Genomic DNA, 111631 nt, shown 5'->3' on the forward strand with positions numbered 1-111631 from the left:
AGCCCGAATGCACGGGCATGCCGGCGTCGCACAGCAGCGAGATGCCGTCGCACTCGCGCAGGATGCCGCGCAGGATGCGCGCGGCGTGTGCTTTCCACACGGGGTTGCGATCGAGCACGTGGAACAGGTAGCGCAGCCGTGCATGGGCCGGATACGCGCGCGTGTCGGCGTCGCGCCCGGCCGGCGCGTCCTGCACGGTGCCGGTGCGGCGCAGCCAGTGCGCGAGCTCGATCAGCCATTCGCTGCGCTCGGCGTACGACGCGTCGGCGTCGGCGTTGGCGAGCAGCGCATCGAGCTGGTGACCGGCATTGCGCGACGCGCGCCACTTCTTGATCAGGGTCGTCAGGGAACGAAACATAAACGGAATAGCTGAAAGCCCGGGACGGGCGGGTTCGGGATGCCGGCCGGGGAAGCGGCGCGGCGCCGGTGAGAACGGGTGAGACGGGGCCGGTGGCCGGACGATGCGCGGCGACCCGCGATGCGGCTGCCCCGCCGCGGTGCACGCGGTTCGCGTGCGGGCGCCGGGCGGCACGGCGGTCGGGCCGAACGCGGCCCGGCGCCGCTGGCTGATGCGCACGACGAACGGCGCGAGCCGGAAAGTGCGTAGGATCGTCAATCGGGCCGGAAAACGCAAGCCGACCGCGTGAGGTGGCGCGGGTTCCGGCGGCTTTGACAAAGAGTGCAAAGTGGCCGTCCGGCCGATGAGTAGGCCGCATGGTGCCGGTTGCGACGGCATGCGGCCGGCGTTCGGCGTTCGGCGAGTGCGACGGACCCGCCGAGCCGTTCGACACCGCACGGGCGAACGCCGTGTCGACCGTTCGCCCGCGCGTCGCCGCGTTCGCTTATGCGCCGGACTTGCCCGTCGCGCCGGTGTCGCCGCCTGCCGTCGGGTTGGCCGGGCACGGCACGGCCGGCGCGACGGCCGTCTTGCCGCCGCCCGCGGACGCGGCCGCCGCACCGCGGCGGGCAGCCATCGCGCGCACGCCGGCCGCGGCCTGCGTGGCAATCACGTCGAGCGCACGGCGGTGGCCGGCGACGAGCGCGTCATAGCCGTCGGCGACCGGTTCCGCGACGCTCGTGCGGCAGGTCATCACGGCCTGCGTGGCGAGCGAGCGCACGCTCCAGACGGCGTCGATCGCCGCGCGCTTGCCCGGCCACGACTCGAAGCGCTGCACGTTCACGCTGATGCGGTACACGGGCACGCCGGCCGGATACGCGGAATTCGCGACGTCGATCGTGCCGAGCTGCGCGGCGAGATCGTCCGACAGCGCGCGGCGGATTTCGTCGGCGGGCGGCGCCGCCCAGCGTTCCTGCTCGAGCACGTCGACCTGCGCGGCATTCTTCTGCACGACCAACTGGTTCTTCGCGACCTGCTCGGGCACGCCGACCGACGGCACCTCGATCAGGAACGCCGGGTTGGCCGGCGCGGTGTGCAGCGGCGCCGCGGCGTCGGCCGGGCTGAGCGTGTAGAACCGCGCGGGCGGCGAGCTGCACGCGGCGAGCGCCAGTGCGGCGAGCGCCGCCGCCGCGCCGCTCGCGAAACCGTTCACGCGTGTCGTCATTGTTTATCTCCTGGCTTGCCCTTGAGCAGCGATTCGGGGTGGCGCTCCAGATAGTCGGCGAGCGCGTTCAGCGATTGCAGCGTGCGCGTGAGCTCCTTCAGCGCGCCGCGCACGTCGGACTGCAGCGGCGAATCCTGCTGCAGCGTCGCTTCGGCGGTCGAGAAGGTCTGCTTCGCGGCCGACAGCGTGTCGCGCGCTTCCGGCGCGACCTGCGTGTCGAGCTGCTTGAACAGCTTGTCGGCGTTCGACAGCGCGCTGTTCAGGTTCGCGCCGATCTGGTCGAACGGCACCTTGTCGAGCTTCTTCGCGATGTCGGCGACCTGCAGCTGCAACTCGTCGAGTGTGTTCGGCACGGTCGGCAGCTCGAGCGGCTGGCGGGCCGTGTCGATCTTCGCGGCCGGCGCCTTCGGGAAGAAGTCCAGCGCGACGTACAGCTGGCTCGTCAGCAGGTTGCCGGTGCGCAGCTGGCCGCGCAGCCCGTGCTGGACGAGCCGCTCGACGATCTCGCGCCGCGCCGGTTCGCCTTTGCTCTCGATCGTCTCGCGGAAGCGGCGGCCGAGGCGCTCCGGATAGACGTTCATCGTCACCGGCATCAGGAAGTTCTTCGTCTTCGGATCGAAATCGATGCCGATGTTGGTCACTTCGCCGAGCACGATGCCGCGGAAGTCGACCGGCGCGCCGACGGCGAGCCCGCGCAGCGACTGATTGAAGTTCATCACGACCTGCAGCGGCTGGCCGTCCGGGTCGCGCATCGCGTCCCCCTCGTCGGAGCCGAGGCGGAACGTCGTGTTGTTCGGCGCGGTCGCGCCGGTGCCCTGGTTCGGCGGCGTCTGGAACGCGATGCCGCCGAGGATCACGGTCGCGAGCGACTGCGTGTTCAGCTTCAGGCCGCTCGAATCGAGCCGCAGATCGACGCCGCTCGCCTGCCACCAGCGCGTGTTTATCCCGACGTACTGGTCGTACGGCGCATTGACGAACACGTTGAACGTCACGCCCGTGCCGTCCTTGTCGAGCGAGAAGCCGACCACCTGGCCGACCTGCACGCGGCGGTAGTAGACCGGCGAGCCGATGTCGACCGAGCCGAGCGAGTCGCCGCGCAGCACGTACTGCGTGCCTTTCTGGTCGCCCGTGACGGCGGGCGGCGTCTCGAGGCCGGTGAAGTCGGTCAGCGTGTCCTGGCCGTGGCCGGCGTCGACGCCGATGTACGCGCCGGACAGCAGCGTGCCGAGCCCCGACACGCCGGTCGCGCCGACGCGCGGCCGCACGATCCAGAAGCGCGAGCCCTTGACCGCGAAATCCTCGGCCTCCTTCTTGAGCTGCACCTGGACGAGCACGCGCGACAGGTCCTTCGACAGCTTGATCGTCTTGACCGTGCCGATCTCGACATCCTTGTACTTGACCTGGGTCTTGCCCGGCTCGAGCCCTTCGGCGCTATGGAAGCTGATCGTGATTTCCGGGCCGCGCTCGCGCACGGACTTGATCACGAGGCCGATGCCGATCAGCGCGGCGATCAGCGGCACGAGCCAGACGAGCGACGGCAGCCAGCCGCTTTTCGTCGAGATCGTCGGATCGGGCGGCCGGGGCGCGTCGTGCTGCGGGCCTTGTGGACTATTCATGGTGATTCCCTGAGGTTTCGACTGGATCCCAGATCAGGCGGGGATCGAACTGCATCGACGCGAGCATCGTCAGGATGACGACCGAGCCGAACGCGAGTGCGCCGGGGCCGGCCGTGATGACGGCGAGCGAACGGAAATGGACGAGCGCGACGGTCAGCGTCACGACGAAGATGTCGAGCATCGACCAGCGGCCGATGCGCTCGACGATCCGGTAGAGGCGCGTGCGCTGCAGCGGCCGCCACGCGGCGCGGCGCTGCGCGCTGGTGACGAGGAGCGTCAGCACGCCGAGCTTGAGCATCGGCACGAGGATGCTGGCGACGAACACGACGACGGCGAGCGGCCAGTCGCCGGACGTCCAGAAATAGATGACGCCGCTCATGATCGTGTCCTGCTGCGACCCGACGATCGACGACGTGCGCATGATCGGCAGCAGGTTCGCCGGAATGTAGAGGATCGCGGCCGCGAGCAGCAGCGCCCACGTGCGCATGATGCTGTTCGGCGTGCGCACGTGCAGCGCGCTGCCGCAGCGCGCGCAATGCGCGTGCGGCCGGTCGATCGTCTGCACGAGCCCGCACGCGTGGCAACTGGCGTAGCCCTCGCGGGCGGCGGTCGGCGTGGGGTTCGTCATCGGCGGGGCGCGTCCGGCAGCGGCGCGGCGGGGTCGGGCCGCGCGGGCGAGCGGCCGGCGCGCAGGTCGTCGGCGATGTCCCACACCGTGCGCGGGTCGAACATCAGCACGACGGCGGTCATCAGCGTGAGCGCGCCGAACGCGAACAGCGCCGCGTCGGGCACGACGCGCGCGAGGCTCACCATCTTCACGATCGTGACCACGATGCCGAGCATGAACACCTCGATCATCCCCCACGGCCGCACGAGCTGGATCGTGCGCAGCACGAAGTTGAGACCGGGCGGCACGACGCCGCGGCGGATCGGCAGCAGGACGTAAAGCAGCGCGGCCATCTCGACGAGCGGGAACAGCACGGTCGAGCAGAACACCATCACGCCGACGATCGCCATGTCCTGATGCCACAGCGCGTCGATCGCGCCGATCAGCGTCGTCTGCACGCGCGTGCCGTTCAGGTCCATCTCGAGGATCGGGAACGTCTGCGCGATGATGAACGTGACGAGCGCCGCGACCGCGAGCGCGGTGATGCGCTCGATCTGCGTGGTGCTGTTGCGATAGAGCAGCGCGTCGCAGCGCGGACAGCGCGCGATCTCGCGGCCGGCGAGGCGCGGTTTATGCAACAGTGCGTCGCATTCGTGGCAGGCAATCAGGTCGTATCGTTGCATGGAAAAGGCGGTGTCGCGACGGCTGGGGAAACGCGTCGACGGGGCCGGAACCCGCGCCAATCTTACCAAAAGGGCTTTTTCGATGCGTCAAGGATCGTGCGCTGTGTGACCGATCGGTAACATGACAGGAAGCCGTCAGCCGGCTGGCGTGCCTGTCCTCAGAGTCCGCGCGCGTCAAAAGGTTGCGGTAGCATGGCGCCCTTGACGTGCGTCGGACGAATTTACCGGCGCAGCCGTTCGCTGAACTGAGGAACCGAAGATGGCATCGAACCCGCCGCCGGCCGTGCCGGCACGCTACGCGCATACCGCGATCGCACTGCACTGGCTGATCGCGCTGCTGATCGTCTGCGGCTTCGCGCTCGGCTGGGTGATGACGGACATCCCCGGCTTCACGCCGACCAAGCTGAAGTACTTCTCGTGGCACAAGTGGATCGGCGTGACGGTGTTCGCGCTGGCCGTCGTGCGCGTGCTGTGGCGTGCGACCCACATGCCGCCGCCGCTGCCGGGCGATACGCCGGCGTGGCAGCGCGCGGCGTCGCACGGCGTGCACATGCTGCTGTACGTGCTGATGATCGTGATTCCGGTCACGGGCTACCTGTACAGCTCGGCGTCGAACATCCCGGTCGTCTATCTCGGCATCGTGCCGCTGCCGCGCCTGATCGCCCCCGATCCGGTGCTGAAGGAAACCTTCAAGACGCTGCACGTCTCCTTGAATTACATTCTGCTTGCGCTCGTCGCGATGCACGTGCTCGCGGCGCTCAAGCACCAGTTGTTGGACCGCGACGGCCTGTTGTCGCGCATGCTTCCCTTTGCCAAATGAAGGATCCCATGAAAGTGTCTTTCTCCCGCTCCATGCTGACCGCGTTCGCCGCGGCGGCGCTTGTCGCGTCGGGCGCGGCGCATGCCGACGTCGATCTCGCGAAGAGCAAGGTGTCCGCCGTGTCGAAGCAGATGAACGTGCCGACCGAAGGCGCGTTCAAGAAGTTTTCCGCGCAGGTGAAGTTCGACCCGGCGAAAGCCGCGCAGGGCAGCGCGCAGATGACGATCGACGTCGCGAGCTTCGACCTCGGCGACAAGATGTACAACGACCAGGTCGCCGGCAAGGACTGGTTCGACGCGAAGACCTATCCGCAGGCGACCTTCGTGTCGTCGGCGATCGCGCCGGCCGGCGGCAACAAGTACAACGTGACCGGCAAGCTGACGATCAAGGGCAAGGCCGAGACCGTCACGGTGCCCGTCACGGTCGCGCAGAACGGCGCGACGCAGACGTTCGACGGCGTGCTGCCGATCAAGCGTTCGACCTTCAACATCGGCACCGGCGAGTGGAAGGACACGTCGGTCGTCGCGGACGAAGTGCAGATCAAGTTCCATCTCGTCGCCACGAAGTAAGCGGCGGGTTGTCGCTTCACCCGAATGCCGCGCGAGGGCGCGGCGCCGTTTCCAGGAGAAAAAATTTGAAAAAGCATCTGATCATCGCCGCAGGCGCGCTGGCCGCTTCGCTGTCGTTCTCGGCCTTCGCCGAAAGCGCGACCTACCAGTTCGACCCGAGCCACACGTACCCGAGCTTCGAAGCCGACCACTTCGGCGGCCTGTCGGTCTGGCGCGGCAAGTTCGACAAGTCGAGCGGCACCGTGACGCTCGATCGCGCGGCGAAGACCGGCACGGTCGACGTGACGACCGACATCGCGTCGATCCACACGGGCAGCGCGAAGCTCGACGAGCACCTGCAGACGGCCGACTTCTTCGATGTGGCGAAGTTCCCGCAGGCGAACTACAAGGGCACGATCAAGTTCGACGGCGACAAGCCGGTGTCGGTGGTCGGCAACCTGACGCTGCATGGCGTCACGAAGCCGCTGACGCTGAAGATCGATTCGTTCAAGTGCATGCCGCACCCGATGCTCAAGCGTGAAGTGTGCGGCGTCGACGCGATCGGCGAATTCAGCCGCGACGATTTCGGCCTCGACTACGGCAAGCAGTACGGTTTCAAGATGAAGACGAAGCTGCTGATCACGGCCGAAGCGGTCAAGCAGCAGTAAGGCTCCCAGCGAGGCCGGCGCGTCGCGCCGGCCGCCGCGGGCAAACCGCCGCGCTCCCATGACCGGGGGCGCGGCGGTTTTTTTTGCGCGCCTATAATCGCCCGAACGCCGTATGCGACCGTGCGGCGCCGGGCAGGCCGACGGCGCGACGGCGGCCGCCCCGAACAGAACGTACAACGACAAGGAGATCGCCGATGCATGCCGTCACGCAGTCCAGCTCCATTGCCTCGTCGCCGCGCGTGTGGCGCGCGGTGGTCGCCGCGTCGATCGGCAACGCGCTCGAGTGGTTCGATCTCGTCGTCTACGGCTTTTTCGCGGTGACGATCGCCAAGCTGTTCTTCCCGGCCGGCAACGACACCGTGTCGCTGCTGCTCACGCTCGGCACGTTCGGCGTGTCGTTCTTCATGCGCCCGCTCGGCGCGATCGTGCTCGGCGCGTATGCCGACCGCGCGGGCCGCAAGGCCGCGCTCACGCTGTCGATCCTGCTGATGATGGCCGGCACGCTGATCATCGCGGTGTTGCCGACCTACGGGACGATCGGCGTCGCCGCGCCGGTGATCCTCGTCGCCGCGCGGCTGATGCAGGGCTTCTCGGCCGGCGGCGAATTCGGCAGCGCGACCGCGTTCCTCGCCGAGCACGTGCCGGGCCGGCGCGGCTTCTTCGCGAGCTGGCAGGTCGCGAGCCAGGGGCTCACGACGCTGCTCGCCGCGGGCTTCGGCACCGTGCTGAACGCGCAGCTCACGGCCGCGCAGATGGCGTCGTGGGGCTGGCGCGTGCCGTTCTTCTTCGGGTTGCTGCTCGGGCCCGTCGCGTACTACATCCGCGCCAAGGTCGACGAGACGCCTGAATTCCTCGCGGCCGAAGGCACCGCGAACCCGCTGCGCGATACGTTCGCGTCGCACAAGGCGCGTCTCGTGGCCGCGATGGGCGTGGTCGTGCTCGGCACCGTCGCGACCTATCTCGTGCTGTTCATGCCGACCTACGGCGTGAAGCAGCTCGGCCTCGCGCCGTCGGCCGCGTTTGCCGCGATTCTCGTCGTCGGCGTGATCCAGATGGCGTTCGCGCCGCTGGTCGGCCACTGGTCGGATCGTTACGGCCGCGTGCGCGTGATGATCGCGCCGGCCGTCGGCATCCTCGTGCTGATCTATCCGGCGTTCGCGTATCTCGTCGCGCATCCGGGCTTCGGCACGCTGATCGCGCTGCAGGTGCTGCTCGCGTTCCTGATGACCGGCTACTTCGCGGCCCTGCCGGGGCTGTTGTCGGAGGTGTTCCCGGTGCAGACGCGCACGACCGGGATGTCGCTCGCGTATAACGTCGCGGTGACGATCTTCGGCGGCTTCGGGCCGTTCATCATCGCGTGGCTGATCCGCGAGACGGGGATGAAGACGGCGCCGAGTTTCTACCTGATGTTCGCGGCCGTGTTGAGCCTCGCGGCGCTGGTCGTGCTGCGGCGGCGGTTCGGGTTTCGCTGAAACGGGCGGGCGGCGCGTCAGTCGTCGACGCGCTCGCACGCCGGCTGCGTCGGCATCGGTTGCGCGAACGGGTCGGGCGCCAGCCGGTCCGCCCATAAAAAAACCGGCCCAAACGGGCCGGCCTTGCTTCGATGCCGAAACTGCGTGGCGCTTAAACCTGCGCGCCCGCGTTCGGATCGTCCGGATCGTGCGCGGTCTTCTTTTCCTTGATCAGGTCTTCGCGCTTGATGCCGAGCCACATCGCGAGCGAGCCCGCGACGAACACCGACGAGTAGATGCCGAACATGATGCCGACCGTCAGCGCGAGCGCGAAGTAGTGCAGCGTCGGGCCGCCGAAGAAGAACATCGACAGCACCATCATTTCCGTCGACGTGTGCGTGATGATCGTGCGCGACATCGTGGTCGTGATCGCGTGGTTGATCACTTCCTGCACGCTCATCTTGCGTTCGCGGCGGAACGTCTCGCGGATCCGGTCGAAGATGACGACCGACTCGTTGACCGAGTAGCCGAGCACCGCGAGGATCGCCGCGAGCACCGCCAGCGAGAACTCCCACTGGAAGAACGCGAAGAAGCCGAGAATGATCACGACGTCGTGCAGGTTGGCGATGATGCCCGCCACCGCGTACTTCCATTCGAAGCGGAACGACAGGTAGATCACGATGCCGATCACGACGCACGCGAGTGCGAGCAGCCCGTCGGTCGCGAGCTCGCGGCCGACCTGCGGGCCGACGAACTCGACGCGCTGCAGCGTGACGTCCGGGCTCTGCGCCTTCAGCGCGCCCATCACCTGGTCGCTCTGCTGTGCCGACGTGAGGCCTTCCTTCAGCTGCAAGCGGATCAGCACGTTGCGCGACGTGCCGAAGTTCTGCACTTGCGCGTCGGCATAGCCGAGCTTGCCGAGCGTCGCGCGCACGGGCTCGAGCTCCGCGGCCTGCTGATACTGCACCTCGATCACCGTCCCGCCGGTGAATTCGACCGACAGGTGCAGCCCGCGGTGGAACAGGAAGAACACGGCGGCGAGGAACGTGACCAGCGAGATCACGTTGAACACCAGCGCGTGCCGCATGAACGGAATGTCTTTACGGATGCGGAAAAATTCCATGGCTTCGTCTCCGGGGCCTTATTGGGTCGAGCCCGGTTTCTTCGGCGACACGCCTTGCTGCGCGCGGTTGCGCAGCTGCGGCTTGCCGGCGCGCGGCGCGTTGCCCTTCGCCGGGGCGGCGAGCTTCGCGGCGCGCGCGGTGTCGGTCGATTCGTCCGCGTCGGTGAACGACGCGGCGGCGGCGCCTTCCGGCTTCCACACCTGGCCGATCGCGAGCGACTTCAGCTTCTTGCGGCCGCCGTACCAGAGGTTGACGATCCCGCGCGAGAAGAACACCGCGGAGAACATCGACGTCAGGATGCCGAGGCAGTGCACGATCGCGAACGCGCGAACCGGGCCCGAGCCGAACGCGAGCAGCGCGAGGCCGGCGATCAGCGTCGTGACGTTCGAGTCGAGAATCGTCGCCCACGCATGCGCGTAGCCGGACTGGATCGCGAGCTGCGGCGGCTGGCCGGCGCGCAGTTCTTCACGCACGCGCTCGTTGATCAGCACGTTCGAGTCGATCGCCATACCGAGCGCGAGCGCGATGGCCGCGATACCGGGCAGCGTCAGCGTCGCCTGCATCAGCGACAGCACCGCGACGAGCAGCAGCAGGTTCACCGACAGGCCGATCACCGACACCACGCCGAACAGCATGTAGTACGCGATCATGAACACGGCGATCGCGCAGAAGCCCCAGATCACCGAGTGCACGCCCATCCTGATGTTGTCGGCGCCGAGGCTCGGGCCGATCGTGCGTTCCTCGATGATCTCCATCGGCGCCGCGAGCGAACCGGCGCGCAGCAGCAGCGCGAGGTCGGCCGCCGCCTGCGGCGTCGGCTGGCCCGTGATCTGGAAGCGGTCGCCGAGTTCGGACTGGATCGTCGCGACCGTCAGCACTTCGCCCTTGCCCTTCTCGAACAGCACCATCGCCATCGGCTTGCCGATGTTGTCGCGCGACACCGTGCGCACCGCGCGGCCGCCCGCCGAATCGAGGCGGATGTTGACCGACGGACGCTGATGTTCGTCGAAGCCGGCCGACGCGTCGATGATGCGGTCGCCGGTGAAGATCACGTCCTTCTTCAGCAGCACGGGCACCTGGTTGCCCTGCGTGAACAGCTCCTCGCCCGGCGGCACGGGGTCGTTCGGGTTCGGGTGCGTGTTGATCGGATCGGCGAGGCGCGCCTCGAGCGTCGCGGTGCGGCCGATGATGTCCTTCGCCTTCGCGGTGTCCTGCACGCCCGGCAGTTCGACGACGATGCGGTCGCTGCCTTGCTGCTGGAGGATCGGCTCGGACACGCCGAGCTCGTTCACGCGGTTGTGGAGCGTCGTCAGGTTCTGCTTGAGCGCGGCGTCCTCGACGGACTTCTGCACGGCCGGCGTGAACGTGCCGACGACTTGCGTGCCGCCGCCGCCCGGTTGCGTCGCCCATTGCAGCTCGGTGATCGACGCGGCGAGCGCCTTGCGGGCGTCTTCCGCCGTCTGCGCGTCGCTGAAGTTGACGACCACGGACTCATCGACGCGGCTCACGCCGCCGTCGCGAATGTTCTTGTCGCGCAGCAGCGAGCGCGCGTCGGACGCGTCCGAGTCGAGCTTCTTCGTGAGCGCGCCCGTCATGTCGACCTGGAGCAGGAAGTGCACACCGCCGCGCAGGTCGAGGCCGAGATACATCGGCAGCGCGTGCAGCGCGGTCAGCCAGCGCGGCGACGCGCTCTGCAGGTTCAGTGCGACGACGTACTGCGGATCGTTCGGATCGGTGTTCAGCGACTTCTGCAGCAGGTCCTTGACGCGCAGCTGCGTATCGGTGTCCTTCAGACGCACGCGGATGTTCGCGTTGGTCGCCGTGTTCTCGAAGGTGATGTCGTCCGGCTTGATCTGCGCGGACGCGAGCGCCGATTCGACCTGGGTCAGCGTGGTCGAATCGAGCTTGACCGTGGCCTTGCCGCTCGACACCTGCACCGCCGGCGCTTCGCCGAAGAAGTTGGGCAATGTGTACAGAAGGCCGATGGCGAGCGCCACGACCATCACGACATATTTCCAGAGTGGATAACGATTCATGAGGGGGCCGAACGGGTGGTTGGCGTGAAAGCGTCGCGTCCGGCGCCGCGGCGGCCCGCTCTCTCAGGCGGGCACGGCGCGGGGAGCCGGACGCTCGGTGAAAGCCTTACAGCGACTTGATCGTGCCCTTCGGCAGAATGGTCGTGACGGCAGCCTTCTGCACGGTGATTTCGGTGCCTTCGGCGATTTCGACGCCGATGTAGCCTTCGGTGACCTTCGTCACCTTGCCGACGAGGCCGCCGCTCGTGACGACTTCGTCGCCCTTCGCCATGGCCGCGAGCATGTTGCGGTGTTCCTTCTGGCGCTTCATCTGCGGACGGATCATGATGAAGTACAGCACCGCGAACATCAGGATGAGCGGCAGGAAGCTCATCAGGCTCGATTCGGCGCCACCGGCACCTTGCGCGAAGGCATTGGAAATGAACGGCACGTTGGTCTCTCCGTAGGGGAAGATCGAAAAATAAGCCGGTTATTCTACCACCGGCCCCATGCGCAAACGGCGTGGCAAATGCGCTTTCGGATCAAGCTGTTAAAGCACGAACCGATACCGTTGCGGCTTGTTTGGAAAGGCAATTGTAATGTTTCGCGGTCGCGACCGGCATCGGGACGGCTCAATTTAGTACTCGTCCAATGCGGCGGGCCGCGGCGCGGGCCGCCGGCCCGTCAGTCGACCCCTCTGGCCCGATCCTCCGCGAAGCGCTGCCGGAACGCGTCGAACGTATGCGTTTCGATCGCGTCGCGGATCTCGTTCATCAGCTGCAGGTAGTAGTGCAGGTTGTGGATCGTGTTCAGCTGCGCGCCGAGGATCTCGCCGACCCGGTGCAGATGATGCAGGTAGCCGCGCGAGAAGTTCCGGCACGTGTAGCACGAGCAGGTCGCGTCGAGCGGCTTCAGCGAGTTCTTGTGCGTCGCGTTGCGGATCTTCACGTCGCCGAAGCGCGTGAACAGCCAGCCGTTGCGCGCGTTGCGGGTCGGCATCACGCAGTCGAACATGTCGATGCCGTTCGCGACGCCCTCGACCAGATCCTCCGGCGTGCCGACGCCCATCAGGTAGTGCGGCTTGTTGGCCGGCAGCTTCGGGCCGACGTGGCGCAGCACGCGCATCATGTCTTCCTTCGGCTCGCCGACCGACAGCCCGCCGATCGCGAGGCCGTGGAAACCGAGTTCGGCGAGGCCCGCGAGCGATTCGTCGCGCAGGTCCTCGAACATTCCGCCCTGGACGATCCCGAACAGCGCGTTCGGGTTGCCGAGCCGGTCGAATTCGTCGAGCGAGCGCTTCGCCCAGCGCAGCGACATGCGCATCGAGTCGGCCGCTTCCTTGTGCGTGGTCGGCACGCCATTGGTCGCATACGGCGTGCACTCGTCGAACTGCATCACGATGTCCGAGTTCAGCACCTTCTGGATCTGCATCGACACTTCCGGCGACAGGAACAGCTTGTCGCCGTTGATCGGCGACGCGAACGTGACGCCGTCCTCGGTGATCTTGCGCAGATCGCCGAGCGAGAACACCTGGAAGCCGCCCGAATCGGTCAGGATCGGCTTGTTCCAGCCCATGAAGCCGTGCAGGCCGCCGTGCGCGTCGATCGTGTCGAGGCCCGGGCGCAGCCACAGGTGGAACGTGTTGCCGAGGATGATCTGGGCCTTGATCTCGTGCAGCTCGCGCGGCTGGATCGCCTTCACGGTGCCGTACGTGCCGACCGGCATGAAGATCGGCGTTTCGACCGTGCCGTGGTCGAGCTTCACGCGGCCGCGGCGCGCGTGGCCGTCGGTCGTCAGCAGTTCGAATTCGAGCCCGTTGGCGGGGCGGTCCTGCACGGGGGCGCTCGGATGAGCGTGCGTATCGTGGGATGAACCTTCGGTCATCGCGTCATTCTCCTTGCCACCGAAGAACAGTTCGGCGCATGTTGGAAACGCCGCCGGGCAACCGGCGGCGGGAAAAGCGGGTGCGCGCATCGTAGCGCGTACGGCGGGAAAACGGGGCGGCGCTGGACGCGACCGCGGCGGGCAACGGCTGCTGCGCAGTCGCAGGCCGGTGCGTGTTCGCGCCCGCCGCGCTTACGCGCCCGGCGCCTCCGGCGTGTCGCGCCGCGTGAGCAGCATCGCGTCGCCGTAGCTGAAGAACCTGTAGCGTTCGGCGATCGCGTGCCGGTACGCGGCGCGGATCGTCTCGACGCCCGCGAACGCGGACACCAGCATCAGCAGCGTCGATTTCGGCAGGTGGAAATTCGTGACGAGCCGGTCGACCACGCGGAAACGGTAGCCGGGCGTGATGAAGATGTCGGTTTCCGCCTGCGTGGCCGCGAGCGGGCGGCCCGCTTCGTCGGCCGCGCGTGCGGCGGCTTCGAGCGCGCGCATCGACGTCGTGCCGACCGCGATCACGTTGCCGCCTCGCGCGCGGGTCGCGGCGATCCTGTCGACGAGCGATTGCGGCAGGTCGTACCACTCGCTGTGCATCTTGTGCTCGGCGATGTTCTCGACGCGCACCGGCTGGAACGTGCCGGCGCCGACGTGCAGCGTGAGCGTCGCGCGCTCGACGCCCATCGCGTCGAGCTTCTCCAGCAGCGGCTGGTCGAAGTGGAGGCCGGCCGTCGGCGCGGCGACCGCGCCCGGGTTGCTCGCGTAGACGGTCTGGTAGCGCGTTTCGTCGGTCGCGTCGGCGTCGTGCTCGATATACGGCGGCAGCGGCAGCCGGCCGTACTGCTCGATCAGGTCCAGGCATGGCGCGGGGAAATGCAGCGTGAAGAACGGCTCGACGCGCTCGCCGACCGTCACGTCGAACGCGTCGGCCAGACGCAGCGTCGTGCCGGCGCCCGGCGACTTGCTCGCGCGGATTTGCGCGAGCGCCGTGTGCGTGCCCGTCACGCGCTCGATCAGCACCTCGATCTTGCCGCCGCTGGCCTTCTGGCCGAAGAAACGCGCCTTCAGCACCTTGGTATCGTTGAACACGAGCAGGTCGCCGGGCGCGATGCACGACGGCAGCTCGGCGAAACGGCGGTCGACGAGGCGTGCGGGCTCGACGCTGCGATCCACCTCGAGCAGGCGGCTCGCGGTGCGATCGGGCAGCGCGGTTTGTGCAATCAGCTCGGGCGGCAGATTGAAATCGAAATCGGAAAGCGTGAACATGCGGGCTGGTTCGAAGCGGCCGGCGGGCGTCGCCGGCAGGGCGGAAACGCGTAAATGGGGCGCGCGAGCCGCTATGATGGCGGGATGCGCGGCCTGGCCGGCGTCGTTGGTTCGGACGACGTGAAAGCCGCTATTGTACTTGCCTTGCGAAGCACCCAGACGATCCGATGCCTGTGTCACCACGCCGTTCCCCCGCTGCCGTCGCCGATTCCGCCGATCCGTTCGACGCGGACGATGCCGCCACGCCCGCGCCGCCCGCATCGGCCGCCGGCGCCCGCCGCGCCGGCCCGAAGCGCGGCGCCGACGGCCGACTCGCGCAACCCGCGGCGGCCGCGCCCGACGTCGAACCGGGCGCGGGCGGCGACGAAGCCGGCGCGTCCGGCGCATCCGGCACGAAGCGCAAGAAGAAACCGGCGGCGGACAAGCCGGTGAAAACCGCTGACAAGCTCGCGAAACTCGGCCTCACGCGCTCGATCGATCTCGTGCTGCATCTGCCGATGCGCTACGAGGACGAAACCACGCTCACCCCGATCGGCGAGTTGCTGCCGGGCGGCATCGCGCAGACCGAAGGCGTCGTGTTCGACAACGAGGTCACATTCCGTCCACGTCGCCAGCTCGTCGTGAAGATCCAGGACGACGACGGCGAGCAGCTCGTGCTGCGCTTCCTGAATTTCTACGGGTCGCAGGTCAAGCAGATGGCCGTCGGCCAGCGGCTGCGCGTGCGCGGCGACGTGCGCGGCGGCTTTTTCGGGATGGAGATGGTGCATCCGGCCGTGCGTGTCGTCGAAGCCGACGCGCCGCTGCCGCAGGTGCTCACGCCCGTCTATCCGAGCACGGCCGGCGTGTCGCAGGCGTATCTGCGCAAGGCGATCGAGAATGCGGTCGAGCGCACGCCGCTGCCCGAACTGCTGCCGCCCGAGATTCAGCGCGATTACCTGAAGCCGCTCGACGTGCCGTCGCTCGAGCAGGCGGTGCGCATCCTGCACCATCCGCGCGTCGATTCCGACGAAGCCGCGCTGATGGACGGCTCGCATCCGGCGTGGACGCGCATCAAGTTCGAGGAGCTGCTCGCGCAGCAGCTGTCGCTCAAGCGTGCGCACGAGGAGCGCCGCACGCGCGCGGCGCCCGCGATGCCGCGCCGCACCGCGACCGATACCGACGCGCTGACCACGCGCTTTTACGCGGCGCTGCCGTTCACGCTGACGGGCGCGCAGGCGCGCGTCGTCGACGAGATCGCGCACGACCTCACGCTCGCGCACCCGATGCAGCGGCTGCTGCAGGGCGACGTCGGCAGCGGCAAGACGGTCGTCGCGGCGCTGGCCGCCACGCAGGCGATCGACGCCGGCTACCAGGCCGCGCTGATGGCGCCGACCGAAATCCTCGCCGAACAGCACGCGCGCAAGCTGCGCGCATGGCTCGAGCCGCTCGGCGTCACGGTCGCGTGGCTCGCGGGCAGCCTGAAGGCGAAGGAGAAGCGCGCGGCGATCGAGGCGGCCGCGCTCGGCACCGCGCAACTCGTGATCGGCACGCACGCGATCATCCAGGACACGGTCGAATTCGCGCGGCTCGGCCTCGTGATCGTCGACGAGCAGCACCGCTTCGGCGTCGAGCAGCGTCTCGCGCTGCGCGCGAAGGCCGCGAATGCGGCCGACGGCGCACGCGACTTCCAGCCGCACCAGCTGATGATGTCGGCCACGCCGATTCCGCGCACGCTCGCGATGACGTACTACGCGGACCTCGAGGTGTCGACGATCGACGAGCTGCCGCCCGGCCGCACGCCGGTGCTGACGCGGCTGGTGGGCGACGCGCGGCGCGAAGAAGTGATCGCCCGTGTGCGCGAGGCCGCGCTGACCGGGCGGCAGGTGTACTGGGTGTGCCCGCTGATCGAGGAAAGCGAGACGCTGCAACTGCAGACGGCCGTCGAAACCTACGAGACGCTGGCCGCGGCGCTCCCCGAGTTGAAGGTCGGCCTCGTGCACGGCCGGCTGTCGCCGGCCGACAAGGCGGCCGTGATGGACGCGTTCACGCGCAACGACGTGCAACTGCTGGTCGCGACGACCGTGATCGAGGTCGGCGTCGACGTGCCGAACGCATCGCTGATGGTGATCGAGCACGCGGAGCGTTTCGGCCTGGCGCAGCTGCACCAGTTGCGCGGCCGCGTCGGGCGCGGCACCGCGGCGTCGGTGTGCGTGCTGCTGTACACCGGGCCGCTGTCGATCGCGGGCCGCGAGCGGCTGAAGACGATGCGCGAGACGACCGACGGCTTCGAGATCGCGCGGCGCGACCTGGAAATCCGCGGCCCCGGCGAATTCCTCGGCGCGCGCCAGTCGGGCGCGGCGATGCTGCGCTTCGCGAACCTCGAGACCGACGGCTGGCTGATCGATCCGGCCCGCGAGGCCGCGGCGCGGTTGATTGCCGCGTATCCGGAGGTCGTCACCCAGCATCTCGCGCGCTGGCTCGGTGCGCGCGAGCAGTACCTGAAAGCCTGATCGACCGGCCTTGGGGCCGGATCGAAAGCCGCCACTCGACGCATCGCGATGCAGAGAAACTTGGCGAACCGGTGCCAACAGGTGTATAAATTAAACCTATCGCCTGTATATACCTGATTGACCCACAATGACCCTGACTGAATTGAAGTACATCGTCGCGGTCGCGCGCGAGCGGCATTTCGGCCGCGCGGCCGAAGCGTGCTTCGTGAGCCAGCCGACGCTGTCGGTAGCGATCAAGAAGCTCGAAGACGAGCTCAACGTGCAGATTTTCGAGCGCGGCGCGAGCGAAGTGAGCGTGACGCCGATCGGCGACCAGATCGTCACCCAGGCGCAGCGCGTGCTGGAGCAGACCTTCGCGATCAAGGAGATCGCGAAGCAGGGCAAGGACCCGCTCGTCGGCCCGTTCCGCCTCGGCGTGATCTACACGATCGGGCCGTACCTGCTGCCGACCCTCGTCAAGCAGATGATCCAGCGTGTTCCGCAGATGCCGCTGATGCTGCAGGAGAACTACACGCTGAAGCTGCTCGAACTGCTGAAGCAGGGCGAGATCGACGCCGCGATCATGGCGCTGCCGTTCCCCGAGACCGGCCTGATGGTGCGGCCGCTGTACGACGAGCCGTTCGTCGTCGCGCTGCCGGCCGGCCATCCGTGGGAGAAGCGCGACGAAATCGACGCCGAGGACCTGAAGCAGGAAACCATGCTGCTGCTCGGCAACGGCCACTGCTTCCGCGATCACGTGCTGGGCGTGTGTCCGGAACTGATGCGCTTCTCGCAGACGGCCGACGGCATCCAGAAGACCTTCGAGGGCTCGTCGCTCGAAACCATTCGCCACATGGTCGCGAGCGGCGTCGGCATCACCGTGCTGCCGCGGATGTCGGTCGCCGAGATCGGCCCGCGCGCGAACGGCCCCGATGCCGAGCTTTTGTCGTACGTGCCGTTCCACGAACCGGTGCCCGACCGCCGCGTGGTGCTCGTGTGGCGCAAGAGTTTCACGCGGATGCCCGCGATCGACGCGATCAGCGACGCGATTGCCGCGTGCCAGCTGCCGGGTGTCGCGAAGCTCGACATGCCGGCCACGATGAACTGACGCAGGCGCGCATGCGTGTGTGGCAGCGTGATGAACGGGGTTGTACGACCCCGTTTATTTTTCCCTATCAAATAGATGAAATTTATTAAATTCAAATAATCGATAGATGTAGATAGAATCCTCTACATGGATCGGCGTCGCGCGCCGAGGTGCGGGATGCAGGTTGAATGCAGGCGTCAAAGGAGGATGTCATGATGCGGTCGGTATTGCAGCGCGCGCAGCGGAACACCCCGTCGCGCGACACGGTCGTACATCGCGCCAGGGCGGCGGTTCGCAGCCTGCGTCCGATTGCGTTCGCATACCTGGCGGATCGTGTGTATGGCGGATGAGTGTCGCCGCACGCCGGTCCTGTGTTCCCCCGATTCACCCGCCGTCGAGCGACGAGGGCGCATTGCATGTCCGATACCCGACAAGCCGGCCGCGTCCTTGAGCGCCTCGCCTGCGGCGCGTGGCAACGGGAGCGCGTGCCGAAGGCCGCGCACGACATCCCGTAGTACGACAGGAGGAACCGCCTGTTCCGTTTCATCCCCCGCAATGCTCCACGAACCGCGCCCGGCACGTGGGGGCCTACGAGCAAGACAAGGAGAAAAAGCATGTCGAACGAAACGAAGTGCCCGTTCAACCACACCGCAGGCAGCGGCACGACGAACAAGGACTGGTGGCCGAATCAGCTGAACCTCAACGTCCTGCATCGGCATTCGGCGCTGTCCGATCCGATGGACCCGGATTTCGACTACGCGGAAGCATTCAAGAAGCTCGATCTCGCCGCGGTGAAGCAGGACCTGCACGCGCTGATGACGACGTCGCAGGACTGGTGGCCGGCCGACTTCGGCCACTACGGCGGCCTGTTCGTGCGCATGGCATGGCATAGCGCCGGCACGTACCGCACGGCCGACGGCCGCGGCGGCGCGGGCGGCGGGCAGCAGCGCTTCGCGCCGCTCAACAGCTGGCCGGACAACGTGAGCCTCGACAAGGCGCGCCGCCTGCTGTGGCCGATCAAGCAGAAGTACGGCCGCAACATCTCGTGGGCCGACCTGCTGATCCTGACCGGCAACGTCGCGCTCGAATCGATGGGCTTCAAGACGTTCGGCTATGCGGGCGGCCGCGCCGACACGTGGGAACCGGACGACGTCTACTGGGGCTCGGAAAAGATCTGGCTGGAACTGAGCGGCGGCCCGAACAGCCGCTACACGGGCAAGCGCGAGCTCGAAAACCCGCTCGCCGCGGTGCAGATGGGCCTGATCTACGTGAACCCGGAAGGCCCGGACGGCAATCCCGACCCGGTCGCCGCTGCGCACGACATCCGCGAGACGTTCGCGCGGATGGCGATGAACGACGAGGAAACGGTCGCGCTGATCGCGGGCGGCCACACGTTCGGCAAGACGCACGGCGCCGGCCCGGCGTCGAACGTCGGCCCCGAGCCGGAAGCCGCGGGCATCGAGCAGCAGGGCCTCGGCTGGAAGAGCACGTTCGGCACGGGCAAGGGCAAGGACACGATCACGAGCGGCCTCGAAGTCACGTGGACGTCGACGCCGACGCAGTGGAGCAACGACTTCTTCAAGCACCTGTTCAGCTACGAGTGGGAGCTCACGAAGAGCCCGGCCGGCGCGCACCAGTGGGTGGCGAAGGATGCCGGCGAAGTGATTCCCGATGCGTACGACGCGTCGAAGAAGCACCGTCCGACGATGCTGACGACCGATCTGTCGCTGCGTTTCGACCCGGCCTACGAAAAGATCTCGCGCCGCTTCTACGAGAACCCGGCCGAATTCGCCGACGCGTTCGCTCGCGCGTGGTTCAAGCTCACGCACCGCGACATGGGCCCGCGTTCCCGCTATCTCGGCCCGGAAGTGCCGGCGGAACACCTGCTGTGGCAGGACCCGGTCCCGGCCGTCGATCACCCGCTGATCGACGACGCTGACATCGCCGCGCTGAAGGCGAAGGTGCTGGCCACGGGCCTGTCGGTGTCGCAGCTCGTGTCGACCGCATGGGCGTCGGCGGCGACGTTCCGCGGCTCGGACAAGCGCGGCGGCGCGAACGGTGCGCGCATCCGCCTCGCGCCGCAGAAGGACTGGGAAGTGAACCAGCCGGCGGCGCTCGCGGCGGTGCTCGAAACGCTCGAAGGCGTGCGGAAGGCGTTCAACGATGCGCAGACGGGCGGCAAGAAGGTGTCGCTGGCCGACCTGATCGTGCTGGCCGGCGCGGCCGGCGTCGAGCAGGCGGCGAAGCACGCGGGTATCGCGATCACGGTGCCGTTCGCACCGGGCCGCACGGATGCGTCGCAGGAAGAAACCGACGTCGACGCGATGGCCGTGCTCGAGCCGGTGGCGGACGGGTTCCGCAACTATCTGAAGCACGCGTACACGACGCCGGCCGAGGCGCTGCTGGTCGACAAGGCGCAGCTGCTGACGCTGAACGCGCCGGAGATGACGGTGCTCGTCGGCGGCCTGCGCGTGCTCGGTGCGAATGTCGGCGATGCGAAGCATGGCGTGTTCACCGATCGTCCGGAAACGCTGACGAACGACTTCTTCGTGAACCTGCTCGACATGGGCACCGAATGGAAGCCCGTGTCGGCCGCGAACGACGTGTTCGAAGGGCGTGACCGCGCGACGGGCGCCGTCAAGTGGACGGGCACGCGTGTCGACCTGATCTTCGGCTCGCACTCGCAGTTGCGTGCGCTGGCCGAGGTGTACGGCAGCGCGGATGCGAAGGAGAAGTTCGCGCGCGATTTCGTGGCGGCCTGGAACAAGGTGATGAACCTCGACCGCTTCGACCTCGCATGAACCCGGCCGCGTGCCGATGCGGTAACGCAGTAACGCAGTAATGCAGTAAATGCAGCAACGTGAAACGGCCGGTCCGGCGACCGGCCGTTTCTTCTCTGAACGATGTCTTGTCAAAGGAGTGACGACCATGACGCAAATGATGCTCAACGTGCGCGCGGCCGCGTCGCCCATTCTGCGCTCGCCGGCGGAGCTGGCGCGCTACGCGGCCGGCTTCGCGATCGTCGTCGGCGGGGCGGCGGAGCTGGTCTCGCAGGCGCTGCACGCGCTGGCGCCGATAGTGTCGGCCGCCGGCGGCTGAACGCTGCGACGATCGCTTCGCGACGCTAGAATGGCGAGTCGCGAACGCGTGCCGCACGACACGGCATGCGGATTGCTCGACGCATTTTCGCCGGTTCAACATGTCGAATGAGGAGTCCCGAAGATGGCCAAGAAAGGCAACGCCACGCAGATCAACATCGGTATCAGCGACAAGGACCGCAAGAACATCGCGGATGGCCTGTCGCGCCTGCTTGCCGATACGTTTTCGCTGTACCTGAAGACCCACAATTTCCACTGGAACGTGACCGGGCCGATGTTCAACACGCTGCACCTGATGTTCGAGGAGCAGTACAACGAACTGTGGCTCGCGGTCGATTCCATTGCCGAGCGCATTCGGACGCTGGGTGTCGTCGCGCCCGGCACGTTCGCCGAATTCGCGAAACTGTCGTCGGTGCCGGAAGCGAAGGGCGTGCCGGCCGCCGAGGACATGATTCGCCAGCTCGTCGAAGGGCACGAGACGGTCGTTCGCACCGCGCGCGAAATCTTCCCGATCGCCGACGCGGCGAGCGACGAGCCGACCGCCGACCTGCTCACGCAGCGCCTGCAGACGCATGAAAAGACCGCATGGATGCTGCGGTCGCTGCTCGCGTAAGCCCGGGCGCGGCCGGGGACGGCGGGCTGGCCCGCTCCGGGGCTGGGCCGACTCTGGCCCCGGATTGACGTGCGGTGGGGCGCGGCCGCGCGCGGCGTGCCGCGGCGGCCCGCCCGCTCGTTGCGGACGCCGGCCGCGGGTCGCGCCGACATGACGCGGAACACCGGTCGGCTCTAAAATGCCGGGATTCTCTTCCCGGTGCTTCGCCATGCTTGCCCGCTTTCCCCTGTATCTGCGGCTCGTCCGGATGGACAAGCCGATCGGCAGCCTGCTGCTGCTGTGGCCGACGCTCAACGCGTTGTGGATCGCGTCGGACGGCCACCCGCGCTGGCCGCTGCTCGTGATCTTCACGCTCGGCACGCTGCTGATGCGCTCGGCCGGTTGCGCGATGAACGATTACGCCGATCGCGATTTCGACCGCCACGTGAAGCGCACGGCCGACCGGCCGCTGACGTCGGGCAAGATCCGCGCATGGGAAGCCGTCGCGATCGCGGTCGGGCTGTCGTTCATCGCGTTCCTGCTGATCCTGCCGCTCAATACGCTGACGAAGGAATTGTCGGTCGTCGCGCTGTTCGTCGCCGGCTCTTATCCGTTCATGAAGCGCTTCTTCGCGATTCCGCAGGCGTATCTCGGCATCGCGTTCGGCTTCGGCATCCCGATGGCGTTCGCGGCCGTACAGGACACGGTGCCGGCGCTGGCGTGGGTGATGCTGGTCGCGAACATCTTCTGGTCGGTCGCGTACGACACCGAATATGCGATGGTCGATCGCGACGACGACATCAAGATCGGCATTCGCACGTCCGCGCTGACGTTCGGCCGTTTCGACGTCGCGGCCGTGATGGCGTGCTACGCGGCGACGCTCGGCATCTACGTGTGGATCGGCGTGACGCTCGGCTTCGGCCTCGCGTACTGGGTGGGCTGGGCGGCGGCGGCCGGTTGCGCGCTGTATCACTACACGCTGATCAAGGATCGCGAACGGATGCCGTGCTTCGCGGCGTTCCGCCACAACAACTGGCTCGGCGGCGCGCTGTTCGCGGGGATTGCCGCGCATTACCTGCTGGCTGGCAACTGAACGACGCTGCGCGCGTCTTTTCGCGCGGCGCCCACGAAAAAGCGACCCGAGGGTCGCTTTTTTGCGCCCGGCGCCGGACAAACCGGCGTCGCTGTCACGCTTACGCGCGGCCGAGCTCGTCGCCCATTTCCTTCGCCCGCGCTTCGGCCGCGAGCGCGCCGCGCACGATCGCTTCCTTCACGCCCTGCGCGTCGAACGCCGCAAGCGCGGCGGCCGTCGTGCCGCCCTTCGACGTCACGCGTTCGCGCAGCACGCTCGCCGGTTCGCCCGATTGCGCGGCGAGTTGCGCGGCGCCCGTGAACGTCGCGACCGCGAGCGCGTGGCCCTGCTCGTCGTTCATGCCGAGACGGCGCGCGGCTTCCTGCAGCGCCTCGATGAAATAGAACACGTACGCGGGGCCGCTGCCCGAAATCGCGGTGACCGCGTCGAGCTGCGATTCGTCGTCGAACCACACGATCTCGCCGACCGCGCCGAGCACGTTCGACGCGAGTTCGCGGCCGGCCGCGTCGACGCCCGGCAGCGCGGCCAGGCCCGTCACGCCCATGCCGACCAGCGCGGGCGAGTTCGGCATCGTGCGCACGACGCGCGCGTAGCCGCCGAGCCAGCGGGCGAGATCCGTGCCGCGGATGCCGGCCGCGATGCTGATCACGAGCTGCGACTTCAGGTGCGGCGCGAGCGCCTGCGCGACGTCGTGCAGCACCTGCGGCTTCACCGCGAGCACGATCGCGTCGTAGTCGGCGAGCGTCGCGTCGATGGCCGCGCCGGTACGGATGCCGAACTGCTGCGCGGCGCGCGCGCGGACGTCTTCGTTGACGTCGATGGCGTACAGGCCGTCCGCGGCGACGCCGCGCTTGATCAGGCCGCCGATCAGGGCCGCGGCCATGTTGCCGCCGCCGATGAATGCGATTTTCATGATGTCGGGAATGAGCGAGTGAGTGAACGGAAAGGCGGAAAAGGGCGCGGCGTTCAGTGCGCGTAATCGCGTGCGCCGAAGATCGCGGTGCCGACGCGCACGATCGTCGCGCCTTCGAGCACCGCGGCTTCGAGATCGGCGGACATGCCCATCGACAGCGTGTCGAGCGGCAGGCCCTCGGCGCGCAACGCGTCGAACAACGCGCGCAGCGCGCGATGCGGCGCGCGTTGCGCGTCGGTATCGCCGGCCGGTTCGGGAATCGCCATCAGGCCGCGCAGCCGCAGCGACGGCAGCGCGGCGACCGCACGCGCGACTTCCGCCACGTCGGCCGGCGCGACGCCGCTTTTCGACGCCTCGCCGCTGATGTTCACCTGCACGCACACGTTGAGCGGCGGCAGGTGCGCGGGGCGCTGTTCCGACAGGCGCTGCGCGATCTTCAGCCGGTCGACCGAATGGACCCAGTCGAAGCGCTCGGCGACGGCGCGCGTCTTGTTCGATTGCAGCGGCCCGATGAAATGCCATTCGAGGCTCGCGCGCAGGTCGGCGAGCGCGTCGATCTTGTCGATCGATTCCTGCACGTAGTTTTCGCCGAACGCGCGCTGCCCGGCCGCATGCGCGGCGCGCACGTCGTCGGCCGGGAACGTCTTCGACACGGCGAGCAGCGAGACGGTGGCGGGATCGCGGCCGGCCGCGCGGGCGGCGTCGGCGATGCGGCGGTGAACGGAGTCGAGGCGGGCGGCGAGATCGGACATGACGGGCACGAAAGCAGGCACGGAAGGCACGGAAGCGGACATGAAGCCGATGCGCCGCGACACGCCGCGCATCGGTCCGCTCATTATACGGACGCCGCGCGTGCGCCCGTCCGCCCGTTGCGCGCAGGGACGGCGGGGTCTAGCCGTACAGCAAATGCTCGACGAGCTGAATCCAGTGGGCGACCGGCACCTGCGTGCCGCTTTGCAGGTGCGCGATGCAGCCGATGTTGCCGGACACGATCATCTGCGGTTCGAGCGCCTGCAGCTTCAGCAGCTTCTGCTTGCGCAACCGGTACGACAGCGACGGCTGCGTCAGCGAGTAGGTGCCGGCCGAGCCGCAGCACAGGTGGCTGTCGGCCGGCAGCCGCACGTCGATGCCGAGCGTCTCCAGCAGGCGCTCGACCTTGCCGCGCGACTGCTGGCCGTGCTGCAGCGTGCACGGCGGGTGGTACGCGACCGTATGGATCGCGCGGCGCCGCGCGATCGTCGCGAGTTCGGCCTCGAACGCGAGCAGCACGTCGGAGACGTCGCGCGTCAGCGACACGATGCGCTGCGCCTTCTCCGCGTAGGCCGGATCGTCGCGCAGCAGGTGCGCGTATTCGAGCACCGTCGCGCCGCAGCCCGACGCGTTCATCACGATCGCCTCGGCGCCCTGTTCGACGTGGGGCCACCACGCGTCGATGTTGCGGCGCGCGTCGTCGAGCGCTTCGTCGTGATAGTTCAGGTGCAGGCGGATCGCGCCGCAGCAGCCCGCGTCGGGCGCGACGACCGTCTCGATGCCGAGCGCGTCGAGCACGCGCGCGGTCGCGATGTTGATGTTCGGCAGCATCGACGGCTGCACGCAGCCGCCGAGCATCAGCATCTTGCGCGTATGCGTGCGGTGCGGCCATTCGAGCAGCCGCGTGCGCGGCGGCACCTTGTCGCGCAGCCGCTTCGGCAGCAGCGGCCGCACGTGCTGGCCGAGGCGCATCACCGGCGAGAACAGCGCGGCGTTCGGCACGACGCTCGCGAGTACGCGGCGCATCAGCCGCTGCTGCGCGGGGCGCTCCACCCGCGCCTCGACGTGCTTGCGGCCGATCTCGACGAGCCGGCCGTACTGGACGCCGGACGGGCAGGTGGTCTCGCAGCTGCGGCACGTGAGGCAGCGGTCGAGGTGCTGTTGCGTGCTGCGCGTGACGGCCGCGCCTTCGACCATCTGCTTGATCAGGTAGATGCGGCCGCGCGGGCCGTCGAGTTCGTCGCCGAGCAGTTGATAGGTCGGGCAGGTCGCGGTGCAGAACCCGCAGTGCACGCACTTGCGCAGGATCGCGTCGGCCTCGTCGCCGTCGGGCGTGTTGCGGATGAAATCGGCGAGATTCGTTTGCATCCAGCCCTCAGAGATCAGGGTAAAGCCGGCCGCGATTGAAGATGCGCGCGGGATCGAACGCGCTTTTCAGCCCGCGGTGGATCTTCATCATCGGCGCGGGCAGCGGCGTGAACACGCCCGCGCTGCGGTCGTAGGTGTCGCCCGCGCGGAACAGCGTCGCATGGCCGCCGGCCTGCTTCGCGCTCATGCGCACGGTTTGCGCGTCGGCGTCGGTGATCCACCAGCGCTGCGCGCCGCCCCATTCCATCAACTGGGTGCCGGGCAGGTGCATCGGTTCGGTGATCGACGGCAGCGACAGGCGCCACAGCGCGTAGCCGGGCGGGATGCCGTTGAAGAACGGGTCGGTGTGCTCGCGCAGGCCGGCCCAGAAGCGCTCGGCCTCGACCGCGTCGACGACTTCGCCGCCGAGCAGCGTTTTCGCGGATTTCACGGCGGCTTCCGCGCCCGACAGGCGCAGCACCAGCGTGCCGTTGCGCCACGCGCTCGCGCTGACCGGCAGCGGATGGCCGCCCCATTCGTTGAGCTTGCGCACCGCGTCGGTCGCGGTCATCTCGAACTTCAGCGTGACCTCGGCGACGGGCATCGGCAGCACCTTGATCGACAGGTCGAGCATCAGCCCGAGCGTGCCGAGCGCGCCGGCCATCAGCCGCGACACGTCGTAGCCGGCGACGTTCTTCACGACCTGCCCGCCGAAGCGCAGCATTTCGCCGCGGCCGTTCATCAGCGTGACGCCGAGCACGAAATCGCGCGGTGCGCCGCAGGTGGCGCGGCGCGGGCCCGCGAGGCCGGCCGCGACGCAGCCGCCGACGGTGGCCGCGCGGCCGAAATGCGGCGGCTCGAACGGCAGCATCTGGCCGCACTCGGCGAGGACGGTTTCAAGCTGCGCGAGCGGCGTGCCCGCGCGGACCGTGACGACGAGTTCGGCCGGGTCGTACGACACGATGCCCTGAAACGCGCGCGTGTCGAGTATTTCGCCCTCGAGCGCCTGGCCGTACCAGTCCTTGGTGCCGCCGCCGCGAATCCGCAGCGGCCGGCCGTCGGCACTGGCCGCGCGCACGCGCTCGGCCCATCCGGCGACGATGTCGTCCTCTTCCATGTTCCGTTGCTGCCTCGACTTGTTGTTCGGTCGATTGTACCGGGGTGGCGCGATTCCACATCGCGACTATCCCTAAGCCCCGTCTCGCGTGTGGCATGCCGGCGCCGGTGCGGGGCCGCGCCGTGCGGCCCGGCAGAGCCCCGCGCCGCGGCCGCCGGTGGCGGGCCGCGACCCGCGCGCCGCTCAGAAACGCGGCAGGTCGGGGTGCGGCAGCAGCCCGCCGCGCACGTGCTGGCGACCGTATTCGGCGCAGCGCGCGCGGGTCGGGATGCCCTTGTCCGGGTTCAGCAGCCCGGCCGGATCGAATGCGCGCTTGACCGCGAAGAACGCATCGCGCTCCTGCGGCGAGAACTGCACGCACATCGAATTGAGTTTTTCGATGCCGACACCGTGCTCGCCCGTCACGCTGCCGCCGAATTCCACGCAGCATTCGAGGATTTCCGCGCCGAACTGCTCGGCGCGGTGCAGCTCGTCCGGATCGTTCGCGTTGTACAGGATCAGCGGATGCATGTTGCCGTCGCCCGCATGGAACACGTTGATGCAGCGCAGCCCGTAGCGCGTTTCGAGCTGCTCGATGCGCGCGAGCAGCGGGCCGATCGCGCGGCGCGGCACGGTGCCGTCCATGCAGTAATAGTCGGCGGAAATGCGGCCGGCGGCCGGGAACGCGTTCTTGCGGCCCGACCAGTAGCGCAGCCGCTCCTGTTCGTTGCGCGACACCTGGATGCGCGTCGCGCCGTGTTCGCGCAGCACGGCCGTCATCCGCACGATTTCCTCGGCCACCTCTTCCGGCGTGCCGTCCGATTCGCACAGCAGGATCGCCTTCGCGTCGAGGTCGTAGCCCGCGTGCGTGAACGCCTCGACGGCTTGCGTGGCCGGCTTGTCCATCATCTCGAGCCCGGCCGGGATGATGCCCGACGCGATGATCGCCGCCACCGCCTCGCCGCCCTTGACGACGTCGTCGAAGCTCGCCATCACGAGCTGCGCGGTCTGCGGCTTCGGGATCAGCCGCACCGTGACCTCGGTGACGATCGCGAACATCCCTTCGCTGCCGATCATCACCGCGAGCAGGTCGAGGCCCGGCATGTCGAGCGCGAGCGAGCCGAATTCGACGACCTCGCCGTCGATCGTCACCGCGCGCACGCGCATCACGTTGTGCACGGTCAGCCCGTATTTCAGGCAGTGGACGCCGCCGGAATTTTCCGCGACGTTGCCGCCGATCGTGCATGCGATCTGCGACGACGGATCGGGTGCGTAATACAGGCCGTACGGCGCGGCCGCCTCCGAGATCGCGAGGTTGCGCACGCCGGGCTGCACGGTCGCGGTGCGCGCGTACGGGTCGACTTCGACGATGCGCGTGAAGCGCGCGAGCGACAGCACGACGCCGAGCGCGATCGGCAGCGCGCCGCCGGACAGGCTCGTGCCGGCGCCGCGCGGCACGATCGGCACGTCCATGCGGCGGCAGATCTGCACGATCCGCTGCACCTGCGACTCCGTCTCGGGCAACGCGACCGCGAGCGGCAGCCGCCGGTAGGCGGACAGGCCGTCGCATTCGTACGGCGCCGTGTCCTCGTCGCGGTACAGCAGGCAGTGCGTCGGCAGCACGGCCATCAGCGCCTGCACGACTTCGCGCTGGCGCTGCGCGCGGGCGGCGCTCGACAGTTCGACGGGAGCGTTCATGAGGTCTCCAACGGGGGCGCGAGCTCGCGCCGCCGGGTCAGCACGTGAAAATCTTGCCCGGATTCATCAGGTTGCGCGGATCGAGCGCGAGCTTGATCGCGCGCATCGTGTCGATCGCGTTGTCGCCGTGCTCCTTCGGCAGGAAGCGCATCTTGTGCAGCCCGACGCCGTGCTCGCCCGTGCAGGTGCCGCCCAGGCGCAGCGCGCGCTCGACGATCCGGTCGTTGATGCGTTCGGCTTCGGCGAGCTCCTCGGGCTTGTCGGGATCGATCAGGATCGCGACGTGGAAATTGCCGTCGCCGACGTGGCCGACGATCGGGCAGGGCAGCGACGACGCGCGCAGGTCGACCTCGGTTTCCTCGACGCATGCGGCGAGCTGCGAGATCGGCACGCACACGTCGGTCGTCACCGCGCGGCAGCCGGGCTTCAACTGCAGCATCGCGAAGTACGCGTTGTGGCGCGCGGACCAGAGCCGCGTGCGATCCTCGGGGCGCGTCGCCCATTCGAAGCCCTGGCCGGCGTTCTGGCCGGCGAGCGCCTGCACGAGTTCGGCCTGTTCCTTCACGCCGGCGTCGGTGCCATGGAATTCGAAGAACAGCGTCGGCGCTTCCGCCAGCGTCAGGTTCGAGTGACGGTTGATCGAGCGCACCGCGAGCGCGTCGACGAACTCGACGCGCGCGATCGGCACACCGATCTGAATCGTCTCGATCACCGTGCGGACCGCGTCGGCCATCGTCGGGAACGTGCAGATCGCTGCCGACACGGCTTCCGGCAGCGGGTGCAGGCGCAGCGTGATCTCGGTGATAACGCCGAGCGTGCCTTCGGACCCGACGAACAGCCGCGTGAGATCGTAGCCGGCCGACGACTTGCGCGCGCGCGAACCGGTTTTCACCACGCGGCCGTCGGCGAGCACCGCGGTCAGGCCGAGCACGTTCTCGCGCATCGTGCCGTAGCGCACCGCGTTGGTGCCGGATGCGCGCGTCGCGGTCATCCCGCCGATGCTGGCGTCGGCGCCCGGATCGATCGGGAAGAACAGGCCGGTGTCGCGCAGCGCTTCGTTGAGCGCCTTGCGCGTGATGCCCGGCTCGACCGTCACGGTCAGGTCTTCGGCGTTGATCGACAGCACGCGGTTCATTTCAGACAGGTCGAGCGACACGCCGCCGCGCACCGCGAGCAGGTGGCCTTCGAGCGACGAACCGGCGCCGTACGGGATCAGCGGCACGCTGTAGAGCGAGCACAGCGACACGACTTCGCGCACGTCGTCGGTGCTGCGCGCGAAGACGACGGCGTCGGGCAGTTGCGGGTCGAACGGGGATTCGTCGCGGCCGTGATGGGCGCGAACCGCGTCGGCGGTCGACACGCGCTCGCCGAAAGCGGCGCGCAGCGCATCGAGCATGGCGGGGGGCAGCGGGCGGCGCGTGGCGGCCGGCGGGGCGGGGTGGTTCACGAATGTCTCCTGACTGCTTGTCGTACTGTCGGCCCATTCTACGCTGTAACGCCTGCTGCGCCTCCCGCCGCGGGCTGCGATAATCGCGTTCCAGCCAACCGGGCCGCGTCGCGGCCGCGCACGAGAGGACATTCGCATGGGCAACCGCTTGAGCAAGATCGCGACGCGCACGGGCGACGACGGCACCACCGGGCTCGGCGACGGACGGCGCATCGGCAAGGACGACGCGCGGATCGCCGCGATCGGCGACGTCGACGAACTGAACTCGAATCTCGGCGTGCTGCTGGCCGAGCCGTTGCCCGACGACGTGCGCACCGCGCTCGTCACGATCCAGCACGACCTGTTCGATCTCGGCGGCGAGCTGTGCATTCCTGGCCATACGGTGATCGACGACACGCACCTCGCGCGCGTCGACCAGTGGCTCGCCCACTACAACGCGACGCTGCCGCCGCTGAAGGAATTCATCCTGCCGGCCGGCTCGCGCGCGGCGTCGCTCGCGCACGTCTGCCGAACCGTGTGCCGCCGCGCGGAGCGCTCGATCGTCGCGCTCGGGCGCGACGACGCGCTCAACGATGCGCCGCGGCGGTACGTGAACCGGCTGTCCGACCTGCTGTTCGTGCTGGCGCGCGTGCTGAACCGCGCCGGCGGCGGCGCCGACGTGCTGTGGGAGCGCGGGCGCGTCCGCTAGCGCGCCGTCGCGGTTTTGCGCACTGCGACAATTTGCCCGGGGGGCGTTCTCCGTTAAACATGTATCGTACGTGCATGTTTAACGGAGAACGAACATGACCCACCTCACCGCTGACCAGATGGCCCGTGTGAAGGCCACCGCCCCCGTCCTTGCCGAGCACGGCGCGACGATCACGAAGCATTTCTATCAGCGCATGTTCGCGCGTCATCCGGAACTGAAGAACCTGTTCAACCAGACGCACCAGAAGACCGGCAGCCAGCCCGAGACGCTCGCGAAAGCCGTCTATGCGTATGCGGCCAACATCGACAACCTCGGCGTGCTGGGCGGCGCGGTGTCGCGCATCTCGCACAAGCACGCGAGCCTGAACATCCGTCCCGAGCATTACCCGATCGTCGGCGAGAACCTGCTCGCGTCGATCGTCGAGGTGCTCGGCGACGCGGTCGATGCCGACACGCTGGAAGCGTGGCGCGTGGCCTACGGCCAGCTCGCGCGGATCCTGATCGGCGCGGAGGCCGACCTGTACGCGAACGCCGCATGGAGCGGCTTCCGCCCGTTCAAGGTTGCGCGCAAGGTGCGTGAAAGCGACGAGATCACGTCGTTCTACCTGACGCCGGCCGACGGCGGCGACGCGCCGACGTTCGAGCCGGGCCAGTTCGTCACGGTGAAGCGCTTCGTCGGCGATCTCGGCGTCAACCAGCCGCGCCAGTACAGCCTGTCCGACGCGCCGCACGGCAAATGGCTGCGCATCTCGGTGAAGCGCGAGGCCGGCAAGCCGGAAGCGATCCCGGCCGGCAAGGTGTCGACGCTGCTGCACGATGGCGTCGAAGCGGGCGCGATCGTCGAGGTGACCGCGCCAATGGGCGACTTCTCGCTGAAGCGCGACGTGGATACGCCGGTCGTGCTGATTTCGGGCGGAGTCGGCATCACGCCGATGATGTCGATGGCGTCGACGCTGATCGCCGCCGGCAGCCAGCGCGACGTGCGGTTCATCCATGCATGCCGTTCGGGTGCGGTGCACGCGTTCCGCGACTGGCTGAACGACACGGCGCGCGAGCATGCGAACGTGAAGCGCACGGTGCTGTACGAAGTGGTCGGCCCGAACGATCGGGCCGGCATCGATCACGATCTCGAAGGGCGTCTTACGCCGGAGCGTGTGCAGCAGTACGCGCTGGTGCCGGACGCCGATTACTACATCTGTGGGCCGATCGCGTTCATGAAGGCGCAGCGCGACGCGCTCGTCGCGCTCGGCGTCGCGCCGGAACGGGTGAACACGGAGATCTTCGGGTCGGGTGCGCTCGAGTGAGGACGGAGGACGGCCGATTTCGGTCAATGCAATGACGCAACGACAAAGCCCGGCTCGCGCCGGGCTTTGTCGTTGCGGCGCCGTGGGGGGCGACTGCAGGCGCGCAACATCAGCGTTGCGTGGTAGCGCCACACCTTCGGATCGGCACTGACGAGCGGCATCCCTTCATGGAGTGCCTGCGCGACCATCATGCGGTCGAACGGATCGGCGTGGTCCGGGAATCCGGCAACGCGGCGACTGCCTCTGCGTGATCGCTGCTGATCGGCAACTCCGCAAAACCTGCAAGCCGAATGCCGGACGCGCATCTCTCGGATGGACGGGCAGATACCTTGGCGGTATTTGATCTCGATTTCCCAAATCGACGCGGCGCTGACGTACGGCGTGTTTTGGGGATGTTCGATCAATGCGGTCGCGGTTGCCGAAAGCTGCGGCGCGCCTTCAGCCCACCCACAGCGCGATGTGCGTATCGAGCAGCAGCTTCACGGTGCAAGCCCTGGTCCGAGCTGGCATCGAAGTCGGCGGCGATCGATTCATCGCCGGCATTGAATGCCTCGACGCTTGCTGGAATGTTCAATCCGGCAAGCAACTGACGGGCTGCGCCGATCCGCTTCGGCGCGACGTAAGGAGCGATCCGGGCCACCGGATGACCATTGCGGGCGATCACGACTTCGGCCTCGCGCCCCGATTCAAGCGCTTCCACGAGGCTGGAAAGCCGCGACTTGGCATCGTGCATGTTGACGGTCGACATGGCCGATCCTCTGGTCAGCCAGCTGATGTTAGCTGGTCTAGCGGAGCGACACGCCGACCGCAGGCTGGCCGCATGGCCAATTCGCCGGCAGGCGGGGCCATACGGTCAGCCAGTAACGTCCTTCAGTTCCCGCTGCCGCGCGCGACGCGTCGCGCCTTCACCGATTCCGCGAGCCCTTCGAGCACCTTCACGCTGTCGTCCCACGCGATGCACGCATCGGTGATGCTCTGGCCGTAGGTCAGCGCGCAGCCTTCCTTCAGGTCCTGGCGGCCCTCGACGAGGTGCGACTCGATCATCACGCCGACGATGCGCTCGTCGCCGGCCGCGATCTGGCGGCCGATGTCCGCGCACACGGGAATTTGATTCTCGTGCTTCTTCGAGCTGTTCGCGTGGCTCGCGTCGATCATCAGGCGCGCGGCGAGGCCGGCCTTGCCGATGTCCGCGCACGCGGCGTTCACGCTGTCCGCGTCGTAGTTCGGCGCCTTGCCGCCGCGCAGGATCACGTGGCAGTCCTCGTTGCCGGCCGTCGACACGATCGCCGAATGGCCGCCCTTCGTCACCGACAGGAAATGGTGCGGCTGCGACGCGGCCTTGATCGCGTCGACCGCGATCTTCACGTTGCCGTCGGTGCCGTTCTTGAAGCCGACCGGGCACGACAGCCCCGACGCGAGCTCGCGGTGCACCTGCGACTCGGTCGTGCGCGCGCCGATCGCGCCCCACGAGATCAGGTCGGCGATGTACTGCGGGCTGATCATGTCGAGGTATTCGGTCGCGGCCGGCAGCCCCATTTCGTTGATCTGCAGCAGCAGCTCGCGCGCGGTGCGCAGCCCTTCGTTGATCTTGAAGCTGTTGTCGAGGTGCGGATCGTTGATGAGCCCCTTCCAGCCGACCGTCGTGCGCGGCTTCTCGAAGTACACGCGCATCACGATTTCCAGCTCGCCCTTGAAGCGCTCGCGTTCCTTCACGAGCCGGCCCGCGTATTCGATCGCCGCCTTCGTATCGTGGATCGAACACGGCCCGATCACGACGATCAGCCGATCGTCCATCCCGTGCAGGATGCGATGCATCGACTGGCGCGAGTGATAGATCAGCTCGGACGCGGCTTCGGAGCACGCGAATTCGCGGATCAGGTGGGCGGGCGGCGTCAGTTCCTTGAGTTCGCGAATGCGGACGTCGTCGGTGTTGTGCGGGGGCATGCTGTTTCTCCTAATTTTTCGGGGCGCCGTTCGGTCAATGCGCGTGCGGCAGATTCATCAATTCGGGCAATTCAGTGGTTCCGGTCGGGGCCGCGGGACCCACTGCGGCGGCGACCGGCTGGCGAAGGGCGAAAAAAAACCGCCGGGTTCGCCGGCGGTTTTTTCGGGAATTTCGGTTGCGCTTTACGCGCCATCAACCCTCTCGATCCGCCAGCGGTCTGAGATACCAAAAAAAGTAAAAGTAAAACTTGGCGGACATGACGGAAATTCGGCTCGTCAAAAAAGTTGATTCGGAATTTATACCCGGTCCCCGCGCGGCTGGCAACCGGGGGGGCTCGAAAATGCGGATAATCCGCGCGTTTTATTCAAAATGCGCGGATTGTCTGCGTCGTGATGCGGTTATGCCGTACCGCCGACCGTCATCTTGTCGATTCGCAGGGTCGGCTGGCCGACGCCGACCGGCACGCTCTGGCCTTCCTTGCCGCATACGCCGACGCCCGTGTCGAGCGACATGTCGTTGCCGATCATGCTCACGTATTTCAGCGATTCCGGGCCGCTGCCGATCAGCGTCGCGCCCTTCACCGGGTAGGTGACCTTGCCGTTCTCGATCATGTACGCCTCGGACGCCGAGAACACGAACTTGCCGTTCGTGATGTCGACCTGGCCGCCGCCGAAGTTCACCGCGTACAGGCCGTTCTTCACCGACGCGATGATTTCCTGCGGATCCTTGTCGCCGTTCAGCATGTACGTGTTCGTCATGCGCGGCATCGGCAGCGCCGCATACGACTCGCGCCGCGCGTTGCCGGTGACCGGCATCTTCATCAGGCGCGCGTTCAGCGTGTCCTGGATGTAGCCCTTCAGGATGCCGTCCTCGATCAGCGTCGTGCACTGCGTCGGATTGCCTTCGTCGTCGATGTTCAGCGAGCCGCGGCGGTTCGGCAGCGTGCCGTCGTCGACCACCGTCACGCCCTTCGCGGCGACCTGCTCGCCGATCCGGCCCGCGAACGCGGACGAGCCCTTGCGGTTGAAGTCGCCCTCGAGCCCGTGGCCGATCGCCTCGTGCAGCAGCACGCCCGGCCAGCCCGGCCCGAGCACGACCGTCATCGCGCCGGCCGGCGCCGGCCGCGCGTCGAGGTTCACGAGCGCCGCATGCACGGCGTCGTCGACGTAGCGCGACAGCACTTCGTCGGTGAAGTAGCCGTAGTCGAAGCGGCCGCCGCCGCCGCCGGAGCCGATCTCGCGGCGGCCGTTCTGTTCGGCGATCACCGTGACCGACACGCGCACGAGCGGGCGGATGTCGGCGGCGAGCGCGCCGTCGCTGCGCGCGACGAGCACGACGTCGTATTCGCCGGCGAGGCCCGCCATCACCTGCGTGACGCGCGGGTCGCGGCCGCGCGCCATCTGCTCGATGCGCTCGAGCAGCTTGACCTTGGCCGTCGCGTCGAGCGACGCGAGCGGGTCGGACGGCAGGTACAGGTCGCGCCCCGAGATGCCCGTCAGCGACGAGGCGGCCTTGATCTTCTGGCGGCCGCCGCCGGCCGCCGCGATCGCCTTGGTGGCGGCAGCGGCCTGTGCGATCGCTTCCGGCGACAGGTCGTCCGAGTACGCGAACGCAGTGCGGTCGCCCGCGATCGCGCGCACGCCGACGCCCTGGTCGATGCTGAAGCTGCCCGATTTGACGATGCCTTCCTCGAGGCTCCACGCTTCACTGCGGGTCGCCTGGAAGTACAGGTCCGCGTAGTCGACGCGATGCGTAAAGATGTCGGCGATCGTGCGCGTGAGCAGGCTTTCGTCGAGGCCGTACGGCGTGAGCAGGATGTCCTTCGCCAGCGCGAGGTTGCGGATGCCGGGTTCGATGATGTTCATGCGGATATCGGGATTCTCAAAAAGTTGTCGGGTGCTGCCGGGCAGATGGGTGGGCCGCGCGGCGTTTCAAGCGGTGCGGCGGATTCAGCTCAGCACGCGGTGCCGCCACGCGGGCAGGCTCTGGCGTACGTCGGCGATGCGTTGCGGATCGAGCGTGCCGAGCACGACGCTCGCGCCCTCGTCGCGCACCGCGACGATCTCGCCCCACGGGTCGATCAGCATGCTGTGGCCCCACGTGCGCCGGCCGTTCTCGTGCTTGCCGCCCTGCGCGGCCGCGAGCACGTAGCACTGGTTCTCGACGGCCCGCGCGCGCAGCAGCGTTTCCCAGTGCGCGCGGCCCGTCGTATACGTAAACGCCGACGGCACGACCATCAGCGCGCAGTCGCCCATGCGGCGATACAGCTCCGGAAAGCGGAGATCGTAACAGACCGACAGGCCGACCCGCCCGAACGGGGCGTCGAACGCGACGACCGTGTCGCCCGCGCGGATCGTGCGCGCCTCGTCGAACGATTCGTCGCCTTTCTCGAAGTTGAACAGGTGGATCTTGTCGTAGCGCGCGGCCTCGTTGCCGGACGGATCGAACGCGAGCGTCGTGTTCAGCACGCGGTCGGGTTCCGGCGCCTTCAGCGGCAGCGTGCCGCCGATCACCCAGATGCCGTGGCGGCGCGCGGCGTCGGCGAGGAATTGCTGGATCGGGCCGTCCCGGTACGGTTCGGCGAGCGCGAGCTTGTCGGTGTCGCGGTGGCCCATGAAGCAGAAATATTCTGGCAGCAGCACGAGCTGCGCACCTTCGCCGGCGGCTTCCGCGATCAGGCGGCGTGCTTCGGCGAGATTGCGGGTGACGTCCGGCGCGCTCACCATCTGCAGCGCGGCGACCTGGAAGGGCGTGGCGGAACGGGCGTGATCGGTCATCGCGGAATCGCTTGCGTCATAAATGGGGTGCGGCCCGGCGCCTGGCGGCTCGATGCGCGCTCAATGGCTCGATGCATCGGCCGGACCGTGATTCATCTTACCCTGATCGCTCCGCACCCGCTCGATGTGCGGGTGCGCCCACGAGCCGGTGATCGCGTAGTCGAGCGCGAATGCGTGCGACAGCGTCTCGGACAGCGCGTAGTTCGCGGCCAGCACGCCGATGCCGAGCAGCGGATTGACGACGGCGGCCCCGATCGCGGCCGCGCCCGCGCTGATCTTCGGCGCGACGTGGGCATGCAGGTCCTGCGTCTCGGTGCCGAGATCGACCGCGCCGCGCACGGTGACGTTCGCGGGGCCCGTCATCATCGAGAAGTCGTCGGTGCGCGCGATGCCGTTCGAAATCCGGCCGGTACCGGTGATCTTGTCGAACGGCAGCCCCTTGCCGACCACGTCGCGGAAGTTCAGCGTCAGGAAGCGCGCGAGGCTCTGTAGGCTCAGCACGCCAAGCAGCTTGGCCGCGCCCGGATCGACCTTCAGGATCTTCCCGTGCTCGAGGTCCACCGCGACCTGGCCGCCGAGCGACGGAAAGTCGAGCGCGGTCGGGCCGCCGCGCCAGCCGACCTTGCCCGTGACCGAGCCGTGACCGTCCGCGAGCGTGCGCGGCAGGCCGACGCGGTCGAGCAGCGCGCCCGCGTTGTCGATGTCGAGCTTGAAGTCGAACACGGTGCGGCGCGGCGCATCGGTTTCGTCGGCACCGCGGGCAAGCGCGCGGCGCGACGTGCGCCAGTTGCCGGTGGCCGTGAGCGTCGCGGCCGGGTTCGACAGTTCCAGCTTGTCGAGCTGCCACACGGGCGTGCCGTCTTCGTCGATGTTGCGCGCGTTGACGACGAGCCGGCCGATGTCGTGATTGCGCGCGACGACCTGGTCGACGATCAGGTCGATCGACGGCATCGGGCGGTCGGTCGGCGTCGGCAGGTTCATCGCGCGGCCGACGAGATCGTGCTGCGCGCTATCCGGAATCACGAGCTTCGCGAGCCGCGCGTTGAGCACGCCCGCGCCGTTGTGGCCGCCGCCCGGCGCCCACGACAGGTAGCCCGACACCTGGTTCGACGCGATGTTCGCCTGCCAGAGGTCGTCGACGTGCGACGCGCCGACGATCGCGTTTTCCCAGTTGCGCTTGAGCAGCTTCAGCGTGTCGAAATGGAACGCGAAGCGCTTCGGCGCGAAGCTCGCGAAATCGACGCGCGGCGCGGCCTGCGGTTCCGGCGCGCGCGGCGTGGCGGGCTTCAGCGTGTGGGCGAGGGCGAGCCACGCGTCGGCGTCCAGCTCGGCGACGTCGACGGCCGCGCTCACACCCTCCTGCGGCATGTCGGGCATCCGGTGAATGCCCATCGCGCCGCGTACCGCGCGCAGCGGCTGGCCGCGCGTCGCGTCGAGCAGGTAGGTCGCGGTCACCGGGCCGAGCGTCAGGTCGGCGTGTTCGAGACGTTTGCCGTCCGCCTGCGGCGCCGGCTGCAGCGTGAAGCGGAACGGCATCGGCGTGCCGGCCGGTTTCGCGAACGGCGCCGGGAAGTTCAGCGCCACGCCCGTCAGGTCGGATTGCGCGCTGACGTCGGGCAGCCGGCCCGGCGCGCCGCGCACCGCGACTTTGTACGGCGCGTCGCCGACCACGTGTTCGAGCAGCGCGGCGGCCGCGCCGTGCAGGTTCAGGCCGCGCGCGGCGTCGAGCGCGAGCCGACCGTCGACGTCCACCGCGTACGGGCCGTGCGACCGGAAGGTGCCGTTCGCGCGCACCGGGCCGCCGAGGAAGCGCCCCGACAGGTCGTGCAGCGATGCACCGGCCTCGGTGAAGCGGACGCTGCCGCGCAGGGCCGACAGCGGCGGCACGCCGCGGGTCGACAGCGTGTTGCCGCCGAACGCGAGCGCGCCTTCGACGTGCGTGTGCGGATGGGGGACGTGTTGCGGAATCGTGATCTTGAGCGCGAGCGACGCGGTGCCCTGCGCGTCGATCCGCTGGCCGACGTGGTGGCTCATCGTGCCGAGCGAGCTGTGGTCCGCATAGTCGATCAGGTCGGCGAGCGGGCCCCGCGCATGGCCGTCGATGATCAGCGGCGAGTGCGACGGATTGCCGAGATCGTCGATGCGGCCCGCGACCTTCGTCAGCGCGACGCGCTTGTAGTGCGCGCGCCGGATGTCGAAACGCAGCTTGTTCTGCGCGAGCTCGAACACGCCGTCGATTCCGTCGAGCGCCGGCCAGACGCTCGGCGTGCCGTTCGCGAGCTTGCGCGGCGGGTACGGCGTCGGCTCGAAGCGGCCGCCGGTGAACGGCGCGACGATGTGGAACACGCCGGCGTCCGGCTCGTGTTCGAACGGGAATTTCTCGAGCGGGCCGCGCGCGACGATCGACGCGCCCTTGGTCACGTTGCCGTCCTGCAGTGCATGGCCGAGATAGTCGCGCAGGTGCTCGGACATCCCGGTCGGCAGGTAGCGCGGAATGCGCGCGACCGACGCGCGCGCGAAATCGGCGCGCAGGTCGAGCGAGCCGCGGCCGTGGCCGGGGTTCGTGTACGAGCCCGACACCGCGATTTCGGCATCGGGGTTCGACACGAACAGGTCGGGCAGCGACACGTCGACGCGCGCGTGCTTGTCGCCGGGCGCGGGCGTGATCGTCCATTTGGCGTTGCCGCGCAGCCGGTCGAACGTCAGGCGCGGCTCGTCGAATTCGCCGGGCACGGTGACGGCTGCGTGGACCGTGTCGATATGCGCGGCGCCGCCGGTCTCGTTCGCATCGACGCGGCCCCACAGGTTCTCGACGCCCGGCCAGCCGGCGCGCGGGTGGCCGCGCGGCGAGAGCCCGGGCGGCGGCTCCTGCGCGGCGAAGCTGATGCCTTGCAGATCGCCGAGGAAGCGGTAGCGGACGATCGGCGCGGCGCCCATGCGCCGCTCCTCGTCGGCGAGATCGGCGCGCGCGGGTTTCGCGCGCTCGACCTCGATGTGATAGTTCGACACCATCCCGCGCGGGTCGATCTTGATCAGCTCGTTGCGCAGGCGTGCCGGCAGCGGCAACCCGCGGATGAATTCGCTGAGGATGCCGAGATCGACGCGGTCGCCGACCACGCTGAGCAATTGCCCCTGGTTCGCGGTCGGCACGCGGTAGCGCGCCGTCAGCGTCGACAGCGCGAGCGAGCGGGCGAGCGGCGTGCCGTCCGGCAGCGGCGGCTGGCCGAGCTCCGCATTGAAGCGCGTCAGGTGCAGCGTGTAGTCGTGGCCCGCATCGAGCACCATGTCCCAGCCGAAGCCGACGGTCGGCACGTCGAGCCGCGGCTGGGTCGGGCGCACGCGCAGCACGACGTCGGCGCCTTGCAGGTCGCCGCCCGCCGAACGCAGGTGGCCGTCGCCGAAGGTCGCCCAGATCGCGTTGTCGATCCGGCCCGCGTGGATCGTGAGCGGCACGTCGAGATAGCGCGTGAGCGTCTGCAGGTCGACGGGGCCGGTCGACAGGTACGCGTCGCCGGTCCAGTTCGCCGGCTTGCCGATCGGCGCGAGCGGCTTGTGCTTGAAGCGCGCGCGGAAATCGAGCGGACCGAGCAGCAGCGTGCCGTTCGCGGGCGCCTGCAGCGCGGCCTTGTGCACGCGGCCGTCGTTGAGCACCGCGAGCCGGATGCCCGACAGCACGAGCTCCGGTGCGTCGTGCTGCGCGTCGCGCCAGCGCAGCGTGCCGCCGCGCAGCACGATCGCCTCCTGCTTGAGCAGCCAGGTGCCGAACGTGTCGTTGCCGCCGTGGGTGGTCGCGACGCCGACGCCCGCGACGCTCAGCGAGCCGTCGGCCGCCCGCGCGACGACGAGGTCGGGCTGGTCGACGATCAGGCTCGACAGCGCGGGCGACAGCCGCAGCAGCGACATCCACGACAGCGCGGCCGTCGCGTGCGGCACCGACAGCGCGACCTTGCCGTCACGGCCGCGGATCGTCAGGTTCGTGAGTTCGACGCCCGGCTGCATGCCGGACCAGTTCGGGGAAAGCTTGCCGATCGAAAGCTGCGCATGGAGCTTGTCGGACACGGCGCGCTCGATGCGCGGGCGGAATTCGTCGATGCGGGGCAGCAGCACGTAGCGCAGCCCGAGGAAGGCGCCGGCCGCGACGAAGTAGGTGCCGATCCCGGCTGCCAGCGTCACCTTGAACACGCGACGCAGGACCGGATGATCGTGCTTCGGAGGTCCCGCTTCGGGCGCAGCTACGGCGGATTCCTGACGGTCGGACATGCGGCGGACGGGCGGCGATATGGTAGTTTTGCAGATTGACGTTGAAATGTATCACAGGGGTTCGTGCCGGCGGCCGTTGGGGGCAGCGCGGCACGGGCTTTCCGGCGCGCGGTGTCGCGACGGGCGCATGCGCGTCCGGCGAGGCCGCGCCGAGTCCATGGGGCCGGCGGCAGCGGGGCGCGTACGCGCCGGCCCGCCGCCGCCGGCCTTTTCGCCAGGCCCGTTTCTCGATGACCGACGCTTCCGCCCTGATCAGCACGTCCTATTCCCGCTACCTTGCCCGCGCGGCGGCCGCCCGGCCCGCGCTGGCCGAGCAGATCGCCGCGTGGGCGGCCGCGCCGCTCGGCCGCGCGCAGCTCGACGCGCGTCTCACCGCGCTGCTCGCGACGCCGGCCGGCGCCGCCGCGCCGGGCGACGAGCAACTGAAGCGCGCGTTGCGGCAGTTGCGCGCCGAGGCGTTCGGCGCGGTCGCCGAGCGCGACCTGCGCGGGCTCGCGGACGTCGCCGAGGTCACGGGCGCGATGACCGATCTCGCCGAAGTGGCCGTGCAGCGCTCGCTCGCGCTGCTGTCGGCCGAACTCGAGGCGCAGTACGGCGAGCCGCGCGGCGCCGACGGTCAGCGCGTCGTGCTCGGCGTGGTCGGGATGGGCAAGCTCGGCGGCCGCGAGCTGAACGTGTCGTCGGACATCGACCTGATCTTCGTGTACGAGGACGACGGCGAGACCACCGGCGGCGCGCGTTCGCCGCTGTCCACGCAGGAATACTTCACGCGGCTCGGCCGGCGCCTGATCGGCGTGCTGTCCGAGGTCACGGCCGACGGCTACGTGTTTCGCGTCGACATGCGGTTGCGCCCGAACGGCGATTCGGGGCCGCTCGTCTGCAGCATCGGCATGCTCGAGGAATATTTCTACGTGCAGGGGCGCGAGTGGGAGCGCTATGCGTGGATCAAGGGGCGGCTCGTGTCGGAAGGCGACAGCGACGCCGCGCAGCGGCTCGCGGCGCAGCTCGAATCGATCGTCAAGCCGTTCGTCTACCGGCGCTATCTCGATTTCGGCGTGATCGGCGCGATCCGTTCGCTGCATCAGCAGATCCGGCACGAAGCCGCGCGGCGCGCGTCGATGCGCCCGGACAAGGCCGACGACATCAAGCTCGGGCGCGGCGGGATCCGCGAGATCGAGTTCAGCGCGCAGGTGTTCCAGCTGATCCGCGGCGGCCAGGATGCGGGATTCCGCGTGCGGCCGACGCTCGCGGTGCTGCGGCATGCGCAGGCCCGCGGGCTGATCGGCGACGACGTGCGCGCGCGCCTCGCCGACGCCTACAATTTCCTGCGCACGCTCGAGCACCGGCTGCAGTACCGCAACGACGCGCAGACGCACGCGATGCCGGTCGAGCCCGACGAGCGCGCGGCGCTGGCCGCGTCGCTCGGTTTTGCCGACTATGCGGCGCTGATGACGGTGCTGGACGAACACCGGAACTTCGTCGAGGCGCAGTTCGACCAGATCTTCGCGGACAAGGTGAAGGGCGGCGGCCCTTGCACGGCGGGTGACGACACGGCGGCCGCGTGGATCTGGAGCGGCGCGCTGGCCGACGACGGCGAGGACGACGCGCTGGTCGCGCGCCTCGACGGCCTGGGCTTCGCCGATCCGGCCGCCGTGCTCGCGCGGCTGCGCGCGGTCTGGCAATCGTCGCGTTATACCGGGCTGCCGGAAAAGAGCCGGCAGCGCTTCGACAGCGTCGCGCAGCGGGCGCTCGATGCCGCGCCGAAGATCGACGCCGCGCGCCGCGACGACACGATCGTGCGCCTGTTCGACCTGCTGGAGACGGTCAGCCGGCGCGGCGTCTATCTGGCGCTGCTGACCGAATATCCGGCCGCGCTCGACCGCGTGCTGTCGGTGCTCGGCGCGACGCGCTGGGGCGGCGGCTACCTGATCCGCCACCCGCAACTGCTCGACGAGCTGCTCGACGACGAGGCGATCGCGAGCCCGTTCGACTGGCCCGCGTTCAAGGATGCGCTGCGCGCGCGGCTCGCGGCAGCCGACGGCCCCGAGCAGCAGATGGACCTGCTGCGCCACGCGCAGCACGCGGAGGTGTTCCGGATCCTGCTGATCGACCTGGCCGGGCAACTGTCGGTCGAGCACGTGAGCGACCGGCTGTCCGAGCTGGCCGACGCGGTGCTCGACGTGACGATCGAAGTCGTGTGGTCGCAGCTCGCGAAGCGCCATCGCGACGTGCCGAAGTTCGCGGTGATCGCGTACGGCAAGCTGGGCGGCAAGGAGCTCGGCTATGCGTCGGATCTCGACCTGATCTTCCTGTACGACGACCCGGACGAGCGCGCGGCGGACGTCTACACGACCTTCACGCGGCGCCTGATCACCTGGCTCACGACCGCGACCGGCGCGGGCGCGCTGTTCGACATCGACCTGCGTCTGCGGCCGAACGGCGAGGCCGGGCTGCTCGTCACCGATCTCGACGCGTTCCGCCGCTATCAACTGCGCGAGGGCGATGCGGCGAACACCGCGTGGGTGTGGGAGCACCAGGCGCTGACGCGCGCGCGCTACAGCGCGGGCGACGCGCAGATCGGCGCGGATTTCGAGGCGATCCGCCAGCAGGTGCTGACGACGCCGCGCGACGGGGCGGTACTCGCGAAGGAGATCGTCGACATGCGCGGCAAGGTGTTCGCCGGCCATCCGAACCACACCGAACTGTTCGACCTGAAGCACGATCGCGGCGGAATGGTCGACATCGAGTTCATCGTCCAGTACTGGGTGCTGCTGCATGCGTCGAGCGACGCCGAGCTGATCCGCAATACCGGCAATATCGCGCTGCTGCGCGAGGTCGCGCGTTTCGGGCTGATGGGCGAGGACGAGGCCGAGCGCGTCGGCGCCGCGTATCGCACGTACCGGAAGCTGCAGCACAAGCTGCGGCTCGACGGGATGGAGAAGGCGCGCGTCGATCCGGCGGTGGTGGCCGAAGAGCGCGCGGCCGTGACGGCGCTGTGGGCGCGGGTGTTCGGGGCGGTTGAAACGGGCGTTTGAGTTGAGTGTTTGAGGCGGGTGTGCGAATCGACGGGCAGTGCGGGCGCGATCGGGAGGCCGCTTCTCGCAAAAAAAGACCGGTGCGTGCGCCGGTCTCTTTGTATTCAGCCGTGGGGTGTCGAGGTCAGGCCGCCAGCATTTCCTTCGCGTGCTTGCGCGTGGTGGCCGTGATTTCGAGCCCGCCGAGCATCCGCGCGACTTCCTCGACGCGGCTCGCCTTGTCGAGCGGGATGACCGACGACACGGTGCCGCCGCGTTCGTCGGCGCCCTTCGCCACCTGGAAATGATGGTCGCCGCGCGCGGCGACCTGCGGCAGGTGCGTCACGCACAACACCTGGCGCTCGCGCCCGAGCTGGTGCAGCAGGCGGCCGACCACTTCGGCGACGCCGCCGCCGATCCCCGTGTCGACTTCGTCGAAGATCAGGGTCGGCGTCGGGCTCGCCGCGCTGGCGATCACCGCGAGCGCGAGGCTGATCCGTGCGAGTTCGCCGCCGGATGCGACTTTCGCGAGCGGTCGCAGCGGCACGCCCGGGTGCCCGGCCACGCGGAATTCGACCTGCTCGAGCCCGTGCGGGCCGCCGTCGGCGAGCGGCACGAGCGCGACTTCGAAGCTGCCGCCCGCCATCGACAGCTCCTGCATGCCGGCCGTGACGGCCGTGCCGAGCGCCTTCGCGGCCTGCGCGCGCGCCTTCGACAGGCGCCTGGCGTCGGCGAGATAGGCTTCCCGCGCCTTTGCCTGCGCGGCTTCGAGCGCGCCGAGATCGGCGGCCGCGTCGAGCGCGGCGAGCTGGGCGCGGCGCGCCGCATGCTCTTCGTGCAGCGTGTCGGGCGGCAGCCGGAACTTGCGGGCGGTCGAGTGCAGCGCGTCGAGCCGCGTTTCGACCTGCGCGAGCCGCTCCGGGTCGAGATCGACGCGCTGCGCATAGTGCGACAGCGAATAGACGGCTTCCTGCAACTGGATCTCGGCCGGCTCCAGCGACGCGAGCGCATCGCCGAGCGCGGTGTCGTAGTCGGCCAGGCCGCGCAGCTTCGACACGATCGCGCCGAGCTGCGCGAGCATCGCGTCGTCGGACTCGGACAGCGCGTTGAGCGCGCCGCGCACGCCTTCGATCAGGTTCGCCGAATGCGACAGGCGCTTGTGTTCGTTACTGACTTCGTCCCATTCGCCGGCTTGCGGCGCGAGCTTGTCGAGTTCGGCGAGCTGCCACGCGAGCTTTTCTCGTTCGAGCTGCAATTCGCGCTCGTGCGCCTTCGCCGCATCGATCGCCTGCGTCGCGTCGCGCCACACGCGCCACGCGCGCGCGACGTTCGCGGCATCGGCGACGAGCCCCGCGTGCGTGTCGAACAGCTCGCGCTGCGCGTCGGGCCGCATCAGCAACTGGTGCGCGTGCTGGCCATGGATGTCGACGAGCATCTCGCCGAGTTCGCGCAGTTGCGCGAGCGTCGCGCTGGTGCCGTTGATGAAGGCCCGCGACCGGCCGTTCGCGTCGATCACGCGGCGCAGCATCACGGTGTCCTCGGCGTCGAACGCGTGTTCGTCGAGCCAGCGCGCGACGCGGTCGTGCGGCGTGAATTCGGCCGTGATGTCGGCGCGGCCGCAGCCGGTGCGCACGACGCTCGCGTCGGCGCGTTCGCCGAGCGCGAGGGCGAGCGCGTCGATCAGGATCGATTTGCCGGCGCCGGTTTCGCCGGAAAAGACGGAAAAGCCGCTGTCGAATTCGAGATCGAGCGCGGCGACGATGACGAAGTCGCGGATCGAGAGGTGGCGGAGCATGGTGTCGGGCGGAGCGGCGTCAGGACGCCTTGTCGTCTTCGTTCGATGCGTGTTCGTTCCAGTGCAGCTTCTTGCGCAGCGTCGTGAAGTAACTGTAGCCGATCGGGTGCAGGAACGGCACCGTGTGTTTCGAGCGGCGCACCTCGATCGTGTCGTTCAGCTCGAGCGACGTGAACGACTGCATGTCGAAGTTCACGTTGACGTCGCGGCCGCCGACGATCTGGATCGCGATCTTCGAATCGTCGGGCAGCACGATCGGCCGGTTCGACAGCGCGTGCGGCGCGATCGGCACGAGCACGATGCCGGCCAACTGCGGATGGAGGATCGGGCCGGCCGACGACAGCGCATAGGCGGTCGAGCCGGTGGGCGTCGCGACGATCAGGCCGTCCGAACGCTGGTTGTACATGTAGCGGCCGTCGACCGACGCGCGCAACTCGACCATCCCTGAGAAGCCGCTGCGGTTCACGACGACGTCGTTGAACGCGAGCGCGTGGTAGATCGGTTCGCCGTCGCGCATGATCCGCGCCTCGAGCAGCGAGCGCTCCTCGCGCTCGAACTTGCCGGCCAGCAGCACGGGAACGAGCGCGTGCATGTCGGATGCCGCGATGTCGGTGATGAAGCCGAGCCGACCGTGGTTGATCCCGATCAGCGGTGTCCGGTATGGCGCAAGCTGGCGGCCGATGCCGAGCATCGTGCCGTCGCCGCCGAGCACGATCGCCACGTCCGCTCGCGCCCCAATTTCGGCCGGGGTGAGCGCCGGGTAGCCGGCGATGCCGATTTCGCGAGCGGTGTCGCCTTCGAAGACCACTTCGAAGCCAAGCTTGGCGATGCTGTCCGCCAGCGTGGCGAGCGGTTCGGCGATGCCGGGCGTGTTGCTCCGGCCGACGAGCGCGACAGTACTGAACTGATTACCGGTTTTCATGCCGGCATTACACCATAGCTCGTTGACGAAAAGAACCGGCAGTGCGCCGGCGGGGCCGGATCGGGCCGGCCCGCGCAACGGTGGTTGACGCCACTCGCCGCGCTCGCGCCGTTGCGCTAAAATTTTCCACCATGCTAGATCCTCGCGCACGAACCCTCCTGAAAACCCTGATCGAACGGTATATCGCCGACGGTCAGCCGGTCGGATCGCGCACGTTGTCCCGTTACTCCGGGCTCGAGCTGAGCCCGGCGACGATCCGCAACGTGATGTCCGACCTGGAGGAGCTCGGCCTCGTGTCGAGCCCGCACACGTCGGCCGGCCGCGTGCCGACGCCGCGCGGCTACCGGCTGTTCGTCGATACGATGCTGACGGTCGAGGCGCCGATCGACGCCGAGGCCGTCGCCCGCCAGGTGCAGAACACGCTGCAGGCCGGCGAGCCGCAGCAGCGGGTGGTCGCCGCCGCCGCGAGCGTGCTGTCGAACCTGTCGCAATTCGCGGGCGTCGTGCTGACGCCGCGCCGCAGCCACGTGTTCAAGCAGATCGAGTTCATGCGCCTGTCCGACAAGCGCATCCTGCTGATCATCGTCACGCCCGAGGGCGACGTGCAGAACCGCATGCTCGCGACGCCGCGCGACTATTCGCCGTCGCAGCTGACCGAGGCGTCCAACTACATCAATGCGCATTTCGCCGGGCTGTCGTTCGACGAGGTGCGCCGCCGCCTGCGCGACGAAATCGACCAGTTGCGCGGCGACATGACCACGCTGATGCACGCGGCCGTGACGGCCAGCACCGAGGTGCCCGACACGGAGGACACCGTGCTGATTTCCGGCGAGCGCAACCTGCTCGAAGTGGCGGATCTTTCGTCCGACATGGCGCGGCTGCGCAAGCTGTTCGACGTATTCGACCAAAAGACGGGCCTCCTGCAGTTGCTCGACGTGTCGAGCCACGCCCAGGGCGTGCAGATCTTCATCGGCGGCGAATCGACGCTCGTGCCGATCGAGGAAATGAGCGTCGTCACCGCGCCGTACGAGGTGAACGGGCAGATCGTCGGCACGCTCGGCGTGATCGGCCCGACCCGGATGGCGTACAACCGCGTGATACCGATCGTCGACATCACCGCGCGGCTGCTGTCGCTCACGCTGAGCCAGCAGTAACCGCGGCAGCCGACGCCGTTCCGCCATCGTGCCGCGGCGTCGTGCGCGCCGCCAGTCGGCCGATCGGCCAGCCGACCCGATCGAGACGGCCCGCTATAATTGAGGGCCGTCCGGTCCCGTGCCCCGAGCACGTTCTTGCCCATGCGTTTCGATCTTGAGCCGCCTTCGAGCGTCGCGGCCGCCCATCGCGTCGGTGTGCTGCTGATCAATCTCGGCACGCCCGACGCGCCCACGCCGCGCGCGGTGCGGCGCTACCTGGCCGAATTCCTGTCGGATCCGCGGGTCGTCGAAATCCCGCAGGCCGTCTGGCAGGTGCTGCTGCGCACGCTGATCCTGCCGCTGCGCGGCCGTGCGTCCGCGAAGAAATACGCGGCCGTCTGGATGCCCGAGGGTTCGCCGCTGCGCGTGTACACCGAGCGCCAGACCGACAGCGTGCGGCATCTGCTCGTGTCGAACGGCTATCACGTGATGGTCGATTACGCGATGCGCTACGGCAGCCCGAACATTGCGCACGCGCTCGCGCAGTTCAAGCGCGCGGGCGTCGAGCGCGTGCTGCTGATGCCGATGTATCCGCAATACTCGGCGTCGACCACGGCCACCGCGTTCGATGCCGCATTCGCCGCGCTCGCGCGCATGCGCAATCAGCCGGAAGTGCGCACGGTGCGGCACTACGCCGACCATCCGGCCTATATCCACGCGCTGGCCGAGCAGGTGCGCCAGTACTGGGCGCAGCACGGCCGGCCCGATTTCGCGGCCGGCGACAAACTCGTGCTGAGTTTCCACGGCGTGCCGAAGCGCACGCTCGATCTCGGCGACCCGTATCACGACCAGTGCCAGCAGACGGGCGCGTTGCTGACGGCCGCGCTCGGGCTGTCGGGCACCGAATGCCGCGTCACGTTCCAGTCGCGCTTCGGCAAGGCCGAATGGCTGCAGCCGTACACCGCGCCGACGCTGCGCGAATTCGGCGAGGCCGGCGTGCGGCGGGCCGACGTGTTCTGTCCCGGCTTCACGGCCGACTGCCTGGAGACGATCGAGGAAATCGGCATGGAAGTGCGCGATGAATTCCTCGCCGGCGGCGGCAAGACCTTCCACCGGATTCCGTGCCTGAACGGCGCGTCCGCGTGGATCGGCGCGCTCGGCGAGATCGTCGCGGAGAACCTGCAGGGCTGGCCGGTCAAGGCCGCGCAGGCTGAAACGGTAAGCTGAGATGAAACGATTCCCACGCTCGCTACGTCCGCTGTTCCCCAAGAGAGCGGTGCGCCGCCCACGGCCGGCTTTGCAAAGCCGGCCGGCTACGCAGGCGCGGAGCGATGCGCTGCGAATTCCCTGCTACGCCCTTGGGGCGGCCCGGCGGAGGCCGACATGAACTACAAGATTTCGACGGAGCCAGGTGCGAAGCTGCGCATCGACAAATGGCTGTGGGCGGCCCGGTTCTTCAAGACACGCTCGCTCGCGACCGATGCGGTCGACAAGGGGCACGTGAAGATCGGCGGCGCGGCGGTCAAGCCGGCGAAGGACGTGCGGGTGGGCGACGAGGTCGAGATTGCGATCGACGGCATCGTCTGGCACATTGCCGTGCTGGGCGTGTGCGACGTGCGCGGGCCCGCGAGCGTCGCGCAGACGCTCTATGCGGAAACGGAAGCAGGGCGGGCCGCGCGGCTCGCCGAACTGGAGCGGCGCCGCACGTATCGCGAGCCGGCGGCCGAGTTGCACGGCCGGCCGACGAAACGCGACCGGCGCATCATCGACAGATTTTCTGGTGGGAGCTGAACATCTGGTCGAACGTCGCCCGCACGCTTCCGTATTCGGTCGTGCGATCGGTGACGGCTCCCGACAGGCAGATGGTGGTGGTGCCGGCAATGAGTACCAGCGCGACCACCGATATCGCAAAGGTCAGTTTCACGGTACTCCCCTCGAGAACAAGGGTGAAAACGGCGGCAGGTGGATGTCGGGCGACGGTCGGCTAAGGGTAAACACGCTTTACGACGCCTGAATGGAGTGTAGTGCAGCCGGCCTGTGCGGAGCTAGTACTGGGCGGGTAAGCGTTGTTACAGGCCGTTTCGCCCGATCGGGCGGACTATGCGACGCCTGCACCCGAAAACGCTCGGTTGTTTCGCGGCATTGGCGAATGCCGGCGAAAGACCCTCTTGAAATCGCAGTTTTCGCCCTTATTTGCACCAGTAATGTGCGGTGCCGCCGAGTATACGTCCGGCGGTCGCCGATTTGGCTTCAACCTCTAATCGACTTTCAGCGACATGGAAAACACGCAAGAGAATCCGGCTACCCAATCGGGCGAAGACATCGGCAGCGAGAAGCAGGCGGCGCAAGGCGCCGCACCCGCCGCCGAAGCTGCCGACGCGGCGCTCGCGGAGGCTCAAGCCAAGGTCGCCGAGCTCCAGGAAAGCTTCCTGCGGGCGAAGGCCGAAACCGAGAACGTGCGCCGCCGCGCGCAGGACGACGTGTCGAAGGCACACAAGTTCGCGATCGAGAGCTTCGCGGAACACCTGCTGCCGGTGCTGGACAGCCTGGAAGCGGCCGTCGGCGATACCTCCGGCGACATCGCGAAGGTGCGCGAAGGCGTCGAGCTGACGCTGCGCCAACTGACGAGCGCGCTCGAGAAGGGCCGCGTCGTCGCGATCAACCCGGTTGGCGAGAAGTTCGATCCGCATCAGCACCAGGCCATTTCGATGGTGCCGGCCGAGCAGGAGCCGAACACCGTCGTCACGGTGCTGCAAAAGGGCTACATGATCGCCGACCGCGTGCTGCGCCCCGCGCTCGTCACCGTCGCGCAGTCGAAGTAAGGCAGCGGAGATGGTGCCCGCCGGCGTCGATCCGGCCGCGTTCGACGCGTTCGACATGCAGGCGCTCGACGCCGGCACGTTCGACGCGGCCATCGACGGCGCGGGCGATGCGCTGGCGGTGGTGTTCTTCTGGGGCGTCGACTGCTTCAACTGCGAGATCGCGAAGAAGGCGATGCTTGCCCAGCCGGCCCCGATCCGCGCGCTGGATTTGAAGTGGTTCCATTGCAACGTGTACGAACACCCTCAACTGGGGCGCCGCTTCGGGCTGCACGGCGTGCCGACGTGGTTCTTCTTCCACCGCGGCAAGCGGCTGGGCCGCGCGACCGGCTGGCATGGCCTCGCGCAGTTCCAGGCCGCCGTCGCGGCGGCACGCGCGAAGATCGTATCGGGCGGCGATCCGTCGGGCGGCGATCCGTCGGGCGGCGATCCGTCGGGTGCGATCCGCTAGCCGGCGGCGATTGAAAAAATTTAATATCCGCATCGCTCGTCGGGTCTTGAAAACGGATCGGACGGACGCATTTCGGGAACAGAGTTGAATTCTGGCGTGCGAAACCGCCCAAAAACGCGGGGTTTCGTGCAGCAAACAAGCATTTCTGGAGATTAGGAAAAAATGGGAAAGATCATCGGTATTGACCTTGGCACCACGAACTCGTGCGTCGCCATCATGGAAGGCAACCAGGTCAAGGTCATCGAGAACTCGGAAGGCACGCGCACCACGCCGTCGATCATCGCGTACATGGACGACAACGAAGTGCTCGTCGGCGCGCCGGCCAAGCGCCAGTCGGTGACCAACCCGAAGAACACGCTGTTCGCGGTGAAGCGCCTGATCGGCCGCCGCTTCGAAGAGAAGGAAGTCCAGAAGGACATCGGCCTGATGCCGTACTCGATCATCAAGGCCGACAACGGCGATGCATGGGTCGAGGCGCACGGCGAAAAGCTCGCGCCGCCGCAAGTGTCGGCCGAAGTGCTGCGCAAGATGAAGAAGACGGCCGAAGACTACCTCGGCGAGCCGGTCACGGAAGCCGTGATCACGGTGCCGGCGTACTTCAACGACAGCCAGCGCCAGGCGACCAAGGACGCCGGCCGCATCGCGGGCCTCGAAGTCAAGCGGATCATCAACGAGCCGACGGCGGCCGCGCTCGCGTTCGGTCTCGACAAGGTCGAGAAGGGCGACCGCAAGATCGCCGTGTACGACCTCGGCGGCGGCACGTTCGACGTGTCGATCATCGAGATCGCGGACGTCGACGGCGAAATGCAGTTCGAAGTGCTGTCGACCAACGGCGACACGTTCCTCGGCGGCGAAGACTTCGACCAGCGCATCATCGATTACATCATCGGCGAGTTCAAGAAGGAGCAGGGCGTCGACCTGTCGAAGGACGTGCTCGCGCTGCAGCGCCTGAAGGAAGCCGCCGAAAAGGCGAAGATCGAGCTGTCGTCGGGCCAGCAGACCGAAATCAACCTGCCGTACATCACGGCGGACGCATCGGGCCCGAAGCACTTGAACCTGAAGATCACCCGCGCGAAGCTGGAAGCGCTGGTGGAAGACCTCGTCGAGCGCACGATCGAACCGTGCCGCATCGCGATCAAGGACGCAGGCGTCAAGGTGTCGGACATCGACGACGTGATCCTGGTCGGCGGCCAGACGCGCATGCCGAAGGTCATGGAGAAGGTGAAGGAGTTCTTCGGCAAGGATCCGCGCCGTGACGTGAACCCGGACGAAGCCGTCGCGGTCGGCGCGGCGATCCAGGGCCAGGTGCTGTCGGGCGACCGCAAGGACGTGCTGCTGCTCGACGTGACCCCGCTGTCGCTCGGTATCGAGACGCTCGGCGGCGTGATGACGAAGATGATCAACAAGAACACGACGATCCCGACGAAGCACGCTCAGGTGTACTCGACGGCCGACGACAACCAGGGCGCCGTGACGATCAAGGTGTTCCAGGGCGAACGCGAAATGGCGGCGGGCAACAAGCTGCTCGGCGAGTTCAACCTCGAAGGCATCCCGCCGGCACCGCGCGGCGTGCCGCAGATCGAAGTGACCTTCGACATCGACGCGAACGGCATCCTGCACGTCGGCGCGAAGGACAAGGCGACCGGCAAGGAAAACAAGATCACGATCAAGGCGAACTCGGGCCTGTCCGAGGCTGAAATCGACCAGATGATCAAGGACGCGGAAGCGAACGCAGCGGAAGACCACAAGCTGCGCGAGCTGGCCGATTCGCGCAACCAGGGCGACGCGCTGGTCCACAGCACGAAGAAGGCGCTGACCGAGTACGGCGACAAGCTGGACGCGGGCGAGAAGGAAGCGATCGAAGCGGCGCTGAAGTCGCTCGAGGACGCGCTGAAGGACACGTCGGCCGACAAGGCGGCGATCGACGCGAAGGTCGAGGAGCTCGGCAAGGTCTCGCAGAAGCTCGGCGAGAAGATGTACGCCGACATGCAGGCCCAGCAAGCGGGTGCGGCAGGCGCAGCCGGTGCGACGGAAGGCGCGGCCCATGCAGGTGGTGCGCAACAGGCTGCCGACGACGTCGTCGACGCCGAGTTCAAGGAAGTGAAGAAGGACTAAGCCGGGTAGCAATGGCACCGTACGCCGCGCGCAAAAACGCGCGCGGCGCGACCGACCAGCGGCTGAAAAGCGGTCTGTCTTTCCTTCCGGATGGCCGGATCGACTCCACGCCTGGCGGGCCTTGCGGCCCTCCGGGCACATTTGTTTTTTGGCGGGTGCTGCGCGAGCCGTCCGCGGACGGTGCAGCGCCAGACGAGTCGAGAGACTTTACTGCGGGCGAAAGGAGCCGCCGCGTGCGCGATGCGTGGCGGCACAGTGAATCGATATGGCGAAACGGGATTACTACGAGGTTCTGGGCGTCGCGAAGAATGCGAGCGACGACGAAATCAAGAAGGCATATCGCAAGCTTGCGATGAAGTATCACCCTGACCGCAATCCGGACAGCAAGGATGCGGAAGAGCATTTCAAGGAGGTGAAGGAAGCCTATGAAATGCTGTCGGATGGTCAGAAGCGGGCCGCGTACGACCAGTACGGGCACGCGGGCGTCGATCCGAACATGGGCGGTGCGGGTGCACAAGGCTTCGGCGGCTTCGCGGATGCGTTCGGCGACATCTTCGGCGACATCTTCGGTCAGGCCGCGGGCGGCGCCGCGCGCGGCGGCCGCGGCGGCCCGCAGGTGTACCGCGGCGCCGACCTGCGCTACAGCATGGAAATCACGCTCGAGCAGGCCGCGCACGGTTACGACACGCAGATCCGCGTGCCGAGCTGGGTGTCGTGCGACGTCTGCCACGGGTCGGGCGCGAAGCCCGGCACGAAGCCGGAAACCTGCCCGACCTGTCACGGCCAGGGCACGGTGCGGATGTCGCAAGGCTTCTTCAGCATCCAGCAGACCTGCCCGAAGTGCCATGGCACGGGCACCTACATCCCCGAGCCGTGCGCGCATTGCCACGGGTCGGGCAAGGTGAAGGAAACCAAGACGCTCGAAGTGAAGATCCCGGCCGGGATCGACGACGGGATGCGGATCCGCTCGGCCGGCAACGGCGAGCCGGGCATCAACGGCGGGCCGCCGGGCGACCTGTACGTCGAGATCCACATCAAGCCGCACGCGGTGTTCGAGCGCGACGGCGACGATCTCCACTGCCAGATGCCGATTCCGTTCACGACCGCCGCACTCGGCGGCGAGATCGAGGTGCCGACGCTGGCGGGCCGCGCGTCGTTCCCGGTGCCGGAAGGCACGCAGTCGGGCAAGACGTTCCGCTTGCGCGGCAAGGGCATCAAGGGGCTGCGTTCGAGCATCGCGGGCGATCTGTACGTGCACGTGCAGGTCGAGACGCCCGTGAAGCTGACCGACACCCAGCGCGACCTGCTCAAGCAGTTCGAGAAGTCGCTGGCCGAGGGCGGCGCGCGTCACAGCCCGCAGAGCAAGAGCTGGTTCGACCGTGTGAAGAGCTTCTTCGAGTAACGGCATGACTGAAGGCAACGAGAGCGCGTCGTTCGCGCTCTTGGACGATTGCGACTCGACCGCGTCCGCGCGGTCGAGTCGTTTGTATTCGGGCTTCGTGCGCGAACGCGTGTGCACGGACCCGGCGCAGCTCGACGCCATCGATGCGGCGGTGGCGCAGGATCTGCGCGACGGGCTGCATGCGGTCGTCGTCGGCGATTACGAATTCGGACGCAACCTGCAAAAAGCGCAGCCGGGCCATGCCCCGCTGCGCTTTTTGCTGTTCGCGCGCTGCGAGCGGCTGTCGCGCGACGAAGTCGACGCGTGGCTCGCGCGGCAGGACGGCGGCGGCACGCCGTCGATCGCGGGTGTCGCACATGTCTCGAAGAGCGTGTCGCGCGATGCGTTCGACGCGGCGATCGCCGCGGTGCACGACGCGTTGCGCGTGGGCGATTCGTATCAGGTCAATTACACGTACCGGCTGAATTTCGACGTGTTCGGCACGCCGCTCGCGCTGTACCGGCGGCTGCGCGCGCGCCAGCCGGTGCGGTACGGCGCGCTGATCGCGCTGCCCGACGGCGCATGGGTCGTATCGTGCTCGCCCGAGCTGTTCGTCGAGAAGCACGGCGACGTGCTGCGCGCGCGGCCGATGAAGGGTACGGCGCCGCGTTCGGCCGATCCACGTGAAGACGCGGCGGCCGCCGCATTCCTCGCGAGTGATCCGAAGAATCGCGCGGAAAACGTGATGATCGTCGACTTGCTGCGCAACGACGTGTCGCGGATCGCGCGCACGGGCACCGTCGAGGTGCCGGCGCTGTTCTCGGTCGAGCCGTATGCATCTGTGTGGCAGATGACGTCGACTATCGAGGCCGGCTGGCGCGACGGCACCACGTTCGCGCAGATGCTGCGCGCGCTGTTCCCTTGCGGGTCGATCACGGGCGCGCCGAAGTACAAGACGATGCAGTTGATCGACACGATCGAGTCGACACCGCGCGGGCTCTATACGGGGGCGATCGGCTGGCTCGACGCGCCGACGAAGGGCGCGGACGATGCGCTGCACGGCGCGGCGGCCGGTTGCGGCGATTTCTGCCTGTCGGTGGCGATCCGGACGCTGACGCTCGATGCGGACGGCATCGGCAACGACACGGACAGTCCGGGCACCGCCACCACGGCAGCCAGCCGGCGACGCGGCACGATGGGCGTCGGCGCGGGCATCGTGCTCGACAGCGTCGCGGCCGACGAATATGCGGAGTGCGAATTGAAAGCGCGATTCCTGACGGACGCCGATCCCGGCTTCCAGTTGTTCGAAACGACGGCCGCCACGCGGGCGGACGGCATCCGCCATCTCGAACGCCATCTCGCGCGGCTGCAACGCAGCGCGGACGCGTTCGGCTTCCGTTTCGACGCTGACGCGCTACGCCGCGAGATCCACGCCCGCTGCGCGGCGCTCGACGGCGACGGCGCGTACCGGATGAAGCTTGCGCTCGCGAAGGACGGTACGATCGAGATCGTCGCGGCGCCGCTCAAGCCGCTGCCGGCGGGGCCGGTCGGTGTGCTGCTGGCTTCCGCGCACGGCTTCGCGCCGACTCGAGCCGACGATGCACTGCTGCTGCACAAGACCACGCGCCGCGCCGAATACGACCGCGCGTGGCAGGCGGCGGAGGCGCTCGGCGGGTTCGACATGCTGTTCGTCAACGAGCGCGGCGAGGTGACGGAAGGCGGGCGCTCGAACCTGTTCGTGAAGCTCGACGGCCAGTGGGTGACGCCACCGCTGGCGTGCGGCGTGCTGCCGGGCGTGATGCGCGGCGTGCTGCTCGACGATCCGGCATTCGGGGCAGTGGAGCGCGTCGTCACGCTTGGCGATCTGGCACGCGCGCAAGCGCTGTTGCTGACCAATGCATTACGTGGGGCGCTCGATGCGCTGCTGAAGTGACGATGTGATGGAGCGGGCGCCGTATGCTTGCTCCAGTGTCACGAACTCGGTGATCCAAGCAGCGCACAAACGAAAAAGCGCGGCGCCCTGTAAAGGGCGTCGCGCTTTTTTACATCCAGCCGGCGACGTCAGAACGAGTGTTCCGGGCCTGGAAACGACCGATTCTTCACCGCGCTCACATACGCTTCGACGGCCGCCTGAATAGTCGGCTGTCCGTGCATGAAATCCTTCACGAAGCGCGGCCGCTTGCCGGGAAAAACGCCGAGCATGTCGTGCAGCACGAGCACCTGCCCCGAGCAGTCGACGCCGGCGCCGATGCCGATCGTCGGAATCTTCAGCATGTGCGTGACTTCGGCCGCGACGAGCGTCGGCACCGCTTCGAGCACGACGAGCTGCGCACCGGCGTCCTCGATCGCGCGCGCGTCGCGCAGCAGTTGCGCGGCGCCGGCCTCGGTCTTGCCCTGCACCTTGAAGCCGCCGAACGCATGCACCGACTGCGGCGTGAGGCCGAGGTGCGCGCACACGGGCACCGAGCGTTCGACGAGGAAGCGGATCGTATCGGCGAGCCATTCGCCGCCTTCGAGCTTGACCATCTGCGCGCCCGCGCGCATCAGCTTGACCGCGTTCGCGAATGCGTCGACCGGCGTGCCGTACGTGCCGAACGGCAGATCGGCGACGACGAGCGCGCGCGGCTGCGCCCGGGCGACACACGCGGTGTGGTACGCGATGTCGTCGATCGACACGGGCAGCGTGGTCGCGTGGCCCTGCAGCACGTTGCCAAGCGAATCGCCGATCAGCAGCACGTCGGTGCCCGCGCGATCGAGCAGCGCGGAAAAGCTCGCGTCGTAGCACGTGAGCATCGCGATCTTCTCGCCGGCGTCGCGCATTGCCTGCAGCTTGGGTACCGTCACGGCAGGCCGGCTCGATTCCTGGAGATAGGTCATGGGAAATCCGGGTCGATGGGTGAGGAACGACAGGCGAGGACGCGTCAGCGCGTCGTCTCGCCCTTCACGAAGAATTCCTTGCGGCCGCGCATCGTCTCGATGCGCTCGACCAGCAGGGCGAGATCGTCGGGGGAATCCAGCGGGTTCAGGTGTTCGGCCGCGACCGTCAGGACCGGCGTGCGGTCGTAGTGGTAGAAGAATTCGTTGTACGCGTCGACGAGCGAGCGCAGGTACGCATCGCTGATCTGCAGCTCCATCGGCGTCCCGCGCTTCTGGATGCGCGAGAACAGCACTTCGGGGCTGGCCTGCAGGTACACGACGAGATCGGGCGACGGCGCCTGCGGCACGTCGACGTGCGTGGCGACCGAGCGGTACAGCTGCCACTCGTCTTCCGGCAGGTTCAGCCGCGCGAAGATGTCGTTCTTCTGCGGCATGAAATCGGCGATGACGGGGCGGCCCGTGTCGAGCGCGCCGATCAGCTCCCGCGCCTGCTGCGCGCGCTGCAGCGCGAACGACAGCTGCACGGGCAGCGCGTAGCGCGCGGTGTCGCGATAGAAACGTTCGAGGAACGGGTTGTCCTGCGGGCGCTCGAGCAGCGTCTGCATCGACCAGCGCTCGCCGAGCAGGCGCGCGAGCGTCGTCTTGCCGACGCCGATCGGGCCTTCGATCACGAGATAGCGGTGCGGGGCGCGCAGGTCGGGCGCGGTGACGGTCAGCGGAGTCGAGTTCATCGGCAGCGGGTCTTGTCGGCGTCTTCGCCGGCAGCGAGCGCCTTTTGCATCGGGCACTGGCAGGTTTGCACCTTTTCGACGCGCTGATCCGCGACGGCGGCGAGAAAGGCGTCGGCTCGGCCGCGCGCGGGGATGTCGAGCGCCGGCTCGATCTCGACGAGCGGCACGAGCGCGAAGGCGCGGTCGGTGAGGCGCGGGTGCGGGACGATCAGGTCGGGTTCGTCGATCGAATCGGCGCCGAACAGCAGGATGTCGAGGTCGAGCGTGCGCGGCGCATTGCGATACGGGCGCTCGCGGCCGAAGTGATGTTCGATCTTCTGGCAGAGCGCGAGCAGCTCGCGGGCCGACAGCGTCGTGTCGAGCTTGACGACGCAGTTGTAGTAGTCGTCGCCGCCCGCTTCGAACGGCGCCGTGCGATACAGGCTCGATTTGCCGAGGATCGAGATGGTGCGCTGCTGCGCGAGGCACACCACCGCGTCCTTCAGGGTCTGGCGCGCATCGCCGAGATTCGCCCCCAGTCCGATATATGCAACCGTCATGGCATCACTTCCTACGTCGTTCGCCGGCGCACGCGTCAGTCGTCGGAACCGCTCGCGGTATCGCTCGCGGTATCCGGCGCCTGCTCGGCGGCGCCTTCGCCCTGCTGGCGGTTTCGCGCCCCGCCGCGGCGGCGCCGCTTGCGGGGCGATTTTTCCTTCGAGCCGCCCTGCGTCAGCAAGGCCTCGCGAGCGGCCGCGTCGCCTTCGATGAAATCCGTCCACCACTGTCCGACTTCCGTATCGAGCTCGCCGGATTCGCAGCGTAACAGGAGGAAATCATACCCCGCTCTAAACCTTTGGTGTTCCAGCAGCCGCATCGCGCTGCGGCCCGAGCGTTTCTCCAGGCGCAGCTGCAGGCCCCAGATCTCGCGCATGTCGGCCGAGTAGCGCTTGTGGATCGCGAGTTTCTCGGTTTGCATGTCGAGCACGTCGTCCATCGCGCGATGGAGCGCCGGCACCGGGATTTCGCCCGCGGCCGTGTATTGCTCGAAGCGCTGGCGCATGTCGTGCCACAGCAGCGTCGCGAACAGGAAGCCCGGCGACACCGGCTTGCCGGCACGCACGCGCGCGTCGGTGTTGTTCAGCGCGAGCGTGATGAACTTCTCGCCCTGCGGCTGTTCGAGCACGACGTCGAGCAGCGGCAGCAGCCCGTGGTGCAGCCCTTCCCTGCGCAGCCGCTGCAGGCATGCGAGCGCGTGCCCCGACAGCAGCAGTTTCAGCATTTCGTCGAACAGGCGCGCGGCCGGCACGTTGTTGATCAGGTCGGCGAGCGCGTGGATCGGCTCGCGCGTATGCGGCTCGATCTCGAAGCCGAGCTTCGCCGCGAAACGCACGACGCGCAGCATCCGCACCGGATCCTCGCGGAAGCGGGTGGCCGGATCGCCGATCATCCGCAACAGGCGGGCGCGTACGTCGGCCATCCCGTCGTGATAGTCGAGCACCGTCTGCGTCGACGGGTCGTAGTACATCGCATTGATCGTGAAGTCGCGGCGCGCGGCGTCCTCGTGCTGCTCGCCCCACACGTTGTCGCGCAGCACGCGGCCGCTCGCGTCGACCGCGTGCGTGCGGCGATCGAGTTCGTCGCGCTTCAGGCGCCGCGGCGGCTCGGCCGTGGCCGCGGCGGCTTCGGGCGGCGCGTCGACCAGCGCGCGGAACGTCGATACCTCGATCAGTTCCTGGCCGAACTGCACGTGGACGATCTGGAAGCGGCGGCCGATCAGGCGCGCGCGGCGGAACAGGCGCTGCACCTCGGTCGGCGTCGCGTCGGTCGCGACGTCGAAGTCCTTCGGCGCGATGCCGAGCAGCAGGTCGCGCACCGCGCCGCCGACGATGAATGCACGAAAACCCGCCTGCTGCAGCGTGTCGGTCACGCGCACCGCGTTCTTCGAGATCAGCGCCGGGTTGATGCCGTGCACGCTGGCCGGCACGACGGTCGGCTCATGGTTGCTGCGCGGTTTTTTCGCGCCGCCGCCTCGGGCGCCCTTCGGGGCACGCGGGGCAGCAGGGGCCGCTTCGTCGGCCGGGGCCGCTGCGGAAGGCGTTTGCTCGGTTTCGTCCTGGCCGAGCAGCTTTCGAATGAATTTTTTGATCACGACGTTCAGAAGAGATCGAGGATACGCCAGCCGCGGGTGCTTGCATGCGCACGCAGTGTGTCGTCAGGGTTGGTCGCGATCGGGTCGGTGACTTTCTCGAGCAGCGGGATGTCGTTGTGCGAGTCGCTGTAGAAGTAGCTGTGCGCGAAGTCGTCCCAGTGCTTGCCGAGCGATGCGAGCCACGCTTCGGTGCGCACGATCTTGCCTTCGCGATAGCTCGGCGTGCCGGTCGGCCGGCCCGTGTACGGCGAATCGGGATGCCCGTCGGTCGTTTCGACCTCGCACGCGATCAGCGTGTCGACGCCGAACGCGGTCGCGATCGGGCGCGTGATGAATTCGTTGGTCGCCGTCACGACGCAGCACAGGTCGCCGGCATCGAGGTGCTGGCGCACGAGTTCGAGCGCGGCGGGCGTCATCGCGGGGCGGATCACCTCGTGCATGTACTGCTCGTGCCACTCGGCGAGCTGCGCGCGCGAATACTTCGCGAGCGGCGTGAGCATCGCCGTGAGGTACGCGTGGATGTCGAGCCGGCCGGCCTTGTAGTCGGCGAAGAACTGGTCGTTCTGACGCGAAAAGCTTTCCGCGTCGACGATGCCGAGCTTCACCATGAAGCGACCCCATTCGTGGTCGCTATCGGTCGGGATCAGCGTGTGATCGAGGTCAAAGAGTGCCAGATTAGTCATGGAAGCGCATTTTACTCGAAGCGGTTCGGGCCCGTGCCCGGTGGTGTGATGTCGTCGCCGGGGCGCGCGAGCATCCGGCGCAGCAGCGGCAGCGTGACCGCGCGTTTCTGCTCGAGCGAGAAGCGGTCGAGCGCGTCGAGCAACGCCATCAGGCTCGGCATGTCGCGGCGGAAATGGGTCAGCAGGTACGCGGCGATGTCGTCGGTGAGCGCGATGCCGCGCTCCTTCGCCGCGAGCTTGAGCACCGCGATCTTGCCGGCGTCGGACGGCGGCGACAGGTGGAACACGAGCCCCCAGCCGAGGCGCGTGCGCAGATCCTCGCGCACGTCGAGCGCGAGCGGCGCCGCCGGGCCCGCCGCGACGAACGCGCTCGACGGGTGCGCGCGCACTTCGTTGAACAGGTTGAACAGCGCGACCTGCTGCGTGTCGCTCATCCGGTCGCAGTCGTCGATCGCGTAGATGCCGATGCGCGGGTCGAACGTGAACGCGCCGAGCGGGCTTTGCGGCGTCAAGTAGCGCGCATAGCCGTACGACGCGTCGCTCACGAGCGCCTGCAGCAGGTGGGTGCGGCCGCTGCCCGGCTCGCCCCAGATGTAGAACGACCGGTCCGGCACGGGGCCGGCCGCGAGTGCGAGATCGAGCTTCTGCAGGCGCGTGACGAGCTCGTCGTTCTCGTCGCTCATGATGAAGTTGTCGAACGTGGCGGGCGGCGGCGTGCCGAGATCGAGCGTCAGTTGACGGGACACAGCAGTCACAATGCGGATCGGTTGAAAAAACGCGTGCCGTACGCCGGGCACGCGTGAGGGAAGGCGCCTCGGCTGGCTTCACGCGCGACCGTACGCACGGCGGCGCGGCGCGGGTTTCGGCGCGCCTCGCCCGGCGATGAAAACGGGGACGTGTTGACCAAGATGCAATCCCTGACGATTCGGTGCTGGGAATTCCGGCCAACGGGCCGGCTTCGGGTAAAATCGCATTTTACCGACCTTCTCGCATTCCCCCATGAATCCTCCGAAATCCGCTCCCGACGCTCAGGGTCTGTCCTATCGCGACGCAGGTGTCGACATCGACGCAGGCGACGCGCTCATCGACAAGATCAAGCCTTTTGCGAAGAAAACCCTGCGCGACGGCGTGCTCGGCGGCATCGGCGGGTTCGGCGCGCTGTTCGAAGTGCCGAAGAAGTACAAGGAGCCCGTGCTCGTGTCCGGCACCGACGGCGTGGGCACCAAGCTCAAGCTGGCCTTTCATCTGAACAAACACGACACCGTCGGCCAGGATCTCGTCGCGATGAGCGTGAACGACATCCTCGTGCAGGGTGCCGAGCCGCTGTTCTTCCTCGACTATTTCGCCTGCGGCAAGCTCGACGTCGACACGGCTGCAACCGTCGTCAAGGGCATCGCGCAGGGCTGCGAACTGTCGGGCTGCGCGCTGATCGGCGGCGAAACGGCCGAAATGCCGGGCATGTACCCGGACGGCGAATACGACCTGGCCGGCTTCGCGGTCGGCGCGGTCGAAAAGAGCAAGATCATCGACGGCGGCACGATCGCCGAAGGCGACGTCGTGCTGGGCCTCGCATCGAGCGGCATCCACTCGAACGGCTTCTCGCTCGTGCGCAAGATCATCGAGCGCGCGAATCCCGATCTGTCGGCCGATTTCCACGGCCGCTCGCTGGCCGACGCGCTGATGGCGCCCACGCGCATCTACGTGAAGCCGCTGCTCGCGCTGATGCAGAAGCTGTCGGTGAAGGGCATGGCGCACATCACCGGTGGCGGCCTCGTCGAGAACATCCCGCGCGTGCTGCGCGAAGGCCTCACCGCCGAGCTCGACCAGCACGCATGGCCGCTGCCGCCGCTGTTCAAGTGGCTGCAGGAGCACGGCGGCGTCGCCGATGCGGAAATGCACCGCGTGTTCAACTGCGGGATCGGGATGGCCGTGATCGTCTCGGCGGCCGATGCCGACGCAGCGATCGCCGACTTGACCGCCGCCGGCGAACAGGTGTGGAAGATCGGTACCGTGCGTGCGACCCGCGAAGGCGAGGCGCAGACGGTCGTGGTCTGACGCGTCGCAAGCAGATGCAGCAGGAAAAGCCGCCCGGAGTCGATCCGGGCGGCTTTTTTTTCGGGCGGTGCGCTGCGGTCCGGCAAGTGGGCGACGGGCAGGACGCGTTCGTCGGCGACGCTTCCGCCAGCCTGCCGCCGACGCTGGAGATCCGCCGGTAATCAGTCCGGCGTGCGCCCGTCGAGCACCCGTTCGAGCGCGTCAAGGGCGCGGGCCGTCGAATCCGGCGCGATGCAATCGACGACGATCCGCTCCGGCATCGCGCGCAGCCACGTGATCTGGCGCTTGCAGAGCTGGCGTGTCGCGAAAATGCCCTTGTCGCGCATCGTCCGGTAGTCGGTGTCGCCGTCGAGGAATTCCCATGCCTGCCGGTAGCCGACGCAACGCATCGACGGCAGGTCGGGATGGAGATCGTCGCGGCGCCGCAGCCGTTCGACTTCGTCGATGAAGCCTGCGTCGAGCATCGCGTCGAAGCGCCGCGCGATCCGTGCGTGCAGCACCGCGCGGTCCGACGGCTCGAGCGCGACCGGCACGAAGCGGTACGCGGCGGCGGCATCGTCCGTGCGGCGCGGCGCGGCGAGCAGCGCCGACATCGGCTGCCCGCTCAGCATGAAGACTTCGAGCGCCCGCTGAATCCGCTGAGAATCGTTCGGCGCGAGCCGCGCGGCCGTGTCGGGATCGACCTGCGCGAGCCGCGCGTGCAGCGCCGGCCAGCCGTCGCGCGCGGCGTCGGCGTCGAGTGCCGCGCGGATCTCCGGATCGGCGCCCGGCAGGTCGTTGAGCCCTTGCGTCAGCGCCTTGTAGTACAGCATCGTGCCGCCCGCGAGCAGCGGCGTGCGGCCGCGCGCGACGATCTCGCCGATCAGCCGCAGCGTGTCCGCGCGGAATTCCGCGGCCGAATACGCGTCGGCCGGGTCGATGATGTCGATCAGGTGATGCGGCACGCTCGCGCGCTCGTCGCGCGACGGTTTCGCGGTGCCGATATCCATGTCGCGGTAGACGAGCGCCGAATCGACGCTGACGATCTCGATCGGGCGGCGCGCGGCGAGCGCCAGCGCCGCGGCGGTCTTCCCCGAAGCGGTGGGGCCGAGCAGGCAGGCGATCGTCATCGGGCGGGACGGCGAAGCAGCGCTCATTGGCCGCGCATGAAGAGACGGTCGAGATCGTTCAGCGTGAGCTGATACCAGGTCGGCCGGCCGTGATTGCACTGGTCCGCGCGCTCGGTCGCCTCCATCTGGCGCAGCAGCGCGTTCATCTCGTCGAGCGTCAGGCGCCGGTTCGCACGCACCGCGTGATGGCACGCGAGCGTGCCGAGCAGTTCGTGCTGGCGCTCGGTGAGCACGCGCGAGCCGCCGAACGCGTGCAGGTCGGCGAGCACCGCGCGCGCGAGCGACTGCAGGTCGGCGTCCTTCAGCAGCGCCGGCACCGCGCGGATCGCGAGCGTGGTCGGCGACAGCACCGCGAGGTCGAAGCCGAGCGATTCGAGCGTGTCGCGCTCTTCCTCGACCGTGCCGATCTCGACCGGCGTGGCCGTCATCGAGATCGGCAGCAGCAGCGACTGCACGGCGACCGTACGGTCGGCGAGCGCGTTCTTGAACTGCTCGTACAGGATCCGCTCGTGCGCCGCGTGCATGTCGACGATCACGAGGCCGTACGCGTTCTGTGCCAGCACGTAGATCCCGTGGATCTGGCCGAGCGCGAAGCCGAGCGGCTGCTCGTCGTGCGTGCCGGCGGCGAGCGGCGACGCAGCGAAGCCCGGCAGCGGCGCGGCCGGTGCGTCGGTCGAATCGGCCGCATCGCGGGCGATGAGTGTCGTGCCGTCCGGCGTGCCCGCGCCGCTGTCCTTGCGGCCGAACAGCGCGTCGTAGAGCGCGAGCGGCTGCGCGACGGGCAGCGTGCCTTGCGTCATTCGCGCCTGACGCATCCAGGTGTTGCCGGACGACGAAGACGACGACGGCGACGAGAAGCCGCTGCCGCCGATTCCACCGCCGCCGATTCCACCGCCGCCGCCTGTCGCATGGCCCTGGCTTTGGCCGAGCGGCGTATCGAGGAACGATGCCGGCCCGCGCGGCGCGGGCTCGATATGCGCGGCATGGCCCCCCGCCGTGGTTTCCGGCGATGCGCCCGCATGGCGCGCGAGCGCCCGCTGGACCGCGTGGAACACGTACTGGTGGATCGAGCGCGAATCGCGGAACCGCACTTCGATCTTCGACGGATGCACGTTCACGTCGACGGCTTCGGGCGGCAGGTCGAGGAACAGCACGTACGACGGGTAGCGGTCGCCGTGCAGCACATCCTCGTACGCCGCGCGCACCGCGTGCGTCAGCAGCTTGTCGCGCACGAAACGGCCGTTCACGAAGAAATACTGCTGGTCGGCGCGCCCGCGGCTCGCGGTCGGCAGGCCGGCGCAGCCGTACACGGCGAGCGGGCCGGCCTGCTCGTCGAGCGGCAGGTGCGCGGTCGCGAAGCCGTCGCCGAGGATCTTCGCGACGCGCTGCGCCGGCTCGGTCGCGTTCCAGTGCTCGACGGCCTTGCCGTTGTGCAGCACCGAGATCGCGACGTCCGGCCGCGCGAGCGCGGCGCGGCGGATCATTTCGAGGCAGTGGCCGAATTCGGTCTGCTCGCTCTTCAGGAACTTGCGTCGCGCGGGCGTGTTGAAGTACAGCTCGCGCACCTCGATCGTCGTGCCGATCGAGCCGGCGGCGGGCGACAGCACGCCCGTCTGCGCATCGATCTTCATCGCATGCGCGGCATCGGCCGTCCGGCTCGTGATCGACATCTCGGCGACCGATGCGATCGACGCGAGCGCTTCGCCGCGAAAACCCAGCGTCGCGACCGCCTCGAGCTCCTCGAGCGAGCGGATCTTGCTGGTCGCGTGGCGCATCAGCGCGAGCGCCAGTTCGTCCGGCGGAATCCCGCAGCCGTCGTCGGTGATCGAGATGCGCTTGACGCCGCCTTCTTCCAGCACGATGCGCAGCGTCGTCGCGCCGGCGTCCATCGCGTTCTCGAGCAACTCCTTGACGACCGACGCCGGGCGTTCGACGACCTCGCCGGCGGCGATCTGGCTGATCAGCTGGTCGGGCAGGGGCTGGATCGCGCGCAGGGGGCGCGCGGCGGGGGCGGGCGCGGCGCCCGCGGCCGTTTCGGTGATATCGGACATGGCCGAATTATAGCGAGGCCGCGAACGCGTGCCGGGGCGGCCGGCGGTTACGTTTTTTCACGGCGCCTTAAGGTAGTTTCGGTATCATCACTGCGTTGCGCGCGCCAGCCTTGGCTGGCGGCCGCCTCGGCCATGTCTGGCCTGTTCCGGCCGTTCCGGCCCCATCGCCTTCGAGGAATCGCATTTGGATACGCTGCTGCATTTCGTCAACCTTGTCCTGCATATCGACGCTTTCCTCGGCGATTTCATCCGGCAGTACGGTGCGTGGGTCTATCTCGTGCTGTTCCTGATCGTGTTCTGCGAGACGGGCCTCGTCGTGTTCCCGTTCCTGCCCGGCGATTCGCTGCTGTTCATCGGCGGCGCGTTCGCGGCGACGGGCGAAATGAACGTCGGCCTGCTGATCGTGCTGCTGCTCGTCGCGGCGATTTCCGGCAACACCGTGAACTACCTGATCGGCCGCTGGGTCGGCCCGAAGGTGTTCAATACGCATATCCCGGTGCTCGAGCGGTTCCTCGATCGCGCCGCGCTGCAGAAGACCCACTCGTTCTACGACAAGCACGGCGGCAAGACGATCGTGCTCGCGCGCTTCATTCCGGTCGTGCGCACGTTCGCGCCGTTCGTCGCGGGGGCGTCGTCGATGAGCGTCGCGCGCTTCCAGTTGTTCAACGTGATCGGCGCGCTGGTGTGGGTGCTGCTGCTCGTGCTGCTCGGCTATTTCTTCGGCAACATCCCGTTCATCCGCCAGTACCTGAACGTGATCGTGCTGGTCGGGATCGGCGCGGCGATCGTGCCGGTCGCGCTCGGCGCGGTGTGGAAGCTCGTGCGCGGGCGGCGCTCGGACGAGGCGCCGAAGGCGGGCGGGCGCTGACGCGATGCGACGGGTTTCGACGCAATAGAAAAGCGTGGCGAGTGCCACGCTTTTTTTCGTCCGTGCGGTTCGGCCGCGGCTTTCGTCACGCGTTGCGATGCGAGACCGGCGTTTCGGGCGTCGGATAGCCGGCTTCGCGGAACGTATCGAGAATCACGCGGTTGGTGTCGCAATACACCTGCCAGTAGTTCTCCGGTTGGGTCGACGGGCGCACGAACAGCAGCGGGCCTTCCGGCGTGAACTGCAGCACGCCGACGTCCGGCGCCGGCACTTTCAGCACGTTCGGCACCAGCTGGATCTGCGTTTTCAGGCGGTTGATCGCATCGGCGGCGTCGACGCTGTTCGCGATCTTCGCGGTGAGGTCGACGCGGCGGTGCGGCGTCGCGCTGTAGTTCGCGATGTTGTCCGAGAAGATCTTGTTGTTGCCGACGATCGTCACGATGTTGTCGGCGGTGACGATCGTCGTGCCGAACAGGCCGAGCTCCTTCACGGTGCCCGTGACGCCGCCCGCGCTGATCACGTCGCCGATCTTGAACGGGCGCAGCACCTGCATGAACACGCCGGCGGCGAAATGCGCGAGCAGGCCGCCCCAGGCGGTGCCGATCGCGAGGCCGAGGCCGGCGAGCAGTGCGGCGAACGAGGTCGTCTGTACGCCGAAGATCTGCAGGATCGCGAGGATCAGCAGGATCGTGAGCAGCACGCCGACGACGGAGGTCAGGTAGTCGGTGAGCGTCGGGTCGACCTTGCCGCTGCGGCGAACGACCTTGCCGAGCAGGCGCGTACCGATGCGGATCGCCCAGCGGCCGACGAACCACAACACGATCGCGGCGAGGAGGTTGAGGCCGAAGTCGAGGCCGCGAGTCATCAGGAATTGCTGGGCGGTGGCGAGATCGATCATGCGTTCTCCGAAGTCGAGGGTAAAAGGGCGGCGCATGCACCGGGATGGGAGGCGCTTTTATAACCTGACCTTTGAGCGCCGGGCAACCGGGCTGACATTGGTTGACGTAATGAAAAGCGGGCAGGACGTGGGTGCGCCGCGCCGGGCGGAATGGGAGGTCGACCGGTTTTCGGTCAGATCGTGTCGCGGTGGCCGACGATGGCCCGGTTCGCGCGGTGATGGAGGTTCACGACGGACGGCGACGTGCGTCAACCGTTCAACGGCAATTTCTGCATGATCGCGTGCACGCATTCCAGCGGACCTGCTTCGCCCGTGCGCACGTGCACGTCGGGCGATACCGGTTTTTCATAGGTCGATTCGATGCCGGTGAACTGCCGAAGGGTCCCTTGCCTTGCCCGCGCGTAGAGCCCTTTGGGGTCGCGCGCTTCCGCCACGTCCAGCGCAGCGTCGACGAAGACTTCGAAAAACATGCCCTGCGGAAAACGTGCGCGCGCTTTGGCGCGGGCCTCCTGAAAAGGCGAGATCAACGCGACGATGACGACGAGCCCGGCATCCACCATCAGGCGCGCGACCTCGGCCGTCCGACGAATGTTCTCGTGGCGGTCTGCGTCGCTGAATCCCAGGTCCTGATTCAATCCTTCGCGAAGCTGGTCGCCATCCAGCAGAAAAGTCCGAAGGCCGCGCGCATCGAGGTGTTCCTTGAGAAGATTCGAGAGCGTCGATTTACCGGCACCGGACACGCCGGTGAGCCATACCACGAAAGCATGGTCCTGCTTCATGCTGGAAAGCACGGATTGATTGCCCGTGAGCATGACAGGGCGGGAATGAGGGAGATCTTGAGTCATCTCGGATTCGATGTGCCGGTAACTGCGTCGTACTTTATTGATGCGAATTCAGTCGTCGTCGAATTGTAACGGTGCTTTTTAAAATTTGTAAGTTGAATATTTTGCTCGGGAATAAGCTTTCGCCTTCAGGCGGCGAGACGGTGTGCGAACCGCATCTGCCCGGTAATGATTGCCGGTTCGTCGTAATAATTCGAAATAAGTAGGCGTCGTCGACAGGATTTTCGATCGTGGATCTATTATTGAAATCACAACTGAATTAATTTTTATTCGACGAAAACCACAACAGTCCGCACGGGGCTGCTTTCGTGATGCGATTCCGTCACTTATTATCGAATGGCGAATTATCCGACGCCTGTTGCCTCGACGTATTTTTGCCCGGCGACGATTGGCATCCCTTCCGATTGGGTCGGCATGACCGAGCGTCGGGCCCCTTAAAAGCGGGATCGCCGCGATTACCCCGTCACGCTGAGGTCGTCGCTACCCGAATTCGCCCGATTTCGTCAGGACCGCGGCACGTCACTTGTGCCGCGGCCCGAACGGCCGCTGCTGCACATCGGCGCCGTGCGCGACGATCGCCATGCCCTCCGGCACTTCCTCCCACGCGCCGCGCAGGTCGACGAGCGGCTCCGACACGACCATGAACGCCTCGTCGCCGGCTTCGGCGATGCGCGGGTTATGCGGATACAGCTCGTGCAGGTGCTTGAACGACGTGCTATGGAACAGCGAGCGCGATTGCCGTTCGCTCGAATAGCGCACCGCGACGATCCGTTCGCCGTCCGTCGCGCAGATCGTCATGTTGAGCGGATCGGCGACGCGATGCCGCGCGGCGGTTTCCTCCACCACGCCGACCATGCGTTCGAGCGCCGGCAGCGGCGCCTGCTCGAGACCGTACGTCAGCGCGAGGCGGAACATCAGTTCGGAGTCGGTCGAGCCTTCGAGCGTCGGGAACAGCGCGGGATCGACCTTCATCGTCAGGTCGCGGCGCAGCTTGTGGAAATCGCGGATCAGCCCGTTGTGCGCGAACAGCCAGCGGCCGTGGCGGAACGGATGGCAGTTGGTTTCCTGCACGGGCGTGTCGGTCGCCGCGCGAATGTGCGCGACGAACATCCGCGAGCGGATCGCACGCGCGGCTTCGCGCAGGTTGCGGTCGTTCCATGCGGGATGCACGGAGCGATAGCGGAACGGGAGTTCGTCGGGGTGCCCGTACCAGCCGATGCCGAAGCCGTCGCCGTTGGTGGTCGTCGCGCCCAGCTCCGAATGCAGGCTCTGGTCGATCAGCGAATGCTTCGCGCGGAACAGCACGGTTTCCAGATGAATCGGATTGCCCGTATAGGCGAGCCAACGGCACATGGAGCGCTCCTTCACGATGTATCGTTCGCGCATGGTAGCCGACTCCACGACGCTTACGCGTCGAAGCGAGTCGCCCATATTCGTCACGCACGGCAGGCTCGTTCGCGCGATGCGCAACCGCCCGGCCATGCGGTCGCGCGCCACGCCACGCAACGACGCGGTGCGGCACGACGAGCGTGCCGCACCGCGCGGGCTCAGTCGCCGAGCGCGTCCATCACGCGCGCCGAATAGACGAGCGCCGCACCGGCATTCAACGCGATCGCTACGCCGAGCGCTTCCGCCACTTCCTCCTTGGTCGCGCCATGCTTGGCCGCTTCTGCCGTATGCACGGCGATACAGCCGTCGCAGCGCGTCGTGACGGCCACCGCGAGCGCGATCAGCTCGCGCGTTTTCGCGTCGAGATGGCCGGTTTTGGCGCCCGCGCCGGACAGCGCCTTGTAGCCGGCCAGCGTATCGGGCGACAGCTTGGCGATGTCGCCGATACGCGTCGAGAGTTCCTTCCGGTATTCGTTCCAGTTCAGCATGATGCGTCCTTGTCGAAAAGAGTGAGGAGGGCGGCGGGTGCCGCGAACTCCGGCGATGCAAGGCTATTCTGATCGCTATCGATGAGGGTTTGGATACGTTGAGGCGTCGATTTTCAGCGCAATCGTCTCGTGGATGCATTGCGTCAACCGTGGCTCACGCTCGCGGCGGATGCGCGACGGGCCGTCGTGACGCGCGCCAAAGCTGCTACCATGCGCAAAACGCAGTTCGATGACAACGATTTCGAACAACAAGAAAGAGAGGGCAAAGCAATGAACCAGACCACCATCCAGCAACCGTCGTTCGCGTTCGTGGCCGCGTCGTGGGCCGCACTGATCGCCGGTTTCGCGGCCTTCCTGATCGGGCTCTGGAACGCCGGCATGCAGCTCAACGAGAAGGGTTATTACTTCACCGTGCTGGTGTTCGGCCTCTATGCGGCGATTTCGCTGCAGAAGAGCGTGCGCGACCGCGCGGAAGGCATCCCCGTCACCGGCATCTACTACGGCCTCAGCTGGATCGCGCTGCTGCTGTCGATCGCGCTGCTGATCGTCGGCCTCTTCAACGCGACGCTGCAATTGAGCGAGAAGGGCTTTTACGCGATGTCGTTCGTGCTCGCGCTGTTCGGCTCGGTGGCCGTGCAGAAGAACACGCGCGACTTGCAGAACGCGAAGCCGCGCTATACCGACGCCGATTCCGCGCCGTCGATCCAGGAGTGACCGCACGTGCAGCGGGCGCCCGCCGAGGCCGCCCGCTGCGCGACGCCGTTCGTGGTACCCGCATTCGCCGGCGTGCCGCGGGCCCGATGTCCTTTCGTTTTGTCCATGCCGTCGCGCATGACGATGGAGATATTCCGGATGCCGAACTTCACCGACACCGCAGCGCGGACGCGCACGGCCGCCCGTTCCGTGGCCGCGCGGGCTGCGTTTGTGCTGGAGACCAACAACCTGCGCGGCGGCGCGGCGCTCGCGCAGGCCGTCGACAGCCTGAAGCGCGTCATGGCGGCGCTGGCGAAACAGACCGTGCCGCCGGCGGAACTTGCGCAATGGATCATCACGCACGACGGCCTGCCCGCCGACGCGTGCGCGGACATCACCGCGCTGGCCGGCCGCCCGATCGACTTCGTCGAGATCGGCGCGAGCACCGGCTACTACGACGCGAAGAACGACGGCTTCGATCGCGTCGATGCCGATCGCTGCGACATCGTCGTATTCGGCGATGCCGATTGCCAGCCGGCCGACGACTGGGCTCAAGCACCTATATGTTGCGGTACTGCGGGACGTGAGTGTGCGGTGATCGGCCGGAGACCGAGCGTGGCGAGCATCGTCGAGAATCCTGCTCCAACGGCGCGGCGACAGACGCAAAAAAGCCTCCGCGAGGGAGGCTTTTTTACACTATCGAAGATAGTTGGTAGGGTGGGAGGGACTCGAACCCTCGACTCTCTGATTAAAAGTCAGATACTCTAACCAACTGAGTTACCACCCCACATTCTTGAAACCTGTCGGTTCGTTGCTTCAATAAACTGGGCAACGACCTAAAGAGCAAAAAATTATAGCGGCGGGCTACAAGGCTGTCAACAACCCGTCACGATAATTATTTGATGGTTTCGAGCTTGCCCTGCGCCGTCTGCGCCGCGTTCGACCCGGCGTACTGCGACACGACCTGCTCGAACGTCTTCTTCGCGGCCGCCTTCTGGCCTTGTTCGAGCTGGTTCGTACCGATCGCCACGAGGGCGTCGGCCGCGCGCGGGTGTTGCGGGAACTTGCTGACGATCCCTTGCCACGTCGCGGTCGAACCGCGGTAGTCGCGCAGCGCGTATTGCGCGTTGCCGTACCAGTACTGCGCGGTCGGCTGATAGGGACTTTGCGGATACTTCGCGATGAACGCGCGGAACGAAGCCGCGGCCGCCTTGAAGTTGCCGTTGCGGAACTGCTGCTGCGCCGCGCTGAGCGCATCCGTTTCACCCGGCTGCACGGTGCCTTCGACACCATCGATCGTCGCCTGCTGCGGCTCGAACTTCTTGAGCCGCGTGTCGAGATCCTGGTAGTACTCCTTCTGCTGCCGCTCGAGCGTCGTCAGCCGGTTCGTCAGATCCTCGTTCTCGCCGCGCAGCGTCGCGACCTGCTGGCTCAGCTGGTCGAGACGGCCGGATTGATCGAGGATCGTACGCTGGGCGGCCGACAACTGGCTCGACAGGTTGTCGCTCTTGCTGCGCAGATCGAGTACGGCACGGCGCGCTTCGTTGTCGTCGAACATGCCGGCGTGCGCCGGCGCGGCCGACCACGCCGCGCCCGCGACGCAGAATGCTGCGGCAACGCGCAGCCAGGTTGAACGGTGCGTCATACGGCGATTCTTCCGTTACTTACTGTTGGTAGACGAGGTCGGCGCGACGGTTCTGCGCCCACGATGCTTCGTCGTGACCCGTTGCCTGCGGCTTTTCCTTGCCGAGGCTCACGGCTTCCATTTGCGAGTCGTTCACGCCAAGCAGGGCCATCGCGCGGCGGACGGCTTCCGCACGCTTCTGGCCGAGCGCGAGGTTGTACTCGCTCGTGCCGCGTTCGTCGGTGTTGCCCTGGATCAGCACGTGGCGCTGCGGGTGGCTCTTCAGGTACTGCGCGTGCTGCTGCATCAGCGGCTGGTACTCGTCCTTCACCGAATAGCTGTCGAAGTCGAAGTAGATGCTGCGCTTCGCGAGCGGGCTGTTCGGGTCGTTCAGCGGATCGACGTTCACTTGCGCGACGTTGTCGGCGTTCGGCTGCGTGCCGATTGCGCCGGCGTTCGCCTTGTCGTCGAGCTTCACGCCCGACTTGCACGCTGCGAGCGCGCTGATCATCATCACGGCCAGGGCCAGACGAGCTTTATTCGACATCATGGTTACTCTCCTTGTGGTCATTGCATGAAGGGCCCCCACGACGGCTCGCGAACGGAGCCGCCCTGGACGGACAGGATCTGCGGCGGCGCGCTGCCGTCGGAAGGCACTGCAGCCAGCACATTGCGGCCACCCGACTGGGTAGCGTACAGAAGGTACTGGCCGTTTGCCGCGAAGCTCGGCGATTCGTCGCGATTGGTATTCGTGATGGCGTTCGCCGCGCCAGTCTGCAGATCCTGAACGTACAGCTTGAAGCCCCCGCCCGTGCGGGAGATGTAAGCGAGCAGCTTGCCGTCCGGGCTCACGCGCGGGCTCGTGTTGTAGCTGCCGGTGAAGGTCACGCGCTGCGCGGCGCCGGCGCTCTCGCCCTGTGCGGGCATCCGGTAGATTTGCGGCGCGCCGCCGCGGTCGCTCGTGAAGTAGATCCAGCGGCCGTCCGGCGAGTAGAACGGTTCGGTGTCGATCGAGCTGCTCTGCGTGAGACGGCGCAGGCCGCCGCCGTTCGCGTTGACTGTATAGATTTGCGTATTGCCCGTCAGCGACAGCGCGACGGCCAGCGTGTTGCCGTCCGGCGACCACGCCGGTGCGCTGTTGTTGCCCTTCTGGTCGGAGACCATGTAGCGGCGGCCGGTCGGCAGGTCATGGATGTAGACGATCGGTTTCTTGCGCTCGAACGACACGTACGCGACCTTCGTGCCGCTCGGCGACCAGGCCGGCGAGATGATCGGTTCGGTGCTCGACAGCGCGATGCGCGCGTTCTGGCCGTCCGAATCCGAAATCTGCAGCTGGTAGCGGTTGCCGGTCTTGATCACGTACGACAGGCGCGTGGCGAACACGCCGCGCACGCCGAGCAGCTTCTGGTAGATGTAGTCGGCGATCTTGTGGCCGGCCGTGCGCAGCGTGGTGTCGGTGGCCGTCAGCGACAGGCCGCCGAGGCTTTGCTGCTTCACGGTGTCGTACAGGATGAAGTTGACCTTGTACTGGCCGTTTGCCTCGCGGTTCACGCTGCCGGCGACGAATGCATTCGCGCCCTTGGCCTTCCACGCGCCGAGATCGACCGATGCGGTCTCGGGCACGGGCGTGCTGCCCGCGTCGATGTTGGTGAATTTGCCGCTGCGGGCGAGGTCGGCGCGCACGATCGACGTGACCTGCTGCGGCAGGCTCGCCTCGTTCGTGAAATTCGCGGTGGCAATGGGGAACTGGGTCGACCCGACACCGGTGATCAGCACGTTGACCTGGGCGTTAGCGGCGCTGCCCGCCGTAATCAGACACGAGGCCACGAGTGCCCTGAAACCTAGCTTTGTCATCAAACTCATGCTTCTTGCTTCCCGTATGGCTTGGATCGCTGCGCAACCGCAGAGACAGTAAAAATACCCGATTCGTTCCCGTCCGACAGCGACGCCCGGAGTGTAAGCGCATTTCGTTTCACTCCGCCGCCTTGAAGGTAATCGTAATGTCGGACGGGGTACGACCGTTAGAATCGGGCGGCAACGGGACCGATGCGTGGATCGCGTTGACCACGGCTTGATCCCACCCCGAATTCCCGCTCGAGCGGGAGACCGATGCGCTCAATACGTCACCGGACGGCGTGCACCGAATCTTGACGACGGTGGTCAGGCCTGCCCGCTCGCCGCCCCAAACGATGTTCGGCTTGACGCGGCGGCGCACCTTGTCGGCATAGCCTGGCGTCGCGGCATTGCCGCCGGAGCCCGTGCCTGTGCCGCTTTTCGCGAGGCCGTCGCCGCCGCCTTCGCCGGCGCCGGACAGCCCCTGCATTTGCGCGAGGCGCGCGTTGCGCTCGCGGTCGAGCTTCGCGTTCGCCGCCGCAGTGGCCTTCGCGTGCGCCGCGGCTTCGGCCTTCGCCTTGGCCTGGGCTTCCGCCTTTGCCTTCGCGGCTGCTTCGGCCTTCGCCTTCGCCGCCTGCTGCGCTTCGAGCTGCGCCTGCTTTTGCTGCTGGAGTTTCTGCTGTTCGAGCTTCTGCTGCTCGGCGAGCTGCTGTTGCTTGAGCTTCTCGGCCTGTTTCTGTTTTTCGCGTTCCGTGGCCTTCTGGGCGGCGAGCGCGGCGGCCTGCTGCGCGGCAAGCTGCGCGCGCCGGGCTTCCTCTTCCTGCTGGGCCTTCAGTTGCTGCGCACGGCGCTGCTGCTCGAGCTGCGCTTCGCGCGCGGCCGCTTCCTGCTGACGCTTCTTTTGCTGCAGCGCGATGTCGGCCTGCTCGTCGCGCACCGGCGGAGGGGGCGGCGCGACTTTCACGGGCGGCGTGGGCGTGACGACGGGCCGCGGCGCGGGGACGTCGGGCACTTCGGTCCACAGCTCGGCCTCGGCGCCGGCCGGCGTGCTGTTCTGCCACTGCACGCCGTGATAGAGGAACAGTGCGAGCAGCACGTGCATCAGCGCGGCGAGCGCGAACGCGCGCCACGTCCCGCGCTCGCGAGGAGGCTGGAGCGGGTAGGCGGACCTGCGCGTGGATTGCTGCCGGTTCATTGCGATTTGACGAGGAGGCCGACGCGCTTGACGCCGCGCGCCTTCAGATCGGACATCACGGTCATGACGGCATCGTACTGCACGGTCTTGTCGGCTGCGATCACGACCGGCTGGTCAGGATGATCGGCCTGACGGGCCGAGATGAAGCTGTCGAGTTCGGCCTTCGTCATCGTGTCTTCCTGGGTCGCGCCCGAATCGCCCTTGTACTTGACGCTCATCGTGCGGTCGGCCTTGATGTTGACGACGACGGGCGGCGTCTGCTCCTGCGGCGCGGCATTGCCGACGGTCGGCAGGTTGATGATCGACGGCGCGACGAGCGGTGCGGTGACCATGAAGATCACGAGCAGCACCAGCATCACGTCGATGTACGGCACGACGTTGATGTCGGCCATTGCGCGGCGCGAGCGGCCGCCGCGCATGCTGGATCGGATGGGGCTTCCTGCCATGGCGCGCTCCTTACTGGGCCTGACGCTGCAGGATGTTCGAGAACTCTTCGATGAAGGTCTCGAAGCGGATCGCGAGGCGGTCGATGTCGTGCGCGTAGCGGTTGTACGCGACCACCGCCGGAATCGCGGCGAACAGGCCGATCGCGGTGGCGACGAGCGCCTCGGCGATGCCCGGCGCGACGTTCGCGAGCGTGGCCTGCTGCACGTTCGCGAGGCCGCGGAAGGAGTTCATGATCCCCCAGACCGTGCCGAACAGACCGATGTACGGGCTGACCGAGCCGACCGACGCGAGGAATGCGAGATTGGCTTCGAGCACGTCCATTTCACGCTGGAACGACGCGCGCATCGCGCGGCGCGCACCGTCGAGCACGAGGCCCGGATCGCTGAGGCGCTTTTCCTTCGCCTTCAGGAATTCGCGCATCCCGGATTCGAAAATCCGCTCGAGCGCACCGATCGTGTGACGGTTGTTGGCCGCGCTTTGATACAGAGCCTGCAGGTCTCCGCCCGACCAGAAATCCTTCTCGAAGCGTTCGGTCTGCGCGCGTGCGTGGCGGATCGCGAACCACTTGCGGAAGATGAAGGTCCACGACATCAGCGACAGCAGCAGCAACAGCCCCATCACGGCCTGGGCCAGCACGCTCGCGTTGAGGACGAGGGAAATGATCGACAGGTCTTGAACAGTATTCATAGAGGTTTGAGTAACGTCCCTTCGGGAATGCCCGGCAAGGGCGTCCGGTGTGCGTGCGGCGCGGCGCGCCGGCGATGCCTGACGCCGAACCTTGCTTAGTATCGAATCAGAACGGCAAGTTCATAGGCTGTATCTAAACGGCGCTCATGCGAGCTTCGTTGACAGACCAGTCTGCCCGGTGTCGATGACGGGCCCGCGTTGCAGCGCGTCGAGCACGGCCGGCGGGATGGCCGCGGGCCGGATGCCGTGACGGTCGACGCAGCCGAGGCGGATCTGCCCGGCCACGAGCAGCGTGTCGCCACACCAGGCTTCCTGCGTGAATTCCACCGATGCGCGGCCGATGCGTCCGGGCCGGCTCGTGATCGTCAGCGTGTCGTCGAGTCGCGCCGGCGCGCGGTAGTCGAGCGACGTGCTGCGCACGATGAAGATCGCATCGGTATCGTCGGCGAGCCGACGCTGGTCGACGCCGCATGCGCGAAGCCACTCGGTGCGGGCGCGCTCGAAGAACTTCAGGTAGTTGGCATAGAAGACGATGCCGCCTGCATCGGTATCCTCGTAGTACACGCGCACCGGCCAGGTAAAGCCGGACGGCGCTTCCGGGGAGCGGGTAGGCTGAGTCATGGCGCGCATTCTACCGGAAGGCAAAGACGGGATTCGTAACCGATTCGTAACGGAATGTAGTGCGTCGTAGCACACCGCGGGCCGGCCGCAGGCGGGCCTGCGGCGGCGGGCGACGCGTCAGCCGCGATGGATCGTGAGGCCGGCCGGCGCTTGCGCGACCGGCATCATTTCGATCGTATTGATGTTGACGTGCGCGGGACGCGTGGCGATCCAGTAGATCGTGTCGGCGATGTCCTCGGCCGTGAGCGGCTGGACATTCTCGTAGACGTTCGCCGCCTTTGCATCGTCGCCGCGGAAGCGGACGTTCGAGAATTCCGTGCCGCCGCACAGACCCGGCTCGATGTCGGTGACGCGCAACGGCGTGCCGATCAGGTCGGTACGCAGGTTCAGGCTGAATTGTCTGACGAAAGCCTTGGTCGCGCCGTATACGTTCCCGCCTGGATACGGATAGGTGCCGGCCACCGAGCCCAGATTGAAGATATGGCCGCGACCACGCGCGATCATGCCGGGCAGCAACGCGTGCGTGACGGTCACGAGGCCCGAGCAGTTCGTGTCGATCATGGTCTGCCATTCGTCGAGGCTCGCCTTCTGGGCAGGCTCGACGCCGAGCGCGAGGCCGGCGTTGTTGACGAGCACGTCGAGCGCGGCGAATTCGGCGGGAAGGGAGGCCGGCACGGCTTCGACGGCCGCGCGGTCGCGCACGTCGAGCTCGAACGGCAGCAGTGCGTCGCCGAGTTCGGCCGCGAGCGCGTCGAGGCGATCCTTGCGGCGCGCGGTGGCGACGACACGATGGCCGCCCTTGACGAAGGCGCGGGAGATGGCGGCGCCGAAGCCGGCGGACGCACCTGTGACGAACACGATCATTGCTGCTCCTGGTCGGTAACGGAATAGCGGGTGGAATCCCGCAAGCCTACTGAGAATGCCGCACCGCGGCAAGACGGCGAAGTGTTTCGGCACGGGCGCGTAGAGTCCGGCCCTTATTGTTTGGAGGCCGCTGCCGTGCGGTTGCCTATTCATGACGCATCCAATACACTAATGCGCTCATCACCCCTGCGTGACTGGCGATAGAACCCTTCGGGTTCAAGGTGGAGCATCCCACCGTGAAGCGCGGGGCGCCGTTTTTGCCGTTCGCCTGGGCAGCCGTTGTGCGCCGTCGCGTGCATCGCCGGTAGCTGTCCTGCCTCGCGTTATACGGATTCTTCCGCCACGTCGAGCTGGTCTCGCCAGCAGCGCACCGTACTCGGCCGCTCCGGTCAACCTGTACACACTTAACGGAACCCGTATGTTTGACAGAGCCCAAAGCACCATTGCGAACGTCGATCCCGAAATCTTTGCAGCGATCGAGCAGGAAAACCGCCGCCAGGAAGATCACATCGAGCTGATCGCGTCGGAAAACTACACGAGCCCGGCCGTGATGGCCGCCCAAGGCTCGCAGCTCACGAACAAGTACGCGGAAGGGTATCCGGGCAAGCGCTACTACGGTGGCTGCGAGTACGTCGACGTGGTCGAGCAACTGGCGATCGACCGTGTGAAGCAACTGTTCGGCGCGGAAGCCGCGAACGTGCAGCCGAACTCTGGTTCGCAGGCGAACCAAGGCGTGTTCTTCGCGATGCTCAAGCCGGGCGACACGATCATGGGCATGAGCCTCGCGCATGGCGGCCACCTGACGCACGGCTCGCCGGTGAACATGTCGGGCAAGTGGTTCAACGTGGTGAGCTACGGCCTGAACGAAAACGAAGACATCGACTACGACGCAGCCGAGAAGCTGGCGCAGGAACACAAGCCGAAGCTGATCGTCGCGGGCGCGTCGGCGTTTGCGCTGAAGATCGACTTCGAGCGTCTGGCGAAGATCGCGAAGTCGGTGGGCGCGTACCTGATGGTCGACATGGCGCACTACGCCGGTCTGATCGCGGCGGGCGTGTATCCGAACCCGGTGCCGCACGCGGACTTCGTGACGACGACGACGCACAAGAGCCTGCGCGGCCCGCGCGGCGGCGTGATCCTGATGAAGGCCGAATACGAGAAGCCGATCAACTCGGCGATCTTCCCGGGGATCCAGGGCGGCCCGCTGATGCACGTGATCGCGGCGAAGGCCGTGGCGTTCAAGGAAGCGCTGTCGCCGGAGTTCAAGGAATATCAGCAGAAGGTCGTCGAGAATGCGCGCGTGCTGGCCGAAACGCTGGTGAAGCGCGGGCTGCGGATCGTCTCGGGCCGCACGGAAAGCCACGTGATGCTGGTCGACCTGCGCGCGAAGAACATCACGGGCAAGGCGGCGGAAGCGGCGCTCGGCGCGGCGCACATCACGGTGAACAAGAACGCGATCCCGAACGACCCGGAAAAGCCGTTCGTGACGAGCGGCGTGCGCCTGGGCTCGCCCGCGATGACGACGCGCGGTTTCGGGCCGGTGGAAGCCGAGCAGGTGGGCAACCTGATCGCCGACGTGCTCGAGAATCCGGAAGACGCAGCGACGATCGACCGCGTGCGCGCGCAGGTCGCCGAGCTGACCAAGCGTTTCCCGGTCTATCGCTGATCGCCGATGCGTTGCCCGTTCTGCCGGCATGACGATACGCAGGTCGTGGACTCGCGCGTGTCCGAAGATGGCGCCGCGATTCGGCGGCGCCGTCGCTGCTCGGCTTGCGACAAGCGTTTCACGACGTACGAGCGGGTCGAGTTGTCCCTGCCGTTCGTCGTGAAGAAGGACGGCAGCCGCACGGAATTCGACCGTCGCAAGATCGTCGCCAGCATGCAACTCGCGCTGCGCAAGCGGCCGGTTGCCGCCGACGCGATCGACGCGGCGGTCGCCCGCATCGAGTATCAACTGCTCGCGACTGGCGAGCGCGAAGTGCGTAGCGAGAAGCTGGGCGAACTCGTGATGAACGAGTTGCGCGGCCTCGATACGATCGCCTATGTGCGCTTCGCCTCGGTGTATCGCCAGTTCGAGGACGTTTCCGAATTTGCCGACGTGATCGAAGAGTTCCGTCGCGCCTCTCCCACCAAGACCCCACGTAAGCGCTGACGCGCTGCGTCCGTTCATTGTCTGCTCCATTGGTTCGATTCGCGCCGATTGTGTCGGTTGCGATCGCATGTCGCCAGTCGGCCGTTCGGCCAATGGCGCGCATCCGCACGCGCCGCTACAGTCGTCGCATCACCGTGGCGGAGGACGATTGCGATGGAACGGGGCGCTCAACCCTTGAAGAATGTGGTGCAACGGCCGGGCGGATTCACGCTGGTCGAGCTGATGGTCGCCATGTCGCTGGCGGCGGGGCTCGCGCTCTATGCGGTGCCCACGTTCGACCAGTGGCGCATGCGCGAACGCGTGGATGCCCGCTCGCGCGCGCTGCTCGGTGCGCTGTCGTTTGCGCGTGCCGAGGCAACGCGTCTCGGCGCGCGCGTCACGCTGTGCCGCGCCGGGCGCGACGGCGCCTGTCTGCGTGCCGGCGAGCGATGCGATACGGCCGAATGGTCATGCGACTGGATCGTCAGCGGGCAAGTCGACGGGCAGTCGCGTGTGCTGCGACGCTACCCGCGCGATGCCGAAGTGGCCGTCGCGGGCGCCGCGCATGAGCTCGCGTTTGCACCGCCGGTCGGTCAGTCGATCGGCGGCATCCGGCGTTTCGAGGTGCGTCCGCGGCGCAGCGTGTCCGGCGCCGACGACGCGCGCGTATCGCGTTGCGTGCGGATTGCGGCAGGCGGTCGCGCGCGGCTGGTCGCCGGGCGCTGCGACGCGGCGTGATCGCGATGCGCAATGCCATGCGCGGGACGTCGTTGATCGAGGCGACGCTGGCCATCGCGCTGCTCGCCACCGTAATGCTGGCAGTGGCCGGCAGCCAGCTCGCGATGGCGCGTGCGCAGCGCGCGACGATCTGGCGCGAACGCGCGCTGTGGCTGGCCGATGCGCGTATCGAACGTCTGCATGCTGCCGCGGCGGCCGGCGATGGCCTCGAGGCGCTGGCGGCCGCATCGTTGCCGGGTGGCGCGATGACGCTCGATGGCGGCCCGGCAGGCGTCCGCTACGCGGTCGTCCGCTGGCGTGGCGGCGATGGACTCGCGTCGGTGCGTTGCGATGCCGCGGCAATGTCGACGCAGCCGCCGTCGTGTGTCCGCATTCCATTTCGGGAGAGGGCGCGCGATGCACGCTGATCGCCGTACGCGCGGCCATACGCTGCTCGAAGTGCTGATCGCGATGACCGTCGGGCTCCTCGTGCTCGCGGCGGCCGGTGCGCTGTACCACGCGCAGCGCATTGCGCAGCGTCGCGCGGAAGATGGGTTCAGGATGCGCGACGCGGCGTCGACCGCGCTGATGCTGATCGGTCAGCAGATCCAGATGGCGGGATTCCGGCCGCTCGATGCCGACGCGGGATCGTCGTTGCCGCCGGTGTTCGGGTGTTCGGCGGCGCGCGTGCGGGGTAGCGGCGCACAGGTGCGCTGCGAGCCCGCGCGCCTGTCGTCGGACGCGGTGCTGGTCCGGTATGTCGACGATGCCGTGTCGACGTGGCCGACGGTGAGCGGCCACGCATCGGATTGCCTCGGGCAGGGTGTCGGCGAGCCGGGCGAAGCTGCGGCGGTGGAGAATCGTTTCGATGCGCATGTCAGCCCATCGACGGGCGAGCCCGAACTGTATTGTGAAGGAAGCGGCCGTCCAGGCACGCCGCAACCTGTCGCGGCGGGAATCGATCAGTTGCGTATGCGCTATTTGCGTCGAGGGGCCACGCAGTTCGTCGACGCCGATGCGATGCGTGCCGACGACTGGCGCGAGGTCGTGGCCGTGCATGTCTGCGTGCGGGCGCGCGGCGAGCCGATGCGCGAACCGACGCGGCATGTCGACTGCGACGGCCGCGCCGCCGTTGCACCGGACGGCCGCGCACGTTTGACGCTCGAACGCATCGTCGCGTTGCGAAACGTCGCGCCCGCATCCGACGCTGCTTTACATGACGCAACTCGCGCAAGCGAGGTGGCGCGATGAGCGGCGCAGCGCGGTGCGCGCGGGACGACATCTCGCGACGCGTGAAGACAGCCCACGCCCAAGCGCACGCCGTCGCACATGATGACAACCCGCAGCCGACCGCATGTGCCGGCGCTCCGCCTGCGAGCCCGCGCGAGCCGCACATGCGCTGCCGGCTCGTCCGCCGCGCGTGGCGTCGCGAGGCAGGCCTTGCGTTGCCAGCGGTGATCGCGGTCGGCGCAGCAGTCGCGGCACTGACCGGCACGTGGTTCGACGCCGCATTGACGGAGTCGCGCCGCACCCGCGCGTTGTCGGATCGGTTGATCGCATTTCACGCGGCCGATGCCGCGCTGGCCGCGTGCACCGCGCGATTGCTGCACGGCTCGGCACCGTACGTGAGCGAAAGCGACTCGCGCGCGGAGCCGGACACCTGGCGGCGTATGCCGCCGCTGGCGGCTGCCGAAGCGTTCGCGCCTTTCGCCGATTGGCCGATGGCCGCGCAACCGCCGCGGTGCCTGATCGAGGCATGGCGGCCTCCGTCGGCGCAGGCCGGCGACCGCGCTTACCTTGTCACCGCGCGTGGCGTTGGCGCACACGCATCGAGCGCCGTGTGGCTGCAACACCAGGTCGCGATACGCGCCGGCCGCATCGTCGTGTTGCGCTGGCGTCGTGTCGCGGCGGTGCTTCGATGAACGGCCGTCTGCCCCGGCGCCGAGCGGCCGGATTCACGCTGATCGAGCTGATGATCGTGCTCGCGATCGTCGCGGTGCTGGCCGCGTGGGGTATCCCGTCGTATCGCGGGCATGTCGTGCGGGTTCACCGTGCGTCGGCGGTGTCCGCGCTGTACCGTGCGGCCCAATATCTTGAAACACTGGACGGTGCGCCGCCTGCGGCGTTGCCTGACGCGCTCGCGCAGGCGCCGCCGGACGGGCATGCCGTGTATCGATTGACGCTCGGGCGGCCGGATGGCGACGATTCGCCGGTGGGCTATGAACTGGCGGCGACGCCGCTCGACACCGGGCCGATGCGCGACGATGCATGCGGCACGTTCACGCTGCGCTCGGACGGCACGAAAGGCAATGCGGGAGGCGAGGGTGTCGACGAGTCGGGCGCTGTCTGCTGGGGCGTGCGCTGAATTCGTCAGGCGGGCGCGGCGGCGTATGGCCGCGCGCGGGATGCTAACGGTCAGTCGTCGCGTGGGTCGAGCCCGCGCTCCTCGCGGGACTGCTTCCAGATCCGGTAGACCTCCCATGCGGCGAAGCCGAGCGTGCCCCACTTCAGCGCGGGGCCCGTGCTCGCGCGCAGCAGCGAGCGAACGGGTTTCGCCAGCACGAGCGACGCGAGCGAGCTCAGCATCGGATACTGGTTGACGAGCTGGCCGAGGCTTGCGTTCAGGTTCTTGGCCGACTGGCCGAACCTGCTGGTCGACAGCCCGGGGATGAACACCTTGAGCCAGCTGAAGCGCGTGACGGCCTGGCGCATTTCGGCGGCGGCCTCCGCAAGTTCGAGCCGCTCGACTTCGGATCGCAGGATCAGCAATTCCTTGCGGAGCGCGCGGTGCTGCGACGCGCTCCAGTTCGATCGCGACGAATGGGAGCGGGAGGGGTTGCCCGTGATGTTCTGGCTCATGGCGCGTCGGCGAAGTAGGTGGGAGGGACGAGCGCGAGCGCGCTCACGGCTTGCCGCGGAACAGGTCGCGGTCTTTCTCGAGTTCGGCGAGCGTGGCCTCGAACACTGTGGGCGCGTCGCGCAGGCCCGAGCGCGCTTTCAGCGCGCACGTGATGCCGCCAATGGCATACAGCGCGGTGATCGCGGCGAGCGCCTGCCAGCGGTAGGTATCCCAGAACGCGATCGCGATCAGCACGGTGAGGCTGATGAGCGCCATCGTCGCGAGCATCATCGCGGCGAGTCCGAGGAACAGCACGCTCATCAGGCGCTCCTTCTCCTCGGCAAGCTCGATGCCCACCAGTTCGAGGCGCGTCTGCAGAAGGCCGATCGCGGAGCCGACGAGGCGGCGCAGCGGTCCTTGACCGGACGGCTGCGAGGGGGTGTCTGTCGTCATGGATAAGAGGCTTGCGCGTGCAGTAAGCAGCTAGGACAAAGCCGCCGGCGCGAGCCGGCGGGCTTCGGCGTTCGACGCCCGCCGGCCGCGCGACGCTGCCTGCGGGACGAAACGGCGCAGAGCGCGTTACTTGCGGTTGATCAGCAGGCCGATCAGCACGCCGACGCCGGCAGCCACGCCGATCGACGTCCACGGGTGCTCGTGCACGTAGTCGTCGGTCGCGCGCGCGGCCTTCTTGCCTTTCTCGACCACCACGACCTGAACGTCGGCAGCCTTTTCCTTGGCCTGCTTCAGGCGAGACATGGCCTTCTCGCGCAGCTCGGCCGCACGGTCGCCCGTGCTGCTCGCCGCTTGCTTGAGCAGGTCTTCGGCGTCCGAGAGAACGGTTTTGATATCCGACATCAGTTTCTCCTTGTTGATTTCCGACATTGCAACTCCCTTCGTGCTGTCATGCTGCAGGTTCACATCGTAGCGAAACCCCTGCCTGCTGGCGAGCCGGGAAGACACACGGCGGCAGCGCAAGACTGCATGGTAAACGACTTGTAATCATGAACAGAGCGACAAAGGATTGAAAAGTTTCCCTCGCCGCCCACCGTCCTGCCGCGACGTCGGGTAAAAATGACAAAAAAGCATGAATATCAAACGGAATATTCGTTCGCACGGCCCATGGCTTCCCGTAAGCTGATGGACCGCCCCGCGCTGTCCGGCGCGCGGTTTCAACCAGTATCGTTCGAGGAGGGAACATCATGAGTCTGCGTCTTGGCGACATCGCACCGGATTTCGAGCAGGAATCGAGCCTGGGCACGATCAAGTTTCACGAGTGGCTCGGCAACAGCTGGGGTGTCCTGTTCTCCCATCCGGCCGACTACACGCCGGTGTGCACGACCGAACTCGGGTTGACCTCGAAGCTGAAGGGCGAATTCGAGAAACGCAACGTGAAGGTGATCGCGCTGTCGGTCGACGGCGTCGAATCGCACAAGGGCTGGATCAACGACATCAACGAAACGCAGTCGACGGTCGTGGGCTTCCCGATCATCGCCGACGCCGATCGCAAGGTGTCGCAGCTGTACGACATGATTCACCCGAACGCGAACGAAACGCTGACGGTGCGTTCGCTGTTCGTGATCGACCCGAACAAGAAGGTGCGGCTCACGATCACCTATCCGGCCAGCACGGGGCGCAACTTCGACGAAGTGCTGCGCGTGATCGACTCGCTGCAACTGACCGACAATTACAAGGTCGCGACGCCCGGCAACTGGAAGGACGGCGACGACGTCGTGATCGTGCCGTCGCTGCAGGACCCGGAAGAGCTGAAGAAGCGCTTCCCGAAGGGCTTCAACGCGGTGCGTCCGTATCTGCGCCTGACGCCGCAGCCGAACAAGTAAGCATCGGCGGCCCGGAGCCGCGGCTCCGATGAAAACAAGCCCGCCCGGCAGCGATGCCGGGCGGGCTTTTGCGTGGCGGCATGCGCGTGCGCGGCATCGCCGCCGCCCATGTCATGGCCGCATCGTCAGAAGAATGCCTGGATGCCCGTCTGCGCGCGGCCGAGGATCAGCGCGTGGATGTCGTGCGTGCCTTCGTACGTGTTGACCACTTCGAGGTTCACGAGGTGACGTGCGACGCCGAATTCGTCGGAGATGCCGTTGCCGCCGAGCATGTCGCGGGCGAGCCGCGCGATGTCGAGCGCCTTGCCGCATGAATTGCGCTTCATGATCGACGTGATCTCGACGGCGGCCGTGCCTTCGTCCTTCATCCGGCCGAGGCGCAGCACGCCTTGCAGGCCGAGCGTGATTTCGGTCTGCATGTCGGCGAGCTTCTTCTGGATCAACTGGTTCGCGGCGAGCGGCCGGCCGAACTGCTGGCGGTCGAGCACGTACTGGCGCGCGGTGTGCCAGCAGGACTCGGCCGCACCGAGCGCACCCCACGCGATCCCGTAACGCGCCGAGTTCAGGCAGGTGAACGGGCCGCGCAGGCCGCTCACGTTCGGCATCAGGTTCTCTTCGGGCACGAACACCTCGTCGAGGACGATCTCGCCGGTGATCGACGCGCGCAGCCCGACCTTGCCGTGGATCGCCGGCGCCGACAGGCCCTTCCAGCCCTTCTCCAGGATGAAGCCGCGGATCGCGTCCTTGCCGTTCTCCTCCAGCTTCGCCCACACGACGAACACGTCGGCGATCGGCGAGTTGGTGATCCACATCTTCGCGCCGGACAGCGCGTAGCCGCCCGGCACCTTCTTCGCGCGCGTGACCATGCTGCCGGGATCGGAGCCGTGATTCGGCTCGGTCAGGCCGAAGCAGCCGATCCATTCGCCGGTCGCGAGCTTCGGCAGGTATTTCTGCTTCTGCGCGTCGGAGCCGAATTCGAAGATCGGCACCATCACGAGCGACGACTGCACGGACATCATCGACCGGTAGCCCGAATCGACGCGCTCGACCTCGCGTGCGATCAGCCCGTAGCTCACGTAGTTGAGGCCGGGGCCGCCGTATGCCTCGGGAATCGTCGGGCCGAGCAGGCCGACCTCGCCCATCTCGCGAAAGATGGCCGCGTCGGTGCGTTCGTGGCGGAACGCTTCGGTGACGCGCGGCGCGAGCTTGTCCTGTGCGTACGCCTGCGCGGCATCGCGGACCATCCGCTCTTCTTCGGTCAGTTGCTGGTCGAGCAGCAGCGGATCGTCCCAATGAAAAGTTGCAGCACTCATCGTCTCATCTCCTGTCGGCCCGAGTTAGCGCTTTAGCGCTTACTCGGGCCCCATGCTTCGCGGTCGGCCCGAGCCAACGCTCACTCGGTTCCATGCTTTGCGGTCGATCGGGCGGGCGCCTCGACGCCGACTCCCGCCGTGCGCGTCGGTCGGCAGTGGTCGGGCTTCGGCGCTTGCTCCGGGCGGATACCTGAAGTTCGCTTGACTTGCGTTCCGCTGTGCGGAACAATGTTTTGCAAATTGACCTCAGTGTAGCACTGGATGACACTTTCAACCATCGACGACACCCCCATCGACGAGCGCAAGTTCGTCGTCGCGCTGGCGCGCGGCCTCGACCTGCTGCGCGCCTTCCGGCCCGGCGAGACGATGCTGGGCAACCGCGACTTCGCGGAACGCACGGGCCTGCCGAAGGCGACGGTGAACCGGCTCGCCTATACGCTGACCGTGCTCGGCTATCTGCGCTACGACGAGACGCTCGGAAAGTATGCGCTGGACGCCGGCGTGCTGTCGCTCGGCTATGCGCTGCTGTCGGGCTCGGGGACGATCGATCTCGCGCGGCCGCACATGCAGGCGCTCGCGCGGGAGATCGGCGCGGCCGTGTCGCTCGGCTGCCGCGACGGGCTCGACATGATCTATCTGGAGACGATCCGCAGCGAGACCGCGCTGACGCTCGGGCTCGCGCCCGGCTCGCGGCTGTCGATGCTGACGAGCTCGATGGGGCGCGCGTACCTGGCCGTGCAGCCGGAGGACGTGCGCCGCGCGCTCTATGCCGAACTGCACCGCGCGGCCGGCGGCGCGGCCGACGCCGATGCGCTCGTCGCGGCCGCGCAGCACGCGGTGGCCGAGTTCTCCGAAGGCGGATGCTGCTATTCGTTTCGCGCGTGGCATACGGACGTGAACGCGGCGGCCGTGCCGTTTCGCGAGCCGCGCGAGGGGCGCTGGCTGATCCTGAGCTGCAGCGGCCCCGCGTCGTCGATGGACGAGGACGTGTTTCGCACGCAAGTCGGGCCGCGGCTGAAGGCACTCGCGCAGCGGCTCGGGCAGACCGTTTGAGCAACGCGCGCGCGGAGGGTGCCGTCGCGCGCCAACCGGTTCGTTCGCGGCGGATGCGGGGAGCGGAGGCGTCGCCGTCGCGTATTGCGCGACGGGCGAACCGCGCTCATCATCGTTCGCCTGTTTCCCGACGACGAGGCTTGCCATGGCGCACCCCGAACCGATGGAAGGCGGATGCGCGTGCGGCGCGATCCGCTACCGCATCGCCGACGTTCCAACCGATGCCGGCTTCTGCCACTGTCGGCTCTGCCAGCGCACGACCGGCGCGGCGGTCGTCGCATCGGCCTCGGTGCCGATCGCCGCATTTGAATACCTGCAGGGCGAACCGACCATCTATGCGTCGAGCGCGTGGGGCGAGCGGCGCTTCTGCGGCCGTTGCGGCGCGCAGCTCGAATACCGGCGCGCCGACGCGCCGCGGACGGTCGAGATCAATTACGCGACGCTCGACGAACCGTCGAGGCTGCGTCCGGCGTGGCACGTCTGGTACGGGGATCGTTTCCCGGGCATCGAGATCGACGACGATCTACCGAAGTACGACGACGGCGGACGAGAATAGGCCGCACATTGGCGTCGAACGCGCGCACAAGCACGTTCGACCTTTCTGCGTGAACGAACCGGGAACCGACCGGCGCCGAGCGACGCTGCGTGCTGAAACCCGATCCTTGCAGCGACACGACACCGGAGTCCGCCCTCCGGCGCGCCGCTCCGGCGCGCCTTCCCCGCCGATCGCTCAGACCGTCACGACCTTCGCGAACACCGGCCCCTGCATGAACCGCACGTCGTGCTGGCGCAGCAGCTCGCACTGCGTCTCGTCCACGACGCCGTCGAAGATCAGCGGAATCCGCACGCGCTGCGCATAGGCGACGAGCGCCTTCACCATCCCGTCGCGCAACGCGATGCCGGCATCCATCTTGATGTAGTCGGGGCGTGCCATGTCCGATTCGACCGCGAGGATGCGGCCGGGGTCGGGCAGCTTGTCCGCGACCTTGAAGCCATGATGCTGGTAACTGCGCGTCAGGTAGCCGAGGAACGTCTTGTGGGCGACCGCGACCGCCGGCAGCTCGATCACGATCCGCTCGGTCGGTAGCCCGAAGCGCTGCAGCACCGACGAGAAATGCTTGCCGTGGTCGTACTTCACGCTCTTGAGCAGCCGCTCGTGCACGCGCAGGAACAACAGCCCGTGGCGCTGCGCGCCGAAGAAATTGATTGCGTGCAGCGCGCGCGACAGGCGGTCGATCGCGACCAGCGTCTGGTCGTCGACGGCGGCATCGACCGGATCGTGCTGCGCACCCGTGACCAGCGTGACGGCCTGGAAGCCGAGTTCGTCGCCGTAGCGCTCGATCGCGTCAGCGAACGACGTCGATTGCGGCGAGCCGGGCATCGTCACGTCGTAGATCGGCTCGTACGCACTGGCGAGCGTGCGCTCGGGCAGATTCGCGCACGCGGTGCCGCCTTCGGCAAGCGCGAGGTGCTCCCGCAGATACGGGAGTTGCCCGGCACGGGTCACCAGCTCGGGGATGGTAGGCGGAATCATCGGCGTGAGAAGGAAAAATGGCGGCCGAAAGGGCCGCCTCGTGACTTGATATTAGCAGCGCGCGCCGCGCTCGGCTTGGCGTTTCACTCATATGGTTATCCCGTTCCCGAGCGAACGACTAGGGTTTACGTTGATTTCACTATACGTAATTGGTTTTACTATTCGTAAATCCAGGGGTGTGTCGTCGATCAGAAATGCGGCACGCAGGCGTCGCGAAACGGCGCCATTCAAGAATCAACAGGAGCAAGGAGCGAGACGTGGCGGTTGACAGGACAGGCGGGCACGCGCGCCGGCAGGAGACGAACGGGACGACGGGCGCAGTGGTGCGCGCACGGCGGCGTTGAGGCGCGGATGGCGACCATGAGCATCGATTACCAGACGCTGAAGTTCGAGTACCGCGCCCGCGCGCACGACGCGGCCGTCCACCCGGTGATCGTCGTCGGCGCGGGCCCGGTGGGCCTCGCGGCCGCGATCGATCTCGCGCAGCAAGGCGTGCCGGTCGTGCTGCTCGACGACGACGACACGCTCTCGACCGGCTCGCGCGCGATCTGCTTCGCGAAGCGCACGCTCGAGATCTTCGACCGGCTCGGCTGCGGCGAGCGCTTCGTCGACAAGGGCGTGAGCTGGCACGTCGGCAAGGTGTTCCTGCAGGACGAGCAGCTTTACGCGTTCGACCTGCTGCCCGAGGAAGGGCATGCGCGCCCGGCGTTCGTCAACCTGCAGCAGTACTACGTCGAAGGCTATCTGGCCGATCGCGCGTTCGAGCTGCCGAACATCGACATCCGCTGGAAGCACAAGGTGACGGGCGTCGACCAGTCGGCCGAACACGCGGCGCTGACGATCGAGACGCCGGACGGCATCGCGACGCTGCGCGCGCAATACGTGATCGCGGCCGACGGCTCGCGCAGCCCGATGCGCACGATGATGGGCCTCGAAAGCCGCGGCCGCACGTTCAAGGACCGCTTCCTGATCGCCGACGTGAAGATGAAGGCGGAGTTTCCGACCGAGCGCTGGTTCTGGTTCGATCCGCCGTTTCACCGCAACCAGTCGGTGCTGCTGCATCGCCAGCCGGACAACGTGTGGCGCATCGACTTCCAGCTCGGCTGGGATGCCGATCCGGTCGCGGAGAAGCAACCGGAGCGCGTGATCCCGCGCGTGCGTGCGCTGCTCGGGCCGGACGTCGAGTTCGAGCTCGAGTGGGTGAGCGTCTACACGTTCCGCTGCCAGCGGATGGATACGTTCCGCCACGGCCGCGTGCTGTTCGCGGGCGATTCCGCGCACGGCGTGTCGCCGTTCGGCGCGCGCGGCGCGAACAGCGGCGTGCAGGATGCGGACAACCTCGCGTGGAAGCTGAAGCTGGTGCTCGACGGCCGCGCGCACGACCGCCTGCTCGACACGTATGCGAGCGAGCGCGAGTTCGCGGCCGACGAGAACATCCGCAACTCGACGCGCTCGACCGACTTCATCACGCCCAAGAGCGCGGTGTCGCGCGTGTTCCGCGACGCGACGCTGAAGCTTGCGCGCGACTGCGAGTTCGCGCGCAAGCTGGTGAACAGCGGGCGCCTGTCGGTGCCGGCCGTGCTGGTCGATTCGCCGCTCAACACGCCGGACCGCGGCGGCGACACATTTGCATGCGCGATGCGGCCGGGCGCGGCGGCGGCCGATGCGCCGGTGCGCGTGCAGGATGCGCCGGGCTGGCTGCTGCAGCATCTGCGCGGCGGCTTCAGCGGCGTGCTGTTCGGCTTGCCGGGCGATGCGGCCGCGCTCGCGCAGGCCGTCGACGGTCTCGCGCTGCCGGTGCGGCCGGTGCTCGTCGTGCCGGCCGGGCACGCGCAGCCGGTGGCCGGCGTCGACGTTGTGGAGGACGTCGACGGCCTCGCCGCGCGGCGTTACGACGCGCAGCCCGGCACGTTCTACCTGCTGCGTCCCGACCAGCACGTGTGCGCACGCACGCGCACGCTCGACCGTCAGGCGATCGCCGACGCACTGGCGCGCGCGAGCTGCGCACGCTGAATACGATAAAGACACCGGAGACACCGTCATGCCCCCACTCGATACCCGCCCGCGCCTGGCCGACCCCGACGCGTTCTACGAAGCGCTGATCGACATGCATCGCGACCTGTCGGACGCGGACAGCCAGCTCGTCAACGCGAAGCTGATCCTGTTGCTCGCGAACCAGGTCGGCGACGCCGACGTGCTGCGCGAAGCGATGGCGCTCGCGCGCCAGGGCGTGACGTCGCCCGTGCATCCGGCCGCCGAGGTCGCGCAATGAGCGCGGCGGCCGATGCGCGTGTGCTCGAAGTGGAGCGCGTGATCGACGAGACTCATCGCCCGGGTTTTCACGCGATGCTGCTCGCGCTATGCGGGCTGTGCCTCGTGATCGACGGTTTCGATGCGCAGGCAATGGGCTACGTCGCGCCGAGCGTGATCGCGGAATGGGGCGTGCCGAAGCAGGCGCTCGGGCCCGTGTTCAGCGCGAGCCTGTTCGGGATGCTGCTCGGCGCGCTCGGGCTGTCGGTGCTGGCCGACCGGATCGGGCGGCGCCCGGTGTTGATCGGCTCGACGCTGTTCTTCGCGGTGACGATGCTCGCGACGCCGTTCGCGAACTCGATCCCCGTGCTGATGGCGCTGCGCTTCGTCACGGGCCTCGGCCTCGGCTGCATCATGCCGAACGCGATGGCGCTGGTCGGCGAGTTCAGCCCGGCCGCGCATCGCGTGAAGCGGATGATGATCGTGTCGTGCGGCTTCACGCTCGGCGCGGCGATCGGCGGCTTCATCAGCGCCGCGCTGATTCCGGCGCTCGGCTGGCGCGCGGTGTTCTTCGTCGGCGGCGCGGTGCCGCTCGTGCTGACGATCGCGATGGTCGCGCGGTTGCCGGAGTCGCTGCAGTTCCTGGTGCTGAAAGGGCGCGTCGCGCAGGCGCGCGACTGGCTCGCGCGGTTCGCGCCGCAAGCCGGCATCGATGCGAATACGCGGCTCGTCGTGCGCGAGCGCGCGGCGAGCGGCGCGCCGGTCGCCGAGCTGTTCAGCCATGGCCGCCTGCCGGTCACGCTGCTGCTGTGGGCGATCAGCTTCATGAACCTGATCGATCTGTACTTCCTGTCGAACTGGCTGCCGACCGTGATGCGTGAGGCCGGCTATTCGCCGGGCACGGCGGTGATCGTCGGCACGGTGCTGCAGACGGGCGGCGTGATCGGCACGCTGTCGCTCGGCTGGTTCATCGAACGTTACGGCTTCGTGCGCGTGCTGTTCGCGTGCTTCGCGTGCGCGGCCGTGTCGGTGGGGCTGATCGGCTCGGTCGCGCATGCGCTGCCGTGGCTGCTGGTGGTCGTGTTCGCGGGCGGGTTCTGCGTGGTCGGCGGACAGCCGGCCGTGAACGCGCTCGCGGGCCAGTATTACCCGACGTCGCTGCGCTCGACGGGCATCGGCTGGAGCCTCGGCATCGGCCGGATCGGCTCGGTGCTCGGGCCGCTCGTCGGCGGGCAACTGATTGCGCTCAACTGGAGCAACGGCGCGCTGTTCCACGCGGCCGCGGTGCCCGTGCTGTGCTCGGCGCTGTTCGTGCTGGGCTTGGCCGGTGTCACGCGGCGCAGCGGCGCGCAGGCGCCGAACGCCGCCCTGAATTGATGGAGAAAGGAAAACGATGACGCTTGACCTGTCGAAACCGGCGACCGCCGGCTACCTGAGCGGTTTCGCGAACGAATTCGCGACCGAGGCGCTGCCCGGCGCGCTGCCGCACGGCCGCAATTCGCCGCAGCGCGCGCCGTACGGGCTGTACGCGGAGCAACTGTCGGGCACCGCGTTCACCGCGCCGCGCGGCCACAACCGCCGCGCGTGGCTGTACCGGATTCGCCCGGCCGCGGTGCACCGGCCGTTCGAGCCGTACGCGGGAGCGCCGCGGCTCGTGTCGGAGTTCGGCGATTCGGCCGACGTGCCGCCGACGCCGCCGAACCAGTTGCGCTGGGATCCGCTGCCGATGCCGGTCGAGCCGACCGATTTCGTCGACGGCCTCGTGACGATGGCCGGCAACGGGTCGGCCGCGTCGATGAACGGCTGCGCGATCCACCTGTACGCGGCGAACCGCTCGATGCAGGACCGCTTCTTCTACAGCGCGGACGGCGAGCTGCTGATCGTGCCGCAGCAGGGGCGGCTGTTCATCGCGACGGAATTCGGCCGGCTCGACGTCGAGCCGTTCGAGATCGCGGTGATTCCGCGCGGCGTGCGTTTTGCCGTCGCGCTGCCGGACGGCGACGCGCGCGGCTACATCTGCGAGAACTTCGGCGCGCTGCTGCGCCTGCCGGATCTCGGCCCGATCGGCTCGAACGGGCTCGCGAACCCGCGCGACTTCCTGACGCCGCAGGCCGCGTACGAGGATCGCGAAGGCGCGTTCGAACTGATCGCGAAGCTGAACGGGCGCCTCTGGCGCGCGGACATCGGCCATTCGCCGCTCGACGTCGTCGCGTGGCACGGCAACTACGCACCGTATAAATACGACCTGCGCCTGTTCAACACGATCGGCTCGATCAGCTTCGACCATCCCGATCCGTCGATCTTCCTCGTGCTGCAGGCGCAGAGCGATACGCCGGGCGTCGACACGATCGACTTCGTGATCTTCCCGCCGCGCTGGCTCGCGGCCGAGGATACGTTCCGCCCGCCCTGGTTCCACCGCAACGTCGCGAGCGAGTTCATGGGGCTCGTGCACGGCGCGTACGACGCGAAGGCCGAAGGCTTCGTGCCGGGCGGCGCGAGCCTGCACAACTGCATGTCGGGCCACGGGCCCGACGCGGACACGTTCGAGAAGGCGTCGGCGAGCGACACGACGAAGCCGCACAAGGTCGACGCGACGATGGCGTTCATGTTCGAAACCCGCACGCTGATCCGGCCGACGCGCTATGCGCTCGACACCGCGCAGTTGCAGGCCGATTACTTCGAATGCTGGCAAGGCATCAGGAAACACTTCAATCCGGAGCAAAAGTGAGCGATATCCAAGACTGGCGCGCGACGCTCGACCCGGCTCGCAAGAGCTGGGTCGACACGGCGAACGATCCCGCCTGCGATTTCCCGATCCAGAACCTGCCGTTCGGGATCTTCAGCGATGCGAAGCAGGGCGCGCGCCGTGCGGGCGTCGCGCTCGGCGACCAGATCGTCGATCTCGCGGCGCTCGCGCGCGCGGGCCTGGTGACGCTGCCGGCCGGCGCCGATGTGTTCGCCGCGCCGACGCTCAACGCGTTCATCGCGCTCGGCCGCGACGCGTGGCGCAGCGTGCGTGTGCAACTGTCGGCACTGTTCTCGCGCGACAACGCGACGCTGCGCGACGACGCGGCACTGCGCGCACAGGTGCTCGTCGCGCAGCGCGACGCGACGCTGCATCTGCCGCTCGATATCCCCGGCTACACCGATTTCTATTCGTCGAAGGAGCATGCGACCAACGTCGGCTCGATGTTCCGCGATCCGAAGAATGCGCTGCTGCCGAACTGGTCCGAGATGCCGATCGGCTACAACGGCCGCGCATCGTCGGTGGTCGTGAGCGGCACGCCGGTGCGGCGCCCGAACGGGCAACTGAAGCTGCCCGACCACGAGCGTCCGGTGTTCGGCGCGTGCCGCAAGCTCGACATCGAACTGGAAACGGGCTTCATCGTCGGCAAGGGCAACGCGCTCGGCGAGCCGATCGCGTGCGAGGACGCGGAAGCGCATATCTTCGGGATGGTGCTGCTGAACGACTGGAGCGCGCGCGACATCCAGCAGTGGGAATACGTGCCGCTCGGCCCGTTCAACTCGAAGGGGTTCGCGACGACGATCTCGCCGTGGATCGTCACGCTCGATGCGCTCGAACCGTTCCGCGTCGCGCAGCCGGAGCAGTCGCCGCAGCCGCTCGCGTATCTGCGGCATGCGGGCAAGCATGCGTTCGACATCGCGCTGGAAGTGACGCTGCGGGCCGAGGGCGCGGCCGAAGCGACGTCGATCTGCCGCACCAACTTCAAGTACATGTACTGGACGATGGCGCAGCAGCTCGCGCATCACACGGTGGCGGGCTGCAACACCCGCGTGGGCGACCTGATGGGTTCGGGCACGATCAGCGGGCCGACCAAGGATTCGTTCGGCAGCCTGCTCGAACTGACGTGGAACGGCAAGGAGCCGGTCGCGCTGGATGGCGGCGGCGCCAGGACGTTCATCGAGGACGGCGACGAGCTCACGCTCGCCGGTTGGTGCCAGGGCGACGGCTATCGCGTCGGCTTCGGCACGTGTGCGGGCAAGATTTTGCCGGCGCGCGGCGCATGACGGATCGCGACGCCGGGCGTTGCGTGTAGGTTACGTGTAGGCCATGCGTCGGCCGGAAGGACAGGGCGGCCCGCATCGCGCGGGCCGTTTTCGTTTACCGCGGGAGGGACGTGAGCGGGCCGAGGCGTATCGGTGCATGATGCCGCGCGCCGACGCCAACGCCCATCTGCATCAGATCGCGCGCTGCACCGCCGAGCGTCGTTCCCACGACGCAGCCGCGACGAACGAGGCGACGCAGGTGATCAGCACGCCGACCAGCGCGTTGCTGCCCAGTTGCTCCATCAACGCACCAGCCACGAGCGGGCCGCCGAAGCTCGCGGCGCTCCACGACGCCGACACGAGCGAGCTCGCGGTGACGAGCGCCGCGCCGCGGAAACGCTCGCCGCACGCGACGAGCGACAGCGTGTAGATGCTGCCGGCCGCCGCGCCGAGCACGAACAGCAGCGGCCAGCACAGCCACGGATTCGCGATCACGAACGGCAGCAGCGGCAGCCCGGCCAGCACGATCCAGCCCGCGCCGAGGTGCACGCGTTCGCGGCCGAGCTTGTCCGCGAGCCAGCCGATCGGGAACTGCATCGCGGTATCGCCGAACAGCATGATCGACGCGAGCAGCACGGCGGTCGCGCTGGCGACGCCGTGATCCATCGCATAGAGCGGCAGCAGCGACAGCGCGAGCGTGTCGAACAGCGCGAAGAAGCCGGTGCCGATGATCAGCGCGGGCATGCGCGGCAGCACGTCGAGCCAGCGGCCGTGCGCTTCGTGATGCGCGTCGTCGCCGGCGAGCGGCGCACGGCGGATCGTCGCGAGCGTGGGCAACGCGAGCAGGAACAGCGCGCCGCACAGCGCGAAGCGGATGCTCGTCGCGCCGGCGATCTGGCTGACGAGCACGGGGCCGGCCATCTGGAACAGCGTGAAATTGGTCGCGTAGATCGCGACCACGCGGCCGCGCGTCGAATCGTCGGCGAGCTGGTTGACCCACGCCTCGCCGATCGTGAACAGCAGCATCAGCGCGGCGCCGCACAGCACGCGCAGCACGCCCCACAGGAACAGGTTCGACGTGAACTGCATCATCGCGGTGGCGGCCGCGAGCAGCACGACCGACACGACGATCGCGCGGCGCGCGCCGATATGCCGTGCGAGCGCGGTGACGAACGGGACGATCGCGAGGCCGCCGAGGGCCTGCGCGGCGGTGAGCATGCCGACGACGTTGGTGCCGTGCCCGGCTTCGGTCAGTGCAAGTGCGGTGAGCGGCAGTGTGGCGCCGGTGCCGAGGCCGACGACCGCGACGCTCAGGATCAGCGCGAGGAAATCGCGATTGAGAATGGCTTTCATCGGCCGCGATGCTACACCGCGACCGGTGAAAGGTCCATGAAGGCCGTCAGGCTAGGGCCTGTTCACGCTAATAACGGGCTTGCGCTGGCCCCACGAATGCATTTTTCCAAACAGGGGAACGTGCGTTATTAGCGTGAACAGGCCCTATAGGAGTTGCGTACGCAACGAACGCAGCAGGTTCTCGTCACACGTACTCGGTCGGCACGGCCACCGGCCGGCGCTCAAGCGACGCCGACCACAGCGTGAGCGCGAGCGCCGCGACGGCCATCGCGACGCCGACCCACGGCAGGCTCACGAGCGACACGCCCGAGCCGATCGCCATCCCGCCGAGCCATGCGCCGGTCGCGTTGCCGAGGTTGAACGCGCCCTGGTTCAGCGTCGACGCGAGGTTCGGCGCGTCGCTCGCGCGATCGACGATCATGATCTGCAGCGGCGGCACGATCGCGAACGCGAGGATGCCCCACACGAAAACCGTCGCGAGCGCGGCGAACGGCAGATGCATCGTGCCGGCGAACAGCGCGAGCACGATGCCGATCAGCGCGAGCGTCGCGATCAGCGACGGCATCCGGCGCCAGTCGGCGAGCCTGCCGCCGAGCGTGCCGCCGACCGTCAGGCCGAGGCCGAACAGCAGCAGCACGTAGGTGACCTGATGCGGCGAGAAGCCCGTCACGTCCTCGAGGATCGGCGTGATGTACGTGAACACGCTGAACAGGCTCGCGGACGCGAGCACGCTGATGCCGAGCACCATCAGCACCTGCGGGTGCTTCAGCACGCTGAATTCGCGTGTGATGCTGGTGTCGGGCATCGCGAGGTTCTTCGGCAGGCACACCGCGAGCGCGGCGGCCGCGGCGATGCCGATGCCGGTGACGGCCCAGAACGTCGCGCGCCAGCCGAACGCCTGGCCGAGCGCGGTGCCGAGCGGCACGCCGAGCACGTTCGCGAGCGTGAGGCCGGTGAACATCAGCGCGATCGCCTGCGCGCGGCGGTTCGGCGCGACGAGGTTGCTCGCGACCACCGAACCGATGCCGAAGAACGCCCCGTGGCAGAACGCGGTGACGACGCGCGCGGCCATCAGCACCGCGTAGCCGGGCGCGATCGCGCAGAACAGGTTGCCGGCGATGAACAGCCCGATCAGGCCCATCAGCGCACGCTTGCGCGGCATCTTCGCGGTGACGATCGCGAGGATCGGCGCGCCGATCGTCACGCCGAGCGCGTAGCCCGACACCAGCATCCCGGCGGCCGGGATCGACACGCCGAGGTCGCGCGCGACGTTGGGCAGCAGCCCCATGATCACGAATTCGGTGGTACCGATTCCAAATGCGGCGACGGCAAGGGCGAAAAGAGGCAGGGGCATCGCGGTAGGCTCGGGAAAGGAGGCCGCTCGAGCCGGGCGCAGGATGCGCGGGGCGGGCGGTCGGTGAGGCGAGAGTCAGCCGCGATTCTACTTCAGTGAAAACCCTGATGCTTGCCGCCAAAATGGGTGTTGCCGCCGTGCGACGGGGCGGCGGGCGGGGTGCTCAGACTGTGGGATTTACGGCGGTTCGGCGGCGGGTGAGGCGGCTGCCGAACCAGGTCAGGCAGCGGGTTCCGTGGCCCCGCCGAGCAGCGCGCCCGACATTTCGGTCTCTGCGGGCGACGCCGCCGATCAGGCCCCATCGATTGTCGCCGGCTCGTCCCAGCCGTTCTCGAACAGGCACGCTTCGATCGGCATCCGCGCGGCCCAGCGTTCTTCTTCCAGCATCGGCTTCGCATAGAACGCATCGACGTGCCCGACGCACAGCACGGCGATCGGCTTCGCGCCGTCGGGCATCCGCAGCAGCGTGCGCAGCGCATCGACGTCGAACAGCGACACCCAGCCCATCCCGAGCCCTTCCGCGCGCGCCGCGAGCCACATGTTCTGGATCGCGCACGCGGCGGATGCCAGATCCATTTCCGGCAGCGTGCGGCGGCCGAACACATGGCGTTCGCGGCCATCGGCGAGCGCGACGACCAGCAACTCGCCGCATTCGCGCACGCCTTCGACCTTCAGCCGCATGAATTCGTCCTGGCGCTCGCCGAGCGCGTCGGCGGTCGCGCGGCGCTCGGCCTCGACCAGCGCGTGAATGGCGGTGCGCAATGCGGAATCGGTAATACGGATGAAGCGCCACGGCTGCATGAAGCCCACGCTCGGTGCGTGGTGCGCTGCACGCAGCAGGCGCGCGAGCACGGCCGGATCGACGGGCGCCGGCGTGAAGTGGCGCATGTCGCGCCGTTCGAAGATGGCGCGGTAGACAGCGGCGATGTCGGAATCGTCGAAACGCATGAGCGGCAAAGGCAGGGAAGGACGTCGGCGCAACGATAGCAGACGGCGCGCTCGAAACGTTACTTCAAACGAAACAATGCGTTGAATTGTTGACGGGGGTGACTGCGGTTCGCGGCGGGAGGCAGGAGCAAACGATTGCGGATGCGCGACAGGCCCCTGAATGGGCGGTTTTTCAGCGATTTGCCATTACGACGTTCCGCGGCGTCCGTGCATGCCACGCCTCGATGTTCAGCAGCGTGGTGTGCGCGATCTCGGCCAGCGCCTCGCGCGTGAAGAACGCCTGGTGCGACGTGATGATCACGTTCGGGAACGTCAGCAAGCGCGCGAGCACGTCGTCCTGCAGCGGCAGGTCGGAGTGATCCTCGAAGAACAGCCCGCTTTCTTCCTCGTATACGTCCAGCCCGAGATGGCCGAGCCGGCCGCTCTTGAGCGCGTCGACCAGCGCCTGCGCATCGACGAGGCCGCCGCGCCCCGTGTTGATCAGCATCGCGCCGTGCTTCATCCGCGCGAGCGTGCGTTCGTTGATCAGGTGGTGCGTCGACGGCAGCAGCGGGCAATGCAGGCTCACGATGTCGGCGTGATGCAGCAGCTCGTCGAGTTCGACGTAGCGCGCGCCGAATGCGATCAGCTCGTCGTCGTACGGCGGCACCGAGTGCGCGAGCACGTGCATCCCGAAGCCCATCATGATCTTCGCGAACACGCTGCCGATGAGGCCGGTGCCGATCACGCCGACGGTCTTGCCGTGCAGGTCGAAGCCGAGCAGGCCGTTCAGCGAGAAATCGCCTTCGCGGGTGCGGGCGACTGCGCGCGGCAGGCGGCGGTTGAGCGCGAGGATCAGCGCGACCGCGTGCTCGGCCACCGCATGCGGCGAATACGCGGGCACGCGCACGACCGTGATGCCGAGCCGTTCGGCGGCGGCGAGGTCGACATGGTTGAAGCCCGCCGAGCGCAGCGCGATCAGCCGCGTGCCGCCGTCGGCGAGCCGTTCGAGCACGGCCGCGTCGACGGTGTCGTTGACGAACGGGCAGACGACGTCATAGCCGTGCGCGAGGATCGCCGTTTCCGCGTCGAGGTGCGACGGCTGGAAGTGCAGCCGATAGCCGAACTGCCGGTTGGCGGCGGTGAACGAATCGTCGTCGTACTGCCGGCTGCTGAACAGGATCACGCGCACGCTGCACCTCCGAGGGCTGACGCGCGCAGTTTACTGCAGGCCCGTGACGATGTCGGAGCGTTCGGGGCCGCGCACCGGCCGCAGGAAGTCGTAGTCCGTCTGCCCGCGGGCGGCCGGCGCGCCGAAGTGCTCGAGCGCGTGCTCGACGAAGCTGCGTGTACGGGCCGGCACGTACTGGCGGTTCGGATAGACGAGCGACAACTGCGCGTCGGGATCGTCGATCCGGTAGCCGGCCATCAGCCGCACGAGCGTGCCGTGGTTGAGCGCGTCGGCTACGCACGGCGCGGGCAGCACCGCGATGCCGGCGCCGGCCACGGCCGCCGCCTGCACGAGCGCGAGCTGATTGACCGTGCAGGCCGGGCGCACCGTGACCGAATGGGCGACGCCGTCGTGACCGACCAGTTGCCACGTCGGCGCGTGCTGGTGCGCCGCGAGCGTGACCCAGTCGTGGCCTGGCAGATCGTCGGGCACGCGCGGCTCGCCGCGGCGGTCGAGATAGGCCGGCGCCGCGCACGCGACGAACGGGTTCGGCGCGAGCGCATGACCGATCAGCGACGGGTTGCCGTCGAGCCGGGTGCCCGTGACGATGCCGACGTCGTAGCCCGAATCGAGCACGTCGAGCGGCCCTTCGGCGACGGTCAGCTGCACGCGCAGCTCCGGGTAGCGGTGCCGGAAGCTGCTGACGAGCGGCGTCAGCGCGAGCGGCGACAGCAGCCCCGACGCGACGACGCGCAGCGTGCCGGCCGGTTCGCGCACGGCATGCGCGACGGACGATTCGAGGTGGTCGAATTCCTCGAGCAGCGCACGGCAACCGTCGAGGTAGCGCACGCCGGCCTCGGTAAGCGACAGGTTGCGCGTGGTGCGATGGATCAGCCGTGTGTTCAGGTGGCCCTCGAGCATCGCGATCGAACGCGTGACGAGCGCATTGGACACGCCGAGATGGTGCGCCGCGCGCCGGAAGCTTTGCTGCTCGGCGACGCAGACGAATACACGCATGGTCTGAATCTGGTTCATGGCTTGCGTATTTCTGGCCCGGTTGATTGATTTTGGTTGTGGTTAATCGCCGCGCAACGTCGAAGCGCATTGCGCGGCCCTAGCTCTCCCTCGTCTCGAAAATAGAATTTTCGATTCCGCAGATGATTGTTCAATACAGAGCGGATATCCGTCAACCTGAGAAAACGGGCGGCTTGCGTAAAATCGAAATCGCGAGTACCCGTTTAACGCTGCAATGCAGCAAGCGCGGGCCGGCAAAACCGGTGGAGTATTGTGGTATGCGCGGAGAATTGAAAAATTCTCTGTTTAATCAGTGGTTTGTGTGAAATATGAGCAAGCCGGGACGCATCGGTTTCGGCGTCGCTCCCCAATACATGCTGCAATAATGGATGTTTTTTCCACGTTCGGATTTTGTGTATCGCATTCGTTCCGCGATTTGTATCAGGTAGCCGGTTCATTCCGTTCGGCCGGCGAATGAGGTTGAACCGCCGTTTCCGACGAATCATCTCGATATTGGGGGAGAAAATCGCGCGTTCGGAACCCTGAGTGGAACCGTTTCGCGGCCCGCGGGCAATCCCTTTTCAATCCGGCCGGCCATCGGGGGCGCGGCGTGCGGCCGGCTGGCCCGGTCCGGCGACCGGGCCACCGTCGCGCTGTCCGGACGTGCGTGCCTCTTGCGCGAGGCGGCGGAACACGGAATGATCGATCAGTTGGTCGCGCCGTGCCGTGGGCCCCGTGCCGCGGGCGTCCGGGCACTTCCTTTCCTCATCCTTTTCCAGCCATGTCCATCGATTATTCGCCGATTCCCTGTCCCGTCGTCGTGCCGCTCGACGCGATCCTGCCCGAAGAACCGCTGCTGATGATGGGGGCCGGCCCGGTGCCGATCCCGGCCGCGGTGGCCAAGGCGAACACGGTCGTGATCAACCACCTCGGCGCGACGATGGCGAAGATCATCGAGCAGGTGAAGGAGATGGCGCGCTACGTGTTCCAGACCCGCACGAAGTGGGTGCTCGGCGTCGCGGGCCCCGGCTCGGCCGCGATGGAAATGGCGATCTCGAACCTCGCCTGGCGCGGCACGCGCGTGCTGTCGATCCGCAACGGCTTCTTCAGCGCGCGGATGGCCGAGATGGCCACGCGCGTCGGCGCCGACGTCGCGACGCTCGAAGTGGCCGACCGCGCGGTCGCGAGCCTCGACGAGATCGCCGACGCGATCGCGCGCGAGCGGCCCGAGATCGTCACGATCGTGCAGGGCGAGACGTCCAACACCGTGTGGAACCGCGACCTGCGCGACATCGCCGCGCTGGCGAAGGCGGCCGGCGCGCTGGTGGTCGTCGACGCGGTGTGCACGCTGTCGACGATGCCGCTCGAGATGGATGCGTGGGGCATCGACGCGGTGATCACCGGCGGCCAGAAGGGGCTGTCGTCGATCCCGGGCGTGTCGCTGATCGCGTTCTCCGATGCCGCGTGGGACCGCATGAAGCATCGCCCCGAGCCGAATGCGCACTGGTGCCTCGACATGGCGCTCGCGGAGAACTTCTGGCACAACGCCGGCTATCACTACACGGCGCCCGTGTCGGGCGTGCTCGCGCTGCACGAGGCGCTGCGGCTCGTTTGCGCGGAGACGCTCGAAAGCCGCTTCGCGCGCCACCTGCGCTGCTCGCTGGCGCTGCAGGCGGGCGTCGAATCGATGGGGCTCAAGCTCTATGCGCCGAAGGACTGCCGGCTCAATTCGGTGGTCGGGATCGAGACGCCGGAGGAGCTCACGCCCGGGATGGTCTGTGGCCATATCTCGAAGCAGTACCAGGTCGAGATTTCCGGTTCGTTCGGGTTGCCGATCGTGCGGATCGGGCAGATGGGCGAGCAGTGCCGTGAACACAATCTGTTCCGCACGCTGCATGCGTTCGGCCGCACGATGGTCGACCTGAAGGTGCCGGTCGACCTGCCGGCCGGCGTCGCGGCGCTCGAACAGGAGCTGTCGCGGCGCGGCGCGTAAGCGGGAAGAAGCGAGGAGACGAGGAAACGGGCCGTGCTCAGCGGCCCTGCATCGCGCGCCGGTACGTATTCGGCGTCGTGCCGTGCGCGTCGCGAAAGCGATGGCTGAAGTGGCCGGCGTTCGCGTAGCCGCAGTCGGCCGCGATCTGCGCGAGCGGCAGTGTCGTCGTGCGCAGCAGCTCGCGGGCGCGGGCGAGCCGTTGCTCGGCCACCCACGCGTGCGGCGCGCGGCCGAACGACAGCCGGAACATCCGCGAGAAATGGTATTCGGACAGCGCGGCAACCTCGGCGAGTTCGCCGAGCGTCAGCGGCTGCGTGAGATACGTGTCGATGTAGTCGCGCACGCGGCGGCGCACGGCCGGCGCGAGGCCGCCGCGGAACGACGTGTCGGTGCGCGTCGTGCTCTGCCCGCGCAGCAGCAGGCTCAGCACGTCGTGCGCGGTCTCGTTCACGCGCAGCCGCTCGTCGGCATCTTCCCACCCGTCGAGCGCGAGCGAGCGCAGCAGCGCGGCGACGCGCGCATCCTCGAAATAGGTGCGATCGGCGAGCTTCAGCTCGCGCGGCTCGCGGTCGAGCTCGCGGATCGCGCGCTGTGTGAAGTGCTCGGGCAGGAAATACAGGTGGATGAAATGCATTTCGCCGCGCACCCACCAGCGCGATTCATGGTCGCCCGGCAACGCGCACAGCAGGCTCGGCGCGCCGTAGCGGGGCACGCGCTGGCGCTCGGTCCGGTAGCCGCCGTCGAGGTAGCACGACAGCGTGTGGTGGCCGGGCTGCTCGTAGACCGTCTCGCTTTCGTCGGTGATCCGCGTCCACTCGGCGATCGCGAGGTGGTCGCCGAGCCACGCGAAGCGCTCGAGCGTCGCGTTCGCGTCGGCGAGCGTGCGGCAGACCGACTGCAGGCCGAACGGCAGATCGCCGCCGGCCAGGGCGGCGGCGCGGTCGACGGGCGGGGCGCAGAGGGAGAGACTCATGATGCGCCGAGTATAAGCGGGCGCGCGGCGCCGCGTGCGGCGTCCCGAAAAAGACCGCAATTCCGGACAATCGGCACGCGCGGGGCGACGGCATAGTCGGGATCCCGATTCACTCGATTGTCCGGAATGCCGCCATGAACCTGTCGCTTTATTTCGTCACCGTGCTGATCTGGGGCACCACCTGGATCGCGATCAAGTGGCAGCTCGGCTCGGTGCCGCCGCCCGTGTCGATCGCATGGCGCTTCTGGCTCGCGGCCGCCGTGCTGTTCGCGCTGCTGCGCGTGATGCGCCGCCCGGTGCGTCCGCCGCGCGAAGCGTGGCGCTTTCTCGTCGCGCAGGGCTTCGCGCTGTTCTGCCTGAATTTCCTGTGTTTTTACTATGCGGAGCAGGTCGTGCCGAGCGGGCTCGTCGCGGTGATCTTCTCGACCGCGCCGTTGCTGAACTCGATCAACGGCCGGCTGTTCATGGGCCGCCCGCTGCGGCCGTCGGCGATCGCCGGCGCGCTGCTCGGCCTGACCGGCATCGCATGCCTGTTCTGGCAGCAGATGGCCGGCCATCTCGACGACCACGCGACGTGGACGGGGCTCGCGATCGCGTTGGCCGGCACGATATGCTTCTCGGCGGGCAACCTGCTGTCGAGCCGGATGCAGTCGATGGGGCTGCACCCGCTCGCGACCAACGGCTGGGCGATGCTGATCGGCGCGGCGATCCTGACCGTCGGCGCCGCGGTGGCCGGGATGCCGTTCACGCTCGACACGAGCCCGCGCTATCTCGGCGCGCTCGTCTATCTCGCCGTGCCGGGCTCGGTGATCGGCTTCACCGCGTACCTGACGCTCGTCGGCCGGATCGGGCCGGAGCGCGCCGCGTACTGCACGGTGCTGTTCCCGATCGTCGCGCTGGCCGTGTCGACGGTGTTCGAGGGTTACCAATGGTCGCCGCTCGCGGTGATCGGGCTGTTGCTCGTGGTGGCCGGCAATCTCGTTGCGTTCGATCTCACGCGAAGGTTGTTTCTGCGGACGGCCTGACGACGTTCACGGTTGCGCGAACCCGCGATCGAGGAAACCGGCGAACGGCCAATTTGGTTGACACGGTTGACTTGGTTTCGATTCGACGCTACGCTCGATCATTCCGGTCGTGACGGGAGGTGATGATGATTGCGCGAGCTCATACGCTGGAAGGGGCCGTCGTTCTCGATGTCGAGACGGAGGAAGCGCTGCGCAGCGCTGTCGGTGCGGCGACCATGCTCGGCCCCGATCGCGCGCGGGCGCTGCTCAGCCTGTCCGACGAGCAATTGGGGCACCTGTTCAAGGTCGGCATCGCGCAGGTCATCGATCTGGCCGGCACGATCACGTTCGGTATCGCCGCTGCGGCGACGCGCGACAGGAAACCGGCCGGCGGGAAGAGGCGGGCGGCGAGCGCCACTGCCGATCCGGAGCGGCAGGTGCAGGCGGAACGGCGCATGCTGGTCGCCGACGGCAAGCTGCTGCCCGCCGGGCAGACATGGGCCGGCCTCGGCATGACGCGGCAGGCGCTCAGCAAGGCCGTGGCGTCCGGCCGGATCTTCGCGGTCGATGTCGGCGCCGCACAGTACTATCCGGCCTTCTACCTGGCGGGGGATATCGATCGCAAGACCTTGGGCAGGGTGACCCAATGTCTGGGCGATTTGCCGGGATGGAGCAAATGGCAGTTCTTCACGACGCCGAAGGCATCCCTCGGCAACGTCACGCCGCTCGTCGCGCTGTCGCGCGGGAAGGTGGATGAAGTCGAGCGCGCTGCCACGGCGTTCGCCGAGCGCTAGGCGGCCCGTTTGCTGACGGCGCCGGGGGAGCATTTCGCGAGCGCGACACTCGTGACGCGCGAGATCGCGCCGACGGCGCTGGTGCGTATCTCGCGATATGCAACCGGCGAGCCTTACTTCGGGAAATCGGGCGGCAATCGCTTCGACGATCCGCGCAAGCGGCGGCGGTACGGCACGAGCTATTTCGGCTTCAATCTGCATTGCGCATTCGCCGAGACGGTGCTGCACGACGAAGTCGCCGATCTGGCGCTGGGCGGTTTTCCGCTCGTGACCACCGAACTCGATCGCTACGTCCTTTCATTTGACGGCGCGCCATTGACCGTCGCTGTCCTGCACGGCTTGCCGCTGAAAAATCTCGGTGGCGACGGGGGCGTTGTCGACCACCGCACCATACGACGTTGCGCAACGGTGGTCGCTTGCCGTCCACCGGCATCCCCGTCGCGTCGACGGGTTCTTGTACATGTCGCGCCATCTCAACACGTCGGAAGCGCTCGTGCTGTTCGATCGTGCCGAACCGAAGCTCTCGCTCGGGCGCGCCGTTCCGTTCAGGCGTCATCCCGATGCGGCCCGCGTATTGCGGGACTTCAACGTACTGCGGCGTTGACGCGCGTGGCGGGGGCGCCGACGCGCATCAGCGCATCATCCCTCACGCTGCCGCGCCGCTCCCCGCCACGCGCGCCTGCCGCTGGTACAGCACCATCGACAGCGCGACGCCCGCGGCGGCGGCCACTGCCGCGAACAGGAACACCTGCGGATAGCCGAACGCGCCCGCGACATAGCCGGCGAGCGGCCCGGTGATGCCGAGCGACAGGTCGAGGAACACCGAATACGCGGACAGCGCCGCGCCGCGGCTTGCCGGCGGCACGAGCGCGACGGCCTCGACGCCGAGCGCCGGGAAAATCAGCGCGAAACCGAAGCCCGTCAGCGCCGCGCCGACGAGCGCGACGTGCGGCACCGGCGCGAGCCACAGCAGCAAAAGGCCCGCGGATTCGAACGCGAACGACACGATCGCGACGCGGAAGCCGCCGTAGGTCTTGATCGTGTTCGCGAACAGCAGGCGCGCGCCGATGAACAGCGTGCCGAACACGGTCAGCGACAGCGCGGCGTTCGGCCAGTGGCGCGCCGCGTAGTACAGCGTGACGAACGTGGCGATCGAGCCGAAGCCGGCCGAACCGAGCGCGAGGCCGAGGCCGTGCGGCAGCACGCGCGTGAACACGCTCGCATACGACATCCGTTCGCCGTGCACGAGCGGCACCGGCGCGATCAGGCGGGCGAGGTAGAAGCCGAGCGCGGCGAGCGCGATCACGATCACGCCGATCAGCGCCGGATTCAGCGTATGCGCGATCGCGACGCCGACCGGCGCGCCGAGCGCGAGCGCGCCGTAGGTCGCGATGCCGTTCCACGAGATCACCTTCGCGTTGTGCGCGACGCCGACCCGGCCGATGCCCCACAGGATCGCGCCGGTGCCGCACAGGCTTTCGCCGACGCCGAGCACGAGCCGGCTCGCGACCAGCAGCACGAGGCTCGCGACCGGCCAGTGCGCGAGCAGCAGCGCGACGAGCAGCAGCACGCCCGACACGCCGCAGCCGACCAGCCCGCGCAGCACCGTCTGCTTCGGCCCGAGCGTATCGGCGAGGCGACCGGCGAGCGGCCGCGACGCGAGCGTCGCGAAATACTGGACGCTGATCGCGCCGCCCGCGACGATCGCGGAAAAGCCGAGGTCGTCGTGGACGAAGCCCGGCAGCACCGCGAGCGGCAGGCCGATGGTCAGGTAGCAGATGAACGTGAAGCAGACGACGGACACGATTTGCAGCGTGAGCGCAAACCCGCTGCGCGGCGGTGTGGCGGAATCGGATGACATGGGGTCGGAACGAATGACGGAGCGAACGGAAAACGGCAGAAAAGGGAATCGGGATTTTCCCATGGAACCGGTTTTCCCGCAGGTACCATTTAGTTAAACGCGCCCCGTTCGTGAAGCGGATCGATGGGTCACGGGGGCCTGGAACGGACGGAGCGGCCCGTGCCGCAAGGGCCTCGGCCGGTCGGGCGCGCATATCGCTGCAGTTATATGAGCCGCATGCGTGATGGGCTATGGGTTGCGGAATTTGACGGTGATAGCGTGCAAACTGTCAGAAAAACGTCGGTCGAGCGCTCCGCGCCAGCCGCCTTGCCCCCAAATTTGAAGAAACACCGAGACATGAGTGAGCCGATCCGCTTCTACCATCGTCACGCGATCCGCGAAGTCAGCGGCGCGGACGTGACCCGCACCGTGCTGCAATACCTGCGCGAGGACGCGCATTGCACCGGCACCAAGGAAGGCTGCGCGGAAGGCGACTGCGGCGCGTGCACGGTCGTCGTCGGCGAGCTGACCGACGCCGGCACGGTCGAATTCAAGGCCGTCAACGCATGCATCCAGTTCCTGCCCACGCTCGACGGCAAGGCGCTGCTCACGGTCGAGGACCTGCGCCGGCCGGACGGCTCGCTGCACCCGGTGCAGCAGGCGATGGTCGATTGCCACGGTTCGCAATGCGGGTTCTGCACGCCGGGTTTCGTGATGTCGATGTGGGCGCTGTACGAGAAGCACGGCCACGAAGGCTGCGGCAACGCGTGCGCGAAGGCGAAGGACGTGCCGACGCGCACCGAGATCGCCGATGCGCTGACGGGCAACCTGTGCCGCTGCACCGGCTATCGTCCGATCGTCGATGCGGCGGTGCGGATGTTCGATGCGACCGGCGAAGGTGCGACCGGCGAAGGCGCGACCGGAGAATCCGCGCCGCACCCGGCCTCGCCGGTCGACACGGCCGCGCTCGCCCGCACGCTCGCGTCGCTCAAGCGCGACGACACGTTCGACTACACGACGGTCAACGGCGCGCGCTTCGCGGCGCCGCGCACGCTCGACGCGCTGGCCGCGCTGAAGGCCGAGCGTCCCGACGCGCGCATCCTTGCGGGCAGCACCGACATCGGCCTGTGGGTCACCAAGCAGATGCGCCGCCTCGACGACCTGATCTACGTCGGCCAGATCGCCGAACTGCAGCAGGTCGTGCACGGCGACGACTGGATCGCGATCGGCGCGGGCGTGACGGTCGAGAAGGCCTATGCGGCGCTGGCCGGCACGTATCCGGAGCTGACCGAGATGTGGAAGCGCTTCGCGTCGCTGCCGATCCGCAACGCGGGCACGCTCGGCGGCAACGTCGCGAACGGCTCCCCGATCGGCGATTCGATGCCGGGCCTGATCGCGCTCGGCGCGCGCGTCGTGCTGCGCGGCGGCGACACGGTGCGCGAGCTGCCGCTCGAGGCGCTGTACACCGGCTATCAGCAAAAGGACATGGCGCCGCACGAATTCGTCGTCGGCGTGAAGGTGCCGACCCGCACCGGCGCGCGCGAAAAACTGCAATTCCGCACGTACAAGCTGTCGAAGCGGTTCGATTCGGACATCTCGGCCGTGTGCGCCGCGTTCGCGTTCATCGCGGACGGCGACACGATCCGCGAGCCGCGCATCGCATTCGGCGGGATGGCCGCGACGCCGAAGCGCGCTGCCCATACGGAAGCCGTGCTCGACGGCGCGCAGTGGCACGAAGCCACCGCGCAGGCCGCGATGCGGGCGCTCGAGCGCGACTACCAGCCGCTGTCCGACATGCGCGCAACCAGCGCGTATCGCCTCGATACCGCGAAGAACCTGATGTTCCGATTCTGGCTGGAGACGCGTGCGCACGACCCGCTGCCGCCGCAGGCGCTGAACGTGCGCGAAGTGGCCGCCGAAGCAGGCGCCGAAGTTGCCGACGACGCGGCGCGCGTCTGACGACGGAGAAAACCGAACATGAACCAGCAAGCAGAACCGTTCCTCAGCACCCTCGACCCGCAGGCCGACGCCTCGCAGGTGCACGTGTCGCGCGCGCACGAATCCGCCCACCTGCACGTGAGCGGCCGCGCCACCTACACCGACGACATTCCGCTCGTCGCCGGCACGCTGCACGCGGCGCTCGGGCTGTCGGCGAAGCCGCACGCGAAGATCGTGTCGATGAATTTCGACGCGGTGCGCGCGACGCCGGGCGTGGTCGCCGTGTTCACGGCCGACGACATTCCCGGCGTCAACGATTGCGGCCCGATCATCCACGACGATCCGGTCCTGGCCAAAGGCATCGTGCAGTTCGTCGGCCAGCCGATGTTCATCGTCGTCGCGACGTCGCACGAAACCGCGCGGCTTGCCGCGCGCCGCGCGCAGGTCGACTACGAGGAACTGCCCGCGATCCTGACCGCGCAGGACGCGCGCAAGGCCGAAACCTACGTGATCCCGCCGCTGAAGCTCGCGCGTGGCGACGCGGCCGCGCGGCTCGCCGTCGCGCCGCACCGCGAGTCGGGCGAGATGCTGCTCGGCGGGCAGGAGCAGTTCTACCTGGAAGGGCAGATCGCGTACGCGGTGCCGAAGGACGACGACGGGATGCACGTGTACTGCTCGACGCAGCACCCGAGCGAGATGCAGCACCTGGTCGCGCACGTGCTCGGCGTCGCGTCGCACAACGTGCTGGTCGAATGCCGCCGGATGGGCGGCGGCTTCGGCGGCAAGGAGTCGCAGTCGGGCCTGTTCGCGTGCTGCGCGGCGCTCGCCGCATGGAAGCTGCTGTGCCCGGTGAAGCTGCGGCCGGACCGTGACGACGACATGATGATCACCGGCAAGCGGCACGACTTCCATTACCGCTTCGACGTCGGCTACGACGACGACGGCCGCATCGACGGCGTCGCGCTCGACATGACGTCGCGCTGCGGCTTCTCGGCCGACCTGTCGGGCCCGGTGATGACGCGCGCGGTGTGCCACTTCGACAACGCGTACTGGCTCGGCGACGTCGACATC

Annotated in this window: 104 protein-coding genes, 1 tRNA gene, 2 pseudogenes and 1 riboswitch (2 of these 108 running past the window's edge); of the genes and pseudogenes, 48 read left to right on the forward strand and 59 right to left on the reverse strand. The window is 67.8% G+C overall.

Features of this window, described 5'->3' with window-relative positions; all coding sequences use genetic code 11:
• The 5 genes from QZM72_RS10490 to QZM72_RS10510 all read right to left on the reverse strand — a co-directional run.
• Positions 1-358 carry the 5' end (the start) of a site-specific recombinase gene (locus QZM72_RS10490; RefSeq protein WP_301738019.1) on the reverse strand. The gene continues 1772 nt to the left of window position 1, outside the view, so the window shows 358 of its 2130 coding nt (coding positions 1-358); its start codon is at positions 356-358; its stop codon lies beyond the left edge, outside the window.
• Between the two features lie 484 nt (positions 359-842).
• Positions 843-1562, reverse strand: coding sequence for a membrane integrity-associated transporter subunit PqiC (locus QZM72_RS10495; RefSeq protein WP_089466704.1), 720 nt, complete (start codon positions 1560-1562; stop codon positions 843-845).
• Complete coding sequence (locus QZM72_RS10500) at positions 1559-3178, reverse strand: intermembrane transport protein PqiB (protein ID WP_301738020.1); 1620 nt, start codon at positions 3176-3178, stop codon at positions 1559-1561. Before QZM72_RS10500 ends, QZM72_RS10495 begins: the two co-directional genes overlap by 4 nt.
• A complete protein-coding gene (locus QZM72_RS10505; RefSeq protein WP_089466706.1) occupies positions 3171-3806 on the reverse strand; it encodes a paraquat-inducible protein A in 636 nt (211 codons plus the stop codon). Before QZM72_RS10505 ends, QZM72_RS10500 begins: the two co-directional genes overlap by 8 nt.
• Positions 3803-4468, reverse strand: a complete 666-nt coding sequence (locus QZM72_RS10510; RefSeq protein ID WP_089466707.1) for a paraquat-inducible protein A — start codon at positions 4466-4468, stop codon at positions 3803-3805. Before QZM72_RS10510 ends, QZM72_RS10505 begins: the two co-directional genes overlap by 4 nt.
• 259 nt (positions 4469-4727) lie before the next feature.
• Here QZM72_RS10510 and QZM72_RS10515 point away from each other — a divergent pair, with 259 nt between their 5' ends.
• The 4 genes from QZM72_RS10515 (at position 4728) to QZM72_RS10530 (ending at position 7976) form a co-directional block, all read left to right on the forward strand.
• Entirely contained in the window at positions 4728-5288 is a 561-nt protein-coding gene (locus tag QZM72_RS10515) for a cytochrome b (protein ID WP_301738021.1), read from the forward strand.
• Between the two features lie 8 nt (positions 5289-5296).
• A complete protein-coding gene (locus QZM72_RS10520; RefSeq protein WP_301738022.1) occupies positions 5297-5857 on the forward strand; it encodes a YceI family protein in 561 nt (186 codons plus the stop codon).
• Between the two features lie 65 nt (positions 5858-5922).
• Positions 5923-6504, forward strand: coding sequence for a YceI family protein (locus tag QZM72_RS10525; protein WP_089466709.1), 582 nt, complete (start codon positions 5923-5925; stop codon positions 6502-6504).
• Between the two features lie 194 nt (positions 6505-6698).
• Positions 6699-7976 (forward strand): MFS transporter, encoded by a 1278-nt coding sequence (locus QZM72_RS10530; RefSeq protein WP_301738023.1) that lies wholly within the window; start codon positions 6699-6701, stop codon positions 7974-7976.
• Positions 7977-8127: 151 nt separating this feature from the next.
• Here QZM72_RS10530 and secF read toward each other — a convergent pair whose 3' ends face one another.
• From secF to queA, 5 genes are all read right to left on the reverse strand, one after another.
• A complete protein-coding gene (gene secF / locus QZM72_RS10535) occupies positions 8128-9078 on the reverse strand; it encodes a protein translocase subunit SecF (protein WP_006482457.1) in 951 nt (316 codons plus the stop codon).
• Positions 9079-9096: 18 nt separating this feature from the next.
• On the reverse strand, positions 9097-11115 hold the full coding sequence (gene secD, locus QZM72_RS10540) for a protein translocase subunit SecD (protein WP_301738024.1): 2019 nt from the start codon (positions 11113-11115) through the stop codon (positions 9097-9099).
• Positions 11116-11221: 106 nt separating this feature from the next.
• Positions 11222-11545 (reverse strand): preprotein translocase subunit YajC, encoded by a 324-nt coding sequence (gene yajC / locus QZM72_RS10545; RefSeq protein ID WP_006476868.1) that lies wholly within the window; start codon positions 11543-11545, stop codon positions 11222-11224.
• Positions 11546-11778: 233 nt separating this feature from the next.
• Positions 11779-12978, reverse strand: coding sequence for a tRNA guanosine(34) transglycosylase Tgt (tgt, locus tag QZM72_RS10550; RefSeq protein ID WP_301738025.1), 1200 nt, complete (start codon positions 12976-12978; stop codon positions 11779-11781).
• Positions 12979-13170: 192 nt separating this feature from the next.
• The gene (queA, locus tag QZM72_RS10555; protein ID WP_301738026.1) at positions 13171-14238 is read right to left on the reverse strand and encodes a tRNA preQ1(34) S-adenosylmethionine ribosyltransferase-isomerase QueA; all 1068 of its coding nucleotides are present in this window, start codon (positions 14236-14238) and stop codon (positions 13171-13173) included.
• Positions 14239-14405: 167 nt separating this feature from the next.
• On the opposite strand from queA, the gene recG reads away from it, so the two are divergent.
• The 6 genes from recG (at position 14406) to ubiA (ending at position 22576) form a co-directional block, all read left to right on the forward strand.
• Positions 14406-16727: an ATP-dependent DNA helicase RecG gene (gene recG / locus QZM72_RS10560; protein ID WP_301738027.1), complete on the forward strand. Its 2322-nt coding sequence runs from the start codon at positions 14406-14408 to the stop codon at positions 16725-16727.
• Positions 16728-16854: 127 nt separating this feature from the next.
• Positions 16855-17814, forward strand: a complete 960-nt coding sequence (locus QZM72_RS10565) for a LysR substrate-binding domain-containing protein (protein ID WP_089466714.1) — start codon at positions 16855-16857, stop codon at positions 17812-17814.
• Between the two features lie 593 nt (positions 17815-18407).
• Entirely contained in the window at positions 18408-20594 is a 2187-nt protein-coding gene (gene katG / locus QZM72_RS10570; RefSeq protein WP_301738029.1) for a catalase/peroxidase HPI, read from the forward strand.
• 127 nt (positions 20595-20721) lie between these two features.
• Positions 20722-20892 (forward strand): hypothetical protein, encoded by a 171-nt coding sequence (locus QZM72_RS10575; RefSeq protein WP_301738030.1) that lies wholly within the window; start codon positions 20722-20724, stop codon positions 20890-20892.
• Between the two features lie 123 nt (positions 20893-21015).
• Entirely contained in the window at positions 21016-21504 is a 489-nt protein-coding gene (gene dpsA / locus QZM72_RS10580) for a non-specific DNA-binding protein DpsA (protein ID WP_089466716.1), read from the forward strand.
• Between the two features lie 208 nt (positions 21505-21712).
• Positions 21713-22576, forward strand: coding sequence for a 4-hydroxybenzoate octaprenyltransferase (gene ubiA / locus QZM72_RS10585; RefSeq protein ID WP_301738031.1), 864 nt, complete (start codon positions 21713-21715; stop codon positions 22574-22576).
• A gap of 100 nt (positions 22577-22676) precedes the next feature.
• Here the strand turns inward: ubiA and proC are convergent, their stop codons facing one another.
• The 6 genes from proC to QZM72_RS10615 all read right to left on the reverse strand — a co-directional run bounded on the left by proC (position 22677) and on the right by QZM72_RS10615 (position 29827).
• Complete coding sequence (proC, locus tag QZM72_RS10590) at positions 22677-23489, reverse strand: pyrroline-5-carboxylate reductase (protein WP_301738032.1); 813 nt, start codon at positions 23487-23489, stop codon at positions 22677-22679.
• A gap of 53 nt (positions 23490-23542) precedes the next feature.
• On the reverse strand, positions 23543-24241 hold the full coding sequence (locus QZM72_RS10595; RefSeq protein ID WP_301738110.1) for a YggS family pyridoxal phosphate-dependent enzyme: 699 nt from the start codon (positions 24239-24241) through the stop codon (positions 23543-23545).
• Between the two features lie 139 nt (positions 24242-24380).
• Positions 24381-25607, reverse strand: coding sequence for a glycolate oxidase subunit GlcF (glcF, locus tag QZM72_RS10600; RefSeq protein WP_301738033.1), 1227 nt, complete (start codon positions 25605-25607; stop codon positions 24381-24383).
• A 7-nt stretch (positions 25608-25614) separates the two neighbouring features.
• Positions 25615-26703 carry a glycolate oxidase subunit GlcE gene (glcE, locus tag QZM72_RS10605; RefSeq protein ID WP_089466721.1) on the reverse strand — a complete coding sequence of 363 codons (1089 nt, stop codon included), beginning with the start codon at positions 26701-26703 and terminating at the stop codon, positions 25615-25617.
• A 183-nt stretch (positions 26704-26886) separates the two neighbouring features.
• Entirely contained in the window at positions 26887-28380 is a 1494-nt protein-coding gene (locus tag QZM72_RS10610) for an FAD-linked oxidase C-terminal domain-containing protein (RefSeq protein ID WP_301738034.1), read from the reverse strand.
• A 37-nt stretch (positions 28381-28417) separates the two neighbouring features.
• Positions 28418-29827 (reverse strand): FAD-binding oxidoreductase, encoded by a 1410-nt coding sequence (locus tag QZM72_RS10615; RefSeq protein WP_301738035.1) that lies wholly within the window; start codon positions 29825-29827, stop codon positions 28418-28420.
• A gap of 136 nt (positions 29828-29963) precedes the next feature.
• Between QZM72_RS10615 and QZM72_RS10620 the strand changes: the two genes are divergently transcribed.
• Both QZM72_RS10620 and hmpA read left to right on the forward strand, forming a co-directional pair.
• The gene (locus QZM72_RS10620; protein ID WP_089466723.1) at positions 29964-30515 is read left to right on the forward strand and encodes a cob(I)yrinic acid a,c-diamide adenosyltransferase; all 552 of its coding nucleotides are present in this window, start codon (positions 29964-29966) and stop codon (positions 30513-30515) included.
• Between the two features lie 94 nt (positions 30516-30609).
• Positions 30610-31818, forward strand: a complete 1209-nt coding sequence (gene hmpA / locus QZM72_RS10625) for an NO-inducible flavohemoprotein (RefSeq protein ID WP_301738036.1) — start codon at positions 30610-30612, stop codon at positions 31816-31818.
• Between the two features lie 23 nt (positions 31819-31841).
• On the opposite strand, the gene QZM72_RS10630 is transcribed toward hmpA, so the two are convergent.
• The 6 genes and pseudogenes from QZM72_RS10630 to QZM72_RS10655 form a co-directional block, all read right to left on the reverse strand.
• Entirely contained in the window at positions 31842-32222 is a 381-nt protein-coding gene (locus QZM72_RS10630; RefSeq protein WP_367620029.1) for a type II toxin-antitoxin system VapC family toxin, read from the reverse strand.
• Between the two features lie 83 nt (positions 32223-32305).
• Positions 32306-32566: pseudogene (locus tag QZM72_RS10635) on the reverse strand (type II toxin-antitoxin system Phd/YefM family antitoxin); the annotation flags it as partial.
• 122 nt (positions 32567-32688) lie between these two features.
• The gene (gene aroG, locus QZM72_RS10640) at positions 32689-33762 is read right to left on the reverse strand and encodes a 3-deoxy-7-phosphoheptulonate synthase AroG (protein WP_006476851.1); all 1074 of its coding nucleotides are present in this window, start codon (positions 33760-33762) and stop codon (positions 32689-32691) included.
• Between the two features lie 399 nt (positions 33763-34161).
• Complete coding sequence (gene tldD, locus QZM72_RS10645) at positions 34162-35628, reverse strand: metalloprotease TldD (protein WP_089466725.1); 1467 nt, start codon at positions 35626-35628, stop codon at positions 34162-34164.
• An 84-nt stretch (positions 35629-35712) separates the two neighbouring features.
• Positions 35713-36540: a carbon-nitrogen hydrolase family protein gene (locus QZM72_RS10650; protein WP_089466726.1), complete on the reverse strand. Its 828-nt coding sequence runs from the start codon at positions 36538-36540 to the stop codon at positions 35713-35715.
• Between the two features lie 60 nt (positions 36541-36600).
• Complete coding sequence (locus tag QZM72_RS10655; protein WP_089466727.1) at positions 36601-40800, reverse strand: YhdP family protein; 4200 nt, start codon at positions 40798-40800, stop codon at positions 36601-36603.
• 230 nt (positions 40801-41030) lie between these two features.
• Between QZM72_RS10655 and glnE the strand changes: the two genes are divergently transcribed.
• Positions 41031-43835 (forward strand): bifunctional [glutamate--ammonia ligase]-adenylyl-L-tyrosine phosphorylase/[glutamate--ammonia-ligase] adenylyltransferase, encoded by a 2805-nt coding sequence (gene glnE / locus QZM72_RS10660; RefSeq protein ID WP_089466728.1) that lies wholly within the window; start codon positions 41031-41033, stop codon positions 43833-43835.
• 124 nt (positions 43836-43959) lie between these two features.
• On the opposite strand, the gene recN is transcribed toward glnE, so the two are convergent.
• On the reverse strand, positions 43960-45609 hold the full coding sequence (recN, locus tag QZM72_RS10665) for a DNA repair protein RecN (protein WP_089466729.1): 1650 nt from the start codon (positions 45607-45609) through the stop codon (positions 43960-43962).
• A 19-nt stretch (positions 45610-45628) separates the two neighbouring features.
• Positions 45629-46531 (reverse strand): NAD kinase, encoded by a 903-nt coding sequence (locus QZM72_RS10670; RefSeq protein ID WP_089466730.1) that lies wholly within the window; start codon positions 46529-46531, stop codon positions 45629-45631.
• 131 nt (positions 46532-46662) lie between these two features.
• On the opposite strand from QZM72_RS10670, the gene hrcA reads away from it, so the two are divergent.
• The 3 genes from hrcA to QZM72_RS10685 all read left to right on the forward strand — a co-directional run bounded on the left by hrcA (position 46663) and on the right by QZM72_RS10685 (position 49455).
• Positions 46663-47685 carry a heat-inducible transcriptional repressor HrcA gene (gene hrcA, locus QZM72_RS10675; protein WP_011544637.1) on the forward strand — a complete coding sequence of 341 codons (1023 nt, stop codon included), beginning with the start codon at positions 46663-46665 and terminating at the stop codon, positions 47683-47685.
• 141 nt (positions 47686-47826) lie between these two features.
• Positions 47827-48891, forward strand: coding sequence for a ferrochelatase (gene hemH, locus QZM72_RS10680; protein WP_089466731.1), 1065 nt, complete (start codon positions 47827-47829; stop codon positions 48889-48891).
• Between the two features lie 156 nt (positions 48892-49047).
• Positions 49048-49455 carry an RNA-binding S4 domain-containing protein gene (locus tag QZM72_RS10685; RefSeq protein WP_043189537.1) on the forward strand — a complete coding sequence of 136 codons (408 nt, stop codon included), beginning with the start codon at positions 49048-49050 and terminating at the stop codon, positions 49453-49455.
• Here the strand turns inward: QZM72_RS10685 and QZM72_RS10690 are convergent.
• Positions 49427-49588: a hypothetical protein gene (locus tag QZM72_RS10690; protein ID WP_179233369.1), complete on the reverse strand. Its 162-nt coding sequence runs from the start codon at positions 49586-49588 to the stop codon at positions 49427-49429. The genes QZM72_RS10685 and QZM72_RS10690 overlap by 29 nt on opposite strands.
• 352 nt (positions 49589-49940) lie before the next feature.
• Here QZM72_RS10690 and grpE point away from each other — a divergent pair, with 352 nt between their 5' ends.
• The 5 genes from grpE to QZM72_RS10715 all read left to right on the forward strand — a co-directional run bounded on the left by grpE (position 49941) and on the right by QZM72_RS10715 (position 56363).
• Positions 49941-50486, forward strand: coding sequence for a nucleotide exchange factor GrpE (gene grpE, locus QZM72_RS10695; RefSeq protein ID WP_089466733.1), 546 nt, complete (start codon positions 49941-49943; stop codon positions 50484-50486).
• Positions 50487-50496: 10 nt separating this feature from the next.
• Complete coding sequence (locus QZM72_RS10700; protein ID WP_301738037.1) at positions 50497-50934, forward strand: thioredoxin family protein; 438 nt, start codon at positions 50497-50499, stop codon at positions 50932-50934.
• Positions 50935-51096: 162 nt separating this feature from the next.
• Positions 51097-53049, forward strand: a complete 1953-nt coding sequence (gene dnaK, locus QZM72_RS10705) for a molecular chaperone DnaK (RefSeq protein ID WP_089466735.1) — start codon at positions 51097-51099, stop codon at positions 53047-53049.
• 265 nt (positions 53050-53314) lie between these two features.
• The gene (gene dnaJ / locus QZM72_RS10710) at positions 53315-54451 is read left to right on the forward strand and encodes a molecular chaperone DnaJ (protein WP_089466736.1); all 1137 of its coding nucleotides are present in this window, start codon (positions 53315-53317) and stop codon (positions 54449-54451) included.
• A gap of 4 nt (positions 54452-54455) precedes the next feature.
• Positions 54456-56363, forward strand: a complete 1908-nt coding sequence (locus tag QZM72_RS10715) for a chorismate-binding protein (protein ID WP_089466737.1) — start codon at positions 54456-54458, stop codon at positions 56361-56363.
• A gap of 128 nt (positions 56364-56491) precedes the next feature.
• Here the strand turns inward: QZM72_RS10715 and panB are convergent, their stop codons facing one another.
• The 6 genes from panB to hda are packed head-to-tail and all read right to left on the reverse strand — an operon-like array spanning position 56492 to position 61598.
• Positions 56492-57307 carry a 3-methyl-2-oxobutanoate hydroxymethyltransferase gene (gene panB / locus QZM72_RS10720; RefSeq protein ID WP_089466738.1) on the reverse strand — a complete coding sequence of 272 codons (816 nt, stop codon included), beginning with the start codon at positions 57305-57307 and terminating at the stop codon, positions 56492-56494.
• A 44-nt stretch (positions 57308-57351) separates the two neighbouring features.
• The gene (locus QZM72_RS10725; protein ID WP_089466739.1) at positions 57352-58038 is read right to left on the reverse strand and encodes a deoxynucleoside kinase; all 687 of its coding nucleotides are present in this window, start codon (positions 58036-58038) and stop codon (positions 57352-57354) included.
• Entirely contained in the window at positions 58035-58577 is a 543-nt protein-coding gene (folK, locus tag QZM72_RS10730; protein ID WP_034187173.1) for a 2-amino-4-hydroxy-6-hydroxymethyldihydropteridine diphosphokinase, read from the reverse strand. The genes QZM72_RS10725 and folK overlap by 4 nt, the downstream gene beginning before the upstream one ends.
• A 35-nt stretch (positions 58578-58612) precedes the next feature.
• Positions 58613-60169, reverse strand: a complete 1557-nt coding sequence (gene pcnB / locus QZM72_RS10735) for a polynucleotide adenylyltransferase PcnB (protein WP_089466740.1) — start codon at positions 60167-60169, stop codon at positions 58613-58615.
• 5 nt (positions 60170-60174) lie between these two features.
• Positions 60175-60852 carry an HAD family phosphatase gene (locus QZM72_RS10740; protein ID WP_089466741.1) on the reverse strand — a complete coding sequence of 226 codons (678 nt, stop codon included), beginning with the start codon at positions 60850-60852 and terminating at the stop codon, positions 60175-60177.
• A gap of 11 nt (positions 60853-60863) precedes the next feature.
• Complete coding sequence (hda, locus tag QZM72_RS10745; protein ID WP_012327945.1) at positions 60864-61598, reverse strand: DnaA regulatory inactivator Hda; 735 nt, start codon at positions 61596-61598, stop codon at positions 60864-60866.
• A 253-nt stretch (positions 61599-61851) separates the two neighbouring features.
• On the opposite strand from hda, the gene purM reads away from it, so the two are divergent.
• Both purM and QZM72_RS10755 read left to right on the forward strand, forming a co-directional pair.
• Positions 61852-62907 carry a phosphoribosylformylglycinamidine cyclo-ligase gene (gene purM / locus QZM72_RS10750; RefSeq protein ID WP_089466742.1) on the forward strand — a complete coding sequence of 352 codons (1056 nt, stop codon included), beginning with the start codon at positions 61852-61854 and terminating at the stop codon, positions 62905-62907.
• Between the two features lie 14 nt (positions 62908-62921).
• Positions 62922-63068: a hypothetical protein gene (locus QZM72_RS10755; protein WP_179233370.1), complete on the forward strand. Its 147-nt coding sequence runs from the start codon at positions 62922-62924 to the stop codon at positions 63066-63068.
• Here QZM72_RS10755 and miaA read toward each other — a convergent pair whose 3' ends face one another.
• Together miaA and mutL are read right to left on the reverse strand one after the other, a co-directional pair.
• Positions 63069-64043, reverse strand: a complete 975-nt coding sequence (gene miaA, locus QZM72_RS10760; RefSeq protein WP_089466743.1) for a tRNA (adenosine(37)-N6)-dimethylallyltransferase MiaA — start codon at positions 64041-64043, stop codon at positions 63069-63071.
• The gene (gene mutL / locus QZM72_RS10765; protein WP_089466744.1) at positions 64040-66067 is read right to left on the reverse strand and encodes a DNA mismatch repair endonuclease MutL; all 2028 of its coding nucleotides are present in this window, start codon (positions 66065-66067) and stop codon (positions 64040-64042) included. Before mutL ends, miaA begins: the two co-directional genes overlap by 4 nt.
• 184 nt (positions 66068-66251) lie before the next feature.
• On the opposite strand from mutL, the gene QZM72_RS10770 reads away from it, so the two are divergent.
• Positions 66252-66935, forward strand: a complete 684-nt coding sequence (locus QZM72_RS10770; RefSeq protein WP_089466745.1) for a DedA family protein — start codon at positions 66252-66254, stop codon at positions 66933-66935.
• A gap of 85 nt (positions 66936-67020) precedes the next feature.
• Here QZM72_RS10770 and QZM72_RS10775 read toward each other — a convergent pair whose 3' ends face one another.
• The 4 genes from QZM72_RS10775 to QZM72_RS10790 form a co-directional block, all read right to left on the reverse strand.
• The gene (locus QZM72_RS10775) at positions 67021-67833 is read right to left on the reverse strand and encodes a mechanosensitive ion channel family protein (RefSeq protein ID WP_089466746.1); all 813 of its coding nucleotides are present in this window, start codon (positions 67831-67833) and stop codon (positions 67021-67023) included.
• 248 nt (positions 67834-68081) lie between these two features.
• Entirely contained in the window at positions 68082-68645 is a 564-nt protein-coding gene (gene cysC / locus QZM72_RS10780; protein ID WP_089466747.1) for an adenylyl-sulfate kinase, read from the reverse strand.
• A 549-nt stretch (positions 68646-69194) separates the two neighbouring features.
• Positions 69195-70028 (reverse strand): class II glutamine amidotransferase, encoded by an 834-nt coding sequence (locus QZM72_RS10785; RefSeq protein WP_301738111.1) that lies wholly within the window; start codon positions 70026-70028, stop codon positions 69195-69197.
• A 194-nt stretch (positions 70029-70222) separates the two neighbouring features.
• Complete coding sequence (locus QZM72_RS10790; protein ID WP_006484989.1) at positions 70223-70552, reverse strand: carboxymuconolactone decarboxylase family protein; 330 nt, start codon at positions 70550-70552, stop codon at positions 70223-70225.
• A 270-nt stretch (positions 70553-70822) separates the two neighbouring features.
• Here QZM72_RS10790 and yiaA point away from each other — a divergent pair, with 270 nt between their 5' ends.
• Positions 70823-71266: an inner membrane protein YiaA gene (gene yiaA, locus QZM72_RS10795; RefSeq protein ID WP_050011812.1), complete on the forward strand. Its 444-nt coding sequence runs from the start codon at positions 70823-70825 to the stop codon at positions 71264-71266.
• On the opposite strand, the gene QZM72_RS35630 is transcribed toward yiaA, so the two are convergent.
• The 10 genes from QZM72_RS35630 to QZM72_RS10845 form a co-directional block, all read right to left on the reverse strand.
• Positions 71227-71691, reverse strand: a complete 465-nt coding sequence (locus QZM72_RS35630; RefSeq protein WP_367620030.1) for a hypothetical protein — start codon at positions 71689-71691, stop codon at positions 71227-71229. The two genes, yiaA and QZM72_RS35630, sit on opposite strands and share 40 nt — an antisense overlap.
• A gap of 264 nt (positions 71692-71955) precedes the next feature.
• Positions 71956-72032, reverse strand: a tRNA-Lys gene (locus QZM72_RS10805).
• Between the two features lie 108 nt (positions 72033-72140).
• Positions 72141-72890, reverse strand: a complete 750-nt coding sequence (gene ybgF / locus QZM72_RS10810) for a tol-pal system protein YbgF (RefSeq protein WP_089466748.1) — start codon at positions 72888-72890, stop codon at positions 72141-72143.
• A 19-nt stretch (positions 72891-72909) separates the two neighbouring features.
• On the reverse strand, positions 72910-73419 hold the full coding sequence (gene pal / locus QZM72_RS10815; protein WP_089466749.1) for a peptidoglycan-associated lipoprotein Pal: 510 nt from the start codon (positions 73417-73419) through the stop codon (positions 72910-72912).
• Between the two features lie 17 nt (positions 73420-73436).
• Positions 73437-74732 carry a Tol-Pal system beta propeller repeat protein TolB gene (gene tolB, locus QZM72_RS10820; RefSeq protein ID WP_301738038.1) on the reverse strand — a complete coding sequence of 432 codons (1296 nt, stop codon included), beginning with the start codon at positions 74730-74732 and terminating at the stop codon, positions 73437-73439.
• Between the two features lie 109 nt (positions 74733-74841).
• Complete coding sequence (tolA, locus tag QZM72_RS10825) at positions 74842-75897, reverse strand: cell envelope integrity protein TolA (protein ID WP_089466751.1); 1056 nt, start codon at positions 75895-75897, stop codon at positions 74842-74844.
• The gene (gene tolR, locus QZM72_RS10830; protein WP_006484943.1) at positions 75894-76343 is read right to left on the reverse strand and encodes a protein TolR; all 450 of its coding nucleotides are present in this window, start codon (positions 76341-76343) and stop codon (positions 75894-75896) included. The genes tolA and tolR overlap by 4 nt, the downstream gene beginning before the upstream one ends.
• Before the next feature lie 10 nt (positions 76344-76353).
• Positions 76354-77031, reverse strand: a complete 678-nt coding sequence (gene tolQ / locus QZM72_RS10835) for a protein TolQ (RefSeq protein WP_301738040.1) — start codon at positions 77029-77031, stop codon at positions 76354-76356.
• Positions 77032-77175: 144 nt separating this feature from the next.
• The gene (gene ybgC, locus QZM72_RS10840) at positions 77176-77661 is read right to left on the reverse strand and encodes a tol-pal system-associated acyl-CoA thioesterase (RefSeq protein WP_089466752.1); all 486 of its coding nucleotides are present in this window, start codon (positions 77659-77661) and stop codon (positions 77176-77178) included.
• Between the two features lie 108 nt (positions 77662-77769).
• Positions 77770-78516: an SDR family NAD(P)-dependent oxidoreductase gene (locus tag QZM72_RS10845; protein WP_089466753.1), complete on the reverse strand. Its 747-nt coding sequence runs from the start codon at positions 78514-78516 to the stop codon at positions 77770-77772.
• Positions 78517-78696: 180 nt separating this feature from the next.
• Positions 78697-78797: riboswitch (ZMP/ZTP riboswitch) on the forward strand.
• A 137-nt stretch (positions 78798-78934) separates the two neighbouring features.
• On the opposite strand from QZM72_RS10845, the gene glyA reads away from it, so the two are divergent.
• The 7 genes from glyA to QZM72_RS10880 all read left to right on the forward strand — a co-directional run bounded on the left by glyA (position 78935) and on the right by QZM72_RS10880 (position 83729).
• Positions 78935-80182, forward strand: coding sequence for a serine hydroxymethyltransferase (gene glyA / locus QZM72_RS10850; RefSeq protein WP_301738041.1), 1248 nt, complete (start codon positions 78935-78937; stop codon positions 80180-80182).
• A gap of 6 nt (positions 80183-80188) precedes the next feature.
• On the forward strand, positions 80189-80668 hold the full coding sequence (gene nrdR / locus QZM72_RS10855; protein WP_301738042.1) for a transcriptional regulator NrdR: 480 nt from the start codon (positions 80189-80191) through the stop codon (positions 80666-80668).
• 153 nt (positions 80669-80821) lie between these two features.
• Positions 80822-81385, forward strand: a complete 564-nt coding sequence (locus QZM72_RS10860) for a GspH/FimT family pseudopilin (RefSeq protein WP_301738043.1) — start codon at positions 80822-80824, stop codon at positions 81383-81385.
• A 5-nt stretch (positions 81386-81390) separates the two neighbouring features.
• Positions 81391-81792, forward strand: a complete 402-nt coding sequence (locus QZM72_RS10865; protein ID WP_089467893.1) for a hypothetical protein — start codon at positions 81391-81393, stop codon at positions 81790-81792.
• Complete coding sequence (locus QZM72_RS10870) at positions 81782-82615, forward strand: PilW family protein (protein WP_301738044.1); 834 nt, start codon at positions 81782-81784, stop codon at positions 82613-82615. The genes QZM72_RS10865 and QZM72_RS10870 overlap by 11 nt, the downstream gene beginning before the upstream one ends.
• A gap of 143 nt (positions 82616-82758) precedes the next feature.
• A complete protein-coding gene (locus tag QZM72_RS10875) occupies positions 82759-83286 on the forward strand; it encodes a hypothetical protein (protein WP_301738046.1) in 528 nt (175 codons plus the stop codon).
• Positions 83283-83729 carry a type IV pilin protein gene (locus tag QZM72_RS10880; RefSeq protein ID WP_301738047.1) on the forward strand — a complete coding sequence of 149 codons (447 nt, stop codon included), beginning with the start codon at positions 83283-83285 and terminating at the stop codon, positions 83727-83729. Before QZM72_RS10875 ends, QZM72_RS10880 begins: the two co-directional genes overlap by 4 nt.
• Before the next feature lie 50 nt (positions 83730-83779).
• Here QZM72_RS10880 and QZM72_RS10885 read toward each other — a convergent pair whose 3' ends face one another.
• From QZM72_RS10885 to QZM72_RS10895, 3 genes are all read right to left on the reverse strand, one after another.
• Positions 83780-84223: a DUF3318 domain-containing protein gene (locus QZM72_RS10885; protein ID WP_089466758.1), complete on the reverse strand. Its 444-nt coding sequence runs from the start codon at positions 84221-84223 to the stop codon at positions 83780-83782.
• 43 nt (positions 84224-84266) lie between these two features.
• The gene (locus tag QZM72_RS10890) at positions 84267-84656 is read right to left on the reverse strand and encodes a phage holin family protein (protein WP_301738048.1); all 390 of its coding nucleotides are present in this window, start codon (positions 84654-84656) and stop codon (positions 84267-84269) included.
• A 126-nt stretch (positions 84657-84782) separates the two neighbouring features.
• Positions 84783-85085, reverse strand: a complete 303-nt coding sequence (locus QZM72_RS10895; RefSeq protein WP_006494044.1) for a YqjD family protein — start codon at positions 85083-85085, stop codon at positions 84783-84785.
• Positions 85086-85402: 317 nt separating this feature from the next.
• Between QZM72_RS10895 and QZM72_RS10900 the strand changes: the two genes are divergently transcribed.
• A complete protein-coding gene (locus tag QZM72_RS10900; protein ID WP_006476788.1) occupies positions 85403-86041 on the forward strand; it encodes a peroxiredoxin in 639 nt (212 codons plus the stop codon).
• Positions 86042-86166: 125 nt separating this feature from the next.
• Here QZM72_RS10900 and QZM72_RS10905 read toward each other — a convergent pair whose 3' ends face one another.
• Entirely contained in the window at positions 86167-87354 is a 1188-nt protein-coding gene (locus QZM72_RS10905; protein WP_089466760.1) for an acyl-CoA dehydrogenase, read from the reverse strand.
• A 261-nt stretch (positions 87355-87615) separates the two neighbouring features.
• On the opposite strand from QZM72_RS10905, the gene QZM72_RS10910 reads away from it, so the two are divergent.
• Together QZM72_RS10910 and QZM72_RS10915 are read left to right on the forward strand one after the other, a co-directional pair.
• Positions 87616-88407 carry an IclR family transcriptional regulator gene (locus QZM72_RS10910; protein WP_175978852.1) on the forward strand — a complete coding sequence of 264 codons (792 nt, stop codon included), beginning with the start codon at positions 87616-87618 and terminating at the stop codon, positions 88405-88407.
• A gap of 145 nt (positions 88408-88552) precedes the next feature.
• Positions 88553-88963 (forward strand): GFA family protein, encoded by a 411-nt coding sequence (locus tag QZM72_RS10915; protein ID WP_301738049.1) that lies wholly within the window; start codon positions 88553-88555, stop codon positions 88961-88963.
• A 174-nt stretch (positions 88964-89137) separates the two neighbouring features.
• Here the strand turns inward: QZM72_RS10915 and QZM72_RS10920 are convergent, their stop codons facing one another.
• A complete protein-coding gene (locus QZM72_RS10920; protein ID WP_069616654.1) occupies positions 89138-89941 on the reverse strand; it encodes an EAL domain-containing protein in 804 nt (267 codons plus the stop codon).
• Between the two features lie 360 nt (positions 89942-90301).
• On the opposite strand from QZM72_RS10920, the gene QZM72_RS10925 reads away from it, so the two are divergent.
• From QZM72_RS10925 to fahA, 5 genes are read left to right on the forward strand one after another with little or no spacing between them, the layout of a single operon-like run.
• Complete coding sequence (locus tag QZM72_RS10925; protein WP_301738050.1) at positions 90302-91954, forward strand: FAD-dependent oxidoreductase; 1653 nt, start codon at positions 90302-90304, stop codon at positions 91952-91954.
• A 28-nt stretch (positions 91955-91982) separates the two neighbouring features.
• Positions 91983-92213 carry a DUF2783 domain-containing protein gene (locus tag QZM72_RS10930; RefSeq protein ID WP_089466763.1) on the forward strand — a complete coding sequence of 77 codons (231 nt, stop codon included), beginning with the start codon at positions 91983-91985 and terminating at the stop codon, positions 92211-92213.
• On the forward strand, positions 92210-93568 hold the full coding sequence (locus QZM72_RS10935; RefSeq protein WP_301738051.1) for an MFS transporter: 1359 nt from the start codon (positions 92210-92212) through the stop codon (positions 93566-93568). Before QZM72_RS10930 ends, QZM72_RS10935 begins: the two co-directional genes overlap by 4 nt.
• Before the next feature lie 16 nt (positions 93569-93584).
• Positions 93585-94919 (forward strand): homogentisate 1,2-dioxygenase, encoded by a 1335-nt coding sequence (gene hmgA, locus QZM72_RS10940; protein ID WP_301738052.1) that lies wholly within the window; start codon positions 93585-93587, stop codon positions 94917-94919.
• A complete protein-coding gene (fahA, locus tag QZM72_RS10945) occupies positions 94916-96220 on the forward strand; it encodes a fumarylacetoacetase (RefSeq protein ID WP_301738053.1) in 1305 nt (434 codons plus the stop codon). Before hmgA ends, fahA begins: the two co-directional genes overlap by 4 nt.
• 171 nt (positions 96221-96391) lie before the next feature.
• On the opposite strand, the gene QZM72_RS10950 is transcribed toward fahA, so the two are convergent.
• The 5 genes from QZM72_RS10950 to QZM72_RS10970 all read right to left on the reverse strand — a co-directional run bounded on the left by QZM72_RS10950 (position 96392) and on the right by QZM72_RS10970 (position 102039).
• The gene (locus QZM72_RS10950; RefSeq protein ID WP_301738055.1) at positions 96392-97552 is read right to left on the reverse strand and encodes an MFS transporter; all 1161 of its coding nucleotides are present in this window, start codon (positions 97550-97552) and stop codon (positions 96392-96394) included.
• Between the two features lie 184 nt (positions 97553-97736).
• Positions 97737-98906 (reverse strand): MFS transporter, encoded by a 1170-nt coding sequence (locus QZM72_RS10955; protein WP_089466769.1) that lies wholly within the window; start codon positions 98904-98906, stop codon positions 97737-97739.
• Between the two features lie 291 nt (positions 98907-99197).
• On the reverse strand, positions 99198-99854 hold the full coding sequence (gene bluB, locus QZM72_RS10960; protein ID WP_301738056.1) for a 5,6-dimethylbenzimidazole synthase: 657 nt from the start codon (positions 99852-99854) through the stop codon (positions 99198-99200).
• 172 nt (positions 99855-100026) lie between these two features.
• The gene (locus QZM72_RS10965; RefSeq protein WP_301738057.1) at positions 100027-101025 is read right to left on the reverse strand and encodes a 2-hydroxyacid dehydrogenase; all 999 of its coding nucleotides are present in this window, start codon (positions 101023-101025) and stop codon (positions 100027-100029) included.
• A gap of 30 nt (positions 101026-101055) precedes the next feature.
• The gene (locus tag QZM72_RS10970) at positions 101056-102039 is read right to left on the reverse strand and encodes a LysR family transcriptional regulator (protein WP_089466772.1); all 984 of its coding nucleotides are present in this window, start codon (positions 102037-102039) and stop codon (positions 101056-101058) included.
• Between the two features lie 122 nt (positions 102040-102161).
• Between QZM72_RS10970 and QZM72_RS10975 the strand changes: the two genes are divergently transcribed.
• Together QZM72_RS10975 and QZM72_RS10980 are read left to right on the forward strand one after the other, a co-directional pair.
• The gene (locus QZM72_RS10975; protein WP_301738058.1) at positions 102162-102344 is read left to right on the forward strand and encodes a hypothetical protein; all 183 of its coding nucleotides are present in this window, start codon (positions 102162-102164) and stop codon (positions 102342-102344) included.
• Positions 102345-102799: 455 nt separating this feature from the next.
• Positions 102800-104011, forward strand: coding sequence for an alanine--glyoxylate aminotransferase family protein (locus QZM72_RS10980; protein ID WP_301738059.1), 1212 nt, complete (start codon positions 102800-102802; stop codon positions 104009-104011).
• Positions 104012-104048: 37 nt separating this feature from the next.
• Here the strand turns inward: QZM72_RS10980 and QZM72_RS10985 are convergent, their stop codons facing one another.
• On the reverse strand, positions 104049-104984 hold the full coding sequence (locus QZM72_RS10985; RefSeq protein WP_301738060.1) for a helix-turn-helix domain-containing protein: 936 nt from the start codon (positions 104982-104984) through the stop codon (positions 104049-104051).
• 134 nt (positions 104985-105118) lie between these two features.
• On the opposite strand from QZM72_RS10985, the gene QZM72_RS10990 reads away from it, so the two are divergent.
• The 4 genes and pseudogenes from QZM72_RS10990 to QZM72_RS11005 all read left to right on the forward strand — a co-directional run bounded on the left by QZM72_RS10990 (position 105119) and on the right by QZM72_RS11005 (position 107386).
• On the forward strand, positions 105119-106009 hold the full coding sequence (locus tag QZM72_RS10990; RefSeq protein WP_301738061.1) for a DMT family transporter: 891 nt from the start codon (positions 105119-105121) through the stop codon (positions 106007-106009).
• Positions 106010-106131: 122 nt separating this feature from the next.
• Positions 106132-106782: a hypothetical protein gene (locus QZM72_RS10995; RefSeq protein ID WP_301738063.1), complete on the forward strand. Its 651-nt coding sequence runs from the start codon at positions 106132-106134 to the stop codon at positions 106780-106782.
• 81 nt (positions 106783-106863) lie between these two features.
• Positions 106864-107049: pseudogene (locus tag QZM72_RS11000) on the forward strand (RES domain-containing protein); the annotation flags it as partial.
• A 91-nt stretch (positions 107050-107140) separates the two neighbouring features.
• Positions 107141-107386, forward strand: a complete 246-nt coding sequence (locus QZM72_RS11005) for an RES domain-containing protein (protein ID WP_301738064.1) — start codon at positions 107141-107143, stop codon at positions 107384-107386.
• Between the two features lie 42 nt (positions 107387-107428).
• Here the strand turns inward: QZM72_RS11005 and QZM72_RS11010 are convergent, their stop codons facing one another.
• Positions 107429-108643, reverse strand: a complete 1215-nt coding sequence (locus tag QZM72_RS11010; protein ID WP_089466778.1) for an MFS transporter — start codon at positions 108641-108643, stop codon at positions 107429-107431.
• A 336-nt stretch (positions 108644-108979) separates the two neighbouring features.
• Here QZM72_RS11010 and xdhA point away from each other — a divergent pair, with 336 nt between their 5' ends.
• Both xdhA and xdhB read left to right on the forward strand, forming a co-directional pair.
• Positions 108980-110581 carry a xanthine dehydrogenase small subunit gene (gene xdhA, locus QZM72_RS11015; RefSeq protein WP_301738065.1) on the forward strand — a complete coding sequence of 534 codons (1602 nt, stop codon included), beginning with the start codon at positions 108980-108982 and terminating at the stop codon, positions 110579-110581.
• An 18-nt stretch (positions 110582-110599) separates the two neighbouring features.
• Positions 110600-111631: the 5' portion of a xanthine dehydrogenase molybdopterin binding subunit gene (gene xdhB, locus QZM72_RS11020; RefSeq protein ID WP_301738066.1), read on the forward strand. It continues 1332 nt past the right edge of the window; the window shows 1032 of its 2364 coding nt (coding positions 1-1032); its start codon is at positions 110600-110602; the stop codon falls past the right edge of the window.

It is taken from the genome of Burkholderia sp. AU45388 (genome assembly GCF_030481585.1).
In the GTDB taxonomy this organism is placed as follows: domain Bacteria; phylum Pseudomonadota; class Gammaproteobacteria; order Burkholderiales; family Burkholderiaceae; genus Burkholderia; species Burkholderia sola.

What these genes read in the sequence shown, in the direction of transcription:
- pal (WP_089466749.1), bottom strand. Translation starts at nt 73,419, where the DNA reads ATGATGTCGAATAAAGCTCGTCTGGCCCTGGCCGTGATGATGATCAGC.
- QZM72_RS10700 (WP_301738037.1), top strand. Translation starts at nt 50,497, where the DNA reads ATGGTGCCCGCCGGCGTCGATCCGGCCGCGTTCGACGCGTTCGACATG.
- QZM72_RS10955 (WP_089466769.1), bottom strand. Translation starts at nt 98,906, where the DNA reads ATGCCCCTGCCTCTTTTCGCCCTTGCCGTCGCCGCATTTGGAATCGGT.
- QZM72_RS10870 (WP_301738044.1), top strand. Translation starts at nt 81,782, where the DNA reads ATGCACGCTGATCGCCGTACGCGCGGCCATACGCTGCTCGAAGTGCTG.
- QZM72_RS10875 (WP_301738046.1), top strand. Translation starts at nt 82,759, where the DNA reads ATGCGCTGCCGGCTCGTCCGCCGCGCGTGGCGTCGCGAGGCAGGCCTT.
- tolR (WP_006484943.1), bottom strand. Translation starts at nt 76,343, where the DNA reads ATGGCAGGAAGCCCCATCCGATCCAGCATGCGCGGCGGCCGCTCGCGC.
- bluB (WP_301738056.1), bottom strand. Translation starts at nt 99,854, where the DNA reads ATGCGTTTCGACGATTCCGACATCGCCGCTGTCTACCGCGCCATCTTC.
- QZM72_RS10715 (WP_089466737.1), top strand. Translation starts at nt 54,456, where the DNA reads ATGACTGAAGGCAACGAGAGCGCGTCGTTCGCGCTCTTGGACGATTGC.
- QZM72_RS10530 (WP_301738023.1), top strand. Translation starts at nt 6,699, where the DNA reads ATGCATGCCGTCACGCAGTCCAGCTCCATTGCCTCGTCGCCGCGCGTG.
- katG (WP_301738029.1), top strand. Translation starts at nt 18,408, where the DNA reads ATGTCGAACGAAACGAAGTGCCCGTTCAACCACACCGCAGGCAGCGGC.
- QZM72_RS10620 (WP_089466723.1), top strand. Translation starts at nt 29,964, where the DNA reads ATGGGCAACCGCTTGAGCAAGATCGCGACGCGCACGGGCGACGACGGC.
- QZM72_RS10975 (WP_301738058.1), top strand. Translation starts at nt 102,162, where the DNA reads ATGATTGTTCAATACAGAGCGGATATCCGTCAACCTGAGAAAACGGGC.
- QZM72_RS10670 (WP_089466730.1), bottom strand. Translation starts at nt 46,531, where the DNA reads ATGAAAACCGGTAATCAGTTCAGTACTGTCGCGCTCGTCGGCCGGAGC.
- QZM72_RS10495 (WP_089466704.1), bottom strand. Translation starts at nt 1,562, where the DNA reads ATGACGACACGCGTGAACGGTTTCGCGAGCGGCGCGGCGGCGGCGCTC.
- mutL (WP_089466744.1), bottom strand. Translation starts at nt 66,067, where the DNA reads ATGTCCGATATCACCGAAACGGCCGCGGGCGCCGCGCCCGCCCCCGCC.
- QZM72_RS10880 (WP_301738047.1), top strand. Translation starts at nt 83,283, where the DNA reads ATGAACGGCCGTCTGCCCCGGCGCCGAGCGGCCGGATTCACGCTGATC.
- tolB (WP_301738038.1), bottom strand. Translation starts at nt 74,732, where the DNA reads ATGAGTTTGATGACAAAGCTAGGTTTCAGGGCACTCGTGGCCTCGTGT.
- nrdR (WP_301738042.1), top strand. Translation starts at nt 80,189, where the DNA reads ATGCGTTGCCCGTTCTGCCGGCATGACGATACGCAGGTCGTGGACTCG.
- QZM72_RS10685 (WP_043189537.1), top strand. Translation starts at nt 49,048, where the DNA reads ATGAACTACAAGATTTCGACGGAGCCAGGTGCGAAGCTGCGCATCGAC.
- folK (WP_034187173.1), bottom strand. Translation starts at nt 58,577, where the DNA reads ATGACGGTTGCATATATCGGACTGGGGGCGAATCTCGGCGATGCGCGC.
- recG (WP_301738027.1), top strand. Translation starts at nt 14,406, where the DNA reads ATGCCTGTGTCACCACGCCGTTCCCCCGCTGCCGTCGCCGATTCCGCC.
- QZM72_RS10650 (WP_089466726.1), bottom strand. Translation starts at nt 36,540, where the DNA reads ATGACCGATCACGCCCGTTCCGCCACGCCCTTCCAGGTCGCCGCGCTG.
- QZM72_RS10505 (WP_089466706.1), bottom strand. Translation starts at nt 3,806, where the DNA reads ATGACGAACCCCACGCCGACCGCCGCCCGCGAGGGCTACGCCAGTTGC.
- ybgC (WP_089466752.1), bottom strand. Translation starts at nt 77,661, where the DNA reads ATGCGCGCCATGACTCAGCCTACCCGCTCCCCGGAAGCGCCGTCCGGC.
- QZM72_RS10510 (WP_089466707.1), bottom strand. Translation starts at nt 4,468, where the DNA reads ATGCAACGATACGACCTGATTGCCTGCCACGAATGCGACGCACTGTTG.
- QZM72_RS10865 (WP_089467893.1), top strand. Translation starts at nt 81,391, where the DNA reads ATGCGCAATGCCATGCGCGGGACGTCGTTGATCGAGGCGACGCTGGCC.
- QZM72_RS10845 (WP_089466753.1), bottom strand. Translation starts at nt 78,516, where the DNA reads ATGATCGTGTTCGTCACAGGTGCGTCCGCCGGCTTCGGCGCCGCCATC.
- QZM72_RS10595 (WP_301738110.1), bottom strand. Translation starts at nt 24,241, where the DNA reads ATGTCCGATCTCGCCGCCCGCCTCGACTCCGTTCACCGCCGCATCGCC.
- hmpA (WP_301738036.1), top strand. Translation starts at nt 30,610, where the DNA reads ATGACCCACCTCACCGCTGACCAGATGGCCCGTGTGAAGGCCACCGCC.
- hmgA (WP_301738052.1), top strand. Translation starts at nt 93,585, where the DNA reads ATGACGCTTGACCTGTCGAAACCGGCGACCGCCGGCTACCTGAGCGGT.
- glnE (WP_089466728.1), top strand. Translation starts at nt 41,031, where the DNA reads ATGACCGACGCTTCCGCCCTGATCAGCACGTCCTATTCCCGCTACCTT.
- QZM72_RS10790 (WP_006484989.1), bottom strand. Translation starts at nt 70,552, where the DNA reads ATGCTGAACTGGAACGAATACCGGAAGGAACTCTCGACGCGTATCGGC.
- QZM72_RS10500 (WP_301738020.1), bottom strand. Translation starts at nt 3,178, where the DNA reads ATGAATAGTCCACAAGGCCCGCAGCACGACGCGCCCCGGCCGCCCGAT.
- QZM72_RS10915 (WP_301738049.1), top strand. Translation starts at nt 88,553, where the DNA reads ATGGCGCACCCCGAACCGATGGAAGGCGGATGCGCGTGCGGCGCGATC.
- QZM72_RS10985 (WP_301738060.1), bottom strand. Translation starts at nt 104,984, where the DNA reads ATGAGTCTCTCCCTCTGCGCCCCGCCCGTCGACCGCGCCGCCGCCCTG.
- ubiA (WP_301738031.1), top strand. Translation starts at nt 21,713, where the DNA reads ATGCTTGCCCGCTTTCCCCTGTATCTGCGGCTCGTCCGGATGGACAAG.
- QZM72_RS10895 (WP_006494044.1), bottom strand. Translation starts at nt 85,085, where the DNA reads ATGTCGGAAATCAACAAGGAGAAACTGATGTCGGATATCAAAACCGTT.
- QZM72_RS10775 (WP_089466746.1), bottom strand. Translation starts at nt 67,833, where the DNA reads ATGATCGATCTCGCCACCGCCCAGCAATTCCTGATGACTCGCGGCCTC.
- queA (WP_301738026.1), bottom strand. Translation starts at nt 14,238, where the DNA reads ATGTTCACGCTTTCCGATTTCGATTTCAATCTGCCGCCCGAGCTGATT.
- QZM72_RS10885 (WP_089466758.1), bottom strand. Translation starts at nt 84,223, where the DNA reads ATGAGCCAGAACATCACGGGCAACCCCTCCCGCTCCCATTCGTCGCGA.
- QZM72_RS10860 (WP_301738043.1), top strand. Translation starts at nt 80,822, where the DNA reads ATGGAACGGGGCGCTCAACCCTTGAAGAATGTGGTGCAACGGCCGGGC.
- QZM72_RS10980 (WP_301738059.1), top strand. Translation starts at nt 102,800, where the DNA reads ATGTCCATCGATTATTCGCCGATTCCCTGTCCCGTCGTCGTGCCGCTC.
- yiaA (WP_050011812.1), top strand. Translation starts at nt 70,823, where the DNA reads ATGAACCAGACCACCATCCAGCAACCGTCGTTCGCGTTCGTGGCCGCG.
- QZM72_RS10925 (WP_301738050.1), top strand. Translation starts at nt 90,302, where the DNA reads ATGAGCATCGATTACCAGACGCTGAAGTTCGAGTACCGCGCCCGCGCG.
- QZM72_RS10755 (WP_179233370.1), top strand. Translation starts at nt 62,922, where the DNA reads ATGCAGCAGGAAAAGCCGCCCGGAGTCGATCCGGGCGGCTTTTTTTTC.
- aroG (WP_006476851.1), bottom strand. Translation starts at nt 33,762, where the DNA reads ATGCCCCCGCACAACACCGACGACGTCCGCATTCGCGAACTCAAGGAA.
- tolQ (WP_301738040.1), bottom strand. Translation starts at nt 77,031, where the DNA reads ATGAATACTGTTCAAGACCTGTCGATCATTTCCCTCGTCCTCAACGCG.
- recN (WP_089466729.1), bottom strand. Translation starts at nt 45,609, where the DNA reads ATGCTCCGCCACCTCTCGATCCGCGACTTCGTCATCGTCGCCGCGCTC.
- QZM72_RS11010 (WP_089466778.1), bottom strand. Translation starts at nt 108,643, where the DNA reads ATGTCATCCGATTCCGCCACACCGCCGCGCAGCGGGTTTGCGCTCACG.
- QZM72_RS10950 (WP_301738055.1), bottom strand. Translation starts at nt 97,552, where the DNA reads ATGAAAGCCATTCTCAATCGCGATTTCCTCGCGCTGATCCTGAGCGTC.
- glcE (WP_089466721.1), bottom strand. Translation starts at nt 26,703, where the DNA reads ATGGAAGAGGACGACATCGTCGCCGGATGGGCCGAGCGCGTGCGCGCG.
- grpE (WP_089466733.1), top strand. Translation starts at nt 49,941, where the DNA reads ATGGAAAACACGCAAGAGAATCCGGCTACCCAATCGGGCGAAGACATC.
- dnaJ (WP_089466736.1), top strand. Translation starts at nt 53,315, where the DNA reads ATGGCGAAACGGGATTACTACGAGGTTCTGGGCGTCGCGAAGAATGCG.
- dpsA (WP_089466716.1), top strand. Translation starts at nt 21,016, where the DNA reads ATGGCCAAGAAAGGCAACGCCACGCAGATCAACATCGGTATCAGCGAC.
- dnaK (WP_089466735.1), top strand. Translation starts at nt 51,097, where the DNA reads ATGGGAAAGATCATCGGTATTGACCTTGGCACCACGAACTCGTGCGTC.
- QZM72_RS10520 (WP_301738022.1), top strand. Translation starts at nt 5,297, where the DNA reads ATGAAAGTGTCTTTCTCCCGCTCCATGCTGACCGCGTTCGCCGCGGCG.
- QZM72_RS10890 (WP_301738048.1), bottom strand. Translation starts at nt 84,656, where the DNA reads ATGACGACAGACACCCCCTCGCAGCCGTCCGGTCAAGGACCGCTGCGC.
- QZM72_RS10655 (WP_089466727.1), bottom strand. Translation starts at nt 40,800, where the DNA reads ATGTCCGACCGTCAGGAATCCGCCGTAGCTGCGCCCGAAGCGGGACCT.
- glyA (WP_301738041.1), top strand. Translation starts at nt 78,935, where the DNA reads ATGTTTGACAGAGCCCAAAGCACCATTGCGAACGTCGATCCCGAAATC.
- cysC (WP_089466747.1), bottom strand. Translation starts at nt 68,645, where the DNA reads ATGCTCACGGGCAATCAATCCGTGCTTTCCAGCATGAAGCAGGACCAT.
- panB (WP_089466738.1), bottom strand. Translation starts at nt 57,307, where the DNA reads ATGACCTATCTCCAGGAATCGAGCCGGCCTGCCGTGACGGTACCCAAG.
- QZM72_RS10935 (WP_301738051.1), top strand. Translation starts at nt 92,210, where the DNA reads ATGAGCGCGGCGGCCGATGCGCGTGTGCTCGAAGTGGAGCGCGTGATC.
- tolA (WP_089466751.1), bottom strand. Translation starts at nt 75,897, where the DNA reads ATGAACCGGCAGCAATCCACGCGCAGGTCCGCCTACCCGCTCCAGCCT.
- secF (WP_006482457.1), bottom strand. Translation starts at nt 9,078, where the DNA reads ATGGAATTTTTCCGCATCCGTAAAGACATTCCGTTCATGCGGCACGCG.
- glcF (WP_301738033.1), bottom strand. Translation starts at nt 25,607, where the DNA reads ATGCAAACGAATCTCGCCGATTTCATCCGCAACACGCCCGACGGCGAC.
- tldD (WP_089466725.1), bottom strand. Translation starts at nt 35,628, where the DNA reads ATGAACATCATCGAACCCGGCATCCGCAACCTCGCGCTGGCGAAGGAC.
- QZM72_RS10900 (WP_006476788.1), top strand. Translation starts at nt 85,403, where the DNA reads ATGAGTCTGCGTCTTGGCGACATCGCACCGGATTTCGAGCAGGAATCG.
- QZM72_RS10610 (WP_301738034.1), bottom strand. Translation starts at nt 28,380, where the DNA reads ATGAACGCTCCCGTCGAACTGTCGAGCGCCGCCCGCGCGCAGCGCCAG.
- QZM72_RS10785 (WP_301738111.1), bottom strand. Translation starts at nt 70,028, where the DNA reads ATGTGCCGTTGGCTCGCCTATACGGGCAATCCGATTCATCTGGAAACC.
- hrcA (WP_011544637.1), top strand. Translation starts at nt 46,663, where the DNA reads ATGCTAGATCCTCGCGCACGAACCCTCCTGAAAACCCTGATCGAACGG.
- QZM72_RS10930 (WP_089466763.1), top strand. Translation starts at nt 91,983, where the DNA reads ATGCCCCCACTCGATACCCGCCCGCGCCTGGCCGACCCCGACGCGTTC.
- QZM72_RS10910 (WP_175978852.1), top strand. Translation starts at nt 87,616, where the DNA reads ATGACACTTTCAACCATCGACGACACCCCCATCGACGAGCGCAAGTTC.
- QZM72_RS10575 (WP_301738030.1), top strand. Translation starts at nt 20,722, where the DNA reads ATGACGCAAATGATGCTCAACGTGCGCGCGGCCGCGTCGCCCATTCTG.
- ybgF (WP_089466748.1), bottom strand. Translation starts at nt 72,890, where the DNA reads ATGACGCACCGTTCAACCTGGCTGCGCGTTGCCGCAGCATTCTGCGTC.
- QZM72_RS10725 (WP_089466739.1), bottom strand. Translation starts at nt 58,038, where the DNA reads ATGAACTCGACTCCGCTGACCGTCACCGCGCCCGACCTGCGCGCCCCG.
- QZM72_RS10515 (WP_301738021.1), top strand. Translation starts at nt 4,728, where the DNA reads ATGGCATCGAACCCGCCGCCGGCCGTGCCGGCACGCTACGCGCATACC.
- QZM72_RS10565 (WP_089466714.1), top strand. Translation starts at nt 16,855, where the DNA reads ATGACCCTGACTGAATTGAAGTACATCGTCGCGGTCGCGCGCGAGCGG.
- miaA (WP_089466743.1), bottom strand. Translation starts at nt 64,043, where the DNA reads ATGAGCGCTGCTTCGCCGTCCCGCCCGATGACGATCGCCTGCCTGCTC.
- xdhA (WP_301738065.1), top strand. Translation starts at nt 108,980, where the DNA reads ATGAGTGAGCCGATCCGCTTCTACCATCGTCACGCGATCCGCGAAGTC.
- QZM72_RS10970 (WP_089466772.1), bottom strand. Translation starts at nt 102,039, where the DNA reads ATGAACCAGATTCAGACCATGCGTGTATTCGTCTGCGTCGCCGAGCAG.
- purM (WP_089466742.1), top strand. Translation starts at nt 61,852, where the DNA reads ATGAATCCTCCGAAATCCGCTCCCGACGCTCAGGGTCTGTCCTATCGC.
- tgt (WP_301738025.1), bottom strand. Translation starts at nt 12,978, where the DNA reads ATGACCGAAGGTTCATCCCACGATACGCACGCTCATCCGAGCGCCCCC.
- QZM72_RS10995 (WP_301738063.1), top strand. Translation starts at nt 106,132, where the DNA reads ATGATGATTGCGCGAGCTCATACGCTGGAAGGGGCCGTCGTTCTCGAT.
- secD (WP_301738024.1), bottom strand. Translation starts at nt 11,115, where the DNA reads ATGAATCGTTATCCACTCTGGAAATATGTCGTGATGGTCGTGGCGCTC.
- hemH (WP_089466731.1), top strand. Translation starts at nt 47,827, where the DNA reads ATGCGTTTCGATCTTGAGCCGCCTTCGAGCGTCGCGGCCGCCCATCGC.
- QZM72_RS10905 (WP_089466760.1), bottom strand. Translation starts at nt 87,354, where the DNA reads ATGAGTGCTGCAACTTTTCATTGGGACGATCCGCTGCTGCTCGACCAG.
- QZM72_RS10990 (WP_301738061.1), top strand. Translation starts at nt 105,119, where the DNA reads ATGAACCTGTCGCTTTATTTCGTCACCGTGCTGATCTGGGGCACCACC.
- proC (WP_301738032.1), bottom strand. Translation starts at nt 23,489, where the DNA reads ATGAAAATCGCATTCATCGGCGGCGGCAACATGGCCGCGGCCCTGATC.
- QZM72_RS10920 (WP_069616654.1), bottom strand. Translation starts at nt 89,941, where the DNA reads ATGATTCCGCCTACCATCCCCGAGCTGGTGACCCGTGCCGGGCAACTC.
- QZM72_RS10740 (WP_089466741.1), bottom strand. Translation starts at nt 60,852, where the DNA reads ATGACTAATCTGGCACTCTTTGACCTCGATCACACGCTGATCCCGACC.